This window comes from Pseudomonas sp. FP1740 (assembly GCF_030687165.1).
In the GTDB taxonomy this organism is placed as follows: Bacteria; Pseudomonadota; Gammaproteobacteria; order Pseudomonadales; family Pseudomonadaceae; genus Aquipseudomonas.
Genome location: NZ_CP117461.1, coordinates 6,259,566 through 6,372,078, shown reverse-complemented (window position 1 = coordinate 6,372,078; position 112,513 = coordinate 6,259,566). Strand labels below are relative to the sequence as shown.

Annotated in this window: 106 protein-coding genes, 1 other RNA gene and 2 pseudogenes (2 of these 109 only partly in view); 65 read left to right on the top strand and 44 right to left on the bottom strand. The window is 60.2% G+C overall.

Going from position 1 to position 112,513, the window contains the following annotated elements; translation table 11 throughout:
- Positions 1-77, top strand: partial view of a sigma D regulator gene (gene rsd, locus PSH69_RS28765; RefSeq protein WP_253417656.1) — the end only. The gene continues 394 nt to the left of window position 1, outside the view; the window shows 77 of its 471 coding nt (coding positions 395-471); its start codon lies beyond the left edge, outside the window; the stop codon is at positions 75-77.
- A 61-nt stretch (positions 78-138) separates the two neighbouring features.
- On the opposite strand, the gene PSH69_RS28760 is transcribed toward rsd, so the two are convergent.
- The gene (locus PSH69_RS28760; protein WP_305410487.1) at positions 139-804 is read right to left on the bottom strand and encodes an FKBP-type peptidyl-prolyl cis-trans isomerase; all 666 of its coding nucleotides are present in this window, start codon (positions 802-804) and stop codon (positions 139-141) included.
- Positions 805-996: 192 nt separating this feature from the next.
- Here PSH69_RS28760 and PSH69_RS28755 point away from each other — a divergent pair, with 192 nt between their 5' ends.
- Entirely contained in the window at positions 997-2,115 is a 1,119-nt protein-coding gene (locus tag PSH69_RS28755; protein WP_305410486.1) for an AlgP family protein, read from the top strand.
- Here PSH69_RS28755 and PSH69_RS28750 read toward each other — a convergent pair.
- A complete protein-coding gene (locus PSH69_RS28750) occupies positions 2,112-2,576 on the bottom strand; it encodes a TIGR02444 family protein (protein WP_305410485.1) in 465 nt (154 codons plus the stop codon). The genes PSH69_RS28755 and PSH69_RS28750 overlap by 4 nt on opposite strands.
- Before the next feature lie 50 nt (positions 2,577-2,626).
- Here PSH69_RS28750 and PSH69_RS28745 point away from each other — a divergent pair, with 50 nt between their 5' ends.
- The 3 genes from PSH69_RS28745 (at position 2,627) to PSH69_RS28735 (ending at position 5,878) form a co-directional block, all read left to right on the top strand.
- Positions 2,627-4,537 (top strand): ATP-binding cassette domain-containing protein, encoded by a 1,911-nt coding sequence (locus PSH69_RS28745; protein ID WP_064621055.1) that lies wholly within the window; start codon positions 2,627-2,629, stop codon positions 4,535-4,537.
- The gene (locus PSH69_RS28740; protein WP_305410484.1) at positions 4,537-5,127 is read left to right on the top strand and encodes a mechanosensitive ion channel family protein; all 591 of its coding nucleotides are present in this window, start codon (positions 4,537-4,539) and stop codon (positions 5,125-5,127) included. Before PSH69_RS28745 ends, PSH69_RS28740 begins: the two co-directional genes overlap by 1 nt.
- Before the next feature lie 118 nt (positions 5,128-5,245).
- Positions 5,246-5,878 carry a LysE family transporter gene (locus tag PSH69_RS28735; protein WP_305410483.1) on the top strand — a complete coding sequence of 211 codons (633 nt, stop codon included), beginning with the start codon at positions 5,246-5,248 and terminating at the stop codon, positions 5,876-5,878.
- A 70-nt stretch (positions 5,879-5,948) separates the two neighbouring features.
- Here PSH69_RS28735 and PSH69_RS28730 read toward each other — a convergent pair whose 3' ends face one another.
- From PSH69_RS28730 to PSH69_RS28715, 4 genes are read right to left on the bottom strand one after another with little or no spacing between them, the layout of a single operon-like run.
- The gene (locus tag PSH69_RS28730) at positions 5,949-6,692 is read right to left on the bottom strand and encodes a penicillin-binding protein activator LpoB (protein WP_305410482.1); all 744 of its coding nucleotides are present in this window, start codon (positions 6,690-6,692) and stop codon (positions 5,949-5,951) included.
- Positions 6,693-6,695: 3 nt separating this feature from the next.
- On the bottom strand, positions 6,696-7,283 hold the full coding sequence (gene lpoB / locus PSH69_RS28725; protein ID WP_105340689.1) for a penicillin-binding protein activator LpoB: 588 nt from the start codon (positions 7,281-7,283) through the stop codon (positions 6,696-6,698).
- A 39-nt stretch (positions 7,284-7,322) separates the two neighbouring features.
- Positions 7,323-7,694: a YcfL family protein gene (locus tag PSH69_RS28720; protein ID WP_018927555.1), complete on the bottom strand. Its 372-nt coding sequence runs from the start codon at positions 7,692-7,694 to the stop codon at positions 7,323-7,325.
- 15 nt (positions 7,695-7,709) lie between these two features.
- A complete protein-coding gene (locus PSH69_RS28715) occupies positions 7,710-9,104 on the bottom strand; it encodes a COG3014 family protein (RefSeq protein WP_305410481.1) in 1,395 nt (464 codons plus the stop codon).
- Positions 9,105-9,442: 338 nt separating this feature from the next.
- On the opposite strand from PSH69_RS28715, the gene PSH69_RS28710 reads away from it, so the two are divergent.
- Complete coding sequence (locus PSH69_RS28710) at positions 9,443-11,341, top strand: FTR1 family protein (RefSeq protein WP_305410480.1); 1,899 nt, start codon at positions 9,443-9,445, stop codon at positions 11,339-11,341.
- Positions 11,342-11,447: 106 nt separating this feature from the next.
- Positions 11,448-11,903 (top strand): YaiI/YqxD family protein, encoded by a 456-nt coding sequence (locus PSH69_RS28705; RefSeq protein WP_019580518.1) that lies wholly within the window; start codon positions 11,448-11,450, stop codon positions 11,901-11,903.
- Positions 11,904-11,952: 49 nt separating this feature from the next.
- Here the strand turns inward: PSH69_RS28705 and elbB are convergent, their stop codons facing one another.
- Positions 11,953-12,621 carry an isoprenoid biosynthesis glyoxalase ElbB gene (elbB, locus tag PSH69_RS28700; RefSeq protein WP_064621048.1) on the bottom strand — a complete coding sequence of 223 codons (669 nt, stop codon included), beginning with the start codon at positions 12,619-12,621 and terminating at the stop codon, positions 11,953-11,955.
- A 114-nt stretch (positions 12,622-12,735) separates the two neighbouring features.
- On the opposite strand from elbB, the gene PSH69_RS28695 reads away from it, so the two are divergent.
- Positions 12,736-13,971: a sterol desaturase family protein gene (locus PSH69_RS28695; RefSeq protein ID WP_305410479.1), complete on the top strand. Its 1,236-nt coding sequence runs from the start codon at positions 12,736-12,738 to the stop codon at positions 13,969-13,971.
- Here the strand turns inward: PSH69_RS28695 and PSH69_RS28690 are convergent.
- The gene (locus PSH69_RS28690) at positions 13,952-14,584 is read right to left on the bottom strand and encodes a DedA family protein (protein ID WP_064621046.1); all 633 of its coding nucleotides are present in this window, start codon (positions 14,582-14,584) and stop codon (positions 13,952-13,954) included. The two genes, PSH69_RS28695 and PSH69_RS28690, sit on opposite strands and share 20 nt — an antisense overlap.
- Before the next feature lie 208 nt (positions 14,585-14,792).
- Here PSH69_RS28690 and hemB point away from each other — a divergent pair, with 208 nt between their 5' ends.
- Both hemB and ppk1 read left to right on the top strand, forming a co-directional pair.
- Positions 14,793-15,806 (top strand): porphobilinogen synthase, encoded by a 1,014-nt coding sequence (hemB, locus tag PSH69_RS28685; RefSeq protein WP_019580521.1) that lies wholly within the window; start codon positions 14,793-14,795, stop codon positions 15,804-15,806.
- 18 nt (positions 15,807-15,824) lie between these two features.
- A complete protein-coding gene (ppk1, locus tag PSH69_RS28680) occupies positions 15,825-18,047 on the top strand; it encodes a polyphosphate kinase 1 (protein ID WP_018927564.1) in 2,223 nt (740 codons plus the stop codon).
- Positions 18,048-18,225: 178 nt separating this feature from the next.
- Here ppk1 and ppx read toward each other — a convergent pair whose 3' ends face one another.
- The 5 genes from ppx to PSH69_RS28655 all read right to left on the bottom strand — a co-directional run bounded on the left by ppx (position 18,226) and on the right by PSH69_RS28655 (position 22,832).
- Complete coding sequence (ppx, locus tag PSH69_RS28675) at positions 18,226-19,728, bottom strand: exopolyphosphatase (RefSeq protein WP_305410478.1); 1,503 nt, start codon at positions 19,726-19,728, stop codon at positions 18,226-18,228.
- A gap of 244 nt (positions 19,729-19,972) precedes the next feature.
- Complete coding sequence (locus tag PSH69_RS28670; RefSeq protein WP_305410477.1) at positions 19,973-20,710, bottom strand: amino acid ABC transporter ATP-binding protein; 738 nt, start codon at positions 20,708-20,710, stop codon at positions 19,973-19,975.
- On the bottom strand, positions 20,697-21,347 hold the full coding sequence (locus PSH69_RS28665) for an amino acid ABC transporter permease (protein WP_007899375.1): 651 nt from the start codon (positions 21,345-21,347) through the stop codon (positions 20,697-20,699). The genes PSH69_RS28670 and PSH69_RS28665 overlap by 14 nt, the downstream gene beginning before the upstream one ends.
- Entirely contained in the window at positions 21,344-22,024 is a 681-nt protein-coding gene (locus PSH69_RS28660) for an amino acid ABC transporter permease (protein ID WP_305410475.1), read from the bottom strand. The genes PSH69_RS28665 and PSH69_RS28660 overlap by 4 nt, the downstream gene beginning before the upstream one ends.
- Before the next feature lie 22 nt (positions 22,025-22,046).
- On the bottom strand, positions 22,047-22,832 hold the full coding sequence (locus PSH69_RS28655; protein WP_018927568.1) for a transporter substrate-binding domain-containing protein: 786 nt from the start codon (positions 22,830-22,832) through the stop codon (positions 22,047-22,049).
- A 258-nt stretch (positions 22,833-23,090) separates the two neighbouring features.
- Here PSH69_RS28655 and PSH69_RS28650 point away from each other — a divergent pair, with 258 nt between their 5' ends.
- The 5 genes from PSH69_RS28650 to PSH69_RS28630 all read left to right on the top strand — a co-directional run bounded on the left by PSH69_RS28650 (position 23,091) and on the right by PSH69_RS28630 (position 28,329).
- The gene (locus PSH69_RS28650) at positions 23,091-23,798 is read left to right on the top strand and encodes a FadR/GntR family transcriptional regulator (RefSeq protein ID WP_305410474.1); all 708 of its coding nucleotides are present in this window, start codon (positions 23,091-23,093) and stop codon (positions 23,796-23,798) included.
- A 120-nt stretch (positions 23,799-23,918) separates the two neighbouring features.
- Positions 23,919-24,248 (top strand): thioredoxin TrxA, encoded by a 330-nt coding sequence (trxA, locus tag PSH69_RS28645; protein WP_003206727.1) that lies wholly within the window; start codon positions 23,919-23,921, stop codon positions 24,246-24,248.
- Positions 24,249-24,495: 247 nt separating this feature from the next.
- Entirely contained in the window at positions 24,496-25,755 is a 1,260-nt protein-coding gene (gene rho, locus PSH69_RS28640; protein WP_007899384.1) for a transcription termination factor Rho, read from the top strand.
- A 139-nt stretch (positions 25,756-25,894) separates the two neighbouring features.
- The gene (ubiD, locus tag PSH69_RS28635; protein WP_305410473.1) at positions 25,895-27,361 is read left to right on the top strand and encodes a 4-hydroxy-3-polyprenylbenzoate decarboxylase; all 1,467 of its coding nucleotides are present in this window, start codon (positions 25,895-25,897) and stop codon (positions 27,359-27,361) included.
- Entirely contained in the window at positions 27,361-28,329 is a 969-nt protein-coding gene (locus tag PSH69_RS28630; RefSeq protein WP_305410472.1) for a CDP-6-deoxy-delta-3,4-glucoseen reductase, read from the top strand. The genes ubiD and PSH69_RS28630 overlap by 1 nt, the downstream gene beginning before the upstream one ends.
- Positions 28,330-28,343: 14 nt before the next feature.
- Here the strand turns inward: PSH69_RS28630 and PSH69_RS28625 are convergent, their stop codons facing one another.
- Positions 28,344-28,787, bottom strand: a complete 444-nt coding sequence (locus tag PSH69_RS28625) for a sn-glycerol-3-phosphate transporter (RefSeq protein WP_370695272.1) — start codon at positions 28,785-28,787, stop codon at positions 28,344-28,346.
- A gap of 384 nt (positions 28,788-29,171) precedes the next feature.
- Between PSH69_RS28625 and PSH69_RS28620 the strand changes: the two genes are divergently transcribed.
- On the top strand, positions 29,172-29,840 hold the full coding sequence (locus tag PSH69_RS28620) for a gamma-glutamylcyclotransferase (RefSeq protein ID WP_018927574.1): 669 nt from the start codon (positions 29,172-29,174) through the stop codon (positions 29,838-29,840).
- On the opposite strand, the gene glpT is transcribed toward PSH69_RS28620, so the two are convergent.
- Both glpT and PSH69_RS28610 read right to left on the bottom strand, forming a co-directional pair.
- Entirely contained in the window at positions 29,816-31,165 is a 1,350-nt protein-coding gene (gene glpT, locus PSH69_RS28615) for a glycerol-3-phosphate transporter (RefSeq protein ID WP_018927575.1), read from the bottom strand. The two genes, PSH69_RS28620 and glpT, sit on opposite strands and share 25 nt — an antisense overlap.
- Before the next feature lie 203 nt (positions 31,166-31,368).
- Complete coding sequence (locus tag PSH69_RS28610; RefSeq protein ID WP_305410470.1) at positions 31,369-32,346, bottom strand: NADPH:quinone oxidoreductase family protein; 978 nt, start codon at positions 32,344-32,346, stop codon at positions 31,369-31,371.
- A gap of 150 nt (positions 32,347-32,496) precedes the next feature.
- On the opposite strand from PSH69_RS28610, the gene PSH69_RS28605 reads away from it, so the two are divergent.
- Positions 32,497-32,904: a flagellar basal body-associated protein FliL gene (locus tag PSH69_RS28605; protein ID WP_019580533.1), complete on the top strand. Its 408-nt coding sequence runs from the start codon at positions 32,497-32,499 to the stop codon at positions 32,902-32,904.
- A gap of 60 nt (positions 32,905-32,964) precedes the next feature.
- Here PSH69_RS28605 and PSH69_RS28600 read toward each other — a convergent pair whose 3' ends face one another.
- The 4 genes from PSH69_RS28600 to PSH69_RS28585 form a co-directional block, all read right to left on the bottom strand.
- On the bottom strand, positions 32,965-34,083 hold the full coding sequence (locus PSH69_RS28600) for an ABC transporter permease (protein ID WP_305410469.1): 1,119 nt from the start codon (positions 34,081-34,083) through the stop codon (positions 32,965-32,967).
- Complete coding sequence (gene rbbA / locus PSH69_RS28595; RefSeq protein ID WP_305410468.1) at positions 34,083-36,806, bottom strand: ribosome-associated ATPase/putative transporter RbbA; 2,724 nt, start codon at positions 36,804-36,806, stop codon at positions 34,083-34,085. The genes PSH69_RS28600 and rbbA overlap by 1 nt, the downstream gene beginning before the upstream one ends.
- The gene (locus PSH69_RS28590) at positions 36,803-37,768 is read right to left on the bottom strand and encodes an HlyD family secretion protein (protein ID WP_305410467.1); all 966 of its coding nucleotides are present in this window, start codon (positions 37,766-37,768) and stop codon (positions 36,803-36,805) included. Before PSH69_RS28590 ends, rbbA begins: the two co-directional genes overlap by 4 nt.
- A 129-nt stretch (positions 37,769-37,897) precedes the next feature.
- Positions 37,898-38,347: an EVE domain-containing protein gene (locus PSH69_RS28585; protein ID WP_018927581.1), complete on the bottom strand. Its 450-nt coding sequence runs from the start codon at positions 38,345-38,347 to the stop codon at positions 37,898-37,900.
- Positions 38,348-38,547: 200 nt separating this feature from the next.
- On the opposite strand from PSH69_RS28585, the gene PSH69_RS28580 reads away from it, so the two are divergent.
- Positions 38,548-38,697 carry a hypothetical protein gene (locus tag PSH69_RS28580; protein WP_018927582.1) on the top strand — a complete coding sequence of 50 codons (150 nt, stop codon included), beginning with the start codon at positions 38,548-38,550 and terminating at the stop codon, positions 38,695-38,697.
- A 35-nt stretch (positions 38,698-38,732) separates the two neighbouring features.
- Here PSH69_RS28580 and PSH69_RS28575 read toward each other — a convergent pair whose 3' ends face one another.
- The 4 genes from PSH69_RS28575 to PSH69_RS28560 form a co-directional block, all read right to left on the bottom strand.
- Positions 38,733-39,338 (bottom strand): 5-formyltetrahydrofolate cyclo-ligase, encoded by a 606-nt coding sequence (locus PSH69_RS28575; RefSeq protein WP_305410466.1) that lies wholly within the window; start codon positions 39,336-39,338, stop codon positions 38,733-38,735.
- Between the two features lie 86 nt (positions 39,339-39,424).
- A non-coding RNA gene (gene ssrS / locus PSH69_RS28570) (6S RNA) lies at positions 39,425-39,603 on the bottom strand.
- 30 nt (positions 39,604-39,633) lie between these two features.
- Positions 39,634-39,951, bottom strand: coding sequence for a cell division protein ZapA (locus PSH69_RS28565; RefSeq protein ID WP_007940358.1), 318 nt, complete (start codon positions 39,949-39,951; stop codon positions 39,634-39,636).
- On the bottom strand, positions 39,948-40,157 hold the full coding sequence (locus tag PSH69_RS28560) for a TIGR02449 family protein (RefSeq protein ID WP_007940359.1): 210 nt from the start codon (positions 40,155-40,157) through the stop codon (positions 39,948-39,950). Before PSH69_RS28560 ends, PSH69_RS28565 begins: the two co-directional genes overlap by 4 nt.
- Positions 40,158-40,282: 125 nt before the next feature.
- On the opposite strand from PSH69_RS28560, the gene PSH69_RS28555 reads away from it, so the two are divergent.
- The 8 genes from PSH69_RS28555 to gcvH all read left to right on the top strand — a co-directional run bounded on the left by PSH69_RS28555 (position 40,283) and on the right by gcvH (position 49,320).
- Entirely contained in the window at positions 40,283-40,837 is a 555-nt protein-coding gene (locus PSH69_RS28555; protein ID WP_007940361.1) for a YecA family protein, read from the top strand.
- A gap of 27 nt (positions 40,838-40,864) precedes the next feature.
- On the top strand, positions 40,865-42,199 hold the full coding sequence (gene pepP, locus PSH69_RS28550) for a Xaa-Pro aminopeptidase (RefSeq protein WP_018927585.1): 1,335 nt from the start codon (positions 40,865-40,867) through the stop codon (positions 42,197-42,199).
- Positions 42,196-43,383 (top strand): 2-octaprenyl-6-methoxyphenyl hydroxylase, encoded by a 1,188-nt coding sequence (ubiH, locus tag PSH69_RS28545; protein ID WP_305410465.1) that lies wholly within the window; start codon positions 42,196-42,198, stop codon positions 43,381-43,383. The genes pepP and ubiH overlap by 4 nt, the downstream gene beginning before the upstream one ends.
- 115 nt (positions 43,384-43,498) lie before the next feature.
- Entirely contained in the window at positions 43,499-44,716 is a 1,218-nt protein-coding gene (locus PSH69_RS28540; RefSeq protein ID WP_305412888.1) for a 2-octaprenyl-3-methyl-6-methoxy-1,4-benzoquinol hydroxylase, read from the top strand.
- 132 nt (positions 44,717-44,848) lie between these two features.
- A complete protein-coding gene (locus PSH69_RS28535; protein WP_305410464.1) occupies positions 44,849-45,853 on the top strand; it encodes an extracellular solute-binding protein in 1,005 nt (334 codons plus the stop codon).
- A gap of 177 nt (positions 45,854-46,030) precedes the next feature.
- Positions 46,031-47,647, top strand: coding sequence for an iron ABC transporter permease (locus tag PSH69_RS28530; protein ID WP_305410463.1), 1,617 nt, complete (start codon positions 46,031-46,033; stop codon positions 47,645-47,647).
- A 156-nt stretch (positions 47,648-47,803) separates the two neighbouring features.
- Positions 47,804-48,886, top strand: coding sequence for a glycine cleavage system aminomethyltransferase GcvT (gcvT, locus tag PSH69_RS28525; RefSeq protein WP_305410462.1), 1,083 nt, complete (start codon positions 47,804-47,806; stop codon positions 48,884-48,886).
- Positions 48,887-48,936: 50 nt separating this feature from the next.
- Positions 48,937-49,320: a glycine cleavage system protein GcvH gene (gene gcvH, locus PSH69_RS28520; RefSeq protein WP_018927591.1), complete on the top strand. Its 384-nt coding sequence runs from the start codon at positions 48,937-48,939 to the stop codon at positions 49,318-49,320.
- 48 nt (positions 49,321-49,368) lie between these two features.
- On the opposite strand, the gene PSH69_RS28515 is transcribed toward gcvH, so the two are convergent.
- Positions 49,369-50,508, bottom strand: a complete 1,140-nt coding sequence (locus PSH69_RS28515; RefSeq protein ID WP_305410461.1) for a DegT/DnrJ/EryC1/StrS aminotransferase family protein — start codon at positions 50,506-50,508, stop codon at positions 49,369-49,371.
- A 153-nt stretch (positions 50,509-50,661) separates the two neighbouring features.
- Here PSH69_RS28515 and gcvP point away from each other — a divergent pair, with 153 nt between their 5' ends.
- Complete coding sequence (gene gcvP, locus PSH69_RS28510; RefSeq protein ID WP_305410460.1) at positions 50,662-53,535, top strand: aminomethyl-transferring glycine dehydrogenase; 2,874 nt, start codon at positions 50,662-50,664, stop codon at positions 53,533-53,535.
- A gap of 76 nt (positions 53,536-53,611) precedes the next feature.
- Here gcvP and PSH69_RS28505 read toward each other — a convergent pair whose 3' ends face one another.
- From PSH69_RS28505 to PSH69_RS28485, 5 genes are all read right to left on the bottom strand, one after another.
- Complete coding sequence (locus PSH69_RS28505) at positions 53,612-53,932, bottom strand: DUF2388 domain-containing protein (RefSeq protein WP_018927594.1); 321 nt, start codon at positions 53,930-53,932, stop codon at positions 53,612-53,614.
- 68 nt (positions 53,933-54,000) lie between these two features.
- Entirely contained in the window at positions 54,001-54,438 is a 438-nt protein-coding gene (locus PSH69_RS28500; RefSeq protein WP_305410459.1) for an NfeD family protein, read from the bottom strand.
- Between the two features lie 11 nt (positions 54,439-54,449).
- A complete protein-coding gene (locus tag PSH69_RS28495) occupies positions 54,450-55,364 on the bottom strand; it encodes an SPFH domain-containing protein (protein WP_305410458.1) in 915 nt (304 codons plus the stop codon).
- Between the two features lie 98 nt (positions 55,365-55,462).
- A complete protein-coding gene (locus PSH69_RS28490; protein WP_305410457.1) occupies positions 55,463-57,247 on the bottom strand; it encodes a GspE/PulE family protein in 1,785 nt (594 codons plus the stop codon).
- A gap of 102 nt (positions 57,248-57,349) precedes the next feature.
- Entirely contained in the window at positions 57,350-57,688 is a 339-nt protein-coding gene (locus PSH69_RS28485; protein WP_111453014.1) for a hypothetical protein, read from the bottom strand.
- A 126-nt stretch (positions 57,689-57,814) separates the two neighbouring features.
- Here PSH69_RS28485 and PSH69_RS28480 point away from each other — a divergent pair, with 126 nt between their 5' ends.
- Positions 57,815-58,288 (top strand): Lrp/AsnC family transcriptional regulator, encoded by a 474-nt coding sequence (locus tag PSH69_RS28480; protein WP_008012567.1) that lies wholly within the window; start codon positions 57,815-57,817, stop codon positions 58,286-58,288.
- Between the two features lie 58 nt (positions 58,289-58,346).
- Here PSH69_RS28480 and PSH69_RS28475 read toward each other — a convergent pair whose 3' ends face one another.
- Positions 58,347-59,714: an inorganic triphosphatase gene (locus PSH69_RS28475; RefSeq protein ID WP_305410456.1), complete on the bottom strand. Its 1,368-nt coding sequence runs from the start codon at positions 59,712-59,714 to the stop codon at positions 58,347-58,349.
- A 177-nt stretch (positions 59,715-59,891) separates the two neighbouring features.
- On the opposite strand from PSH69_RS28475, the gene argE reads away from it, so the two are divergent.
- Both argE and argA read left to right on the top strand, forming a co-directional pair.
- Positions 59,892-61,049: an acetylornithine deacetylase gene (gene argE, locus PSH69_RS28470; RefSeq protein WP_305410455.1), complete on the top strand. Its 1,158-nt coding sequence runs from the start codon at positions 59,892-59,894 to the stop codon at positions 61,047-61,049.
- Positions 61,050-61,184: 135 nt separating this feature from the next.
- Positions 61,185-62,483 carry an amino-acid N-acetyltransferase gene (gene argA, locus PSH69_RS28465; protein WP_305410454.1) on the top strand — a complete coding sequence of 433 codons (1,299 nt, stop codon included), beginning with the start codon at positions 61,185-61,187 and terminating at the stop codon, positions 62,481-62,483.
- Between the two features lie 41 nt (positions 62,484-62,524).
- On the opposite strand, the pseudogene tauA (PSH69_RS30390) reads toward argA, so the two are convergent.
- Together tauA (PSH69_RS30390) and tauA (PSH69_RS30385) are read right to left on the bottom strand one after the other, a co-directional pair.
- Positions 62,525-62,641, bottom strand: a pseudogene (tauA, locus tag PSH69_RS30390) (taurine ABC transporter substrate-binding protein); the annotation flags it as partial.
- Positions 62,642-62,681: 40 nt separating this feature from the next.
- Positions 62,682-62,871 (bottom strand): annotated as a pseudogene (gene tauA / locus PSH69_RS30385) (taurine ABC transporter substrate-binding protein); the annotation flags it as partial.
- A 296-nt stretch (positions 62,872-63,167) separates the two neighbouring features.
- Here tauA (PSH69_RS30385) and PSH69_RS28460 point away from each other — a divergent pair.
- The 9 genes from PSH69_RS28460 to PSH69_RS28420 all read left to right on the top strand — a co-directional run bounded on the left by PSH69_RS28460 (position 63,168) and on the right by PSH69_RS28420 (position 72,106).
- Entirely contained in the window at positions 63,168-64,499 is a 1,332-nt protein-coding gene (locus PSH69_RS28460; protein WP_305410453.1) for an OprD family porin, read from the top strand.
- 396 nt (positions 64,500-64,895) lie between these two features.
- Positions 64,896-66,257 carry an OprD family porin gene (locus tag PSH69_RS28455; protein ID WP_305410452.1) on the top strand — a complete coding sequence of 454 codons (1,362 nt, stop codon included), beginning with the start codon at positions 64,896-64,898 and terminating at the stop codon, positions 66,255-66,257.
- 291 nt (positions 66,258-66,548) lie between these two features.
- Entirely contained in the window at positions 66,549-67,187 is a 639-nt protein-coding gene (locus PSH69_RS28450) for a peroxiredoxin (protein ID WP_018928623.1), read from the top strand.
- A 238-nt stretch (positions 67,188-67,425) separates the two neighbouring features.
- On the top strand, positions 67,426-68,019 hold the full coding sequence (ssuE, locus tag PSH69_RS28445) for an NADPH-dependent FMN reductase (RefSeq protein WP_305410451.1): 594 nt from the start codon (positions 67,426-67,428) through the stop codon (positions 68,017-68,019).
- 101 nt (positions 68,020-68,120) lie between these two features.
- Positions 68,121-69,086 (top strand): sulfonate ABC transporter substrate-binding protein, encoded by a 966-nt coding sequence (locus tag PSH69_RS28440; RefSeq protein WP_138866471.1) that lies wholly within the window; start codon positions 68,121-68,123, stop codon positions 69,084-69,086.
- 25 nt (positions 69,087-69,111) lie between these two features.
- Positions 69,112-70,260 carry an FMNH2-dependent alkanesulfonate monooxygenase gene (ssuD, locus tag PSH69_RS28435; RefSeq protein ID WP_018928626.1) on the top strand — a complete coding sequence of 383 codons (1,149 nt, stop codon included), beginning with the start codon at positions 69,112-69,114 and terminating at the stop codon, positions 70,258-70,260.
- 9 nt (positions 70,261-70,269) lie between these two features.
- Positions 70,270-71,052 (top strand): aliphatic sulfonate ABC transporter permease SsuC, encoded by a 783-nt coding sequence (gene ssuC / locus PSH69_RS28430; RefSeq protein WP_305410450.1) that lies wholly within the window; start codon positions 70,270-70,272, stop codon positions 71,050-71,052.
- Complete coding sequence (gene ssuB, locus PSH69_RS28425) at positions 71,049-71,855, top strand: aliphatic sulfonates ABC transporter ATP-binding protein (protein WP_305410449.1); 807 nt, start codon at positions 71,049-71,051, stop codon at positions 71,853-71,855. The genes ssuC and ssuB overlap by 4 nt, the downstream gene beginning before the upstream one ends.
- Positions 71,856-71,890: 35 nt before the next feature.
- Complete coding sequence (locus PSH69_RS28420) at positions 71,891-72,106, top strand: molybdopterin-binding protein (protein ID WP_003229256.1); 216 nt, start codon at positions 71,891-71,893, stop codon at positions 72,104-72,106.
- A gap of 149 nt (positions 72,107-72,255) precedes the next feature.
- Here the strand turns inward: PSH69_RS28420 and PSH69_RS28415 are convergent, their stop codons facing one another.
- Together PSH69_RS28415 and PSH69_RS28410 are read right to left on the bottom strand one after the other, a co-directional pair.
- Positions 72,256-72,894, bottom strand: a complete 639-nt coding sequence (locus PSH69_RS28415) for a TetR/AcrR family transcriptional regulator (RefSeq protein ID WP_305410448.1) — start codon at positions 72,892-72,894, stop codon at positions 72,256-72,258.
- Between the two features lie 263 nt (positions 72,895-73,157).
- Positions 73,158-74,534, bottom strand: a complete 1,377-nt coding sequence (locus PSH69_RS28410; protein WP_007939256.1) for a glutamine synthetase family protein — start codon at positions 74,532-74,534, stop codon at positions 73,158-73,160.
- Positions 74,535-74,812: 278 nt separating this feature from the next.
- Between PSH69_RS28410 and PSH69_RS28405 the strand changes: the two genes are divergently transcribed.
- The 8 genes from PSH69_RS28405 (at position 74,813) to PSH69_RS28370 (ending at position 84,044) form a co-directional block, all read left to right on the top strand.
- Complete coding sequence (locus PSH69_RS28405; RefSeq protein ID WP_305410447.1) at positions 74,813-75,589, top strand: gamma-glutamyl-gamma-aminobutyrate hydrolase family protein; 777 nt, start codon at positions 74,813-74,815, stop codon at positions 75,587-75,589.
- A gap of 38 nt (positions 75,590-75,627) precedes the next feature.
- A complete protein-coding gene (locus PSH69_RS28400; RefSeq protein WP_105340740.1) occupies positions 75,628-76,986 on the top strand; it encodes a glutamine synthetase family protein in 1,359 nt (452 codons plus the stop codon).
- A 72-nt stretch (positions 76,987-77,058) separates the two neighbouring features.
- A complete protein-coding gene (locus tag PSH69_RS28395) occupies positions 77,059-78,423 on the top strand; it encodes an aspartate aminotransferase family protein (RefSeq protein WP_305410446.1) in 1,365 nt (454 codons plus the stop codon).
- Positions 78,424-78,605: 182 nt separating this feature from the next.
- A complete protein-coding gene (locus PSH69_RS28390; protein WP_305412887.1) occupies positions 78,606-79,700 on the top strand; it encodes a polyamine ABC transporter substrate-binding protein in 1,095 nt (364 codons plus the stop codon).
- A 238-nt stretch (positions 79,701-79,938) separates the two neighbouring features.
- Positions 79,939-81,036, top strand: a complete 1,098-nt coding sequence (locus PSH69_RS28385; protein WP_305410445.1) for a polyamine ABC transporter substrate-binding protein — start codon at positions 79,939-79,941, stop codon at positions 81,034-81,036.
- A 61-nt stretch (positions 81,037-81,097) separates the two neighbouring features.
- Positions 81,098-82,240, top strand: a complete 1,143-nt coding sequence (locus PSH69_RS28380; protein WP_018928636.1) for an ABC transporter ATP-binding protein — start codon at positions 81,098-81,100, stop codon at positions 82,238-82,240.
- Complete coding sequence (locus PSH69_RS28375; protein ID WP_018928637.1) at positions 82,237-83,157, top strand: ABC transporter permease subunit; 921 nt, start codon at positions 82,237-82,239, stop codon at positions 83,155-83,157. Before PSH69_RS28380 ends, PSH69_RS28375 begins: the two co-directional genes overlap by 4 nt.
- Complete coding sequence (locus PSH69_RS28370; RefSeq protein ID WP_305410444.1) at positions 83,154-84,044, top strand: ABC transporter permease subunit; 891 nt, start codon at positions 83,154-83,156, stop codon at positions 84,042-84,044. Before PSH69_RS28375 ends, PSH69_RS28370 begins: the two co-directional genes overlap by 4 nt.
- Before the next feature lie 142 nt (positions 84,045-84,186).
- Here the strand turns inward: PSH69_RS28370 and PSH69_RS28365 are convergent, their stop codons facing one another.
- Together PSH69_RS28365 and PSH69_RS28360 are read right to left on the bottom strand one after the other, a co-directional pair.
- Positions 84,187-86,589: a penicillin acylase family protein gene (locus PSH69_RS28365; protein WP_305410443.1), complete on the bottom strand. Its 2,403-nt coding sequence runs from the start codon at positions 86,587-86,589 to the stop codon at positions 84,187-84,189.
- Positions 86,590-86,691: 102 nt separating this feature from the next.
- On the bottom strand, positions 86,692-87,270 hold the full coding sequence (locus PSH69_RS28360) for a DUF6436 domain-containing protein (RefSeq protein WP_305410442.1): 579 nt from the start codon (positions 87,268-87,270) through the stop codon (positions 86,692-86,694).
- A gap of 97 nt (positions 87,271-87,367) precedes the next feature.
- Here PSH69_RS28360 and PSH69_RS28355 point away from each other — a divergent pair, with 97 nt between their 5' ends.
- Positions 87,368-88,315 carry an alpha/beta hydrolase gene (locus PSH69_RS28355; RefSeq protein WP_305410441.1) on the top strand — a complete coding sequence of 316 codons (948 nt, stop codon included), beginning with the start codon at positions 87,368-87,370 and terminating at the stop codon, positions 88,313-88,315.
- Positions 88,316-88,357: 42 nt separating this feature from the next.
- Here PSH69_RS28355 and PSH69_RS28350 read toward each other — a convergent pair whose 3' ends face one another.
- Positions 88,358-89,110 carry a DUF2059 domain-containing protein gene (locus tag PSH69_RS28350; protein ID WP_305410440.1) on the bottom strand — a complete coding sequence of 251 codons (753 nt, stop codon included), beginning with the start codon at positions 89,108-89,110 and terminating at the stop codon, positions 88,358-88,360.
- Between the two features lie 133 nt (positions 89,111-89,243).
- Here PSH69_RS28350 and PSH69_RS28345 point away from each other — a divergent pair, with 133 nt between their 5' ends.
- Entirely contained in the window at positions 89,244-89,876 is a 633-nt protein-coding gene (locus PSH69_RS28345; RefSeq protein ID WP_305410439.1) for a 2OG-Fe(II) oxygenase, read from the top strand.
- Positions 89,877-89,878: 2 nt separating this feature from the next.
- Positions 89,879-90,364, top strand: coding sequence for a DUF523 domain-containing protein (locus PSH69_RS28340; protein ID WP_305410438.1), 486 nt, complete (start codon positions 89,879-89,881; stop codon positions 90,362-90,364).
- Positions 90,365-90,393: 29 nt separating this feature from the next.
- Here PSH69_RS28340 and PSH69_RS28335 read toward each other — a convergent pair whose 3' ends face one another.
- A complete protein-coding gene (locus PSH69_RS28335) occupies positions 90,394-90,981 on the bottom strand; it encodes a transporter substrate-binding domain-containing protein (RefSeq protein ID WP_305410437.1) in 588 nt (195 codons plus the stop codon).
- Positions 90,982-91,117: 136 nt separating this feature from the next.
- Here PSH69_RS28335 and PSH69_RS28330 point away from each other — a divergent pair, with 136 nt between their 5' ends.
- Entirely contained in the window at positions 91,118-91,543 is a 426-nt protein-coding gene (locus tag PSH69_RS28330) for a DUF4399 domain-containing protein (protein WP_086944382.1), read from the top strand.
- Positions 91,544-91,620: 77 nt separating this feature from the next.
- Here the strand turns inward: PSH69_RS28330 and serA are convergent, their stop codons facing one another.
- On the bottom strand, positions 91,621-92,850 hold the full coding sequence (serA, locus tag PSH69_RS28325; protein WP_018928647.1) for a phosphoglycerate dehydrogenase: 1,230 nt from the start codon (positions 92,848-92,850) through the stop codon (positions 91,621-91,623).
- 204 nt (positions 92,851-93,054) lie between these two features.
- Between serA and PSH69_RS28320 the strand changes: the two genes are divergently transcribed.
- The 4 genes from PSH69_RS28320 to PSH69_RS28305 all read left to right on the top strand — a co-directional run bounded on the left by PSH69_RS28320 (position 93,055) and on the right by PSH69_RS28305 (position 97,248).
- Positions 93,055-94,449 (top strand): FAD-binding oxidoreductase, encoded by a 1,395-nt coding sequence (locus PSH69_RS28320; protein WP_305410436.1) that lies wholly within the window; start codon positions 93,055-93,057, stop codon positions 94,447-94,449.
- A 23-nt stretch (positions 94,450-94,472) separates the two neighbouring features.
- Positions 94,473-95,138 carry a fumarylacetoacetate hydrolase family protein gene (locus tag PSH69_RS28315; protein WP_111453004.1) on the top strand — a complete coding sequence of 222 codons (666 nt, stop codon included), beginning with the start codon at positions 94,473-94,475 and terminating at the stop codon, positions 95,136-95,138.
- 181 nt (positions 95,139-95,319) lie between these two features.
- The gene (locus PSH69_RS28310) at positions 95,320-96,255 is read left to right on the top strand and encodes an SdiA-regulated domain-containing protein (RefSeq protein WP_305410434.1); all 936 of its coding nucleotides are present in this window, start codon (positions 95,320-95,322) and stop codon (positions 96,253-96,255) included.
- A gap of 87 nt (positions 96,256-96,342) precedes the next feature.
- A complete protein-coding gene (locus tag PSH69_RS28305; protein WP_305410433.1) occupies positions 96,343-97,248 on the top strand; it encodes an SdiA-regulated domain-containing protein in 906 nt (301 codons plus the stop codon).
- 62 nt (positions 97,249-97,310) lie between these two features.
- Here PSH69_RS28305 and rpiA read toward each other — a convergent pair whose 3' ends face one another.
- The gene (gene rpiA, locus PSH69_RS28300; protein WP_018928652.1) at positions 97,311-97,982 is read right to left on the bottom strand and encodes a ribose-5-phosphate isomerase RpiA; all 672 of its coding nucleotides are present in this window, start codon (positions 97,980-97,982) and stop codon (positions 97,311-97,313) included.
- A 221-nt stretch (positions 97,983-98,203) separates the two neighbouring features.
- Between rpiA and ilvA the strand changes: the two genes are divergently transcribed.
- Positions 98,204-99,718, top strand: a complete 1,515-nt coding sequence (gene ilvA, locus PSH69_RS28295; RefSeq protein ID WP_305410432.1) for a threonine ammonia-lyase, biosynthetic — start codon at positions 98,204-98,206, stop codon at positions 99,716-99,718.
- 39 nt (positions 99,719-99,757) lie between these two features.
- Positions 99,758-100,186, top strand: coding sequence for a DUF2269 domain-containing protein (locus PSH69_RS28290; RefSeq protein ID WP_305410431.1), 429 nt, complete (start codon positions 99,758-99,760; stop codon positions 100,184-100,186).
- 117 nt (positions 100,187-100,303) lie between these two features.
- Here the strand turns inward: PSH69_RS28290 and PSH69_RS28285 are convergent, their stop codons facing one another.
- On the bottom strand, positions 100,304-100,960 hold the full coding sequence (locus PSH69_RS28285; RefSeq protein ID WP_111453001.1) for an HAD family phosphatase: 657 nt from the start codon (positions 100,958-100,960) through the stop codon (positions 100,304-100,306).
- Between the two features lie 143 nt (positions 100,961-101,103).
- Here PSH69_RS28285 and PSH69_RS28280 point away from each other — a divergent pair, with 143 nt between their 5' ends.
- Both PSH69_RS28280 and ptsP read left to right on the top strand, forming a co-directional pair.
- Complete coding sequence (locus PSH69_RS28280; protein WP_007897732.1) at positions 101,104-101,583, top strand: RNA pyrophosphohydrolase; 480 nt, start codon at positions 101,104-101,106, stop codon at positions 101,581-101,583.
- A 22-nt stretch (positions 101,584-101,605) separates the two neighbouring features.
- Positions 101,606-103,885 (top strand): phosphoenolpyruvate--protein phosphotransferase, encoded by a 2,280-nt coding sequence (gene ptsP / locus PSH69_RS28275; RefSeq protein WP_105340763.1) that lies wholly within the window; start codon positions 101,606-101,608, stop codon positions 103,883-103,885.
- A 162-nt stretch (positions 103,886-104,047) separates the two neighbouring features.
- Here the strand turns inward: ptsP and PSH69_RS28270 are convergent, their stop codons facing one another.
- Positions 104,048-104,794, bottom strand: a complete 747-nt coding sequence (locus PSH69_RS28270) for an NRDE family protein (RefSeq protein WP_305410430.1) — start codon at positions 104,792-104,794, stop codon at positions 104,048-104,050.
- Positions 104,795-104,928: 134 nt separating this feature from the next.
- On the opposite strand from PSH69_RS28270, the gene PSH69_RS28265 reads away from it, so the two are divergent.
- From PSH69_RS28265 to PSH69_RS28255, 3 genes are all read left to right on the top strand, one after another.
- Complete coding sequence (locus PSH69_RS28265) at positions 104,929-105,711, top strand: sulfite exporter TauE/SafE family protein (protein ID WP_105340765.1); 783 nt, start codon at positions 104,929-104,931, stop codon at positions 105,709-105,711.
- A gap of 83 nt (positions 105,712-105,794) precedes the next feature.
- Positions 105,795-106,607, top strand: a complete 813-nt coding sequence (gene lgt / locus PSH69_RS28260; RefSeq protein WP_064621002.1) for a prolipoprotein diacylglyceryl transferase — start codon at positions 105,795-105,797, stop codon at positions 106,605-106,607.
- A 64-nt stretch (positions 106,608-106,671) separates the two neighbouring features.
- On the top strand, positions 106,672-107,643 hold the full coding sequence (locus PSH69_RS28255; protein ID WP_305410429.1) for a thymidylate synthase: 972 nt from the start codon (positions 106,672-106,674) through the stop codon (positions 107,641-107,643).
- Positions 107,644-107,762: 119 nt separating this feature from the next.
- Here the strand turns inward: PSH69_RS28255 and cadR are convergent, their stop codons facing one another.
- Positions 107,763-108,212: a Cd(II)/Pb(II)-responsive transcriptional regulator gene (gene cadR / locus PSH69_RS28250; protein WP_007897786.1), complete on the bottom strand. Its 450-nt coding sequence runs from the start codon at positions 108,210-108,212 to the stop codon at positions 107,763-107,765.
- Positions 108,213-108,296: 84 nt separating this feature from the next.
- On the opposite strand from cadR, the gene PSH69_RS28245 reads away from it, so the two are divergent.
- The 3 genes from PSH69_RS28245 to PSH69_RS28235 form a co-directional block, all read left to right on the top strand.
- On the top strand, positions 108,297-110,618 hold the full coding sequence (locus PSH69_RS28245; protein ID WP_305410428.1) for a heavy metal translocating P-type ATPase: 2,322 nt from the start codon (positions 108,297-108,299) through the stop codon (positions 110,616-110,618).
- Between the two features lie 16 nt (positions 110,619-110,634).
- Positions 110,635-111,498: a LysR family transcriptional regulator gene (locus PSH69_RS28240; RefSeq protein WP_305410427.1), complete on the top strand. Its 864-nt coding sequence runs from the start codon at positions 110,635-110,637 to the stop codon at positions 111,496-111,498.
- Between the two features lie 142 nt (positions 111,499-111,640).
- Positions 111,641-112,513: the 5' portion of a putative 2-aminoethylphosphonate ABC transporter ATP-binding protein gene (locus tag PSH69_RS28235; protein ID WP_305410426.1), read on the top strand. Its footprint extends 204 nt past the window's final position; only the first 873 of its 1,077 coding nucleotides appear in the window; its start codon is at positions 111,641-111,643; its stop codon lies off the right edge, out of view.

Sequence of the window (112,513 nt, the reverse complement as noted above, 5' to 3'; positions counted from 1 at the left end):
AACGCTTCGAACTGGAAGATTGCCTGATCGAAGTGCTGCACACCGCCCACAAGGAAGAGAGTTCGGTTCAGGCCTGAACCCTTCCCGGCTAGACACTGAAAACGGTGCGCAATGCGCACCGTTTTTCGTTTCCGGCATTCAGCTTGTAGCACCACGCAATTCGACTTCGAATACCAGCGGCGTGAACGGCGCGATCAAGTCGCCGGCACCGTCGGCGCCATAGGCTTGCGCCGATGGAATTACCAGGCGCCATTTTGCGCCGACCGGCATATTTTGCAGCGCGCTACGCCAGCCGCTGATCACACTATCAAGACTGAACCACTGCGGCTGACTGTTCTGATCGAACACGGTGCCATCAGGTAGACGACCGATATACAGCACCTGGACTTTGCCATTCGGACCCGCCTTGGCGCCGGTGCCCGGTGCCAGTTCCGTCAGCAAGATTCCATCCGCCAATTCGCGAACCCCGGGTTTGGTTTTTTCTTCGCTGAGAAAGCGCCGCTCTTTTTCGAGGGCAACTTCGCTTTGCGCGACGGCGGGTTGCTCGGCGACCTGAGCTTCGTGCTCGGCAAGAATCTGTTCGATCTGCTCGTCTTTCAGCGCCAGCGGCTTACCTTGGTAGGCTTGCTTCAAACCTTCGAGCAGTGCCTGAAGTTGCAGGTCAGGAACCTCCTGGCGCAAGCGTTCGCCAAGGCTCGCACCCAAGCTGTAAGCGAGATCGTGAGCGTCATTTGTGGTGGTTTTTTCGGCGGCCTGGACCACGGAAAAAAACATGCACAGCGATAAAAAAAGGTAGCGCGACATAGGCACTCTCCGACCTGAGATGCGCAGGATTATGCCAGTGTGAATGCTCTCGAAGGTGAACTGGTTTTGCGTAAGCGCAGAACATTTTTACTTCGTTGCAACGCAGCGCTTTCGATACTGTCAACATGCCCTAGCGGCGGTTGCAGCAGAGGTCTAGTATGAGCCGCATTCACGTCAGCCAGGAGGTAAACCATGTCGGCCACCAAGAAGCCAGTAAATACTCCGTTGCACTTACTCCAACAACTCTCGGGCAGCCTGCTCGAGCATTTGGAAAACGCTTGTTCCCAAGCCTTGGCTGATGCTGAAAAACTGCTCGCCAAACTGGAAAAGCAGCGCGGAAAAGCGCAGGAAAAACTGCACAAATCCCGTACCAAATTGCAGGACGCTGCGGCGGCCGGCAAAGCCAAGGCGCAAGCCAAGGCCAAAGATGCGGTGAAAGAACTTGAGGATCTGCTCGACGCCCTCAAGGCTCGTCAGTCCGACACTCGCAGCTACATCCTGCAACTCAAACGCGACGCTCAAGAAAGCCTGAAACTGGCCCAGGGTGTCGGTCGTGTCCAAGAGGCTGTCGGCAAGGCGTTGTCCCTGCGTTCGGCCAAGCCAGCCGCGGCACCTGCGAAGAAAGCCGCTGCCAAACCGGTTGCTGCAAAAGCACCGGCCAAGCCTGCCGCCAAACCGGCCGCCAAAGCACCGGTGAAAGCCGCAGCAAAACCTGCCGCTAAACCTGCGGCAAAAAAACCAATCGCTGCTAGCGCTGCAAAACCGGCTGCTAAAACAGCCGCTGCCAAACCTGCCGCCAAGCCAGCCGCTGCCAAAACAGCGGCCGCTAAACCGGCTGCAAGAACCGCTGCTGCTAAACCGGCGGTGGCGAAAACTGCTGCGGCTAAACCAGCTGCCAAACCGGCTGCAAAACCAGCGGCTAAAACTGCCGCTGCGAAACCTGCTGCCAAGCCTGCCGCGAAATCAGTCGCGACTAAAACTGCTGCCAAGCCAGCTGCAAAAGCTGCAGCCAAACCGGCTGCCAAAACTGCTGCTGCAAAACCTGCCGCAGCGAAACCAGCAGCCAAACCTGCCGCTGCCAAACCGGCTGCAAAACCAGCCGCCAAGCCAGCTGTAAAACCAGCCGTGAAAAAACCGGTTGCCGCCAAGCCGGCCGCCGGGCCAGTTGCCAAGCCGACCGCCGCGCCAGTTGCCAAGCCAGCCAACCCGGCAGCGACGTCTGCTTTAGCAGCAGCCACCTCGACAGCCACACCAGCGCCAACGCCGGCCGCCGCATCGATCGCAGCAACCACCCCAACCAGCGCTTCCTAAGTGCTGCTTACCGCGACGCGCAGCTGATGCAGCGCGTCGCGGTCCAGGTGGGCGGCGCCTGCCGCCACACCTTCCAGCCAGGCCGTTAGATCGGTCGCCTCATACTGCGGCCAACTCTGTGCCAAACACTCCAGTCGCAGCAATAAATGCCTTTCGGCTTCCATCTCCAGTGTCTTCACTTGTTCACGTAAATCATCCAACCCGGCATCTTCGCTAGCGGCGGCTTTCCATTGCTGGCGCAAGGCGCGCAACGGTTGCACGACATCCACGTCCCAAGGCCCGGCTACATCGCGTAGCAGCTGCAAGCGTTGTTCGTTGCAGATAACGCCACGTTCCCCCAGCCATAACCCGCACAGCAGCAGGCACACATTCACACCCGCTGCCTGCAATTGCAGGCAGGCGTGTTCAACGCCGGGACGGGCGTAAGTGTCGAGGGAAAAGCTCCACAGGTCAGAGGACATAGTGCTACTCGCGCCAGTTACGAGCGAAGCTGGTAGACTCCGCCGCCATTATGATTCGACTTCAGAACCTGACTTTACAGCGTGGCCCGCAACGTCTGCTAGAAGACGCCGAGCTAACCCTGCACGCCGGCCACAAAGCCGGCCTCATCGGTGCCAACGGCGCCGGCAAATCGAGCCTGTTCGCCTTGCTTCGGGGCGAGCTGCACCCAGACTCGGGTGACTGCTTCCTGCCGGCCGACTGGCGCATCGCCCACATGCGCCAGGAGGTCGACACCCTCGAACGCCTGGCGGTCGACTACGTGCTCGATGGCGACCTGCGCCTGCGCCAGGTGCAACGCGACCTGGCGGCGGCCGAAGCAGCCCATGACGGTGCCGCTCAGGCCCGCCTGCACTCGGAACTCGACAGCGCCGACGGGTACACCGCCGATGCCCGGGCTCGCAAGCTGTTGGCGGGCCTTGGGTTCACCAACGAGCAAATGGACCGGCAGGTAGGAGATTTCTCCGGTGGCTGGCGGATGCGTCTGAATCTGGCGCAGGCTTTGATGTGCCCCTCGGACCTGTTGCTGCTCGACGAACCGACCAACCACTTGGACCTCGACGCCATCATCTGGCTCGAAGAGTGGCTCAAAAGCTACCCCGGCACTTTATTGCTGATTTCCCACGACCGGGACTTCCTCGATGCCGTGGTCGATCACGTAGCTCACGTCGATCAACGCAAGATCACCCTGTATCGCGGCGGTTACACCGCGTTTGAACGGGCCCGTGCCGAACGTCTGGCACAGCAACAGCAGGCGTACGAGAAGCAACAGGCGCAACGTGCGCACATGGAAAGCTACATTGCCCGCTTCAAGGCCCAGGCCACCAAGGCCCGTCAGGCCCAGAGCCGGATCAAGGCGCTGGAGCGGATGGAAGAACTGTCCGCCGCGCACGTCGATTCGCCGTTCGATTTCGTCTTTCGCGAATCGCAGAAAATCTCCAGCCCGCTGATCGATCTATCGGATGCTCGCCTGGGTTACGGCGAAAAAACCGTGCTGGAGAAGGTCAAGCTGCAACTGACCCCTGGCGCGCGGATCGGTTTGCTCGGCCCCAACGGTGCCGGTAAATCGACCCTGATCAAGAACCTCTCCGGTGAGCTCGAACCATTGGCGGGCCGACTGACCCGGGGCGAGAACACCGTGGTCGGTTACTTCGCCCAGCATCAACTGGATTCCCTCGATTCCAAGGCCAGCCCGTTGCTGCACTTGCAGCGCCTGGCGCCAACCGAACGTGAGCAGACCCTGCGTGACTTCCTCGGTGGTTTCGACTTCCGGGGTGCACGTATCGATGAGCCGGTGTTGAATTTCTCCGGTGGCGAAAAGGCGCGACTGGCCTTGGCGCTGATCGCCTGGGGCCGGCCGAACCTGTTGCTGCTCGACGAACCGACCAACCACCTGGACCTGGAAATGCGCCTGGCGCTGACCATGGCCTTGCAGGAATTCAGTGGCGCGGTTCTGGTGGTCTCCCACGATCGTCATTTGCTCAAAAGCACCACCGACAATTTCTATCTGGTGGCAGACGGCAAGGTCGAGGAGTTCGACGGCGACCTGGAAGACTACACCCGTTGGCTGGTGGAGTACCGTCAGCGCAACGTGCCGGTCAGCAACACCCCGGTCAACCCGGACAAGACCGACAAGAAAGCCCAGCGCCAGGCCGCCGCCGCGTTGCGTCAGCAACTGGCACCGCACAAGCGCGAGGCCGACAAGCTCGAAGCCGAGTTGGGCAAGCTGCACGAGAAACTGGCGAAGATCGACGCCAGCCTCGGCGACAGCGATATTTACGAGCCGGCACGCAAGAACGAATTGCGTGATCTGCTGGCCGAGCAGGCCCGGCTGAAGGTGCGTGAAGCCGAGCTGGAAGAAGCCTGGATGGAAGCACTCGAACTACTTGAAAGCATGCAGGCGGAGCTGGAGGCGTTGTCCTGATGGATGCCTTCAAGCTGCCGCTGCCGGCGGTGTGGGTCGAGCCGCTCTGGCTGGTGGTGCAAATCCTGCTGATTCTGCTGGCCGGCTATGTCGCTCAGCGCGTCGTCGCTAAAGGCCTGACTCGACTGGGCGAGCGTTACCCGTTCCCGCCGCAGTTCTTGATGCCGCTGCGCGGTGGTTTGCGTTGGTTGATCATGGGTAGCGCGCTGATCTTCGTGCTGGAACGCCTTGGGGTGTCGGCCACGGTGCTCTGGACCGCGTTGTCGGGCTTCGTGGCGGTGGCTGCCGTGGCGTTTTTCGCCATGTGGAGCGTGCTGTCCAACCTATTGTGCGCGATCCTGATCTTCACCGTCGGCCCATTCCGAATCGGCGATGTGGTCGAGCTGGTGGACACCACCGACAAGCCGGGCGTCAAGGGCCGGGTGGTGGCGATCAATCTGCTCTACACCACGCTGATCGAAGCCGAAGAACTCGGTACCGGCAGTGCCATGGTGCAAGTGCCCAACAGCTTGTTCTTCCAGCGCTCGGTTCGACGCTGGCGCGGTACTGATGTATTCCCTTCAAACGGGTTCGAAAAACAGGCTCGATAGGACGCTGTCGCCATCAACGCTGGTCGGCAGTCACTCTGTCCTGCAAAAAAATCGATAGTCATTGGCCGTATGGCGCATTAGCTTAGACGTTTGTCACGAGTCTGAGTCGAGGTGTGCGATGCTGCTTCAAACATGGCTGGCATTTTTTGCCGCCTGCTGGGTGATCAGTCTTTCCCCCGGTGCCGGCGCCATTGCGTCGATGTCCAGCGGTCTGCGCTACGGTTTCTGGCGCGGTTACTGGAACGCCCTGGGCCTGCAACTGGGCCTGGCGTTGCAGATTGCGATTGTCGCTGCCGGTGTCGGTGCGATCCTCGCGGCCTCCGCCACTGCCTTTTATGTGATCAAATGGTTCGGTGTGGTCTACCTGGTCTACCTCGCGGTCAAGCAATGGCGCGCGCTGCCCAATGAGATGAACGACGACGCTGCCATTCGGCAGATCGGCAGGCCGATGGCGCTGATGTTCCGCGGTTTTCTGGTGAACGTCAGCAACCCCAAGGCCTTGGTGTTCATGCTCGCAGTGCTGCCGCAATTCATCGATCCCCACGCGCCGCTGGTGGCCCAGTACTTGATCCTCGGCGTGACCATGATCTGTGTCGACCTGATCGTCATGGCCGGCTACACCGGGCTGGCGGCCAAGGTCCTGCGTTTGTTGCGCACACCCAAGCAGCAGAAACGCATGAACCGCACCTTTGCCGGGCTGTTCATCGGCGCGGCGGCATTCATGGCGACTTTGCGCAAAGCAGCGGCATAAAGCTTCAGGCACAAAAAAGGCGACCTATTGAGGTCGCCTTTTTCATTACTACAGAGTGGCCAGTCTGAGATCAGTGCAGAATCACCGGCGCCGTATCCCTCGGCAGGTTATTACGCAACGGTGCCTGACCCGGCTGCTCGTAACCGCCACCACCGAGCTGTTGGCTCAGTTGCGATGCCACGTCTTCACCCAACGCCTTGGACACGTCACGCACCACCCGTGGGCGGTTCAGGGAAACCCGGATGTCCCGTCCATTCACCAGTTTGGTGTCCTGACCTTCGCCCATCGCCGTGAAGGCCGAGGTGATCTCGAAGGTCTTGGTGTTGATCAGGCTGAAGTCCGCCACCAGCGTCAGCCCCAGCACCGCCGAATAGCTGTCGGTATTGGCCAGCTCGTTCATGTCGCGGGTGAAGTCGATGTCTGACACAGTGCCGAACAGCACATAGTCGGCACCCTTGAAGCTACCGGCCTTGATGCGCTTGATCACGTCATACACGTCGCCTTTGGACGATGCCGTGTAAGGCGTGCCCTGCACCAGCTGGAACATACCGGTGCGCAGGATCTCGCCCTTGATGTCGCCGGTGAATTTGCGCAACTCGCCTTGCTCGATGTAGCTGTTGGTCGCTTCGATCTCGTTGTAGCTCGAAGAACCGCTGGCACTGTAGTCACTCTCGCGGTGACTGCTCTGCGCCGAAACGATGTGGATGTACTGCTCCACACGCTCCTGGTACGCCAGATCGGTTACCGCGACTTTCGGGGCCGCTTGCACGCTGAATGCGCAAGCCAGGGCCATCATGCCAATCCATGCGCGCATCGATTAACGCTCCGTGGTTTTGCGGATCTCTTTTTCGTCCATCCACTCGGCCAGACCGCTTTCAACGTCGATCAATTGCAGGCTGAATTTGTAGAAGACGTCCTTGTAGTCGCTGCTGCGCTTGACGATCGAGCTGATCGAACCTTCAAGACGGTATTGGGCGGCGATCATGTTGCCGGTCTTGGCCACGGTGCTCTTCTTGTACAGGCCGCTCTGGTTTTGCAGCTTGAGCTGGTCGACCTGGCTCTGCATCGCGGTGTTGTCGCTGGCGAAGCGGGCGACGCCGGTCTTCATCAGCTGGGTCTTGATGCTGGTGGTGATTTCGCGGGTATCGATGTACTCGCTGGTCTTGTTCTTCACGTCGTAGACCTGAACCACCGGACGGCCTTGCAGGATGCCGGACTGTGCCAGGGAGCGGGTCATGGATTCGGCGATCATCTGCAGGTCGGTGGAGCCGAACTCGTTGGTCACGGTTTCAACCGCTTTGGTGTCGCCGTAGCTGATGTTTTTGCTGCCCAGCGTCGGCGAAGTGTTGGCGCAACCGCTGGCCAGGAGGGCGATGACGGCGATGAACGAAAAGCGTGCAAACATGGGAATGCTCTCTAGAACTGAACGAATAGGGTGTCGGGCTTAAGGCGTTTTGATTTCGAGACGGAAATCCACGGCTTTGGCGGTTGGCGCAATGGCCTGGATGAAACTGGTCTGCTCGCCGTACATCATCTGGCTTTTCCAGGTTTCCTCTTCGGCCACCGGGAAGCCTTCAGGGCCGAGCCAGGCAAAGCGGTAGTAGAAGGTCTTGTTGTTGTAGCTGGTGTTGCTCAGCTGTGCGTTGACCGTCATGAAGCCGTTTTCCCGTGCCACGCGCATGGCGCCGACCACGATGTTCTTGAGCTTGCCCATGGCCACGACCTTGCTGGCAGCGCTGCCTGGCTCCGGTGGTGGCGGGGTGGCGCAGCCGGCCAGCAAGGCCAGGGCGACGACAGTGATGAGTTTGAAGCGCATGCAAAGACTCCGTTCTTAAGGTTGTTTGAGGCTGGCCACGGTGGTCGGGTTGGCGCTCGGGATCACATGGGCGGCCTGGCCGCTGGCGAATACCTGATTGCCCACGGCGCGCAGGCTGATGACTTGATAGCGCTGATCTACGGTGACCTTGACCACCGAACCACCCACGGCGCTCGGCAGGGAGACTTGGTGCTCGCCTTTCTTCAAGCGCAGACGCACCACTTGAGTGGTGTCCGGCAGGGTTCGCCACGTACGGGTATCGGCACCTTCGAGCACGGCTGAAGAGATACCGACCGCAAGACCGGCCAGCGGGTTGGTTTCGTTGATTTTCTTCTGCGCCACGCCTTTGGTCACGGCACGGACGGTGGTGCGCAGGATGATGCCCGGCATGTCATCACGCAGCGCGCGGCGGGACATGGCGGTGGTGCTGTTGAGTTGCGTCAGGTTCACCTGCTGACCGTCCACACCGATCTGGGCGAAGGTGGCGGTGGAGGTGTCTGGCTTGATGATCGGGAACGACAGCGGGGTGATCACCACGTTGTTGCTGATCGGCAATGGCAGCGGAATACGAATCGAGTCGCGGGACGGCGCCAGGCCACTTTGCACGACGATCAGGATATCGCCGTCATCGTCCTTGGCGGGTTTGTCCAGGTTAACCAGCGCCTGTTCCAGCAGCGGAGTGTTCGGGCGCAGCTCGGCGGCTTTGCGATAGCCCGGCGCGGCCAGGTCTTTCTCGCCCAGGGCTTCGTAGACGAAACCGGCCAGGTAATGGCTGAACGCGCTCTGGTAGCTGTTTTTCAGGCTGACCACTTCTGGCGCGTCGAGGCTGGCCACCGGATAACCCTGGAGATCCTTGTACTGGGTTTTGACGCCTTCCTTCTCGGCCTGCTCTTCGCTCTTGAGGTATTCCTTATCGCGCAGGTCGGCGATCACCGCTTCACGTTCGTGAGTTTTCTTGATCGCGGTGCGCGCGCCGTCGAAGTCATTCACCGCCAGCAGGTTGAGGGCCATCTGCGTGGTCAGCATGACTTTTTCGTAGTCGTAGCCTTCGTAGCGACGGACTTTGTCATTGACCAGGAAGCTGCCGAACTGAGCCAGGTACTTTTCGGTGTCGAGCTTGACCGAGTCTTCCCACTTGCCCACCACCTGATCGGCGCTGCTCCAGGCGTTCTGGCTGCCGGACAAGTCGCCCTTGGCGCGCAGCAGTTCACCTTTCTCGAAGTAATAGAGCAGGTCTTTGTCGGCACCGGTGTTGTTCTTTTCCAACAAGGTCAAGGCGGCGTCGACGTTGCCGGCAGCCAGTTGCTGGTTGGTTTGTGCCAGTTCGGAATCGTAGTTGCGAAAAGCCGAACAGCCGGAGAGCAAGGTGACAGCGCTGAGCGCAATCGAGGTAAGGGCGCGGGAGGCCATAGGGTACTTCTTCCCTGAGTGTAAGCAGCCGCGTGCTGGTCGGGCTGTTGGGACCCATCGGCAGGGAGACTGGCGTCCTGCCAATTCCTCATAAAAAGAGGAGCTTAAATGCCGTATCGCGATAACGACGGCGCGGCATTATAAGCAGGGATGGTGGCTATGTAATGGCTTTTTGAAGGCATTTTTTTGATTGATGCCATCATCCATTTCAAGCCTGGGGTCTAATGCAATGGTGTGCTGCAGCTCGTTACCCGCAAAACCCAAACACAACAAAGCTTGAGCGAAACTCATTCGAAGTGAACAATGTGTTACTTCGTATTTCCATTTGAGATTTATTCATGACTGGCTTCTCTCGTTTTCTGGCGTGGCTCGTGCTGCCGATGATCGCGTTCTGCAGCTTCAATGCGCTGGCTGAAACCGCAGAGGGTGCGCCCAAGGCCCTGCATTTGCTCGATTATATTGCCGCCGATTACCCGGCGGCGGTCGAGGGAGGCAAGGTTATTGATGAGGCTGAATATCTCGAACAGCAGACGTTCCTGGGGGAGCTGCAAGGGTTGATCGCCGATTTGCCGGCCAAACCTGAACGTTCCGAAGTGGAGCAGGGCGTCAACGGTCTGCGCACCGCGATCGCCGCTCGCAAGGACGGCGCGGACGTCACCCGTCAGGCACGGCAGCTGGGGGCAAAACTGGCGGTGACCTATGAAGTCAGCCAGGCTCCGGTGATTACCCCGGACCCGACCCGCGGCGCGCCGCTGTACGCCCAGCAATGCTCGGTGTGCCATGGCGATACGGGCATCGGTGACGGCCCGGCAGGTGTCGGCATGACGCCACCGCCGACCAATCTGCGCGATGCTGCGCGACTGGACCGTCTGAGCCTCTACGCGCTTTACAACACTCTGGGCATGGGCGTCGAAGGCACTGACATGCCAGCCTTCGCCGATCAGCTGGATGATCGCCAGCGTTGGGACCTGGCGACCTACATCGCCGGCTTAAGCGCTGATCCTGCCACGGCAAAATCCGAAAAAACCTACAACATCGCCGACCTGGCGCGTCAGACGCCAGCCGAAGTGCAGGCCGCCGAAGGTCCGCAAGCGGCCGCGACCTTCCGCGCGCAACGAGCGCAGCCGCCGCAGGTCAAGCGTGGCCCGGGGCAATTGCTTGAATACACGGCGGCCACGCTGGACAAGAGTATCGCCGCCTATCGCGCCGGCGAGCACGATCAGGCCTATGACCTGTCGGTTGCGGCGTACCTGGAAGGCTTCGAACTGGTCGAAAGCTCCCTGGACAACGTCGACGCCAACGTGCGCAAAGACACTGAAAAGTCCCTGATGGCTTACCGTCAGTCGTTGCAGGACGGTTTGACGGTGGCTCAGGTCGAGCAACGTCTGGAAGTGGCCAAGGCCAAGCTGAAAGAATCCGCTGGCCTGCTCGGTAGCGATGGCTTGAGCTGGTCGCTGAGTTACATTTCCGGTCTGTTGATTCTGTTGCGAGAAGGTCTGGAAGCCATTCTGGTGCTCGCGGCGGTCCTCGCGTTCCTGCGCAATACCGGCCAGCAATCGGCGGTGCGCAGCGTCAACATCGGTTGGGGCCTGGCGCTGTTGGCCGGGCTGGCGACCTGGGCGGTGGCGGCGTATGTGATTGACGTCAGCGGTGCCCAGCGTGAGCTGCTGGAAGGGGCCACTGCGCTGTTTGCCAGCGTCATGGTGCTCTGGCTCGGTGTGTGGATGCACGACCGTCGCCACGCAGCGGCCTGGCAGGATTACATCAAGAGCAGCCTGGTGAGCGGCGGTGGGCGTTTCGGGTTTGCGATCCTGGCGTTCTTCTCGGTGTATCGCGAACTGTTCGAAGTGATCCTGTTTTACGAAACCTTGTGGTTGCAGGCGGGGCCTGCAGGGCATAACGCCGTAATGGCTGGCGGCGCGACGGCGCTGGTTATGCTGGTCGGTCTGGCCTGGGTGATTCTGCGCGGCTCGGCAAAACTGCCGCTGGCACTGTTCTTCGGCATCAATGCCGGTTTGCTGTGCGCGTTGTCGGTGGTGTTTGCCGGCCATGGCGTGAAGGCGTTGCAGGAAGCCGGGGTCTTCGGCACGCGGCCGGTACCATTCTTTGACTTCGACTGGTTGGGGATCCACGCTGATGCGTATTCGCTGAGTGCCCAGGCTGTGGCGATCATTGCGATCATCGTGCTGTACAGTCGCAGCCGGATGGCCGAGAAGCGGCAGTTGCCGGCTTCTTAAAAGCATTCGCTGCGCTCATATTCGCGGGCAAGCCCGCTCCCACAGGTTCAGCGCTAACCTTGTGGGAGCGGGCTTGCCCGCGATGCTTTTCAATAGAGGAAATCCAATGCGCGTATGGATCGATGCTGACGCCTGCCCTCGGGCAGCCAAGGATCTAGTGGTGAAGTTTGCCCTCAAGCGCCAGTTCGAAGTGGTGCTGGTGGCCGGTCAGCCGCAAATCAAGCCGGGCCTTGCGCTGGTGAAACTGATCGTGGTGCCCAGCGGCCCGGATGCCGCCGACGATTATCTGGTGGAACACGCAGTGCCAGGGGAATTGGTGATTTGCAGCGATGTGCCGCTGGCGGATCGGCTGGTGAAGAACGGCGTTGCGGCGCTGGATCCGCGGGGCAAGGAGTTCGATGCGCAGAACATGGGCGATCGACTGGCGGTGCGTAACCTGTTCACCGACTTGCGCGAGCAGGGGCAGATGAGCGGCGGCCCGGCGCCGTTCGGCGACCGCGAGAAACAGGCGTTCGCCAATGCGCTGGACCGGATACTGACCCGGTTGTCGCGTAAAGCTTGAGCAAGACGGTAATGATCGTTCCCACGCGAAGTGGGAACAATCACGAGTGTTACTCGTCGTTTTCGTGGGTCAGTTCCAGTACGCGGTCGACCAGTTTGTTGATGCCAGATGCGGCTTCGCTGATCGATTGCGCAAGCATGTACGCCGGCGTGCTCACCAGCTTGCGCGCCTTGTCTTCGACAATGTCGGTCACTGCGCACTCGGCGTGGGTGGCGCCCATCTTGTTCATCGCGGCGGCGGTATCGGCATCGTTGCCGATGGTGCAGGTCACGCCCGGGCCGTAGATTTTTGCCGCCAGGGCCGGCGAGATGCAGATCAGCCCCACCGGTTTGCCAGCCTCGGCGAACGCTTCGGTCAACGCCAGGACGTCAGGTTGAACGCTGCAGCCGGCGCCTTCGACGGCAAAGTTCGACAGGTTCTTGGCCGCCCCGAAACCACCGGGAACGATCAGCGCATCGAAATCTTCGACGTCCGCTTCACGGATATCCTTGATGTTGCCCCGGGCGATACGCGCCGATTCCACCAGCACGTTGCGCGATTCGGGCATTTCTTCGCCAGTCAGGTGGTTGATCACATGCAACTGCGCGATGTTGGGTGCGAAGCACTGCACCTGGGCACCGCGCTGGTCCAGCCGCAGCAGGGTGATCACGCTTTCGTGGATCTCGGCGCCGTCGTACACGCCACAGCCGGAAAGGATCACTGCAATTTTTTTGCTCATGGGCTTTTCTCCAGATTCATGGCGTTAAATGTCCACTAATTTGTCACTCGTTGCCATAGGGTTAATTCGCGGCTACACCTAATCTCTGCTGAACGATTCCGATCAGGTCGCGTCATGAACTTCATTCTGTATGCGGTGCCGTTTTTCTTTGTGCTGATTGCGGTCGAGTTGTTGGCCGACCGTTGGCGCGGGGTGAGCAATTACCGCGTGGCAGACGCGATCAACAGCCTCAGCACCGGCGTATTGTCGACCACCACGGGCCTGTTGACCAAAGGTGTCGGCCTGGTCACTTATGCCTTCGCCCTTAAACACCTGGCCGTGATCGAGCTGTCGGCCGACAGTGTCTGGGTCTGGGTATTCGCTTTTGTCTTCTACGACTTCTGCTACTACTGGCTGCACCGCATGGGCCATGAGCGCAACATCCTCTGGGCCGCACATTCAGTGCATCACCAGAGTGAGGACTACAACCTCTCCACAGCCTTGCGCCAGACCAGCACCGGGTTTCTGTTGAGCTGGATTTTCTACCTGCCCCTGGCCGTGCTCGGCGTGCCGCTGCTGGTGTTCGTCAGCGTTGCGGCGTTGAACCTGCTGTACCAGTTTTGGGTGCATACCCGGCATATTCCCAAGCTTGGCTGGTTCGAGTGGTTCTTCGTCACGCCGTCCAATCATCGGGCCCACCATGCACAGAACGCTCTTTACATGGATCGCAACTACGGCGGGGTGTTCATTATTTGGGACCGTCTGTTCGGCTCGTTCCAGGAAGAGGACGATAACGAACCGGTGATATTCGGCGTGACCACGCCGCTGGCGAGCTGGAATCCGTTGTGGGCGAACGTGCAGTTTTACGCGCAGTTGTGGGATGACGCCCGGCGCGCCGAGCGCTGGTGGGACAAGCTGCGGATCTGGTTCATGCGCACCGGTTGGCGGCCGGCGGACGTGGCGGCCAAATACCCGATGAACAAGCCGGACCTGGCTCAGTTCCGCAAATTCGAGGTGCCGCTGGACGGACGTCAGCAGTGGTATGTGGCGCTGCAGTTCTGCGTCTACATCACCTTGGGCAGTTACTTGATGAATCTGGAGCAGAGCCTGCCGACCGCAGCCCTGGTATTGGGTTGGGGCGCCGTGGCGTTGGGGTTGTTCGTGTTGGGCGCAGCCCTGGAGAATCGCCCGCAGGCGTTGAAGCTGGAGCTGTTGCGGCTGGTGTCGAACCTGCCGCTGGTGTGGCTGGCGCCGATGGTCGGGCTATGGCCGGGCAGCGCGGTGGGCTGGGTAGGGCTGCTCAGTTACAGCCTGCTCAGCGGCATCGGTCTCTACTGTTGTAGAAACCGCGTCACTCGATGGGCGTCGTAGGTTCGTTGGACTTGGCCTGTTCGGCTTTCAATGCCTGCTCATCGGCGTAGATCTTTTTCGCCAAGCGGGCATTCTTGAAGCGTCGCCGCAGCCACAGGACAAAGCCCAGGACCAGCAGGGCGCCCAGCACCCACAGCTCGTACTTCTTGACACTGCCCAGCATACCTTCGAGCACCGCGCCGAAGTGATACGCAGCCGCTGCCAGCGCCGCAGCCCAGATGGCCGCGCCAATCCCGTTGAGCAGCAGATAGCGTCCCGGCGGATAGCCCGACAGACCGATTGCCACCGGCATCACGGTGCGCAAACCATAGACAAAACGGAAGCTCAGCACCCAGATGTCCGGGTGCTTGCGGATATGTTCCAGTGCCCGATCGCCCATCAATTGCCAGCGCGGTTTGCGCGCCAGCAATTTGCGCCCGTGCTTGCGCCCCAGGAAGTACCACAGCTGATCGCCGGCATAACTGCCGAAGAACGCCACGACCACCACCAGGTTGATGTCCATGTACCCACGGAACGCGAGGAAGCCTGCGAGCACCAGAATGGTTTCGCCTTCGAAAAACGTGCCGAGGAACAGGGCGAAGTAGCCGAAGTCATGTAGAAATTGTTGGAGCATTGTCTGGGTGCTGGCGAAATGAACGCGCAGCCTAACCCTTCGTGCACATTCATGAAAGTGTCCAAATGTGTCTCGACGTGAACATTTCCTACAAGGACAATGGAATGCGACTACCTGCCACAGGGGTGCACATAACTGTAATACGTTGGTCATAATGGCCGCTTATAACTGTCACGCTCGCCCGCCAGCGCGGGCTCAGGAGTCTGCCGTGAGCTTTACCCCCGCCAACCGTTTGTTTCCTGCAACCCGCCTGCGTCGCAACCGTCGTGATGATTTTTCGCGTCGTCTGGTCCGTGAAAACGTACTGACCGTCGATGACCTGATCCTGCCGGTATTCGTGCTGGACGGTGAAAACCGTCGCGAAGCAGTGGCGTCGATGCCGGGCGTCGAACGCCTGACCATCGATCTGTTGCTGGAAGAGGCTGCCAAATGGGTCGAGCTGGGCATTCCGGCGCTGGCACTGTTCCCGGTGACGCCACCGGAACTCAAGTCACTGGATGCCGCCGAAGCCTGGAACCCCAACGGCATCGCCCAGCGCGCTACCCGCGCTCTGCGTGCGCAGTTCCCGGAGCTGGGTGTGATCACCGACGTCGCCCTGGACCCGTTCACCACTCATGGTCAAGACGGCATTCTCGACGAAGAAGGCTATGTGCAGAACGACATTACCGTCGACGCACTGGTTAAGCAGGCTTTGTCCCACGCCGAGGCCGGCGCTCAAGTGGTGGCTCCGTCAGACATGATGGACGGGCGCATTCAGGCGATCCGCGAAGCGCTGGAGCTGGCGGGGCACGTCAATGTGCGGATCATGGCCTACTCGGCCAAGTACGCCAGTGCCTACTACGGCCCGTTCCGTGATGCGGTGGGTTCGGCGTTGAACCTGGGCAAGGCCAACAAGGCCTCCTATCAGATGGACCCGGCCAACAGCAACGAAGCCCTGCACGAAGTGGCGGCCGACTTGTCAGAAGGCGCGGACATGGTCATGGTCAAGCCAGGCATGCCGTATCTGGATATTCTTTATCGGGTCAAGGAAGCGTTCAAAGTGCCGACCTTTGTGTATCAGGTCAGCGGCGAATACGCCATGCACATGGCGGCGATCCAGAATGGCTGGTTGAGCGAAGGGGTTATCCTCGAATCCCTGACCGCTTTTAAACGTGCAGGCGCTGATGGCATCCTGACTTACTTTGCCGTCCGTGCTGCTCAATTGTTACGAGAGCAAAAATAGCCCTCCCAGGAACATTCGATGAATACCGAAGGACTCACTGAAGTTGCCGTAAAAGACGCTCAACCTGTGGTGGAGCAAATCGCTGAAACTCCACCGGAGCTGGAGCCCGCTCCACCCGCGGTGGTGGCCGAGCCCGTTGTGGCGGCGCCAGCGATTGCCATTCCCGGTCTGGATGACAGCAGCCTGTACATCCATCGCGAGCTCTCGCAACTGCAGTTCAACATCCGCGTGCTGGAACAGGCGCTGGATGAGTCCTACCCATTGCTGGAGCGGCTGAAGTTTTTGCTGATCTTCTCCAGCAACCTGGACGAGTTCTTCGAGATTCGTGTGGCCGGCCTGAAGAAGCAGATCACCTTCGCCCGTGAACAGGCCGGCGCCGATGGCTTGCAACCGCACCAGGCCCTGGCCCGCATCAGCGAATTGGTGCACGGTCACGTCGACCGCCAATACGCGATCCTCAACGATATTCTTTTGCCGGAACTGGAAAAACATCAGGTCCGCTTCATCCGTCGTCGTTACTGGACTACCAAGCTCAAGACTTGGGTCCGCCGTTATTTCCGCGACGAGATCGCGCCGATCATCACCCCGATCGGCCTCGACCCGACGCACCCGTTCCCGTTGCTGGTGAACAAGAGCCTGAACTTCATCGTCGAGCTCGAAGGCATCGACGCCTTCGGTCGCGATTCCGGCCTGGCGATCATCCCGGCGCCGCGTCTGCTGCCGCGGATCATCAAGGTACCGGAAGAAGTCGGCGGCCCGGGTGACAACTACGTGTTCCTGTCGTCGATGATCCACGCGCACGCTGATGACCTGTTCCAGGGCATGAAGGTCAAGGGCTGCTACCAGTTCCGCTTGACCCGCAACGCCGACCTCGCGGTCGATACCGAAGACGTGGAAGACCTGGCCCGCGCCCTGCGCGGCGAGTTGTTCTCCCGTCGCTACGGTGATGCGGTGCGGCTGGAAGTGGCCGACACCTGCCCGAAACACCTGTCCGATTACCTGCTCAAGCAGTTCAACCTGCAGGAAACCGAGCTGTATCAGGTCAACGGTCCGGTCAACCTGACCCGGCTGTTCAGCATCACCGGCCTGGACAGTCATCCGGAGCTGCAATACACGCCGTTCACCCCGCAGATCCCGAAACTGCTGCAGAACAGCGAGAACATTTTCAGCGTGATCAGCAAGCAGGACATCCTGCTGCTGCACCCGTTCGAGTCCTTCACCCCGGTGGTCGACTTGCTGCGCCAGGCGGCCAAGGATCCACACGTGTTGGCGGTTCGCCAGACGTTGTATCGCAGCGGCGCCAACTCGGAGATCGTCGATGCGCTGGTGGATGCGGCGCGTAACGGCAAGGAAGTGACGGCGGTGATCGAATTGCGCGCGCGGTTCGATGAAGAATCCAACCTGCAGCTGGCCAGCCGTCTGCAGGCGGCCGGCGCCGTGGTGATTTACGGCGTGGTCGGCTTCAAGACCCACGCCAAGATGATGCTGATTCTGCGTCGCGAAGCCGGCGAGATTGTTCGCTACGCTCACTTGGGTACCGGCAACTACCACGCGGCCAACGCCCGTCTGTACACCGACTACAGCCTGCTGACCTCCGACGATGCCTTGTGCGAAGACGTCGGCAAACTGTTCAGCCAGTTGATCGGCATGGGTAAAACCCTGCGCATGAAAAAACTGCTGCACGCGCCGTTCACGTTGAAGAAGGGCATGCTCGACATGATTGCCCGGGAGACGCAATTCGCCCTCGACGGCAAACCGGCGCACATCATCGCCAAGTTCAACTCGCTGACCGATCCAAAGGTCATCCGCGCGTTGTACAAGGCCAGCCAGTCCGGGGTACGCATCGATCTGGTGGTGCGCGGCATGTGCTGCCTGCGACCGGGCATCGCCGGGGTATCGCATAACATCCACGTACGTTCGATCATCGGTCGTTTCCTGGAGCACACCCGGGTTTTCTACTTCCTCAATGGCGGTGAAGAGCAGATGTTCCTGTCCAGTGCCGACTGGATGGAACGCAACCTCGACAAGCGCGTCGAGACTTGCTTCCCGGTCGAGGGCAAGAAGCTGATTTTGCGGGTCAAGAAAGAGCTGGAGCTTTATCTTACCGACAACACCCACAGCTGGAGCCTGCAGTCGGACGGTCGCTACGTCCGTAATACACCGACCGGCAACCAGAACCCGCGCAGCGCCCAGGCCACCTTGCTGGAGCGGTTGGGCAGCCCGATTCTGGCGGTGCGTTAACGCAAACCTTGGGCGATAAAAAATGGCGATCCATGTGGATCGCCATTTTTTTTACCTCGCCCGAGCGATGAGCGATGAATGACTGTGGCGAGGGAGCTTGCTCCCGCTGGACTGCGTAGCAGTCCTTCTTTTGGGGCCGCTGCGAGGCCCAACGGGAGCAAGCTCCCTCACCACAGGCTTAGCGAACGTTCAGCACGAAGCTGACGCGGGTCAGCCATTCGGCTTCCAGGGCGAAGTCGGCCTGGGTCAACTGGTTGTCATCCAGCCAATGTTCCGGGAATAACACATCCAGGCTGTCGCCGTTGGCGTGCAGCACGACCTGTGGCATTTCCTGGGTGCCACGGATGTGGTGGAACAGAATCGCAAAGCGCAGCAGCACGCACAGGCGAATCAGCTTGATGCCATCGTCGCCAAAATCGGCAAACCTGTCCTTGGGAATATTGCGACGGTGGCCACGCACCAGTAGCGCGAGCATCAGTTGGTCTTCGCGGGAGAACCCGGCCAGGTCCGAGTGCTCGATCAGGTAGGCGCCGTGTTTGTGGTACTGATAGTGCGCGATGTCCAGGCCCACTTCGTGGACCTTGGCCGCCCAGCTCAGCAGTTCGCGCCAGACACCGTCGTCCAGGTCCCAATCCTCGGCCACCTGATCGAAGGCATGCAGCGCCTTGCGCTCGACTCGCGCAGCTTGTTCCAGGTCGACGTGGTAGCGCTCCATCAGCGAGCTGAGCGTGCGCTCACGGACATCTTCGTGATGATGACGGCCCAGCAGGTCATAGAGCACGCCTTCGCGCAGGGCGCCTTCACAGTGGTCCATGCGTTGCAGTTCGAGGGCATCGAAGATTGCTTCGAGAATCGCCAGCCCGGCGGGGAAGATCGCCCGGCGGTCGGGCTTGATGCCTTCGAAGTCGATTTTCTCGACATCACCGAGTTTGATCAGCTTGCGCTTGAGCCAGGCCAAGCCTTCGGCGTTCACCTCGCCAGTGCCATGCCCGCCGGCCTTCAGCGCCAGGCCAATGGCGCGAATGGTGCCCGAGGAGCCGATGGCTTCATCCCAGGTCAGGCGGTGCAGGGCGTGTTCGATGCTCATGATCTCCAGGCGCGCCGCGGTGTACGCCTGGGCGTAGCGGGCCGGGGTGATCTTGCCGTCCTTGAAATAGCGTTGGGTGTAGCTGACGCAGCCCATTTGCAGGCTTTCGCGCAGCAGCGGTTCGAAGCGCTGGCCAATGATGAATTCGGTACTGCCGCCGCCGATGTCGGCCACCAGGCGTTTGCCCGGGGTGTCGGCGAGGGTGTGGGAGACGCCGAGGTAAATCAGGCGCGCTTCTTCACGGCCGGAGATGACTTCTACCGGATGGCCGAGGATTTCTTCGGCCCGATGGATGAATTCACCGCGGTTACGGGCTTCGCGCAGGGCGTTGGTGCCGACGATCCGCACGGTGCCCGGTGGCATACCGTTGATCAGTTGGGCAAAACGCTTCAGGCAATCGAGCCCGCGCTGCATGGATTCTTCGCTGAGTTGACGCTCTTCGTCGATGCCGGCGGCCAGCTGAACCTTCTCCCCGAGACGCTCGAGAATCCGGATTTCGCCGTTCTGGGCCTTGGCCACGACCATGTGAAAGCTGTTGGAGCCCAGGTCGATTGCGGCGATCAGGGACAGATTCTTGACTTGGGATAGCGGCATGGTCAGGGGGTCTCGGTCGATAACCTCGACATCCTGCCACGATCAAACGCTCGCGCCAACGCGTACGGTTTAATGCCTTGATCCAGCGCACGGACGACGTGGGTTCCTGTGGCGAGGGAGCTTGCTCCCGCTGGGCAGCGCAGCGGCCCCAAAACCATTCAACGCAGTGCTTCAGGAAAAGCCGGCCAGCAGGTTTACGACTGCTGCGCAGCCGAGCGGGGGCAAGCTCCCTCGCCACAGCGGTTCAGCCCGCCGCCTCCACGGTCCCAATGAAGTTCGCCAGCTCCGCCGTCTGCGGGTTGGCAAACAACACCTTCGGATCTCCCACCTCATGCACCTTACCCTGGTGCATGAACACTAATTTGTCGCCCACCTCACGGGCAAAACGCATCTCATGGGTGACCATGATCAATGTCATGCCTTCCCTGGCCAGTTGCCGGACCACGCTCAACACCTCATTGACCAGTTCCGGGTCCAGGGCCGAGGTGATTTCGTCGCACAGCAAGACTTTCGGTGACATCGCCAGCGCCCGGGCAATCGCTACCCGCTGTTGCTGGCCACCGGAGAGTCGATCCGGGAAGGCATCGAATTTTTCGCCTAATCCGACCCGTTCCAGCATCTGCCGCGCCAGTTCGGTGGCTTTGGTTTTCGGCACTTTCTGCACCACTTGCGGCGCAAGCATGACGTTTTCGCCGACGGTCAGGTGCGGGAACAGGTTGAACTGCTGGAACACCATCCCGACTTTCTGCCGCAGGCTGCGCAGGTCGGCGCGGGCGGCGTCGAGGTATTCGCCGTCGACTTCGATCACGCCGTCGTTGATCGATTCCAGACCATTGAGGGTGCGCAGCAAGGTGGACTTGCCCGATCCGCTGCGACCGATGATTGCTACCACCTGGCCTTCCTCGATACTCAGATCGATGCCTTTGAGCACATGGTGGTCGCCGTAATATTTATGCAGGGCGGAAATTCTAAGCAGAGGCATGCAGTCTCCTTTCCAGGTAGCGCGCACTGAGGGACAAGGGGTAGCAGAGCAGGAAGTAACCGAGGGCGACGAGGCCGTAGACCATGAAGGGTTCGAAGGTCGCGTTGGCGAGCATGCCGCCGGTCTTGGTCAGTTCGGTGAAGCCGATGATCGAGGTGACGGCGGTGCCCTTGACCACTTGCACCGAGAAGCCCACGGTCGGCGCCACGGCGATGCGCAGCGCTTGTGGCAGGATCACGTAACGCAATTGCTCCAGCGGGTTGAGCGCCAGGCTCGACGAGGCTTCCCACTGGCCATTGGGGATCGAGTCGACGCAACCGCGCCAGATCTCCGCCAGGTAGGCGCTGGTGAACAGCGTCAAGGCAATCGCCGCCGCCATCCACGGTGAAATTTCCACACCGGCCAAGGCCACACCGAAGAACACCAGAAACAGCTGCATCAACAGCGGCGTGCCCTGGAACAATTCGATGTAGGTGCGGGCGAAGTGGCTGGGCAGGGATTTCTTAGAAATCCGCATCACCATGATCAGCAAACCGATCAGCCCACCGCCGATAAACGCCACCAGCGACAACGCCAGAGTCCATTGCAGGCCTGTGAGCAGGTTGCGCAGGATGTCCCAGAAGGTGAAATCGCTCATTGGCTGCTCCTTGCACTGCTTTTGGACAGGTAGCGGCGGCCGATCCAGTTCAGCAATTGGCGGATCAGCAGCGCCATGCACAGGTAGAGCAGCGTGGTCAGGGCATAGGTTTCAAAGGCGCGGAAGTTGCGCGATTGAATGAAGTTGGCGGCGAAACTCAGCTCTTCGGTGGCGATCTGCGAACAGACCGCCGAGCCGAGCATGACGATGATGATCTGGCTGCTCAGGGCCGGCCAGACCTTGCCCAGTGCCGGCAGCAGAACCACGTGGCGGAAGGCTTCGAAACGCGACATTGCCAGGGCGGCTGCGGCTTCCAGTTGCCCGCGGGGGATCGCTTGAATGCCGGCGCGGATGATCTCGGTCGAATAGGCGCCCAGGTTGATCACCATCGCCAGCACCGCCGCCTGCCATTCGGAAATCTGCAGTCCCAGCGACGGCAAACCGAAGAAGATGAAAAACAACTGCACCAGAAAGGGTGTGTTGCGGATCAACTCGACGTAGACCCCGAAAATGCCGGCGAACGGACGGATGTTCCACGCCCGCACCAACGCGCCGACGATGCCCAGAGCGACCCCGAACACTGCGCCAACGGCCGTCAGCTCAAGGGTGAACAACGCACCGCGCAGCAGCAGGTCGGTGTTTTCCACCACCGGCAAGAAATCGAACTGATAAGCCATAAGTCGTCTCCCGAGCGAACGATCAGAGATCGGCCGGCAGCGGTTCTTTCAACCAGGTTTGCGAGTTCTTTTCCAGCGCACCGTCAGCCTTGGCGGTGGTGAGGATCTGATTGACCTTGTCCAGCAACGCCGGCTCGTTCTTGTTCACGCCGACGTACACCGGAGAGTCCTTGAGCTTCACTTTCAGGGCCGGTACGCGTTTCGGGTTTTTCTCGCTGATCGCCACCATCACCACGTTGCCGCTGGCGATCAGGTCGACTTGCCCGGCAAGGTAGGCGGCGATGGTCGAGTTGTTGTCTTCGAAGCGTTTGATGGTCACGCCTTCGGGGGCGACTTTGGTCAGCTCGATGTCTTCGATGGCGCCACGGGTGACGCTGATGGTTTTGCCCTTGAGATCGTCCAGGCCCTTGATGGCGGCGTCTGGCGGACCGAATACGGCGAGGTAGAACGGCGCGTAGGCACGGGAGAAATCAATGACTTTCTCGCGTTCAGGGTTCTTGCCGAGGCTGGAAATCACCAGGTCGACCTTGCCGGTGGTCAGGAACGGGATGCGATTGGTGCTGTTGACCGGGGTCAGTTCGAGTTTGACCTTGAGTTGGTCGGCCAGCAGTTTGGCGGTATCGATGTCGAGGCCGCGCGGTTTCATGTCCGGGCCGACCGAACCGAACGGCGGGAAGTCCTGGGGCACGGCGACTTTGAGGGTGCCGCGTTTGACCACATCCTCCAGACCGTCGGCGTGGGCGGGTGCCTGGCTCAGCATCAGGCTGGCAAACAGGGCGGCGAGGAGGGCGCTGTAACGCTGGGTCATGGCAAATCTCCGGATCGGCGGGAAGTGATTTCTGCGGATCGACAGAGCACGGGCCATGCCAAGATTCGGTTTCAGGGGGCGCAAGCCACGGTTTTGCTGGTGTTGCTCGGTCTTACTGGTCTGAACAGTCAGGTGGAATTTCGCACCCTGATGGCGCACCCGTGGACAATCCCGAACCCCCATGGGGCACGACTTGCCGGATGTCGCGAATAGCTTTACAACTAGCCGCTCATTGGCCTGGTTCGTCTGAAAAAAACCATGAACTCGATCTCCCGCGCAGTACCCGAAGTGGCGCTGCAAGCCATCCGTAAATTGATCACTGAGCAAGGTTTCGGACCGGGGGATGCCTTGCCCTCGCAACGGGATCTGGCGGTGCAATTGGGGGTCAGCCGGGCGTCGTTGCGCGAGGCGTTGTCGTCCCTGAGTGCGCTGGGCGTGATCAGCATCCAGCCGGGCAAGGGCGTGTTCGTGCAGTCACCGGTCGATCTGCCCCGGGGCGATGCGGTGCCGGGCTGGCCATTCGCGGCCCAGGCATCGCCACTGGACATCTTCCAGTTGCGCTATGCGCTGGAGGGTTTTGCCTCGGGTTTGGCGGCCGTGACCCTGAGCACCGAGGATCTCGATGCCCTGGAAGACAACGTCGCCGCCATGCGCAACGAACTGCGTGCCGCCAACTTCGATGCAGCGGCGCGACTGGACTTCGAGTTTCACCGGCGCATCCTCCTGGCCAGCGGCAATCAGGCGATGCTGAGCATCCTGACAGCCAGCGCCGACATCTTTCTGGAGAGCCAGAAGCTACCGTTCATCCGGACCGAACGGGCCATGGAAACCTGGCAGGAACACCGTAAAATCCTCCGTGCACTGGCGCGCCGATCGTCCGGCGCCGCACAGAAGGCCATGCAGGAGCATGTGCGCAACGCCGCCCTGCGCACCGGAATTGCCTTCGTCGCTCCCGCCACCTCGTGACTTGAGCTATACCCAAATTCATGGGCCGCCATAGCGAGACTCAATCATCTGCGGCTTCCTGAACGGGGGAAGGGCAGCTATGATGGGCCACGTTTTTTTGCTTACAACCTGGAGACTTCCATGAGCAGCGATCTTATCAAACACGTTAGCGACGCTAGCTTCGAGGCCGACGTACTCAAGGCCGAAGGCGCTGTACTGGTCGACTACTGGGCTGAGTGGTGCGGCCCTTGCAAAATGATCGCTCCTGTCCTGGACGAAATTGCCGAGACCTACAAAGGCAAGCTGACCGTTGCCAAACTGAACATCGACGAAAACCAGGAAACCCCGGCCAAGCACGGCGTGCGTGGTATCCCGACACTGATGCTGTTCAAGAACGGCAACGTCGAAGCCACCAAGGTCGGCGCGCTGTCGAAGTCGCAACTGGCCGCTTTCCTCGACGCCAACATCTAAGCGTTGTTATAAAGCGTCATGAAAAGGCCCCGCATATTGCGGGGCCTTTTCGTTATTGAGGGCTAGACGCTCCGAAACTCAGGTGGTACATTCGGCCCCGCACTGGTTTCTCCACTGCCCCCTGCTAGCCGTCGCCGACGCACTCCTTTTCGAATAAGTACGCGATCCTGTCGCCTTCTCTGCGGCGCGGCCTCATTAAGCCAAAAGCTTAATTTCCCCCCTCCATAAATGATTACGTCATTCCTATATGAATCTGACTGAACTCAAGCAAAAGCCGATTACCGAACTGCTCGAATTGGCCGAACAGATGGGCATAGAAAATATGGCCCGTTCGCGCAAGCAGGACGTGATTTTCTCCCTGCTCAAAAAGCACGCGAAAAGCGGCGAGGAAATCTCCGGTGATGGCGTGCTGGAGATTCTCCAGGACGGCTTCGGCTTCCTGCGCTCCGCTGACGCTTCCTATCTCGCCGGCCCGGACGATATCTACGTCTCGCCGAGCCAGATCCGTCGCTTCAACTTGCGCACCGGTGACACCATCGTTGGCAAGATCCGTCCTCCAAAGGAAGGCGAGCGGTATTTCGCGCTGCTGAAGGTCGACACGATCAACTACGATCGTCCCGAGAACGCGAAAAACAAGATTCTCTTCGAGAACCTGACCCCGCTGTTCCCGACCGTGCGCATGAAGATGGAAGCCGGCAACGGTTCCACCGAAGACTTGACCGGTCGTGTCATCGACCTGTGCGCCCCGATCGGCAAAGGCCAGCGCGGCCTGATCGTTGCTCCGCCGAAAGCCGGTAAAACGATCATGCTGCAGAACATCGCGGCAAACATCGCGCGTAACAATCCTGAAGTTCACCTGATCGTGCTGTTGATCGACGAGCGTCCGGAAGAAGTGACCGAAATGCAGCGCACCGTGCGCGGCGAAGTGGTTGCCTCGACGTTCGACGAGCCGCCAACCCGCCACGTGCAGGTTGCTGAAATGGTGATCGAGAAGGCCAAGCGCCTGGTCGAGCACAAGAAGGACGTGGTGATTCTGCTCGACTCCATCACCCGTCTGGCCCGTGCCTACAACACCGTGATCCCGAGCTCCGGCAAGGTGCTGACCGGTGGTGTCGATGCTCACGCCCTGGAGAAACCGAAACGTTTCTTCGGCGCTGCGCGGAACATCGAAGAAGGCGGCTCGTTGACCATCATCGCCACCGCACTGGTTGAAACCGGTTCGAAGATGGACGAAGTGATCTACGAAGAATTCAAAGGCACCGGCAACATGGAACTGCCTCTGGATCGCAAGATCGCCGAGAAACGCGTGTTCCCGGCCATCAACATCAACCGTTCCGGTACTCGCCGCGAAGAGCTGCTGACAGCCGACGACGAACTGCAGCGTATGTGGATCCTGCGCAAACTGCTGCACCCGATGGATGAAGTCTCTGCCATCGAGTTCCTGGTCGACAAGCTGAAACAGACCAAGACCAACGACGAGTTCTTCCTGTCGATGAAACGCAAGTAAATCGAACAGGCCAAAAAGCCGGGGAAACCCGGCTTTTTGCTATCTGATTTTTGATCAACGGCAGTTCGTGGTTCTGAACTGAGGGGTTCGGCGCTAAACTGCCACCCCCCGAACGCCATGGCCAAAACGAGGCTCACGCATGCAGTATCGCGACTTGCGCGACTTTATCAGCGGCCTGGAACAGCGCGGCGAACTCAAGCGCATCCAGGTTCCGGTGTCCCCAGTGCTCGAAATGACCGAGGTCTGCGACCGCACATTGCGCGCCAAAGGCCCGGCCCTGCTTTTCGAAAAGCCCACGGGTTATGATATCCCTGTGCTCGGCAATCTGTTCGGTACGCCTGAGCGCGTGGCGCTGGGCATGGGTGCAGAGGCGGTGAGCGAGTTGCGCGAAATCGGCAAGTTGCTGGCGTTCCTCAAGGAGCCCGAGCCGCCGAAAGGTTTGAAGGACGCCTGGTCCAAGTTGCCGATCTTTCGCAAGATCATCTCGATGGCGCCGAAAGTCGTCAAAGACGCGGTGTGCCAGGAAGTGGTCATCGAAGGCGACGATGTCGATCTCGCGATGTTGCCGGTGCAGACCTGCTGGCCAGGCGATGTCGGCCCGCTGATCACTTGGGGCCTGACTGTCACCAAAGGTCCGAACAAGGATCGCCAGAACCTCGGCATCTACCGTCAACAGGTGATCGGTCGCAACAAGGTGATCATGCGCTGGTTGAGCCACCGTGGCGGCGCGCTGGATTACCGCGAATGGTGCGAAAAAAACCCCGGCCAGCCGTTCCCGGTGTCCGTGGCGCTGGGCGCTGACCCGGCCACCATTCTTGGCGCCGTGACGCCGGTGCCGGACAGCCTCTCCGAATACGCTTTCGCCGGTCTGCTGCGGGGCAATCGCACCGAACTGGTGAAATGCCGCGGCAACGACCTGCAAGTACCGGCTACGGCCGAAATCATCCTCGAAGGCGTGATTCATCCGGGCGAAATGGCCGATGAAGGTCCGTACGGCGACCACACCGGCTACTACAACGAAGTCGACAGCTTCCCGGTGTTCACCGTCGAGCGCATCACCCATCGGATCAAGCCGATCTACCACAGCACCTACACCGGCCGTCCGCCGGATGAGCCGGCGATTCTCGGTGTGGCGCTGAACGAAGTGTTCGTGCCGATCCTGCAGAAGCAATTCCCGGAGATCACTGACTTCTACCTGCCTCCCGAAGGCTGCTCGTACCGCATGGCCATCGTGACCATGAAGAAGTCGTATCCCGGCCACGCCAAGCGGGTAATGCTCGGTGTCTGGTCGTTTTTGCGACAGTTCATGTACACCAAGTTCGTTATCGTCACCGACGACGATATCAACGCACGGGACTGGAACGACGTGATCTGGGCCATTACCACGCGCATGGACCCCAAGCGCGACACGGTGATGATCGATAACACGCCGATCGACTACCTGGACTTCGCCTCGCCGGTCTCCGGCCTGGGTTCGAAGATGGGGCTCGATGCCACGCATAAATGGCCAGGCGAAACCACCCGTGAGTGGGGCCGGGTCATCGTCAAGGATGAAGCCGTTACCCAACGGATCGATGCCATCTGGAATCAGTTAGGAATAGATTGATGCGTGTAACCTTGCAGCCCTCCGGAGCAGTGCTTGAGATTCTGCCCGGCGAGCGGATTCTCGACGGCGCGCGGCGCCTGGGCTATGAATGCCCGCAAAGCTGTCGTAACGGCAATTGCCATGTGTGCGGCGCGTTGCTGGTGGAAGGGCGGGTCGAACAGGCTGGCGATGTGCGCGACCATGGCGAGTTCTACACTTGCATTGCAGAGCCGCTGGAAGACTGCATCGTGCTGTGGGATGGCGTGCTCGCGCTGGGAGAACTGCCGGTGCGCAGCGTGTCGTGTCAGGTCATTGAATGCAGCGACGTCGGCGGCGATACCTGGCGCGTGCGTCTGCGTGCGCCAGCGGGCAAGCCGCCGCGCTATCACGCCGGTCAGTACCTGATGATCGAGCGTGAGAATGGCGAGAAATCCGCTTTTTCCCTGGCCTCTGCACCGCATTCCGGCCGCGACCTGGAAATTCATGTGCTGGCGCGCGAAAGCAGCGCGCTGAGCCTGATCGAACAGCTCCAGCGCAACCCGATGGTGCGGATCGAGATGCCGTTCGGCGACACCCATCTGGCGGAACTGCCGAACGGTCCTCTCGTACTCATTGCTGCCGGTACCGGCATGGGCCAGATCCACAGCCTCATCGAACATTGCCGCGCCACGGGCTTCAAGCATCCGGTGCACCTGTATTGGGGCGTACGTCGTCCCGAAGACTTTTATGAGATCGAACATTGGGATGAATGGCTGAAGCTGCCCAATCTGTTCCTGCATAAAGTCGTCAGCGATCAATGCGGCTGGGAGGGGCGTTGCGGCATGTTGCATGAGGCGGTGTGTGAGGATTTCCCTGATCTGAAAGCACTGCACGTCTATGCCAGCGGCTCGCCGGCCATGGTCTACGGCACGCTCGATGCTTTGGTCGAAGCGGGGATGGATGCCCATCAAATGCGTGCCGATGTATTTGCTTACGCCCCGCGATCATAGGTGCGTGAACCGTTCTAGAAGCGCACCCCGGTTGTCACCATGGCGGCATTGAAGCCGAGCAACACCAGCTCGGCTGCCAATGGTCCGTAGTGTGCCCCGACTGAAGGAATGATCACCGGCGCGACACCGAAGTGATTCAGAGGGATCTTGTCCTGAGACTTGCCGCTGTAACCTTGCAACAGACCACCGGTGAGTTTTATGTACACGGGATAGCCAGCACTCTCGTAGCGTTTGCCCGCATACGCATAATATGAACGCTGGCTGAACGAGTTGCGAAAAGTTGCGCCACCAAACAACCAACCGGACGCTTGCTCGCGCTCAAGACCGATGAGGTCCTGATTGTTATTGTGGTCGGAGTCGGGGGAGAAGTGTCTGGTATAGACGCTGGCCTGCAAATACCAGGAGCCGGTGTCTTTCGCAGAGGTGTCCTCGGCCAGCGAATGCTGCGCCGTGAGCATTAGAAGTAACCCGTAAATCCATGGTGTTTTCATTGTTCAGGCCTTTGAGGCAGTTTGGTTTGCGTCTTTGGGTGGCCGTTATGCGCGACGTAAAGCTGCAATGGGTAGGCGGTAAATCCGAAGGGTTTGTAGGTGTTTTCTCCTAAGTGAGCTTCATCCTAGACGCGCCGAATGCTTATGTATATTTCGTTCTGGTATTTAAGAATTCTCTTAAATGATATTAGGGTATATAGCCAAGCCCTCCAGCTTCAGTATTGGTTTTTTATGGGAGACGCAAGGTCATAGGACGCTTAGTACTTTTCGTTTTAGTATTACTGCTATATGTTCTATGAAGTGAAAGTTGTTTATATTTTGTAATAATCGCTGGGCCGAAATTTTATTGCCATGAGCGCTATTGAATCTGCTTTCTTGAATCTGGCTTACCCTCCGCGGCTCGATCTGGGGCCGCAGCTTACACACGAACAATTGCTCAGCTCGATGCAGTCGACCATGGCGCGCCACAAGGGTGGGCCGGTCTGGTTATTCGCGTATGGTTCGCTGATCTGGCGGCCTGAATGTGCGGCGGTTGAGCGGGTGCGCGGCCGGGTGCATGGCTACCATCGCGGTTTGTACCTGTGGTCCCACGAGCATCGCGGCACACCGGAAGTGCCGGGGCTGGTATTTGGCCTGGATCGCGGTGGTTCCTGCAGCGGGTTCGCCTATCGTTTGCCCGAAGAACAACTCGAAGCTTCACTTTATGCACTCTGGCAGCGCGAGATGCCATTCCCTTCCTATCGTCCACACTGGCTCAACTGCCGTCTTGAAAACGGAAACCAGGTTCAGGCGTTGGGATTTGTATTGGAGCGGCACCTGCCCAGCTATGCCGGCAACTTGCCGGATCACGTGCTGAGCCAGGTATTCGAGAACGCTTGCGGGCGCTATGGCACCACTCGCGAGTATGTCGAGCAGACCGCCCACGCCCTGCGTAGCCACGCCATGCCAGACCGGAATCTGGAGGCGCGGCTCAAGCGCTGTAAATCAAAGGCAGATCAGGCGAGCGCTTCGCGGCCCTGACTGGCGACGTTTTTGTGGCCCAGGGTGGGTGCCAGGAACGCCATCGCCAGCAGGCAGGCAACGACCAACAGAATGAAGCCGCCATTCCAGCCGAAATAGTCCACTGTGTAGCCCATCATGGCACTGGCCGCGACGGAACCACCCAAGTAGCCGAACAGGCCGGTAAAGCCTGCGGCCGTGCCCGCGGCCTTCTTTGGCACCAGTTCCAGCGCCTGCAGGCCGACCAGCATCACCGGGCCGTAGATCAGGAAGCCGATGGCGAACAGCGAGATCATGTCGATCATCGGATTGCCCGGTGGATTCAGCCAATACACGATCGTCGCAACGGTCACCAACGCCATGAACACCATGCCGGTCAGGCCACGGTTGCCACGGAAGATCTTGTCCGACATCCAGCCGCACAGCAGCGTGCCGGGAATGCCCGCCCACTCGTACAGGAAGTAAGCCCACGACGTCTTGTCGAAGTCGAAGTGCTTGACCTCTTTGAGGTAGGTCGGCGCCCAGTCCAGAATGCCGTAGCGCAGCAGGTAGACGAAGACGTTAGCCAGTGCGATGAACCAGAGCATTTTGTTGCGCAGCACGTATTTGACGAAGATGTCCTTGGCGCTGAATTCCTCTTCGTGACTGGCGTCGTAGCCTTCCGGGTAATCGTTTTTGTACTTCTCAATCGGCGGCAGGCCCGTCGACTGCGGAGTATCGCGCATCACAATGAAGGCAAACACGGCGACCAACAGCGCCACGGCAGCCGGTACGTAGAACTTGCTGTGCCAGTCGTTGAACCAGCCCATGCCGAGAATCGCCAGCGGGCCGATCAAGCCACCGCCAACGTTATGCGCGGTGTTCCAGACCGAAACCACACCGCCACGCTCTTTCTGTGACCACCAATGCACCATGGTTCGCCCGCTCGGCGGCCAGCCCATGCCTTGCGCCCAGCCGTTGATGAACAGCAGGATGAACATCATGGTCACGCTGGAGGTGGCCCAAGGTGCGAAACCGAAAACGAACATCACCGCGGCGGACACCACCAGGCCAAAGGGCAGGAAGTAACGCGGGTTGGAGCGGTCGGACACGATGCCCATCAGAAACTTGGACAGGCCGTAGGCGATTGCAATCGCCGACATCGCCACACCCAGCTGGCCTTTTGTATAGCCTTGGGCGATCAGGTCCGGGAATGCCAGGGTGAAGTTCTTGCGCAGCAGGTAGTAACCGGCATAGCCAATGAAAATCCCGGCGAAGATCTGCCAGCGAAGGCGTCGGTAGGTGCTGTCTATTTTTTCTTCAGGCAATGGAGCCTGATGTGCGGCAGGACGAAAGAAAGCAAACATTCAAGAGCTCCAGATTTCTTGTTTTGACTGCGGATGCGAATGTTACAGTTTCGTTACCGAAAATAGCACCGGTTCGCATCGGCAAAACAGCGGAAATGTTGGAGATTGCATGTTCCTTTATGAACATGTCGCTCAGGTATAAATGAGAGTCGGTACGGGGATGGCGGAGCCAGATCGCAGTCTGCGACCTGGCTGGAAAACGATCAACGAACCTGCACGACCACCTTCCCGACCGCCTTGCGCTGGCCAAGATCATTGATCGCCTGCGCCGCATTGCTCAGTGGATACACCTGCGACACCAGCGGTTTCAACTTGCCTTCGGCGAACCAGTGAAACAACTGCTGGAAGTTCGCCGCGTTGTCCTGTGGTTGGCGCTGGGCAAACGAGCCCCAGAACACGCCGATCACTGCAGCACCTTTGAGCAGTGCCAGGTTCACTGGCAGTTCGGGGATACGTCCACTGGCGAAACCGACCACCAGAAGACGACCGTTCCAGGCGATGGCGCGGATGGCCTGGTCGAACAGGTCCCCGCCCACCGGATCGTAGATCACGTCGGCGCCCTGGCCGTCGGTCAGGCGTTTGATTTCGTCCTTGAGGCTGGTTTCGCTGTAGTTGATAAGCTCATCGGCGCCGGCGGCTTTGGCCACCGCGAGTTTTTCCGCACTGCTCGCGGCGGCGATCACCCGGGCGCCCATGGCTTTGCCGATTTCCACGGCGGCGAGGCCGACGCCGCCGGACGCGCCGAGCACCAGCAAGGTTTCGCCGGGTTGCAGGTTGCCTCGTTGCTTGAGGGCGTGCATCGAAGTGCCGTAGGTCATGCTGAAAGCGGCGGCAGTGTTGAAGTCCATCGATGGCGGGATCGGCAGCACGTTGTAGCCCGGCACCGAGACCTGCTCGGCGAAACTGCCCCAGCCAGTCAGAGCCATGACCCGGTCACCGACCTTGAGGTGGCTGACCTTTTCCCCCACCGCGCTGACCACGCCAGCCGCTTCGCCACCCGGTGAAAACGGGAAGGGCGGTTTGAACTGGTATTTGCCCTCGATGATCAGCGTGTCCGGGAAATTCACCCCGGCCGCGTGCACGTCCAGCAGGATTTCGTTCTTCTTCGCAACAGGACTGGCGACGTCTTCCAGCACCAGCGATTCGGCAGGGCCGAAGGCTTTGCACAGCACGGCTTTCATCAGGGCTATTCCTTTGGGAGTGATGGCCGATAAGTGTAGGTGTGTGAGTTAACGGGTCAACGAGCATGCCCGGCCCTGATAGTCAGCCATAAGCTTGTGCTTGAGCGGCGGGTCGTTATGCTAGGCCGCAAACCGGATAAGGAGCGAATTGTGAAAGCGTGGATCATGTTGATGCTGGCCCTGTCTCTGCCTGTGGCAGCGATGGCCGAAGAAGCCAAAGAAGGTGAAGCCCCGAAGGTCAACTACATCACCCTGAGCCCGCCGTTCGTGGGCAACTATGGGCTGGACGGTACGCCGAAGCTCAAGGTCTACAAGGCCGATGTGGCGCTACGGGTGACCGGTGACGAGGCGACCAAGGCGGTGAAGGCCAATGAGCCTCTGATCCGCAATCAGCTGGTGGCGTTGTTTGCCCAGCAGACCACCGAAACCATGAACAACGTCGAAGCCAAGGAAAAGCTGCGTCAGGAAGCCTTGAAGCAGACCCAGCAAGTGATGAACGACGAAACCGGCAAGCCGGTGGTTGAGGATCTGTTGTTCAACAACCTCATTATCCAATAAGGCTTTTGTTGTCTGGGGCGGCCCCTTCGCGGGCTTGCCTGCGAAGGGCGATTCGGCCCTTCAGGACGCCAGGCTCTTGCGAAACCGCAGCAGTGCAATGGTAAAGAACAGCAGGCCGATGGCGCTTAATGCCAGCAAGTCCGGCCAGACCACGCCGATGCCGGCGTCGCGAAACAGTATCGCGGCGCTGAGGCTGACGAAGTGCGTCGATGGCGAGCCCTGCATCACCCATTGCAGCCATTGCGGCATGCTGTCGAGGGGCGTACTGCCCCCGGAAAGCAGCAACATCGGGATAATCACCGGAATCGCCAGCAAGCCGAACTGCGGTGTCGAGCGGGCGAGGGTCGCGAGGAAGATTCCCAGCGCCGTGCTGGCGAACAGATAAACCGCCGTTACCAGCAAGAAAAAGCTCATGGAGCCAGCCAGCGGCACGCCAAGAGCGCCTTTGACAATCACTTCCAGCGACACCCAGGTGCACAACACCACCACCAGCATGTTGCTCCAGACTTTCGCCAGCATGATTTCCAGTGCCGTCAGTGGCAGCACCAGCAAATGGTCGAGGGTGCCGTGCTCGCGTTCACGCAGCAGCGCCGTGCCCGTCAGGATGATGGCCAGGATCGTGATGTTGTTGACGATCTGAATCACCGCCAGGAACCAGCCACCCTCCAGATTGGTATTGAACAGCGCTCGTGTTGTCAGCCGCACGGGTGTCTGGCTCGCCGCATCGCTCTGGCCACTGTAGGTCAGCAGCTCGCGCTGGAAAATCCTCCCGATATAGCCTGCCCCCATGAACGCCTGGCTCATGGCCGTGGCGTCGACGTTGACCTGCACCGCCGGCTGGTGGCCGCCCAGCAGATCGGCCTGAAAATTGGCTGGAACATTGATCACGAAGGTGTACCGCCCGTTGTCCAGCACCTCGTCCAGCTGACCATAAGGCAGCGGCACCGGCGTTTGAAATTCCGGCGGCCGCAGAACCTGGGCCAGTTGGCGTGACATGGGGCTGTGATCTTCATCGACCATGGCCACACTGGCGTTGTGCACACCGATCACTGAGCCCGCGGCCGGCATGTAGATCGCCACTGTAAAGGCGTAGAACAGGAACAGCAGCAACACACTGTCATGTCGCAGGCTGGTGAGTTCCTTGAGGCCAAGACGCAGGATGTGCGCAAGCTTATGCATCAGACCTCCTGCTTTTTCAGCATGGCCAGGCTGAGCCCGGTGAACCCGAGAAAGAACCCGAACAGTGCCAGGCATTGTGGCCACAACTGCCGGATATCCAGGGCCTTGGTGAAGGTGCCGACAGCGATATCGAGAAAATAGCCTGCCGGAAACAGCATCCCCATGACCGCGGCGGCGCCATCAAGGGACGACCATGGCACGATCAGACCGGAAAACTGGATGGTCGGCAGACTGGTGATGATCATGGTGCCGAGAATGGCGGCGATCTGGGTTCGGGTGAACGCCGAAATCAACAGACCCATGCTGGTGGTCGCCAGCACGTAGAGCAATCCGCCGAAGGCCAGGGTCAATGTGCTGCCCTTGAAAGGCACGCCGAACAGCCAGCGGTTCATGGCCGTCAGCACGGCGAGATTGATCAGGCTGACGGCCAGATACGGTGCCTGTTTACCTAACAGGAACTCCAGGCGGGTCAGCGGTGTGGCGTAGAAGTTGGTGATCGAGCCCAGTTCCTTCTCCCGCACAATGCCCAGCGCAGTCAGCATGGCCGGGATAAACGCCAGGATCAGCGCCATCACCCCAGGGCCGATGGCGTTGACGCTGACGACATCCTGGTTGTAGCGGAAACGGGTTTCCAGTTTGGCGGGCGCTTGCCGGGTCGGCGCGGGGCTGGACTGATCCGCCAATTGCTCCAGGTTGGCCTGGTGTACGGCTTCCACATAGTTGCGGCTGGTTTCAGCGCGAAACGGCATACCGCCGTCGAGCCAGGCCGCCACCGTAGGCTGGCGACCGGCGAACAGATCCCGACCGAATCCGGGGGGAATCTCCAGCGCCAGTTTGATTTCCGAGCGCTGCAGTCGTCGATGCAATTGCGCCGGATCGCTTATCGGAGGTTGCTCGTCGAAGTAACGGGAGCCGCGGAAGGCCTCCAGATAAGCCCGGCTTTGCGGGGTCTGGTCCTGGTCGTAGACCGCGAAGGCGAGTTTCTCCACGTCCAGGGAAATGCCATAGCCGAAAATCACCATCATGAGCATCGCCCCGAGCAGAGCGAAGGCCAGGCGTACTCTATCGCGCAGCAGTTCCTTGCCTTCACGGCTCGCCAATGCCCGCAGTCGCCCAAAGCTGAAGCGACGGTCTTTCATCGATGGGGTGGGTGCGAGCGTTGTGTCGATGGGCGTTGGTGGCGCCTCTGTTGCGACCGGGCTCTGGGCCTTTTCCAGGCAGGTGACGAACGCGGCCTCAAGTGTCTGGCCGTTGAACTGCTGTTGCAGTGCTGCCGGGGTGTCGCAGGCCAAAACCTTGCCTGCGTGCATCAATGAGATGCGGTCGCAACGCTGGGCTTCGTTCATGAAATGGGTGGACAGGAAGATCGTCACGTCCTGTTCGCGGGACAGTTCGATCAGCAGTCGCCAGAAATCGTCCCGCGCCGCCGGGTCGACGCCGGAGGTAGGTTCGTCGAGGATCAGCACTTCCGGGCGATGCAGCACCGCCACCGCCAGGGATAATCGTTGACGCAGACCCAGCGGCAATGCACCGGACGGCTGATGGGCGACGCTGGTCAGGCTGAAGCGCTGGATCAATTCGTCGATGCGCTGAGTGCTGTCGGCCTGGGGCAGATCGAACAGTCGCGCGTGCAGGTCCAGGTTCTGCCGGACACTGAGTTCGCCATAGAGCGAGAAGCTCTGAGACATGAAGCCGACACGCTTGCGGGTGGCCAGATCCTTGGCGTTCACTGGGTTGCCCAGCAGCGTGGCACTGCCTTCGCTGGCCGGAATCAGTCCGGTAAGCACTTTCATGGTGGTGGTTTTGCCGCAGCCGTTGGAGCCCAGAAACCCGAAGATCTCGCCGCGGCCGATGGCGAAGCTGACTTTATCCACAGCGGTGAAATCGCCGAAGCGCAGGGTCAGGTCATGGGCTTGGATGGCGATGTCGGCAGTAGCGTTGGTTCGGGGAGGGATTACTAGCGGCTGGTTGTCGTGGCCGGTGTCACCCTGAAAGTGAGTGAAGGCTTCATCAAGCTTGCCGCTGGGGGTTACCGCCGCCAGATCGCGGCTCAAACCGGCGGCGATCAGTTTGCCGCCGTCGAGCATCAGGCAGTGTTCGAACTGCTCGGCCTCTTCCATGTACGCGGTGGCGACCAGTAGCGTCAGTTGCGGGCGTTGGCGCCGAACGTCATCGATCAACTCCCAGAAATGCCGTCGGGACAAAGGGTCGACGCCAGTGGTTGGCTCATCGAGGATCAACAAATCCGGTTCATGGATCAGCGCGCAACAGAGGCCGAGCTTCTGTTTCATACCGCCCGACAGCTTGCCGGCCGGGCGCTCGGCAAACCGCAGTAGATCGGTGGCCAGCAGCAGGCTGTGCATGCGCTGATCGCTTTCGGCCCCGGACAGCCCGAACAGTGTGGCGAAGAAGTGAATGTTCTCGCGGATCGACAGATCAGGGTACAGGTTGCCGCCCAGGCCTTGAGGCATGAACGCGATGCGCGAGTAGAGGCTGTTGCGGTGGCGCCGGTCCTGGATCGAGCCACCGAGCACTTCCAGTTGGCCCTCCTGTAGCGTCTTCACGCCGGCGATCAATCCCAGCAGGCTGGATTTACCGGCGCCATCCGGGCCAATCAATCCGCACCGGGTACCGGTGGGCAGACTGAGCGTGATGTCGGTCAGCGCATGCTGTTCGCCATAGCGGTGCTGAAGGCGGGTGGCATGCAGTGCCAGGCCGGTCATTGAAGATTGGCCGGCCAGCCAATGGGAGCCGTGCGCACGTAGCCGTTGCCGGGCATCCCCGGTTTGGCCTGGGGCACGGCGCTGGGACGGGTCAGGCGTAGCTTGACCCGAAACACCAGTTTCTGACGTTCATCGCGAGTCTCGACTTCTTTGGGCGTGAACTGCGATTTGGCCGCCACGAAGCTGATTTTTGCCGGCAATGGCTGGTCGGGCAGGGCGTCCAGCAGGATCCGCGCTTCATCGCCGACCGCCAGGCGTCCGGCGACGGAGGCTGCAAGATAGAGGTTCATGTATTGATCGTTCGGGTCAATCAGCAGCAACACTCGCCCTCCGGCGCCGAGCACTTCCCCGGGTTCGGCCATGCGAAGCTGAATTATCCCGTCGATGGGGGCTCGCAAACTGCTGTCGTCGATTTCGCTGGTTAACTGAGCCACTTGTGCCTGCGCCGCGCCAATGGCTGCGCCGACGGCGGACACCTGGGCGCGGGCCGCAGTAACGGCGGCGTTGGCGGTGTCGAAGCGTGACTGCTGTTGGTCGATGATCTGGCCGCTGGCGAAACCGCGATTGAACAATGCCTGGGAGCGCTTGAGCTCTTGCTGGGCAAGCAGTTGCTCGCTCTGGCGCAGTTTCACATTGGCCTGGGCCGCGGAAAGATTTTCCCTGGTACGTATCACTTCGGCTTCAGCCTGGTTGCGCTGGGCTTCGAGGGTGCGGGTGTCCATGCGGGCCAGCAGTTGCCCCTGGGTTACCTTGTCGCCTTCGTCCACCAGCACTTCAGCCAATCGACCGGGTGTTTTGCTGGCGATCTGCACTTCAGTGGCTTCAAGTCGACCATTGCCGACAGACAACCCTTGGGGCAGTCGGTTAACGGTCGACCGCCAATAACCAAACCCTCCGGCGGCCAGCAATACAGCCCCCAGTAAAAAAACAAAGAAAAGCGAAGAACGGCTGTGCGTCGACATGTCGGCATCCTGCGTCTATAGCGTTCCAGTCTGACAGGAACGCGCCTGAGCACCTTGATGTTAGTCAACTGAGGGACAAGCTTGACCGGTTGGCAAGGTAAGCCTGCGTGACCGGCGGTTGTGCGTTATTTAGCGCAGGCCAAGCACCGCCGCCCATTGCTCGGCTGTCACCGGCATCACCGACAGTCGCGAGCCTTTCTGCACCAATGGCATTTCGGCCAGCGCCGTTTGCTGTTTCAGATAATCCAGCTTCAGCACCTTGGAAAACGTTTCGACGTGAGCGACATCGATCGCACTCCAGGCGTTTTTCTCGGCAGTGGCCTTCGGATCGAAGTAATGACTCTCGGGCTCCAGCGCCGTCGGGTCCGGATACGCCGCCTCGACGATCTTTCCGACTCCGGCAATCCCTGGCTCAGGGCAGCTGGAGTGATAGAAGAAAAACTCGTCGCCCACTGCCATGGCCCGTAAAAAGTTGCGCGCCTGGTAGTTGCGAACCCCGTCCCAGCGCGCTCGCCCAAGCTTCTCCAGGTCTTTGATGGAGAGTTCGTCGGGCTCGGATTTCATCAGCCAATAAGCCATGGTTTTGCTCCTTGCGAGGTGGGTGGGCAAGTGGTCAGGCAATTTTATGACAAACCGACAGTCGGTTGACGCCAGCGTTTGCGTGTCGGTTCACGTTGTCGCAAAATGCCGGCCTTCTTAGCTTGACGCTGCTGCACGGCCTACACCTACAACGGAAACCGCTGCTGTCATCGTGTTGATGTGCCTTTGGGGGGCAGTCGATGAAACGCAAACCGGATTTACTATGGATTTTGGTTATTTTATTCGGCCTTGGTGTCGTGACCACCGGCTATGCCCAAAGCCTGTGGAACAACAAACCCGATGCTCCTGTCGAGATCGCGCAGCAACAGCCGTCGGCGTTCAAGCGCTGAACCTGTCGCCTGGACGCCGCTGAGATCAGTGGCGTCTAGCCCGCGAAATACCACGCCTTGTCAGTGACCGTGCCCTGCAACGGTACATCCCAGCTCGCCTGAGCCAATCGTTGAACCTTCTGACATTCATGGGCCAAGCCCAGCAGCGTCGGCTTGCGCCAATTCTTGCGACGCGCCAGGTACGCCAGGCTTCGGTCGTAGAAGCCGCCGCCCATACCCAGGCGTCCGCCGACATCGTCAAACCCCACCAGCGGCAACAACACCAGATCCAGCGCCCAGACCTTGCGTTGCCGGGCGAGGTTGTGCCGTGGTTCGGGAATGCGGAAACGGTTGGGTTTGAGCTTTTCTCCGGGACGAATCCGCTGGAACACCATTTTGGTTCGCGGCCAGGCGCTGAGTACCGGCAAGTACGTCGCCTTGCCCCGACGTTGCGCGGCACGCATCAGCAGGCGCGGGTCGATTTCACCGTCGGTGGGCAGGTACAGGGAGATGTGTTTTGCGCGGCGAAACAGTGGGTGCTGGGCCAATTGCTTATACAGCCCGCGAGCGGCTTCGCGTTGCTGACAGGGGGTCAGTGCGCGGCGGGCCTTGCGCAGCATGCGTCGAAGTTGCGGTCGGGGCAGCAGCGCAGGTTCGGTCATGGATTCAGGCTTCAGAAGTGCGAGTACTAAAAGCGTACCCGTAAACATGCCGATGCCGGTATGAAAACCGGCATCGGATTGAAGTCAGGCTCCCCGGATGAACCGCTGCTGACTTAGCCCTTGAACCCGAAAGTTCAAGGTGGAAGATGCAGTAGGCTTTAAGGCTTTCCGTCTAGCGGACATGCACACCAGCCCAACGTGCAACCTCCAGGGTAGTGCGAATCGGCTCAGGGACGTGGTCAACTGGCAAGCACCCCAGGGAGTGATGCGAGTATAACTCAAGCGGCCTGGCGAATCAGCCCTTGGTGACATCCGGATCGGTCGACAGCGCCAGATCGACGCGGTCCAGCAGGTCGCGAACCTGTTCGCGGGTCGAGCCGCTGACCTGAACATCCGGACGTTCTTCCTTGTGCAGAAGGTCGTGCGTGATGTTCAGCGCAGCCATCACGGCAATGCGGTCGGCGCCGATGACTTTGCCGCTGCTGCGGATTTCGCGCATCTTGCCGTCCAGGTAACGGGCGGCGCTGATCAAGTTGCTGCGCTCTTCCTGGGGGCAGATGATCGAATATTCTTTGTCGAGGATCTGCACGGTAACGCTATTGCTTGAACTCATGAGTCTTGCTCCAGGGCCTTGAGGCGCGAAATCATCGATTCGACCTTACGCCGGGCGATTTCATTTTTTTCAATGAGGTGCGCGCGTTCCTCGCGCCAGGTCTTTTCTTGAGCTAGTAAGAGTGCGTTTTGACTCTTTAGTTGCTCGACTCGGGTAATCAGCAGCTCGAGTCTGGCCATCAGCGCTTGCAGGTCGGTGTCTTCCATTGTGTCCACGTGTTCGTCTGATGGGAGGTAGCTGGCGGACAGCCTTTAATAGTCTTGGCGAGTCTGTCGATGTAGGATACAAGGCCTTCATTCTAGACATAGCGCCGTCTGGCGCCTAGCTACCCATGCCCATTCAGAATTCTCCGTACCAAGCCTTCGCCACCCTGCTGAGTACCAGCGGCCATCCCGTCTCGCCTGCCGAGTTGCACGGCCTGCTGCTCGGCCGTAGCTGCGCCGGTGCCGGTTTCGATGCCGACAGCTGGCTGGCAGACGCCGCCGAGCTGCTCGAAGGCGAGCCGCAAGACAACGTTCGCAACGCCTTGATCGGCCTGCAAGAGATGGTCAAGGGCGAGCTTACCAGCGACGACATGACCGTTGTTCTGCTGCTGCCGAGCGACGACGCGCCGCTCACCGAGCGTGCAGCCGCGCTGGGCCAGTGGTGCCAGGGCTTCCTCACTGGCTTCGGCCTGACCCGTCGCGAATATGCCCTCAGCGCTGAAGCGACTGAAGTGCTGCAGGATCTGGCCGCCATTTCTCAGGTGCAAGACGCCCTGGAAGAGTCCGACGACGGCGAAAGCGACTACATGGAAGTCATGGAGTACCTGCGCGTCGCACCGTTGCTGCTGTTCACTGAAACCAAGAAAACCGACGAAGCAGCCGCCAAACCGTCGTTGCATTAATCGCGAGCCAGGAAAAGCCATCTGCCCATGATTCATATCCCGAAATCGGAATACAGCCGTCGCCGCAAGGCCTTGATGGCGCAGATGGAACCCAACAGCATCGCCATTCTGCCCGCCGCCGCGGTTGCCATTCGCAACCGTGACGTCGAGCACGTATACCGTCAGGACAGCGACTTTCAGTACCTCAGCGGCTTTCCCGAGCCTCAGGCCGTTATCGTTTTGATTCCCGGTCGCGAACATGGCGAGTACATCCTGTTCTGCCGTGAGCGCAATGCCGAGCGCGAGCTGTGGGACGGCCTGCGCGCCGGTCAGGAAGGCGCGATCCGCGACTTCGGCGCCGACGACGCTTTCCCCATCACCGACATCGACGACATCTTGCCGGGCCTGATCGAAGGTCGCGACCGGGTGTATTCGGCCATGGGCAGCAATCCGGAATTCGATCGGCACCTGATGGACTGGATCAACGTGATCCGCTCCAAGGCGAATCTCGGTGCCCAGCCGCCGAATGAATTCGTTGCCCTGGATCATCTGCTGCACGACATGCGCCTGTATAAATCGGCGGCAGAAGTGAAGGTGATGCGCGAAGCCGCGCGGATTTCCGCCCAGGCGCATATCCGGGCGATGCAGGCCAGCCGTGCCGGTTTGCATGAGTTCAGCCTCGAAGCCGAGCTCGATTACGAGTTCCGCAAGGGCGGGGCGAAGATGCCGGCCTATGGTTCGATCGTCGCCGCCGGGCGCAACAGCTGCATCCTGCATTACCAGCAGAATGACGCGGTGCTCAAAGACGGCGATCTGGTGCTGATCGACGCCGGTTGCGAGATCGACTGCTATGCCAGCGACATCACCCGCACCTGGCCGGTCAACGGCAAGTATTCACCGGAACAGAAGGCGATCTACGAGCTGGTGCTGGCTTCCCAGGAAGCGGCGTTTGCCGAAATCGCACCGAACAAACACTGGAATCAGGCGCACGAAGCCACGGTTCGAGTCATTACCACGGGCCTTGTGAAGTTGGGCCTGTTGCAGGGCGAGGTCGATGAACTGATCGCCAGCGAAGCCTACAAGGCGTTTTACATGCACCGCGCCGGCCACTGGCTGGGCATGGATGTGCATGATGTCGGCGAGTACAAGGTCGGTGGCGAATGGCGCGTGCTGGAAGTCGGCATGGCGCTGACGGTCGAGCCGGGCATCTACATTGCCCCGGACAACCAGAACGTAGCGAAGAAATGGCGCGGCATTGGCGTGCGCATCGAGGACGACGTGGTGGTCACCAAAACCGGTTGTGAAATCCTGACGAGCGGCGTGCCGAAAACGGTCGCCGAGATCGAGGCCTTGATGGCCGCCGCACGGACACAAGCGGCATGAGTCGAGTCAATCTGGCAATCATCGGCGGCGGCCTGGTTGGCGCCAGCCTTGCGTTGGCGTTGCAGGCCGGGGCCAAGGCCCGTGGCTGGAAGATCGTGCTGATCGAACCCTTTGCCCCCGGCGATACGTACCAACCGAGCTATGACGCTCGCTCTTCAGCGCTGTCGTTCGGCGCCCGGCAGATTTATCAACGGCTGGGCGTGTGGCAGGAAATCTCCCGCCGCGCCGAGCCGATCAAGCAGATTCATGTCTCCGACCGTGGGCGTTTTTCCACGGCGCGGTTGTCGGCGATGGAAGAGGGCGTTCCAGCACTGGGTTATGTGGTGGAAAACGCCTGGCTCGGCCAATGCCTCTGGCACAGTCTGGACAAGGACGTGATCAGTTGGCGTTGCCCGGCGGAAGTCACCGCCATGGAACCGCTGACCGACGGCTATCGCCTGACGCTCAACGATGAAACCCTGGTGGAATGCGACCTCGCGGTGTTGGCCGATGGCGGCCGTTCGGGCCTGCGTGAACAGCTGGGGATCGGCATCAAGAAGCGCCCGTACAACCAGAGCGCGCTGATCGCCAACATCACTCCGAGCGAAGCGCACAACGGCATGGCCTTCGAACGCTTCACTGACGACGGCCCAATGGCTTTGTTGCCGCTGCCGGAAAACCGCTGCGCCCTGGTCTGGACCCGTCTGGGCATGGACGCGCAACGGCTGGCGGCCCTTGATGACCGAAGCTTTCTCAGCGAGTTGCAGGGCGTGTTCGGTTATCGCCTCGGCACGCTGAAACAGGTTGGCGCCCGCAATTTGTATCCGCTGTCGCTGATCGAAGCCGAGGAGCAAGTCCGCCCGCATCTGGCGATCCTCGGCAACGCCGCGCACAGCCTGCACCCGATTGCCGGACAAGGCTTCAACCTGTCCCTGCGCGATGCCCAGGCCTTGGCCGACACCTTATTGGGCAGCGAGACCGCGCTCGGCGACTTCGCGACCTTGCAGGCTTATCGCGAGCGCCAGCGTCTGGACCAGAACCTGACCGTGGGCTTCTCCGATCAGGTCACCCGGTTGTTCGGCAGCACCCAGCCGCTGGTTTCCCTGGGGCGCAACATCGGCCTGCTCGGTCTTGATCTGCTGCCGCCGGCCAAGCGCTGGTTCGCCCGGCAGGCCATGGGCCTGGGTACGCGTCCCGATGTTTAAGTGGGCGCACCTGCACATCAAAATTCACGACGACGCGAGCACTTCGGTGACGCGCGTCGAGAGAACCCTTTACCTGCGGCTCAAGCCGCAAGCGAGACAGGCCTAAAGCATGGAAATGCGCGCAGATCTGCTGATTGTCGGGGCCGGAATGGTCGGCAGTGCCCTGGCGCTGGCGTTACAAAACAGTGGGCTTGAAGTCCTGCTGCTGGACGGCAGCCCTTTGAGCGTCAAACCCTTCGATGGCCAGGCGCCGTTCGAACCACGGGTGAGCGCCCTGTCGGCGGCCAGCCAACGAATACTCGAACGCCTGGGCGTGTGGGACGGCATCGCCAACCGGCGCTGCAGTCCTTACACCGACATGCACGTCTGGGATGGCAGTGGCACCGGGAAGATCCATTTCTCGGCGACCAGCGTACATGCCGACGTGCTTGGGCATATCGTCGAGAACCGTGTGGTTCAGGACGCCTTGCTCGACCGGCTGCACGACTGCGACCTCGGGATGCTGGCCAATGCGCGTCTGGAGCAGATGCGCCGTTCCGGTGACGACTGGCTGCTGACCCTGGCCGATGGCCGCACCTTGCGGGCACCGTTGGTGATCGCGGCGGATGGCGCCAACTCGGCGGTGCGGCGCCTGACCGGCGTTGCGACCCGCGAATGGGATTACATGCACCACGCGATCGTCACCAGTGTGCGCTGTTCCAAACCGCATCAAATGACCGCGTGGCAGCGTTTCACCGACAACGGCCCGCTGGCGTTTCTGCCGCTGGAACGGGACGGTCAGGAGGGTTGGTGCTCGATTGTCTGGTCGACCACGCCGAGCGAAGCCGAACGCCTGATGGCGCTGGACGACGAAAGCTTCTGCAAGGAGCTGGAGCGGGCCTTTGAAGGCTGCCTCGGCACGGTGCTCAGCGCCGACCCGCGTCTTTGCGTGCCGCTGCGTCAGCGTCATGCCAAGCGTTACGTGGCAGAAGGTCTGGCGCTGATCGGCGACGCGGCCCACACCATCCATCCGCTGGCCGGACAGGGTGTGAACCTCGGTTTCCTCGATGCCGCAGTGCTGGCCGAAGTACTGCTGCAAGCGGCCGCGCGCGGTGAGCGGTTGGCGGATGTGAAAGTGCTCAGTCGCTATGAGCGTCGGCGCATGCCCCACAACCTGGCGTTGATGGCGGCGATGGAAGGGTTCGAACGGCTGTTCCAGGCCGATCCGTTGCCGGTGCGCTGGTTGCGCAATACCGGATTGAAGATGGTCGACCAGATGCCCGAGGCCAAGGCGTTGTTCGTGCGCGAAGCGCTTGGGTTGATTGGGGATTTGCCAGCGTTGGCCAAGGCCTGAAGCCCCCTCGCCACATTGTCATTCATTCGATTGTGCAACATCTGGTAACTCCTCCACCCAGTGTTCGATTGAGAAGCGAAATGTGAGTCCTTATCATTTGGGCTCACTTCCCCATTTCGAGAGACCGCTTCCATGTTGGCACCCAAGCGTCTACTGACCGCACTGGCCCTGACCCTGATAGGCAGCACCGCCGCCCAGGCTGCCGACGAGGTGGTGGTTTACTCCTCGCGTATCGATGAGCTGATCAAACCGGTCTTCGACGCCTACACCCGGAAAACCGGGGTGCAGGTGAAGTTCATCACCGACAAGGAAGCGCCGCTGATGCAGCGGATCAAGGCCGAGGGCGAAAACGCCACTGCCGACCTGCTGCTGACCGTCGATGCCGGCAACCTCTGGCAGGCCGAGCAGATGGGCATCCTCCAGCCGTTCACGTCCAAGGTGGTCGACGCCAACATCCCGCTGCAATACCGCGCGTCCTCCCATGCCTGGACTGGCTTGAGCCTGCGGGCGCGAACCATCGCCTACTCCACTGACCGGGTGAAACCCGGTGAGCTGACCACCTACGAGGCGCTGGCCGATAAACAGTGGGAAGGCCGCCTGTGCCTGCGCACGGCGAAGAAGGTCTACAACCAGTCCCTGACCGCCACCATGATCGAAGTTCATGGCGCCGAGAAAACCGAGAAGATCCTCAAAGGCTGGGTCAACAACCTGTCCACCGACGTGTTCTCCGACGACATCGCCGTGCTGGAAGCGATCAATGCCGGTCAGTGCGACGTCGGCATCGTCAACACTTACTATTATGGCCGTCTGCACAAGCAGAAGCCGGACCTGCCGGTGAAACTGTTCTGGCCGAATCAGGGCGACCGTGGCGTGCACGTCAACCTGTCGGGTATCGGCCTGACCAAACATGCACCGCACCCGGAAGCCGCCAAGGCGCTGGTGGAGTGGATGACCACGCCTGAAGCGCAGAAGATTTTCGCTGACGTGAACCAGGAGTTCCCGGCCAACCCTGCCGTTCCGCCTTCGGCTGAAGTCGCGAGCTGGGGCAAGTTCGTGGCCGATACCTTGCCAGTGGAAATCGCCGGCAAGCGTCAGGCTGAAGCGATTCGGATGATGGATCGGGTCGGCTGGAACTGAGTCTGTCGATATACTGTGCCACCGAATGAAGTGGCGGCGTCCCTGCCGGCCTGATCGTTCCAACGCTCTGCGTGGGAATGCATCCACCGACGCTCTGCGTCGAGGCGTGACGCAGAGCGTCCACAAGATGTGTGCCCACGCAGAGCGTGGGCACAATCATTTAAACGAGAACTGTCCTTGGCCCACCCCGCCCAACGCCGCTGGTATCCCCTGGTCTTCGCCATCGCTGCGCTGGTCCTGCTGCCCCTGAGCGTCCTGCTTCTTTCCTGGCAAACCATCGATCAGCAGATCTGGTCCCACCTGTGGGACACGCAGATGCCGCGGCTGCTGGGCAATACCTTCACGCTGGTCGTCGGCGTTGGCATCGGTGTAACGCTGTTGGGCGTCAGCCTGGCCTGGCTCACCAGCCTCTGTGAGTTCCCGGGGCGGCGGTGGCTGGACTGGGCGTTGATGCTGCCGTTCGCGATTCCTGCCTACGTGCTGGCCTTCGTCTTCGTCGGCCTGCTGGATTTCGCCGGCCCGGTGCAAACCCTGTTGCGCGAATGGTTCGGCAGTGGTCTGCGGCTGCCACGGGTGCGCTCCACCGGCGGCGTGATTCTGGTGTTGGTGCTGGTTTTCTATCCCTACGTTTACCTGTTGGCGCGCACTGCATTTCTGGCTCAGGGCAAAGGCCTGATGGAAGCGGCGCGAGTCCTTGGGCAATCCCCGTGGCAGGCGTTCTGGCGAGTGGCGTTGCCCATGGCGCGCCCGGCGATCGGCGCGGGGGTGGCGTTGGCGTTGATGGAAACCCTGGCGGATTTCGGTGCGGTGTCGGTATTCAACTTCGATACGTTCACCACCGCCATCTACAAGACCTGGTACGGCTTTTTCAGTCTCTCCACCGCCGCGCAACTGGCCAGCCTGTTGCTGTTGGTGGTGATGGTTGTGCTGTATGGCGAACGCCGTGCCCGCGGCGCCAACCGGGCGAGCAACGAACGGCCGCGGGTCAAGGCGCTGTATCACTTACGCGGGGTCAAGGCGCTGGCGGCGATGAGCTGGTGTGGTCTGGTGTTCGCCTGTGCCTTCGTCATTCCCGTGCTGCAACTGCTGGTGTGGTTCTGGCAACGCGGGCGCTTCGATCTGGACGAGCGGTATGCCGGGCTGATCGTGCACACCCTGTACCTGGGCGGCATGGCGGCGTTGATTACTGTCAGCGTCGCGCTGCTGCTGGCGTTTGCCCGTCGATTGGCACCGACCCGGGTGATCCGTTCCGGAATCAGTCTGGCCAACCTCGGCTACGCACTGCCGGGCTCGGTATTGGCGGTTTCGATCATGCTGGCGTTCAGTTATCTGGATCGCGAACTGGTGATTCCGCTGTCGGGCTGGCTTGGCGGCGCGGGCAAACCGCTGCTGCTGGGCAGTCTGTCGGCGTTGTTGCTGGCCTATCTGGTGCGATTCATCGCCGTGGCTTACGGGCCGCTGGAAAGCAGCCTGGCGCGTATACGGCCTTCTTTGCCCGAAGCAGCACGTAGCCTTGGCGTCAGTGGGCCACGACTGTTTTTCAAAGTGTATCTGCCGCTGCTGCTTCCGGGCACGTTGAGCGCTGCGTTGCTGGTGTTCGTCGACGTGCTCAAGGAAATGCCCGCGACCCTGCTGATGCGCCCGTTCGGCTGGGACACGCTGGCGGTGCGGATCTTTGAAATGACCAGCGAAGGCGAGTGGGCGAGGGCCTCGTTGCCGGCACTGACCCTGGTTCTGGTCGGGCTGTTGCCGGTCATCGGATTAATCAGAAGGTCGGCGCATCGAAACGGCTAGGTGTCAGTCCTACACCTTGCGGCTACAATGCGCGGCATTCGGTGCGGTCCGTCTTTCAGACCGGGTTGCTGAAATCGGCTGAAAGCCTTTATTTCAAGGCATTTCACCCCGTACAGCGGCTGTCCGCACCTTCGCCACGCCCGGAAGGAGAAACCCATGGGACAGCGCACGCCTCTGTATGACCTTCATCTCGCCCTCGGCGCGAAGATGGTCGATTTTGGCGGTTGGGATATGCCTCTGCATTACGGCTCGCAGGTCGAGGAACACCATCAGGTGCGCCGCGATTGCGGGGTTTTCGATGTATCCCACATGACCGTGATCGATGTCAGCGGCCCCCAGGCCAAGACCTGGCTTCAATACTTGCTGGCCAATGACGTCGAACGTCTGCACAGCCCCGGCCGTGCCTTGTACAGCGCCATGCTCAACGAGCACGGCGGTATCGTCGATGACATGATCGTTTATCGCCTCGATGACGGCTATCGGCTGGTGGTCAACGCCTCTACCCGCAATCAGGACCTGGCCTGGATGCAGGCTCATCTCGGCGACTTCGATGTGCAGCTCAACGAGCGTTCCGAGTTGGCGATGCTGGCCATTCAAGGCCCTCACGCCCGGCACAAGATTGCCGAATTGGTGACCCAGTCCCGCGCTACGCTGATCCAGCAGCTCAAATATTTCGAAGGTCAGGCCGACGGTGACTGGTTCATCGCCCGCACCGGCTACACCGGTGAGGACGGTCTGGAAATCGTGCTGCCGGCCGATCAGGCGCCGGGTTTCTTCAACGATCTGGTGGGCGCGGGTATTTCCCCGATCGGCCTTGGCGCGCGCGATACCTTGCGGGTCGAAGCCGGGATGAACCTGTACGGTCAGGACATCCATCAAGACGTTTCACCGTTGGCCTCCAACATGGCCTGGAGCATTGCCTGGGAACCGGCCTCGCGCCAGTTCATCGGTCGCACGGCCCTGGAAGCCGAACAGGCCAATGGCGTACAACACAAACTGGTCGGTCTGGTCCTTGAAGAGCGTGGCGTTTTGCGAGCGCATCAGGTGGTTCGCATCGCCGATGTTGGCGAAGGGGAGATCACCAGTGGTAGTTTCTCTCCTACGCTTAGCAAGTCGATTGCACTGGCGCGCGTGCCGGCGGCCACCGCCGACCGCGCTGAAGTGGAAATCCGTGGCAAGTGGTACCCGGTTCGAGTGGTCAAGCCGACCTTCGTACGCCATGGCAAAACCTTGATCTAACCTTTTTTGGCGGTCAATGACTGCCGACATTTTTCTTGAGGACACAGAACATGAGCGAAATCCCTGTCGACCTGCGTTTTGCCGAAAGTCACGAATGGGCCCGTCTAGACCATGATGGCGGCGTGAAAGTGGGTATTTCAGACCATGCTCAGGAAGCCTTGGGTGATGTGGTGTTCGTCGAGCTGCCGGAAATCGGCAAAGTGTTCGCTGCCGGTGAGGCTGCGGGTGTCGTCGAGTCGGTCAAGGCTGCGTCGGATATCTACTCGCCGGTCTCCGGTACCGTCATTGCGGTCAACGAAGAGTTGGCCAACAGCCCGGAACTGGTCAACAGCGCGCCTTATGACAGCTGGTTCTTCAAACTGGAGCCAAGCGATACCTCTGAGCTGGACAAGCTGCTCGACCCGATGGCCTACAAGGCCGCCATCGGCGAGTAATGCCCGCCTTCGCAGGAGCTGCCTTTGGCAGCTCCTGCGAAGGTCGAATCAAGGCCGCAAGACGGCTTTCACCGCCGCCACCGAACGCTCGACATCCGCTTTATCCATGGCCGTGAACATCGGCAGCGAGACGATCAGTCGTCCGACCCGTTCGGCGACCGGGAACATGCCTTCCTTGAACCCGCGTTCGCGGTAAAGACTCAGCAGGTGAATCGGCGGGTAGTGATAGCCGATACCCACCCCCAGTGCCTGCATCTGCTCCATGAAAGTAGCCCGTGCCGGTTTGCCATCCTGGCGTTCCGGGAGCACCAGTTGGAACAAATGCCAATTGCTGTTCTCGAAATCCGCCGGGGGCAGTTGAGCACCGTATTGCGCTTCGAAGTCCTCGCCGAAGCAAGCGAAGTAATGTTTGGCCAGCTCACGACGATGAGCTGTGATCGCTTCGATATGGGCAAACTGCCCCAGGCCAATGGCTGCCGCGACATCGGTCATGTTGAACTTGCCGCCCAGCACATCAACATCCAGCCCATCGAAACCGCTGCGGGTGACGCCCTGCAAGCGGTACTTTTCCGCCAGCCGCGCTTCTTCGGCATTGTTCAGTACCAGGCAACCGCCCTCCGAACAGGTGACGTTCTTGTTCGCCTGGAAACTGAAGGACACGAAATCACCAGTCGCACCGATGCGCTGTCCGTTCCAGCTCGAACCCAATGCCTGGGCCGCGTCTTCCACCACTCGCAAACCGTGTTTTTTTGCAATCGCGTAAAGGCGCGTCATGTCCACGGGCAGTCCCGCGAGATACACCGGGATAATGGCTTTGGTGCGCGGGGTAATTGCTGCTTCAAGCTGCGCCAGGTCGATATTGCGGGTAACCGGGTCGATGTCGGCAAACACCGGCGTGGCGCCAACTTCCAGAATCACGTTGGCGGTGGCTACCCAGGAAATCGGCGTGGTGATCACTTCATCACCCGGTCCGACGCCGGCAATTCGCAATGCGATCTCCATGGTGCAGGTACCGGAATTGAACGTACGCACCGGGCGCCCGCCGAAATATTCCGAGAGTTGCGCTTCAAAAGCCTGCACCTTGGGGCCGCTGGTAATCCAGCCCGAGCGCAGCACATCGCCGACAGCGGCAATGGTGGCTTCATCGATGGTCGGTTTGGAAAAGGGCAGGAAAGACAGTTGGCTCATAAATGTGGATACCCGATCAGCGAACGTTTGTAGGCGCCGAGCATAATGATCCGGATTGACCGACAGCGCCACGCCATCCGTGCCGGTATCGACTGCTATGCTGGTTTGACCGAGTTGCATCGACGCTGAGCGCCAGTCATGAGAGAGCCCGTCATGTCCCAGTTGCCGTCCTTGAGCCAGTTACGCGACCCCAATACCTTCCTGCGCCGCCACCTCGGGCCCGATGCCGCCGAGCAGCAGGCGATGCTCGACAGCCTGGGCCTTGGCAGCCGCGTCGAGTTGATCGAGCAGACGGTGCCGCCGGGAATCCGCCTCAACCGACCGCTGGACCTGCCGCCCGCCCTCGATGAGGTAGCCGCACTGGCCAAACTGCGCGGCTACGCCGAACAGAACCAGGTCTGGACCAGCCTGATCGGCATGGGGTATCACGGCACCCTCACGCCGGCCGTAATCCTGCGCAACGTGCTGGAAAATCCCGGTTGGTACACCGCTTACACGCCTTACCAACCGGAGATTGCCCAAGGCCGGCTCGAAGCGCTGCTGAATTTCCAACAGCTGACCATCGACCTGACCGGTCTGGAACTGGCCAACGCCTCGCTGCTGGATGAAGCCACGGCGGCCGCCGAGGCCATGGCACTGGCCAAGCGTGTCGCCAAGTCCAGAAGTAACCTGTTCTTCGTCGACGAAAACTGCCACCCGCAGACGATTTCCGTGGTTCAGACCCGGGCCGAAGGGTTCGGTTTCGACCTGGTCATCGACGCTATGGATAACTTGAAACAGCACCAGGTGTTCGGTGCGCTGCTGCAATATCCCGATACCCATGGCGAAATTCGCGATCTGCGTCCGTTGATCGATCATTTGCATGCCCAGCAAGCCCTGGCCTGCGTCGCCACCGATTTGTTGAGCTTGCTGTTATTGACCCCGCCGGGGGAGCTGGGTGCCGACGTGGTATTCGGTTCGTCCCAGCGTTTCGGCGTGCCCATGGGGTACGGCGGTCCGCACGCGGCGTTTTTCGCCAGCCGCGACGAATACAAACGGGCGATTCCGGGGCGGATCATCGGCGTATCGAAAGATGCTCGCGGCAATGTCGCCTTGCGCATGGCTCTGCAAACCCGCGAGCAACACATTCGCCGGGAGAAGGCCAATTCGAACATCTGCACCGCCCAGGTGTTGCTGGCCAATATCGCCAGTTTCTATGCGGTCTACCATGGCCCGGAAGGGCTCAAAAATATTGCCCAGCGCGTCCATCGGCTGACCTGCATCCTCGCCGCCGGCCTGGAACACCATGGCGTTACACGTGTGAACCAACAGTTCTTCGACACCCTGACCCTGGAGGTCGGCGGCGCTCAGACCGCGATCATCGAAAGCGCCCAGGCGGCGCGGATCAACTTGCGCATTCTCGGTCGCGGGCGATTGGGCCTGAGCCTCGATGAAACCTGTGACGAAGGCACCGTGGCGAAGCTGTTCGATGTATTTCTAGGGGCCGACCATGGGCTCAACGTCGGCGAGCTGGATGCTGAGGCCCTGGCGTCCGGCATTCCTGCGGGATTGCAGCGCAGTACGCCTTATCTGCGTCATCCGGTGTTCAACGCCCATCACAGCGAAACCGAAATGCTGCGTTACTTGAAGCAGCTGGAAAACAAAGACCTGGCGCTCAATCAGTCGATGATCCCGCTGGGCTCCTGCACCATGAAGCTCAATGCCACCAGCGAGATGATCCCGATCACCTGGCCGCAGTTCGCCAACCTGCATCCGTTCGTGCCGAAAGAGCAGGTGGTGGGTTATTCCTTGATGATCGAGGAACTGGAACGCTGGCTCTGCGCAATCACCGGTTTCGATGCGATCTGCATGCAGCCCAACTCGGGCGCCCAGGGCGAATACGCCGGGTTGCTGGCGATCCGCAAATATCACGAGAGCCGTCATCAGGGCGCGCGGGATATCTGCCTGATCCCGTCTTCGGCCCACGGCACCAACCCGGCCTCGGCGCAAATGGCCGGGATGCGGGTAGTGATCGTCGAGTGCGACGAGGCGGGTAATGTCGATCTGGAAGACCTGAAAGAAAAGGCCATCGAGGCGGGGGACAAACTCGCCTGCCTGATGGCGACTTATCCTTCGACCCATGGGGTCTACGAGGAAGGCATCAGCGAGATCTGTGAAGTTATCCACCGCCATGGCGGTCAGGTGTATATGGATGGCGCCAACCTCAACGCGCAGGTCGGGTTGGCGCGGCCGGCAGACATCGGCGCCGACGTGTCGCACATGAACCTGCACAAGACGTTCTGTATTCCCCACGGTGGTGGTGGGCCTGGGATGGGACCGATTGGTGTGCGGGCGCACCTGGCGCCATTCGTTGCCAATCACCCGGTGGTGCCGATCGACGGCCCGTTGCCGGAGAACAGCGCGGTGAGCGCGGCACCCTGGGGCAGTGCGAGCATTCTGCCCATCAGCTGGATGTACATCGCGATGATGGGGCCGCAACTGGCGGATGCGAGTGAGGTGGCGATCCTCGCCGCGAATTACCTGGCGCAGCATTTGTCCGGGGCGTTTCCGGTGCTCTACACCGGGCGCAACGAGCGCGTGGCCCACGAATGCATCCTCGACTTGCGGCCGCTCAAGGCGCTGACCGGGATCAGCGAAGAAGACGTTGCCAAACGCCTGATGGACTACGGCTTCCATGCGCCGACCATGTCATTCCCGGTGCCGGGGACGTTGATGGTCGAACCGACCGAGAGTGAATCGAAGGCGGAACTGGACCGTTTTATCGATGCGATGCTGAGCATTCGCGCGGAAATCAACGAGGTGCAGAACGGCAACTGGCCGGCGGAGGACAACCCGCTGAAGCGCTCTCCGCATACCCTGGCCGACATCACCGGCGTCTGGGAGCGGCCGTACAGCATCGAGCAGGCGGTGACGCCGGATGCCCACACCAAGGCCCATAAGTACTGGCCGGTGGTAAACCGTGTGGACAATGTCTACGGCGATCGCAACCTGTTTTGCGCGTGTGTGCCGGTGGATGAATACCGCTGAAGTCACTCGCCCCTACAAATCAGGGGCAAAAAAATGCCGCTCATTTAGAGCGGCATTTTTTGTTCAGCAACGAACCTTATTTCGAGGCGATGGCATTCTTCGCCAGGATGGCGTTCGCCAGTTCCATGTCCGTGGCTTGCAGGCCAGGGTTTTCAGCGCGGACTTTCTGCATGGCGGCTTCCAGATAGGGGCCGCGAATGGCGCCGTCACTGGCGACAAAGCTGCCGGCGTCGTCCTGGGCGGCGACGATCAGCTTGTGATCCCTGGAGGTCAGGTAGGACGTACCGGTGGTGGCACCGGAAGTAAGGACGTTACGCAAAAAGCTGTCATCAGCCATCGCCGAACCGACTTGAAGGGACAACACGGCGACGGTAGCGACAGCAAGTTTGAGACGCATAAAAGGTGACTCCACTGGGTTTTAACTGCGGCCTTTGATTGCCAATAACCCAATCGAGTTCCGTGACGTTAGTCGGCCCGCTCCACCAGTAAAATCGCCCCTTGTTGCCCGATCACCCGAACACGGCTGCCAGGCGCGGCATCAGGCCCTCGGGCCATCCACACACCGTCGGCGACCTTGATCTTGCCACGGCCATCGACAATCGCTTCAGTGACCACGAACACCTTGCCGATCAGCTCTTGCCCTCGCAGGTTCAGATTCGGCTGGTCGCTGGCCCGCACCACACTGCGCTGACGTCTCCACCAGTACAGGGCGGTGAGGATCGAAAAAACGGCAAACAACAGCACCTGCCATTCCCAGGGCAAACCCGGTATCAGGAACGTCAGCACGCCGACGGCGGCGGCTGCCATGCCGATCCACAGCAGATAACCGCCGGCACCGAACACCTCGAGAATCAGCAACAGCGCACCGAGGGCCAGCCAGCTCCAGAACGAAAACAGTTCCATGGGCGGCGACCTCAGCTTTTCTTGCCGTCGAAGGTGGCTTTGACAATTTCGCCGATGCCACCGACCGCACCGATCATCGAACCGGCTTCGAGCGGCATCAGGATCACTTTGCTGTTGTTGGCCGAGGCCAGTTTGCCCAAGGCATCGATGTACTTCTGTGCAACGAAGTAGTTGACCGCCTGCACGTTACCGCCGGCGATGGCTTCGGACACCACTTTGGTAGCCTGGGCTTCGGCCTGGGCCTGACGTTCCCGGGCCTCGGCTTCGAGGAACGCCGCCTGACGACTGCCCTCGGCTTCGAGAATCTGCGCCTGCTTCTTGCCTTCGGCGGTGAGGATCGCCGAGGCGCGCAAACCTTCGGCTTCCAGAATCTGTGCGCGCTTGATCCGCTCGGCTTTCATCTGGCCGGACATGGCGGCCATCAGGTCGGCGGGAGGGCTGATGTCCTTGATCTCGATCCGGGTGATCTTGATGCCCCACGGCGCCGTGGCTTCGTCGACGGTGCGCAGCAGTTTTTCGTTGATGTTATCGCGCTGGCTGAGCATCGCGTCCAGCTCCATGGACCCGAGCACGGTGCGGATATTGGTTTGCAACAAATTGCGCACGGCATGTTCGAGGTTGTTCACCTCGTAGGCGGCCTGGGCAGTATTGACCACCTGGAAGAAACACACGGCGTCGATCTGCACGGTGGCGTTGTCGGCGGTGATGACTTCCTGGGGCGGAATGTCCAGCACGCTTTCCATCACGTTGATCTTGCGGCCGATGCGGTCCATCACCGGAATGATGATGCTCAGGCCTGGCTTGAGGGTATTGGTGTAACGGCCGAAGCGTTCGACCGTCCACTCAAACCCTTGGGGCACCACTTTGAAGCCCATGAAAAGAATGGCCACGACCAGCGCGACGAAGAGAATCAGTGCAATGCTCATAACGGTCCCTGTCCAGTCTGGTTGAATTGCGACGACCAGAGTGTAGGGCAAAAGGTTTGGATGCGACTTGGGGGAAGTATCCGAGCGCAATCTGTAGCCTATTTCTGCTCACTCTGCGGTGTCACCCGCAACACCTCTTCAATCGTGGTCAACCCCGCCGCCACTTTCTGCGCCCCCGACAAGCGCAAACTGCGCATGCCTTCCTTGAACGCCTGACGGCGGACCGCCAGCAAGTCGGTATCTGGGTTGATCAGCGCTTTGATGCCATCCGTCAGCAGCATGATTTCGTAAACCCCGGCGCGACCGCGATAGCCGGTTTCGCGGCATTCCAGGCAACCGATGGCGCGCTGGGCGTTGGTCGGCAGTGGCGCTTGCCAGGGCCGGGTCAGGGTTTGCCAGTCGTCCTCGCCCAACGTCAAGGGTGCCTTGCAGTGGGGGCATAACGTACGCACCAGACGCTGGGCCATGACCCCGAGCACCGTGGCCTTGATCAGGTAATGCGGCACGCCGAGTTCCAGCAGGCGGCTGATGGCGCTCGGCGCATCGTTGGTGTGCAATGTCGACAGCACCAGGTGGCCGGTGAGTGCCGCCTGAATCGCCATCTCGGCGGTTTCGAGGTCGCGGATCTCGCCGATCATGATGATGTCCGGGTCTTGCCGCATCAGCGCGCGCACGCCGGCGGCAAAGGTCAGGTCGATGTTGTGCTGGACCTGCATCTGATTGAACGCCGGCTCGACCATCTCGATCGGGTCTTCGATGGTGCAGAGATTGACCTCCGGCGTCGCCAGTTTCTTGAGGGTGGTGTACAGCGTGGTGGTCTTGCCCGAACCGGTTGGCCCGGTCACCAGAATGATGCCATTGGGCTGGCGGATCATGTCTTGCCAGCGGCGCAGGTCCTCGGCGGAGAAGCCCAGTTGGTCGAAATCCTTGAGCAGCACTTCCGGGTCGAAAATCCGCATGACCATCTTCTCGCCGAACGCTGTCGGTAATGTCGACAACCGCAGCTCGACTTCGCCGCCGTCCGGGGTTTTGGTCTTGACCCGGCCGTCCTGGGGTTTGCGCTTTTCCGCGACGTTCATCCGCCCCAGGCTTTTCAGGCGGCTGACGATGGCCATGGTCACTTGCGGCGGGAATTGATAGACGTTGTGCAGCACGCCGTCGATGCGAAAGCGCACCGTGCCTTGCTCGCGCCGGGGCTCGATGTGGATATCGCTGGCCCGCTGCTGGAACGCGTACTGGAACAGCCAATCGACGATGTTGACGATGTGCGCATCGTTGGCGTCCGGCTCCTGGTCGCTGGCGCCAAGGTTGAGCAATTGTTCGAAGTTGCCCAGGTTGCTTGTCTGCTGATCGGCGTTGGTGGCACCGCTGACCGATTTGGCCAGGCGGAAAAACTCCACGCTGAAGCGCTGGATGTCCACCGGGTTGGCCACCACGCGCTTGATCGGCAACTTCAGCACGTGGGTCAGGTCGGCTTCCCAGCCGCTGACGAAGGGCTGGGCGCTGGCCACGGTGACGGCATCGCGGTCGATGGCCACCGCCAGAATCTTGTGGCGTTGGGCGAAGGCATAGGACATCAGCGGCGTAATGGCGGCGACGTTGATTTTCAGTGGGTCGATGCGCAAGTAAGGCTGGCCGGCCTGCTGGGACAGCCACAGCGTCAGGCTTTCCAGATCGAGGTGTTTACCGGGACGGCTGAGGTCGTCCAGATGTTGGCTGGCGATGAACTCCAGCGGATGTTGCTGAGCATTGGTGGCGTGACGGCGGCGGGCGTTGAGTGCGTGTTCGGCCGAGTCCTGGCTGACAAAGCCTTGGGCGACCAGTTCACGCAGCAAATCGTTAAGGTCCAGCCAGCGGTCCTGAGTGGCAAGTTGAACGGACATGCGGGCTCCTTATGAACAACCGTTCGCAAAGGATAGCTGCGCACCCGCAGACCGTTGGGCCACTACCCGACCAACACGTGTCGGTTTTTTTCAGGGGAGGGGTCAGCCCGCTGCCTGCGCCGGCTCCTGCCACGCTGAATCAGCCGCTTGCAGATTCACCGAGCAGACGCTGATCAGGTTACGCAGTTTTTCCGCGATCACCTGGGCTCGGTGCCAGCTCAGGCCGTCCATGACGATGTCGATCGACAGCAGATCGTCCAGGCGCTGCACGTTGACCTGTTGCGGCGTCAGAAACTGCAAGGCGAACAGATTGAGCGCGCGGCACAGCAGATCCGGCTCGGCCTCGGCCAGCAGTTGGTATTGAACGCGGCAGTGGGTGTTGCTGACGTTCCAGACATCGGCGCGGGCGGGCGGGGTGTTCACGGCTTCGAGGGGCGGCATGGTCGGGCTCCAAAATCATTGGAGGGATTTTTACATTCGCTGCTGGGCATTTCTTATCTATGATTGGCTTTGTTGACGATTTATCGAATCGATCAATTCAAGATCATATTAATTTCAGGTTTTTCTATGCATAGCGAGCTGGATGGCTACGACCGCAAGATTCTCGCGTTGCTGCAAGAGGACGCTTCGCTCTCCAGCGCGCAGATCGCCGAGCAGGTGGGCCTTTCGCAGTCGCCCTGCTGGCGGCGGATCCAGCGGATGAAGGAGGAGGGGATCATTCGTGGTCAGGTGACGTTGCTTGACCGCAAGAAAATCGGCCTGAACACGCAGATCTTCGCCGAGATCAAACTCAACGCCCACGGACGTTCGAACTTCACTGAGTTCACCGAAGCGATTCGCGGTTTTCCCGAAGTGCTGGAATGTTATGTGCTGATGGGATCAGTGGATTTCTTGTTGCGGATCGTCACGGCAGACATCGAGGCTTATGAGCGTTTCTTCTTCGAGAAACTGTCGATGGTGCCGGGGATACAGGAGGTCAACTCGATCGTGGCTTTGTCGGAAATCAAATCCACGACGAGTTTGCCGGTGTTGCGGGGGTGATGTTTGAGGGCCTTGATCGTTCCCATGCGGGAGCTTGGGAACGATCATCATCGCGGTGTTACAGGCGCAGCAGGGTCTTCCAGGCACGATTCTGATACACCGCAATCGCCTGCTGCTTACGCGCATCCAGCGACTCATCGGTGATCGGCTCGTTAGCCAGCAGGGCAAGCTGTTTCAGCTCACCGTACAGGCGATCCATCTCCGGGATGTCCAGCACGCTACGGGCATGATGCAGCCAGGCCTGGATGCGCTCGATGCGCGGCAGTTGCTCGGCCAGGTCTTCCGGCTGTTGCTGGTAACGCTGCAGTTGCAGCGAGTTGGCTTCTTCGCCCAGCAGGCGTGGCAACCAGCTGCCCAGTTGCGCGGCGCCCTGACGATTGCCGCGGACGTTGCGATCGGCAGCCCAGGCACGGGCCAGCAGCCAGCGCGAGGTGTTCAGCGAGAACAGGCCCCAACGCGGATCTTCCAGCTCTTCGAGGAATTGCTCCGGCGCGGCTTTGCGCACGTCTTCGTCGTCCAGGCCGGCTTGTACCAGTGGGCGCCAGTCTTCCAGCAGGGCATCCAGCGCGACTCGCAGATCGTGAGTCGACTGACGCGGCGCGGCTTGACCGAGGCTGCTGATCAGCGCGCGCATTTCAGCGAGGTTTTCGACCCAGTCCTGCAGCAGGCGCCAGTGGCCATTGAAGCGATATTGCTCGGCCAGGCGCTGGCTGCTGCTCAACAAATGCCAGCACAGGGCGGCGAATGCATCGTCCAGTGGCATTTCGGCGGTGATCTGCGGCGCCGGCAAGCTCAGCGAGTAGCTGTTGGCGTCGAACAGGCGATAACCGCGTTCGGCCTTGCTGATGTCGCATGGCATCAGCGGCAGGGTCGCAGCCAGTTCGGCGGCCAGTTCCAGCAGCGCGGCCGGATCGCCTTCGCGCAGTTCCAGTTCCAGCTCGCAGATTTCTTCTTTCTGCTTGCCGACCACCACGTGGCCCAGGTCCAGCGCGGCTTCGATGACCACTTTGGTCTTGCCACGGCCCCAGGCGATTTCCGCGCGTTCACGCACGAAATCGGTGGTGAAGATGGCTTTCAGGGTTTTCTTGTCCAGCTCGGCCAACTGCTCGGGCCAGCATTCGCCGTCGAGTTTTTTTACGTCGAGTTTGGCTTTGGACAGGGGCCAGTCGTACTCGTGACGCTCGGACAGACCGGCGACGCTCTGGCCACGGGTCTTGAGGGTCTGAATCACTTCTTCGCCATCGCGGCGCAGGCGCAGGGCCACCTTGGCGTGGGCCAGGTCGCGCTCGGGCGTGTCGAAGTACTGGTTCATCAACTCACGGCGTTCCCAGCCACTTTTGTTGCGTTTCTTCAGTAACGGGTGCTCGCGCAGGGCGGCGAGGGTTTCGCGGCTGACGCGGAGTTTGATTTCGGTTTCTTTCTGCATGGCCGGAAAATCCAGGATCGGGAGCGCAGCCGGGGAAATGTGTGGCTGCCAAGGTCGTGCAGTGTACAGGACTCAAGGGTTGTAGGGTCTGTTGACGCTTGGTGACGGCCGCGACGGTTTATTCCTGTCGCCGGATGGCTCTATGATGGACTTCAATTCGGGAGTTGGGAGTCAGCGATGCCTTTGCCGTCCATGAAAGATCAGTTCGCTGCGCTGATCGCCGCGCCGTCCGTCAGCTGTACCCAACCGAACCTGGATCAAACCAATCGGCCGGTCATCGACTTGTTGGCGACATGGCTCGGGGAGCTGGGTTTTGCCTGCGACATCCAGCAGGTCAGCCCCGGCAAATTCAACCTGCTGGCCAGTTTCGGTTCCGGCCCTGGCGGCCTGGTGCTGGCCGGTCACAGCGATACGGTGCCGTACGACGCGGCGCTGTGGCAGACCGACCCGCTGAAACTGACGGAAGTGGACGGCCGTTGGGTCGGCCTGGGCAGTTGCGACATGAAGGGCTTTTTTGCCCTGGCCATCGAAGCCGTCAAACCCTTGCTCGACCAACCATTCAAGCAACCCTTGCTGATTCTTGCGACCTGTGATGAAGAAAGCTCGATGTCCGGCGCGCGTGCCTTGGCCGAAGCCGGGCGGCCACTAGGTCGTGCGGCGGTGATTGGCGAGCCGACGGGGTTGAAGCCGATCCGCTTGCACAAAGGCGTGATGATGGAGCGCATCGACATCCTCGGTCAGAGCGGCCATTCCTCGGACCCGAGCCTGGGCCACAGCGCCCTCGAAGCCATGCATGATGCGATTGGCGAACTGCGCGGCTTGCGTCTGGCGTGGCAACGGGAATTTCGTAATCCGCAGTTCAGCGTGCCACAGCCGACGATGAATTTCGGCTGCATTCACGGTGGCGATAACCCCAACCGCATCTGCGGCCAGTGCTCACTGGAGTTTGACCTGCGTCCGCTGCCGGGCATGGATCCCAGCGCCCTGCGCGCGGCAATCTTGCAGAAGCTCAAACCCATTGCCGAGCGGCACCAGGTGAAGATCGATTACGCGCCGCTGTTCCCCGAAGTGCCGCCGTTCGAGCAGGCCGAGGACTCGGAATTGGTGAGGATCGCCGAAAAGCTCACCGGGCATCGCGCCGAAGCAGTGGCATTCGGCACAGAAGCGCCTTATCTTCAGCGCCTTGGCTGTGAAACACTGGTATTGGGCCCCGGCGACATCGCCTGCGCCCACCAACCGGGGGAATACCTCGAAATGTCACGTTTGCAGCCTACCGTGCATCTATTACGTCAACTGATCCAACATTACTGCCTGACGCCGGCGTCGCTCGTATAAATCGCCCGTGTCACAACCCGTACTTATGAGGAGAGCACGCGTGTCGCCAAGCCTGTTCCGACGATAACCATCAGCCCGCTGTGCGTTTACTGCGTTACTCTTTTTTCGGCTGCTATTTATTACAGGCCCAGGTTCATGCCCGAATACGTCAATTGGCTTCGTCACGCTTCGCCTTACATCAACGCCCACCGCGATTGCACCTTCGTCGTCATGCTGCCCGGCGACGGTGTGGAGCACCCGAACTTCGGCAATATCGTCCACGACCTGGTGCTGCTGCACAGCCTGGGCGTGCGACTGGTGCTGGTTCACGGTTCGCGTCCGCAAATTGAAACCCGCCTCGCTACTCGCGGCCTGACCCCGCACTACCACCACGGCATGCGCATCACCGATGCAGCGACGCTGGAGTGCGTGATCGATGCGGTCGGCCAACTGCGCATCGCCATCGAAGCGCGGTTGTCCATGGACATGGCCTCGTCGCCGATGCAGGGCTCGCGCCTGCGGGTGGCCAGCGGCAATCTGGTCACTGCGCGGCCGATCGGCGTGCTCGAAGGTGTCGATTATCACCACACCGGCGAAGTGCGCCGGGTCGACCGCAAGGGCATCAATCGCCTGTTGGACGAACGCTCCATCGTGCTGTTGTCGCCGTTGGGTTACTCGCCGACCGGCGAGATCTTCAACCTCGCCTGCGAAGATGTCGCGACCCGCGCGGCCATCGACCTGGGCGCAGACAAGTTGCTGCTGTTCGGCGCCGAGCTCGGTCTGCTGGATGAACATGGTCGTCTGGTTCGCGAGTTGCGTCCGCAACAAGTTCCGGCGCACTTGCAACGCCTGGGCAGCAACTATCAGGCCGAGCTGCTGGATGCGGCCGCTGAGGCATGCCGGGGCGGTGTGGCGCGCAGTCATATCGTCAGCTACGCCGAAGACGGCGCGCTGCTGACCGAACTGTTCACCCGTGACGGTGGCGGTACGCTGGTGGCCCAGGAGCAATTCGAGGTGGTACGCGAGGCGGCCATCGAGGACGTCGGCGGTTTGCTGGACTTGATCAGCCCGCTGGAAGAGCAGGGGATTCTGGTACGCCGTTCCCGCGAGGTACTGGAGCGCGAGATCGAGCAGTTCAGCGTGGTCGAACGTGAGGGCATGATCATCGCCTGCGCGGCGCTGTATCAGATTGCCGATTCGGATGCGGGGGAGTTGGCGTGTCTGGCGGTGAACCCGGAGTACCGCCATGGCGGTCGCGGCGATGAATTGCTGGAACGCATCGAAACCCGCGCCCGGGCGCAGGGCCTGAAAACCCTGTTCGTGCTCACCACCCGGACCGCCCACTGGTTCCGTGAACGGGGTTTCGTGCCGAGTAGTGTCGATCGCCTGCCGTCGGCGCGGGCGTCGCTGTACAACTATCAGCGTAATTCGAAGATCTTCGAAAAGGCCCTCTGACTGAGTGATGATCGTTCCCACGCAGAGCGTGGGAACGATCATCACTCAGTGACGTATTTGGCGCTGACATACGGCGAATAATCCGGCAGCACCGTTTCTACCTTCCCTTGCTCCCGCAAGAACTTCGCCATCTCTCCAATCGTCTTCGTCGTGCCGCCAACGCACCGCGGTCTGCTGCGCGGCGCTGACCACTTACGAACCGCGATCGAAACGACGCCAATCGACTTTATGGCCTATGGTTTCTCGAATCGCCGTCGGCTCGAAGGCCTACGGTAGGGGAGACGCCGGTTTGATAGCCGAACGTGAGCGTCGTCGCCTGAGTGGAAAGAGAAAATATCAGCGATACACAAACTGTAACAAATTGACTAGATAGTGCGCGTTTAGCCATGATGGCGTCGCCTTTTCGATAGGGATTGACGCGTACGGGATGTGCCAAAGCCAATGGGAATAAAAAAAGGCTGATAAATACCCTTTAGGAATTAGCTTTTGGGCCAATGCCGTTATGTCCGGTTCGATGAGCCGCCGGCAGGGACTCAATATTCGACGTTAGACCTTGGTCGTAGACACACATGGTTACGATTGACTTGGTAGTCACGGTCTGGCGCTAATCGCGCATCTGTGGATCCAGGGCTTTCGACCCAAGACCAAAGAACACAAAAATTAGAAAACGAGAGGAGCGAAACAATGAAGAAGTCCACCTTGGCCCTGGCTGTGGCCGTAGGGGTTTTGGCGCAGCAGGCAGGCGCCGCCGGTTTCATCGAAGACAGCAAGGCTTCCGTCAGTTCCCGGACCATGTATTTCAATAACGACAACCGGGAAGGCGGCGCGGATCAGAGAGAGACCGCTGAAGGCCTCAAGTTCGATTACCTGTCCGGTTTCACCCAAGGTACTGTCGGCTTCGGTATCGACGCCCAGGCTCTGGTCGGTATCCATCTGGACGGTGGCAGGGGTCACCACCCAGACAGCAACACATTCTTCCCAAGCGATACTGATGGCTCGGCCGTGAACGAGTGGAGCCGCGCGGCGGCTAACGTCAAAGCACGCTTCTCGAAGACCGAGGCCCACCTGGGTGGCGCTCTGCAGCCTAACCTGCCGATTCTGGTAGCGAATGACAGCCGCCTGCTGCCACAGACCTTTGAGGGTGGCACCATCACCTCGAAGGAAATCGACAACGTGACCTTCAACGCAGGTCAGTTGGAACACTCGGCGGGTCGCGCCTCGTCAAACGCTACCGGCCTGGCCGTGGCTGGCGGTACTCAGGACAGCAACCAGTTCCGTTATGCCGGTGCTGACTGGAAGGTCACCAAAGACCTCACCCTGCAGTACTACCACTCGAATCTGAAAGACTACTACAAGCAGGACTTCCTCGGCTTGGTGCACGTCTTCCCGATCGACGCCAATCAGTCCTTCAAGACCGATCTGCGCTATTTCGACAGCAGCTCCGACGGTAAGAACGGTGATGCCGGTTATCGTTTCAACAACAACAACGGTTACGCCAGCAAGCCAGGCGAGGTCGATAACAAGACCTGGAGCGCCATGTTCACCTACACCCTGGGTGGCAACGCCTTCCTGGTCGGTCACCAGCGCGTCAGCGATGACGGCGGTTTCGTCTACCTGAACCAGGGCAACGTGGTTGATGGTAATGGCCGTCCGGAAGGGAACGGTGGTGCCAGCTTCTACCTGTTCACCGATTCCATGATCAACGGCTTCGTTCGTGCCGGTGAAAACACCACCTTCGGTCAGTACTCCTATGACTTCGCTGCGCTGGGTGTGCCAGGCTTGAAAACCTCGATTTCCTACCTGCACGGCGATGACATCAAAGCGACGAACGGCCGTGGTCCTGATGGGTCCGAGTGGGAACGCGACATGCGGATTGACTACACAATCCAACAGGGCAGCTTCAAAGGTTTCGGCGTGACGTTGCGCAATGGCGTCTACCGTGGCAGTGAAGTCTCCAGCAACCCTGATGTTGACCAGACCCGTCTGATCTTCAACTACACCTACAGCTTCCTGTAATAACCCTCAAAAAAGAGCCTCGCCTATTGGCGAGGCTTTTTTTTTTGTGTTTTTTATATTCCAAAAAAATAGTTTCAGTTGATTATTTATTCTTTTTTGTTTTTTGCCCAAATCTATAAAATGAATCCATCAGGTACTCATTGGCAGCAACACGAGTATCGGATTCAGCACCCCCCGATTTTGAAGATCAAGGAATTGGTTCATGAGCCGATACCTTGAGTCCCGGCATGGATATATATGCCTAAATGGCATTAAAAAATACCGCGGTAAATCTTTTGGTTTGTCATGTCGGCAAAAACAAGGGGGGCTGACCACCCGGCGCTCATTGCGCATCTTTGGATCCGGGCACTCGACCAGGACCAGGAACCCAGAATTAGAAATGAGAGGAGCGAAACAATGAACAAGTCCACCTTGGCCCTGGCTGTGGCCGTAGGGGTTTTGGCGCAGCAGGCAGGCGCCGCCGGTTTCATCGAAGACAGCAAGGCTACATTGGGGCTGCGCAACTTCTACATCAACACTGATAACCGTGATTCGGCAGCTAGAACTGCTTCCAATGTTCAGAGTAAAAACGAAGAGTGGGGCCAAGGCTTCGATCTGCGTTTCACCTCGGGCTACACCCAAGGCACCGTTGGCTTTGGTATTGATGCCATCGGCCTGCTGGGCGTCCGTCTGGATTCGGGTGGCGGCACCAACGGCGCAACTCCTACCTCTTACGGCGGCACTGTTTTCCCAAGTGAGTCCAACGGCAAAGCGGTTGATAACTTCTCCAGCCTGGGCCTGACTGCCAAAGCCAAGATTTCCCAGACCGAACTGAAGTTGGGTACCCTGCAGCCAAAACTGCCGGTGATCGTGACCAACGACGGTCGTCTGCTGCCGCAAACCTGGCAGGGCGGCCAGATCACTTCCGGTGACATCAAAGACCTGACATTGGTCGGCGGTCAGATCGAAGCGGTAAAAGGTCGTAACTCCAGCAACAACGAGCAACTGTCCATCGGTGGTGCTAACAGCCCTACCATCAGCGGTCGCGATAGCAACAAATTCATCTACGCCGGTGGTGACTACAAAATCACCAAAGACCTGACTGCTCAGTACTACTACGGCAACCTGGAAGACTTCTACAAGCAGCACTTCCTGGGGCTGGTTCACAACTGGGCTATTGGCCCGGGCGTGCTGAAGTCGGACTTCCGTTATTTCAACAGTTCCGATGACGGTGCCAACGGTAATACCCCTGCTTATTTCAGCACCGGTAACTACACCGGTTCTGCCAGCGGCCGCGGTAAAGTCGATAACAACCTGTACAGCGGCCTGTTCCTGTACTCGGTTGCCGGTCACACCTTCGGTGGCGGTTACCAGGTCAGCAGCGGTAGCAGCGACTTCCCTTGGCTGAACCAGGGCGACGGTTCGTCGAACTACACCATCACCGACTCGCAGATCCAGAAGTTCGCTCGTGCTGGCGAACATACATGGCAAGCTCGCTACTCGTATGACTTCGCCAAAGTTGGCCTAGCTGGCCTGACGGCGGGTATGGTTTACCTGCGTGGTGACAACATTGACACCGTTGGTGCCAATGGTCGCGAGAACGGTTCGGGCCGTTCCGAGTGGGAACGCGACCTGACCCTGGCGTACGTAGTACAAGAAGGTCCGTTGAAAAACCTGGGCCTCACCTGGAAAAACGCCATGTGGCGCAACGACATCCCAGGTCAGCGCGACCAGGACGAAAACCGTCTGATCGTCAGCTACTCGATCCCGCTGTTGTAATAGCGCTCGCATAACCGACGAAAAAAAGCCCCGCCCGGCATCACGCCGGGCGGGGCTTTTGCGTTTTCAAGGCGGGCTCACCCCCGTAAACCCTCCTTGAAGTTCCCTTTTTGCAACAACTCAAGGCCTTCTCGAACCTTGGGATCGATGTTCGTCCCGATGGCGGATCAGGTCCAGTGAACAGATCTTTAATATTTCTTTATGATCTAAATAAATTGATATTTATTCTTTTTAATTAAATTTGAACGCAGGCACAGTTGAGCTCAACAAGCACTCACCAGGAGCAGCACCATGAGCCTCAGACTTGGCGATATCGCCCCCGATTTCGAACAGGATTCCAGCGCCGGCACCCTCCGTTTCCACGAATGGCTAGGCGATAGCTGGGGCGTGCTGTTTTCCCATCCGGCAGACTTTACGCCGGTGTGCACCACCGAGCTGGGCTTCACCGCCAGGCTCAAGGATGAATTCGCCCAGCGCGGCGTCAAAGCCATTGCCCTGTCCGTGGACCCGGTGGATTCGCATCACAAGTGGATCGAGGACATCAACGAAACCCAGAACGCCATCGTCAATTTCCCGATCCTCGCCGATGCGGACCGTAAAGTGTCCGACCTGTACGACCTGATCCATCCGAATGCCAACGACACCTTGACCGTGCGCTCGTTGTTCGTGATCGACCCGAACAAGAAGATTCGGCTGACCATCACTTACCCGGCGAGTACCGGCCGTAACTTTAATGAGATTCTGCGGGTAATCGATTCGCTGCAGCTCACCGACAACTACAAGGTGGCCACCCCGGCCAACTGGCAGGACGGTGATGAGGTGGTGATCGTGCCATCGCTCAAGGATGAAGACGAAATCCAGCGACGTTTTCCCAAGGGTTATCGCGCGGTGAAACCGTATCTGCGCCTGACGCCACAGCCGAATCGTTAACGTCAAAAGATCGCGTCCGCGCAGAGCGTGGGAACGATCATGTCTACCAAAGCAGGGGATTTCGGGCCGTTTCGACGGCCTGTTTTTTTGTCCGGGAAAAGACAATCATCATATTCGTTTTGGGTATAACTAAATGAATAAATATGATTTATGGATATATAAATCACCTGTTAAGGTCACCCCATCGACGCGAGATCGCAAGCTGCGAATCGCCAACACCGCTCAAGGAATTGTCTGAATGCAGGTCGTCTCACTCGGTGGCAGCCCCAGCCCACGCTCCCGTTCCGGGGTGTTGCTGGAGCGCTCCAAACACTGGTTGCAGGAGCAAGGTGTGGAAGTGGTGAGTTATCAGGTACGGGACTTCCCGGCCGAAGACTTGCTGCATGCCCGTTTCGACAGCCCGAAGGTGATCGATCTGTTGCAACAGATTGATAACGCCGACGGTCTGCTCATCGCCACACCGGTTTACAAAGCCTCGTTCTCCGGCGCGTTGAAAACCGTACTGGATTTGCTGCCCGAACGCGCCCTGGCCCACAAAGTGGTTCTGCCAATGGCGACCGGCGGCAGCATCGCCCACATGCTGGCGGTGGATTACGCGCTCAAGCCAGTGCTGTCGGCGTTGAAGGCCCAGGAAATGCTCCACGGGATTTTCGCCGTAGACAGTCAGATCGCTTACGGCGAAGGCAGCGCCCAGGCGCAGTTGGCTCCCGAGCTTGCACAACGACTGAATGAATCGCTGGAGCTGTTCTACAGCGCCATGGCTCGCCGACCCAAGCCGCTCGATCCGAACCTGTTGAACGAACGTTTGTTGAGTGCTCGCTGGAGCATTTAAGCCAGCCCTCAAGCAACATCTGAATTTGAAGTACTCACCTTACTGGCCCGCTAACGGGCAAGCAGGTGCAGCCAAAACCCAACTGCAAAAAGGAGAGCGCCATGCGCCCTGTCATTTTGCGTCGTGGTCTGGTCGCTCTGTTTGCTGCGGCTGTGTCCTTCGGCGTCATTACTCAAGCCCAAGCCGAGACTTTGCGAATCGGCTATCAGAAATACGGCACCCTGGTGCTGCTCAAAGCCAAAGGCACTCTGGAAAAACGCCTCGCCGCCCAAGGCGTGGACGTGCAATGGACGGAATTCCCCGGCGGCCCGCAACTGCTTGAAGGCCTGAACGTCGGCTCCATCGACTTCGGCGTCACCGGCGAAACGCCTCCGGTTTTCGCTCAGGCCGCGGGCGCCGATCTGCTCTACGTCGCTTATGAACCGCCAGCGCCCCACAGCGAAGCGATCCTGGTGCCGAAGGGCTCGCCGATCAAATCGGTGCAGGAACTCAAGGGCAAGAAAGTCGTGCTCAACAAAGGCTCCAACGTGCACTACCTGCTGGTGCGTGCGCTGGAAGACGCCGGCCTCAAATACACCGACATCCAGACCGTGTTCCTGCCGCCCGCCGATGCCCGCGCCGCGTTCGAGCGCGGCAGTGTCGATGCCTGGGTGATCTGGGACCCGTACCAGGCTGCCGCCGAACAGCAACTGCAAGCGCGCACCTTGCGCGATGGCAAAGGCATCGTCGACAACCATCAGTTCTATCTGGCGACCAAGCCTTATGCGCAGAAAAATCCTGAAGTGATCAAAACCCTGGTGGAAGAAGTGCGCGCGGTCGGTGAATGGTCCCGGGCCAATCCCGAGGACGTAACCCGACAGGTTTCGCCACTGCTCGGCCTGCCGGCGGACATCACCCTGACTTCGGTGAAGCGCCAGGGCTACGGCGCGCTGTTCCTGACCCCTGAGGTGGTCGCCGCCCAACAGAAAATCGCCGACAGCTTCTACCAGCTCAAGCTGATTCCCAAGCCCTTGAGTATCAAGGACGTGATCTGGACGCCACCGGCAGCCGTCGCCAAAGCGCCGTAATTCGATTCCCCAAGGAGACCACTCCATGAGCCTCAATATCTTCTGGTTCCTGCCTACCCACGGCGACGGCCATTACCTTGGTACCGCCGAAGGCGCTCGCGCCGTCGACCACGGTTACCTGCAACAAGTCGCGCAAGCGGCGGATCGCCTGGGGTTCGGCGGGGTGCTGATTCCCACCGGTCGCTCCTGCGAAGATTCGTGGCTGGTGGCCGCCTCGCTGATCCCGGTGACCCAGCGTTTGAAATTCCTCGTCGCCCTGCGCCCCGGGATCATTTCCCCGACGGTGGCGGCACGTCAGGCCGCGACCCTGGATCGTCTGTCCGGCGGTCGTGCGCTGTTCAACCTGGTCACCGGTGGTGATCCGGAAGAACTGGCCGGCGACGGCCTGTTCCTCAGTCACGAAGAGCGCTATCAGGCCTCGGTGGAATTCACCCGCATCTGGCGCCGGGTACTGGAAGGCGAAACCGTCGATTACGACGGTCAGCACATCAGCGTGAAGGGCGCCAAGTTGCTCTATCCGCCGATCCAGCAACCGCGTCCGCCGCTGTATTTCGGCGGCTCTTCGGAAGCGGCGCAGGATCTGGCGGCAGAGCAGGTCGAAATGGTCCTGACCTGGGGCGAGCCACCGGCCGCCGTTGCCGAGAAAATCGCACAGGTTCGCGCCAAAGCCGCGAAGCTCGGGCGCACCGTGCGTTTCGGTATTCGCCTGCATGTGATCGTTCGCGAAACCAACGCCGAGGCGTGGCAAGCGGCGGATCGACTGATCTCTCATCTGGACGATGACACCATTGCCCGCGCCCAGGCTTCTCTGGCGCGTTTCGATTCGGTCGGCCAGCAACGCATGGCCGCTTTGCATGGTGGTAGTCGCGACAACCTGGAAGTCAGTCCCAACCTCTGGGCCGGTGTCGGTCTGGTGCGCGGCGGGGCCGGTACGGCGCTGGTCGGCGATGGTCCGACCGTGGCCGCTCGGGTGAAGGAATACGCCGATCTGGGCATCGATACGTTCATCTTCTCCGGTTATCCACACCTGGAAGAGTCCTATCGGGTGGCCGAGTTGCTGTTCCCGCACCTGGACATCGAGCGCCCGGAACTGCCGAAAAGCGCCGGTTACGTCAGCCCGTTCGGCGAGATGGTGGCCAACGACATTCTTCCCAAAGCCGCGTCCCAGAGCTGAGGCGTGGCCATGAAGAAAACTATCCACAGCCTCGCACCCTGGGTGTTGCCGATTCTGTTGCTGGCGGTATGGCAGTTGTCGGTGTCGGCGGGCTGGTTGTCGACGCGGATTCTGCCGGCGCCCATCGCGGTGATCGAAGCCGGTGTGAGCCTGTTCCGCAGCGGTGAAATCTGGACTCACCTGGCTATCAGCGGCTGGCGCGCGGCACTCGGGTTCGCCATCGGTGGCGGTATTGGCCTGGTGCTGGGCTTTATCACCGGCCTGTCGAAGTGGGGCGAGCGCCTGCTCGACAGTTCGGTGCAGATGATCCGCAACGTACCGCACCTGGCGCTGATTCCGCTGGTGATCCTGTGGTTCGGCATCGATGAGTCGGCGAAGATTTTCCTGGTGGCGTTGGGGACGTTGTTCCCGATCTACCTCAACACTTATCACGGCATCCGCAACGTCGATCCGGCGCTGGTGGAAATGTCCCGCAGTTACGGCCTGTCCGGTTTCAGCCTGTTCCGTCAGGTGATCCTGCCGGGTGCATTGCCTTCGATTCTGGTCGGCGTGCGTTTTGCCCTGGGCTTCATGTGGCTGACCCTGATCGTCGCCGAAACTATCTCCGCCAACGCCGGCATCGGCTACCTGGCGATGAATGCCCGGGAGTTCTTGCAGACCGACGTGGTGGTGCTGGCGATTCTTTTGTATGCGGTGCTAGGCAAACTCGCTGATCTCGCGGCCCGTGGACTTGAGCGCGTGTGGCTGCGCTGGCATCCGGCCTATCAGGTTGCCAAGGGAGGTGCCGCATGACGGCTCAACAACCTCCACGCCTGCTGCGCGGAATTCCGCTGGCAGTGCGCAAGCTGCAAAAGACCTTCGGTTCGCGGCAAGTGCTGCGTGAAATCGACCTGCACATTCCTGCCGGGCAGTTTGTGGCGGTGGTCGGGCGCAGCGGTTGCGGCAAAAGCACCTTGCTGCGCTTGCTCGCCGGTCTCGACAAACCTACGGCTGGCGAGTTGTTTGCTGGCTCCGCGCCGCTGAGTGCCGCCAGGGAAGATACCCGGCTGATGTTCCAGGAAGCGCGGTTGCTGCCGTGGAAGAAGGTCATCGACAACGTCGGTCTCGGGCTCAAGGGCAACTGGCGGCCGCAAGCACTGGAAGCCCTTGAAGCGGTCGGCCTGGCGGATCGCGCCCACGAATGGCCGGCCGCCTTGTCCGGCGGGCAGAAGCAACGTGTGGCCCTGGCTCGCGCACTGATCCATCAACCGCGCCTGCTGTTGCTCGACGAACCCCTGGGCGCACTGGATGCCCTGACCCGTATTGAGATGCAGCAACTGATTGAACGGCTCTGGCAGAAGCACGGTTTCACCGTGTTGCTGGTAACCCACGACGTCAGTGAGGCGGTGGCGATTGCCGATCGGGTGATTCTGATTGAAGAGGGCGAAGTCGGCCTCGACCTGGCAGTGGAGTTGCCGCGCCCTCGGGTTCGCGGCTCCCATCGGCTGGCGGCGCTGGAAACCGAAGTGCTCAACCGCGTGCTGTCGGTACCCGGCCAGCCGCCGGAACCGGAACCTGTTTCACCCTTGCCCACGCAATTGCGCTGGGCTCAATAACGTAAAAAACTCATCCAACGACAGGAATCAACATCATGACTATCAAAGCCATCAACGTTCGTAACCAGTTCAAAGGCTCAATCAAGGAAATCGTGCTCGGCGACGTCCTCTCGGAAATCGACGTGCAGACTGCCTCCGGCATCGTCACTTCGGTGATTACCACTCGTTCGGTGAAAGAGCTGGAACTGGTGGTCGGCAGCGAAGTGATCGCGTTTGTGAAATCCACCGAGGTGTCGATCGCCAAGTTGTAAGTGCGTGCGCCAACAACAACCCCGGAGGGTGTGAGCCCTGATCGTTCCCACGCGCAGCAAAGGAATGCCTCTTCGGACGCTCCGCGTTCGGCTGTTGGGACGCAGAGCGTCCCGGGCTGCATTCCCCACGCGGAGCGTGGGAACGATCATTACGTGGGGAAGGAGCGCTTGGGCAAATAAGGCGGCAAATACAGCCCGAGGTAAGCATCAAACACCCGCATCCCTTCCTCAGCCATGCGCGGTGTGATCTGCCCATGTTGCTGCACCGAGCGTGCATACACTCGATCCCCCAGCTCCATGGCCAGGGCAAACACATCGACGTCTGTCGGCAGCCTTGGCAGTTCGAAGTGGTGGTCGAACAGTTTGTGCATCAGGTCGCCGAGTTCGATGTCGTGCTGGCGGTCAGCCTGGGTGACTTCGGTCAGGCCGTGCTGGGCGAGGATCAACTGGCGGGCAGCGGCGTCTTCGTCGTAGATGTCGAGCATGCGTTGTTCCACCAGTCGCGACAAATCGCGCCAGCCGTTGAGGGCGTGGTGGTCGATGGGCGCTTGCAGGCAAGCACGGAACGCGGCGTGGACGTCGGCGGTCAGGGCTTCGAGCAGGGCCGGGACGCTGGCGAAAAAGTGGTAGACGGAGGAGGGCGGGATCTCTGCGCGTTCAGCGACGCTGTAGATCGACAGACTGGCCACGCCCTCGGCGGCCAGCAGCGTGCGGGCGGCATCGAGTATCGAATCGATCCGGGCCTGGCTGCGTGCACGGGGTTTGCGTGGGGTGGCGAGTCGGGTCATTGAAGTCTCCTGCAGGGCAGCGGGCATTGTACGCAGAGCGCAGAGATGATCCATACCCCGTGGTGAGGGGGCTTGCCCCCGTTGGGCTGCGTAGCAGCCCCAAAACAGGCAATCTCGTTGTATCGGGGATGCCGCGTTAGCTGGATTGGGGAGTGCTGCGCACTCCAACGGGGGCAAGCCCCCTCGCCACAATGTTTAGTGGTTTGGCCATAAAAAAACGCCGCAGGCGGTAAGGCCGGCGGCGTTGTTTTTACGGCAACCGTTTACACGGTATGCAGGTACCAGTTGTACTCGAGGTCGGAGATGGAGTGTTCGAACTCCTCCAGCTCGCTCTCTTTACAGGCGACGAAGATATCGATGTATTTCGGATCGATGTACTTGGCCATGACTTCGCTGTCGTCCAGCTCGCGCAGTGCATCGCGCAGGTTGTTCGGCAGGCTCTGCTCGTTCTGCTCGTAGCTGTTGCCTTCCACGGGCGCGCCCGGCTCGATCTTGTTGACCAGGCCGTGGTGCACGCCGGCCAGGACCGAGGCCATCAGCAGGTACGGGTTGGCATCGGCACCCGCCACACGGTGTTCGATGCGCACGGCATCGGAGGAACCGGTCGGTACGCGGATCGCCACGGTGCGGTTGTCCAGGCCCCAGCACGGCGAGTTCGGCACGTAGAACTGCGCGCCGAAACGACGGTAGGAGTTGACGTTCGGGCAGAGGAAAGCCATCTGCGCCGGCAGGGTCTCGAGCACACCGCCGATCGCGTGACGCAGTGCGGCGTTCTGCTCGGGATCCTCGCTGGCAAAAATGTTTTTGCCATCTTTATCAAGAATCGAGATGTGGACGTGCAGACCATTACCCGCCTGGCCTGGATAAGGCTTGGCCATGAAGGTGGTGTCCATCTCATGGTCGTAGGCGATGTTTTTGATCAGACGCTTGAGCAGGACCGCGTAGTCGCAGGCCTTGATCGGGTCGGCCACGTGGTGCAGGTTCACTTCGAACTGCGCCGGGGCACTTTCCTTGACGATCGCGTCGGCAGGAATGCCTTGCTCTTTCGCACCTTCCAGAATGTCCTGGAGGCAGTCGACATATTCGTCGAGGTCGTCGATCAGGTAGACCTGGGTCGAGTGCGGGCGTTTGCCGGAGATCGGCGAGCGCGGTGGTTGCGGGCGACCGTTCACGTTTTCCTGGTCGATCAGGTAGAACTCCAGTTCGAACGCGGCGCAGATGGTCAGCCCCATTTCGTCGAACTTGGCCACGACCTGACGCAGGACTTCGCGCGGATCGGCGAAAAATGGGTCACCTTCGAGTTCGTGCATGGTCATCAGCAGTTGCGCAGTCGGGCGCTTCTGCCAGGGCTCATTGCACAGGGTGTCAGGGATTGGATAGCAGATTCGGTCAGCATCGCCGATGTCCAGGCCCAGGCCGGTGCTTTCCACCGTCGAGCCATTGATATCCAGAGCAAATAGAGAGGCCGGCAGGTTGATGCCTTTCTCGTAAACCTTGTGGAGGCTGGTGCGTTCGATGCGCTTGCCGCGCACCACACCATTCATATCCGCAATCAGAAGGTCAACGTACAGAACCTCAGGATGTTCCTTAAGGAACGCGTTCGCTTCGTTAAGCTGAACGGCACGCGGGGGTACCGACATGATGCAACACCTTTGTTGTTAAAAATATCAATCATTGATCTTTTCAGATTCCAGTCAACCCGAACGGCATGCCGAAGTCAAGCGAGGCCTTTTTTGCCCTAAAAAAGCGCTCACAAGGCTTTTTTGAGGCACTTTGGGGCGTATTTTTGTCTTCTGACGTCTTGGCGCCCGCGGGCTTGAGCGGGCCGTGTTGTATTTTTTACGGGGGTGTTGTGTAAAAAAATGAACAAGGCTAAGCTCGATTTAAACCCATAACAGCAATAATACCGGGGTGCTTCATGTCTCGCCTGCCGTTAATCGGCGTCACCGCCTGCTCAAAGCAGATCGGTCTGCATGCTTATCACATCAGTGGCGACAAATACGTACGCGCCGTGGCTTCAGCTGCCAAAGGCCTGCCGTTGATTCTTCCATCCCTGGCGGATCAACTGGCGCCGTCCGATATTCTGGACGCTCTGGACGGCATTCTTTTTACAGGCTCTGCTTCTAATATAGAACCGTTTCACTACAACGGCCCGGCCAGCGCGCCGGGTACTGCTCATGATTCTGCACGCGATGCCACCACTCTCCCGCTGATCCGCGCCGCTGTCGAGGCCGGCGTTCCCGTGCTCGGTATCTGCCGCGGCTTCCAGGAAATGAATGTGGCGTTCGGTGGCAGCCTGCATCAGAAGGTCCACGAGGCCGGTCCCTTCATGGACCACCGTGAAGACGACAGCCTGCCGCTCGAAGGGCAGTACGCCCCCAGTCACCCGGTGCACGTCCAGCCGGGTGGTGTACTTGCGGGGCTGGGCCTGTCGAGCGACATTCAAGTCAACTCGATTCATGGTCAGGGCGTCGAGCGGCTGGCGCCGGGCCTTCGTGTGGAAGCTGTGGCGCCCGATGGGCTGATCGAAGCGGTCTCTGTGATCGAAGGCAAGGCTTTTGCTTTGGGCGTGCAATGGCATCCCGAATGGCAGGTAAGCTTGAATCCGGACTACCTTGCGATTTTCCAGGCATTTGGCGATGCCTGCCGCAAGCACGCATTACAACGCGACGCCGATGCGTCAAACAACGCCTGACTTATAAAAGTCAGGAAACTCAAGCCTAAGAGGCATTTATGAGTAACAACCTCGACCAGCTCACCGATTGGTTGAAAGACCACAAGATCACAGAAGTCGAATGCATGATTGGCGACCTGACCGGTATCACCCGGGGTAAGATCTCGCCGACCAACAAGTTCATCGCCGAAAAAGGCATGCGCCTGCCCGAGAGCGTTCTGTTGCAGACCGTGACCGGCGACTATGTCGAAGACGACATCTATTACGAACTGCTCGACCCGGCCGACATCGACATGATCTGCCGCCCCGACCAGAACGCGGTGTTCCTTGTGCCCTGGGCCATCGAGCCCACCGCCCAAGTGATCCACGACACCTACGACAAGCAGGGCAACCCGATCGAGCTGTCGCCGCGCAACGTGCTCAAGAAGGTACTGAAACTCTACGCCGACCACGGCTGGCAGCCGATCGTGGCGCCGGAAATGGAGTTCTACCTCACCAAGCGCAGTGACGACCCGGACTACCCGTTGCAACCGCCGATTGGCCGTTCCGGTCGTCCGGAAACCGGTCGCCAGTCGTTCTCCATTGAAGCGGCGAACGAATTCGACCCGTTGTTCGAAGACGTCTACGACTGGTGCGAATTGCAGGAGCTGGACCTCGACACGCTGATCCACGAGGACGGCACCGCGCAGATGGAAATCAACTTCCGTCATGGCGATGCCCTGTCCCTGGCCGACCAGATTCTGGTGTTCAAGCGCACCATGCGTGAAGCCGCCCTCAAGCACAATGTGGCGGCGACCTTCATGGCCAAGCCCATGACCGGCGAGCCGGGCAGTGCCATGCATTTGCACCAGAGCGTCATCGACATCGAGACCGGCAAAAACGTCTTCTCCAATGAAGACGGGACCATGAGCCAGCTGTTCCTCCATCACATCGGCGGTTTGCAGAAATTCATTCCTGAGTTGCTGCCGCTGTTCGCGCCCAACGTCAATTCGTTCCGCCGCTTCCTGCCGGATACCTCGGCACCGGTGAACGTGGAGTGGGGCGAAGAGAACCGCACTGTGGGCCTGCGGGTTCCGGATGCCGGGCCGCAGAACCGTCGGGTGGAAAACCGTCTGCCGGGTGCCGACGCCAACCCTTACCTGGCCATCGCCGCCAGCCTGTTGTGCGGCCTGATCGGCATGCTCGAAGGGCATAACCCGAGTGCCCCGGTGGTGGGGCGTGGTTACGAGCGGCGCAATCTGCGCCTGCCGTTAACCATCGAAGACGCGCTGGATCGCATGGAAAACAGCAAGACCATCGAAAAGTATCTGGGCAAGAAATTCATCACAGGCTACGTCGCGGTCAAGCGGGCCGAGCATGAAAACTTCAAGCGCGTGATCAGTTCGTGGGAGCGGGAGTTCCTGCTCTTCGCCGTCTGATGCGCCGGGCGCGACAAGGGGCGTGATTGCCCTCTGACGTCGCGCCGTCACTGCAATCCAAGGAGAATTCGCATGACCAGCAACAACCCGCAAACCCGTGCATGGCAAACCCTGAGCAATGATCACCACCTGGCCCCGTTCAGCGACTTCAAGCAGCTGAAAGAGAAAGGCCCGCGGATCATCACCAATGCCAAGGGTGTTTACCTCTGGGACAGCGAAGGCAACAAGATCCTCGACGGCATGGCCGGTCTGTGGTGCGTCGCGATCGGCTATGGTCGCGATGAACTGGCCGATGCCGCCGCCAAGCAAATGCGCGAACTGCCTTATTACAACCTGTTCTTCCAGACTGCTCACCCGCCGGTGCTGGAGCTGGCCAAGGTCATCGCTGAAATCGCGCCTGAAGGCATGAATCATGTGTTCTTCACCGGTTCCGGTTCCGAAGGCAACGACACCATGCTGCGGATGGTTCGCCACTACTGGGCGATCAAGGGCCAGCCGAAGAAGAAAGTCATCATCAGTCGCAAGAACGGCTATCACGGCTCCACCGTGGCCGGCGCGAGCCTGGGTGGCATGACCTATATGCACGAGCAAGGCGACTTGCCGATCCCGGGCATCGTCCACATCGCCCAACCGTATTGGTTCGGTGAAGGCGGTGACATGACGCCACAAGAGTTCGGTATCTGGGCGGCCAATCAGCTGGAAGAGAAGATTCTGGAAATCGGCGTCGACAACGTCGGTGCCTTTATTGCCGAGCCGATCCAGGGCGCCGGCGGCGTGATCATTCCGCCAGACAGCTACTGGCCGCGCATCAAGGAAATCCTCGCCAAGTACGACATCCTGTTCGTGGCCGACGAGGTGATCTGCGGTTTCGGTCGTACCGGTGAGTGGTTCGGTACCGATTTCTACGACCTCAAGCCTCACATGATGACCATCGCCAAAGGTCTGACGTCCGGCTACATCCCGATGGGTGGCCTGATCGTGCATGACGATGTGGTCGAGGTGCTCAACGAAGGTGGTGATTTCAACCACGGTTTCACCTATTCCGGGCACCCGGTGGCCGCGGCGGTGGCGCTGGAAAACATCCGCATCCTGCGCGATGAGAAAATTGTCGAGCATGTGCGGGCAGAAACGGCACCTTATTTGCAAAAGCGTCTACGGGAACTGAACGATCACCCGTTGGTGGGGGAAGTGCGTGGGGTTGGTCTGTTGGGGGCTATCGAGCTGGTTCAGGACAAGGCCACTCGCAAGCGTTACGAAGGCAAGGGCGTCGGCATGATCTGCCGGCAGTTCTGCTTCGACAACGGCCTGATCATGCGTGCGGTCGGCGACACCATGATCATTGCTCCGCCACTGGTGATTACACCGGCTGAAATCGACGAGTTGGTGATCAAGGCGCGCAAGTGCCTGGACCTGACCCTGAGTGCGTTGCAGGGCTAAGTGCTAGGCTCTGAGCGAGGTGCAATGTCTGCACTTCGCTCAGTGCAAACAAAGGATGGGGCTTTCCTTGAAAGCCTGCCTTGGATCTTGCCAGACTAACGGTTGTTCGGATGCCCTGTAACAGGCCGCTGAGCACGTGGTTAAAAAGAAAAACTGGAGCATTACCCATGAAGGCATTAGGTATGAAGATAACTGGCAAGACCCTCCTCGCCATGTCCCTGATGGGCGTGATGGCGGGCGCCGTTCAGGCCGACGATAAAGTGCTGCACGTGTACAACTGGTCCGATTACATCGCACCGGACACCATCGCGAACTTCGAAAAAGAGTCCGGGATCAAGGTGGTGTACGACGTATTCGACAGCAACGAAACCCTGGAAGCCAAGTTGCTGGCAGGCAAGTCCGGTTACGACGTTGTCGTACCGTCGAACAACTTCCTCGCCAAGCAAATCAAGGCCGGTGTTTACCGGGAGCTGGACAAGTCCAAGCTGTCCAACTACGGCAACCTGAACAAATCACTGCTTAAAGCGGTTTCCGTCAGTGACCCGGACAACAAACACGCCTTCCCTTACATGTGGGGCTCGATCGGGATCGGTTACAACCCCGAGAAGGTCAAGGCAGCACTGGGCGTCGACACGATCGATTCCTGGGACACCCTGCTCAAGCCTGAAAACATTGCCAAGCTCAAGGGCTGCGGTGTGAGCTTCCTGGATTCGCCTACCGAAATGCTGCCGGTCGCCCTGCATTACCTGGGTCTGCCAACCGACAGCCAGAAGAAAGAAGACATCAAGAAAGCCGAGGAACTGTTCCTCAAGATTCGTCCTTCGATCACCTACTTCCACTCGTCCAAGTACATCTCGGACCTGGCCAACGGCAACATCTGCGTAGCCGTCGGCTATTCGGGTGACGTCCAGCAAGCCAAGTCCCGCGCTGCCGAAGCCGGTGACAAGGTGAAAGTCAGCTACGCCATTCCAAAAGAAGGTGCTGGCAGCTTCTACGACATGGTCGCAATCCCCAAGGATGCGGAAAACGTCGAGGGCGCCTACAAGTTCATGAACTTCCTGCTGCAACCGAAAGTGATGGCTGATATCACCAATGCCGTGCGTTTCCCTAACGGTAATGCTGAAGCCACTCAGTATGTGAGCAAGGACATCACTTCGGACCCGGGCATCTATCCGACTCCTGAAGTACAGGCCAAGCTGTATGCGATCGCTGATTTGCCAGCCGCCACCCAGCGTGAACTGACTCGCAGCTGGACCAAGATCAAATCCGGTAAATAAGTAATAAACCCTGTAGCAGCTGCCGAAGGCTGCGTTGAGGTCCGAAGGACCTCCGCTTTTCGACAGCACAACTGCTTCGCAGTTGAACGCAGCCTGCGGCAGCTGCTACAGGATCTTCATAAAGTTTGCTGGAACGGTTTTTCGAGGGTAAGTTGCGCGCCGGTTTTGTTGTCAGGCAGCCATGGCTGTCATGTAGCGCGGGGCAACTTGGGCCCAACTAATTTTAGAGGACCTCCACTTGCCTGTTTTTTCTTTGTTGCGCAGTGCCTTGCTGGTTGGCGCCGGGCTGACGCTTGCCGTCAGTGCCCACGCCACCGGCACGGTGCATATTTATAACTGGTCGGACTACATCGGTGAGACCACCCTGGCCGACTTTCAGAAAGACGCCGGTATCAAGCCGATTTACGACGTATTCGATTCCAACGAAACCCTGGAAGGCAAATTGCTGGCCGGGCGTACCGGTTACGACGTGGTCGTGCCGTCCAACCATTTCCTTGGCAAGCAGATCAAGGCCGGCGCTTTCCAGAAGCTCGACAAGTCTAAGCTCGGCAACTATTCCAACCTCGACCCGGTGTTGCTCAAGCGCCTGGAGCAGAACGATCCGGGTAACCAATATGCCGTGCCGTATCTGTGGGGCACCAATGGCATCGGTTACAACGTCGACAAGATCAAGGCTGTGCTGGGCCTCGACAAGATCGACTCCTGGGATGTGGTGTTCGAGCCGCAGAACATCAAGAAGCTGCACAGCTGCGGCGTCGCGTTCCTCGACTCCGCCGATGAAATGATGCCCACGGTCCTCAATTACATGGGCCTGAACGCTAATAGCACCAACCCCGAAGACTACAAAAAGGCCGAGGCTAAATTGCTGGCGGTGCGACCTTATGTGACGTACTTCCACTCATCCAAATACATCGCGGACCTGGCCAACGGCGATATCTGCGTTGCGATCGGTTTTTCCGGCGACATTTTCCAGGCCAAGGCACGCGCGGCTGAAGCCGGTAAAGGCATGAACATCGCCTACTCGATTCCAAAAGAGGGTGGCGCGCTCTGGTTCGACATGCTGGCGATCCCCAAGGATGCGGCCAACGTCAAGGAAGCCCACGCCTTCATCAACTATTTGCTCAAGCCTGAGGTGATCGCCAAGGTCAGCGATGCCGTGGGCTACGCCAACCCAAACCCTGGGTCGGACAAACTGATGGAACAATCCATACGCACTGACGCGTCGGTTTATCCGCCGCAAGCGGTCCTCGACAAGATGTACGTGTCCATCGAGTTACCGCCGAACATTCAACGTTTGATGACGCGCAGCTGGACCAAGGTCAAGTCGGGCAAATAGCGTCAAACTATCCAGGTTCGCCACATTGAGCGAACTGCAAATTCTGTTGGGAGTTTCGTAAATGGCAGTTGCCTCCGGCGCCTATAAGAAAGCCCTCGAGGGCGATCAATCACCTAAACAGGTGTTGGTCAAAATCGACCGGGTCACCAAAAAGTTCGACGAGACGATTGCCGTGGACGACGTGTCCCTGGAAATCAAGAAAGGCGAAATCTTCGCCTTGCTCGGCGGCTCGGGTTCGGGCAAATCCACCTTGCTGCGGATGCTGGCAGGTTTCGAACGGCCCACGGAGGGGCGCATTTTCCTCGATGGCGTAGACATCACTGACATGCCGCCGTACGAGCGGCCGATCAACATGATGTTCCAGTCCTACGCCTTGTTCCCGCACATGACCGTGGCGCAGAACATCGCCTTCGGCCTCAAGCAGGACAAGATCCCGACGGCCGAGGTCGATGCCCGCGTGGCCGAGATGCTCAAGCTGGTGCAGATGAGCGAGTACGCCAAGCGCAAACCGCATCAGTTGTCCGGTGGTCAGCGTCAGCGCGTGGCCCTGGCGCGTTCGTTGGCCAAGCGGCCGAAGCTGTTGTTGCTCGACGAGCCGATGGGCGCGCTGGACAAGAAGCTGCGCTCGCAGATGCAGCTGGAACTGGTCGAGATCATCGAGCGGGTCGGCGTAACCTGCGTCATGGTGACCCACGACCAGGAAGAGGCCATGACCATGGCCGAGCGCATCGCGATCATGCACCTGGGCTGGATCGCCCAGATCGGCAGCCCGATCGATATCTACGAAACCCCGACCAGCCGGCTGGTCTGCGAATTCATCGGCAACGTCAACATCTTCGAAGGCGAAGTGGTGGATGACGCCGAGGGCCATGCACTGATCACCTGCAAGGATCTGGACCGCAACATTTACGTGGGTCACGGCATCAGCACCTCGGTGCAGGACAAGTCCGTTACTTACGCAATCCGTCCGGAAAAACTGCTGGTGACGGCCGAAATGCCGACCTGCGAACACAACTGGTCCAGCGGCAAGGTGCACGACATCGCCTACCTCGGCGGCCATTCGGTGTTCTACGTCGAACTGCCGAGCGGCAAGCTGGTGCAGTCCTTCGTCGCCAACGCCGAGCGCCGTGGCCAGCGCCCGACCTGGGGTGACCAGGTTTACGTGTGGTGGGAAGACGACAGCGGCGTGGTACTTCGCTCATGAACATGCGCAAACTCAAACGCCGGCTCAATCGAATACTTCCCGGTGGCCGTCAGCTGGTCATCGGGGTTCCGTTCATCTGGCTGTTCATGTTCTTCATGCTGCCGTTCTTCATCGTCCTGAAGATCAGCTTCGCTGAAGCCGACGTGGCCATTCCGCCGTACACCGAGATCTACACCTTCGTTGACCAGAAACTGCAGGTGCTGCTCAACCTGGCCAACTACGCGATGCTGGGCGATGACGAGTTGTACATCGCCGCTTACCTAGGCTCGCTGAAGATGGCGCTGTTCAGCACCATCCTCTGCCTGCTGATCGGCTACCCGATGGCCTATGGCATTGCCACCGCCCGCAAAGAGCTGCAAACGGTGCTGGTGCTGCTGATCATGATGCCGACCTGGACCGCGATCCTGATCCGCGTGTACGCGTGGATGGGCATCCTCAGCAACAACGGGCTGCTCAATGGTTTTCTGATGAGCATGGGCTGGATCGACGAACCGCTGCAGATCCTCAATACCAACCTGGCGGTTTATATCGGGGTGGTTTACTCCTATCTGCCGTTCATGATCCTGCCGCTCTACGCCAACCTGGTGAAACACGATCACAGCCTGCTGGAAGCCGCATCGGACCTGGGTTCGAGCAACTTCAACAGCTTCTGGAAGATCACCGTGCCGCTGTCGAAAAACGGCATTATCGCCGGCTGCATGCTGGTGTTCATCCCGGTGGTGGGGGAGTTCGTGATCCCGGAACTGCTCGGCGGTCCGGAAACCCTGATGATCGGTAAAGTGCTCTGGCAAGAGTTCTTCAACAACCGCGACTGGCCGGTGGCGTCTGCCCTGGCGGTGGTGATGCTGGCAATCCTGATTGTGCCGATCATCCTGTTCAACCGCAGTCAGGCCAAGGAAATGGAGGGTAAAGAATGAAGCGCTTCCGTTTCTCGAACCTGATGCTGGTGCTGGGTCTGCTGTTCATCTACGCGCCGATGCTGATTCTGGTGATCTACTCGTTCAACGCCTCGAAACTGGTAACGGTGTGGGGCGGCTGGTCGGTGAGGTGGTACGTCGGCTTGCTCGACAACACGCAACTGATGGGCTCGGTGGTGCGCTCGCTGGAAATCGCTTGCTACACGGCGATAGCGGCGGTGGCATTGGGGACGCTGGCGGCGTTCGTGCTGACTCGCATCACCCGCTTCAAAGGCCGTACGCTGTTCGGCGGCCTGGTGACGGCGCCGCTGGTGATGCCGGAAGTGATCACCGGTCTGTCGCTGTTGCTGCTGTTCGTGGCCATGGCGCAGATGATCGGCTGGCCGCAGGAGCGCGGCATCGTCACCATCTGGATCGCTCACACCACATTCTGTGCCGCGTATGTGGCGGTGGTGGTGTCGGCGCGCTTGCGTGAGCTGGACCTGTCGATCGAAGAAGCGGCCATGGACCTCGGTGCGCGGCCATGGAAAGTGTTCTTCCTGATCACCATCCCGATGATCGCGCCGTCACTGGCGGCCGGCGGCATGATGTCGTTTGCCTTGTCGCTGGATGATTTGGTGTTGGCGAGCTTTGTGTCGGGGCCAGGCTCCACGACCCTGCCGATGGAAGTGTTCTCGGCGGTGCGCCTGGGCGTGAAGCCTGAGATCAACGCCGTGGCCAGCCTGATTCTGCTGGCGGTGTCGCTGGTGACCTTCCTGGTCTGGTTCTTCAGCCGTCGCGCCGAAGAAAGCCGCAAGCGTGCGATCCAGCAAGCCATCGAGGAAGCGGCTGCCGACTCCTGGAAGCAACCGGACGTACGTCGGGCGCAGGCACCGGAAGCGGCTTAAAACTGCTGCAGATCAAAAGATCGCAACCTGCGGCAGCTCTTACAGTGGAATGTGAATCCCGTAGGAGCTGCCGCAGGCTGCGATCTTTTGACTTTATGGCCCAGAATTTTGCGGCGAAGGCGTCAGCCCGGCCAGCAAAAATCTACCGCGCCGGCAACAGCTTCAAGGTGCTGCGGGTATTGGCCATCACTTCTTCCTCATTGAAATTCGCCTGGTAATAAACCCCTTCGATATACGCCTCGGCCTGGTCGGCATAGTGGCTGTCGAACGGCGCGCCGCTCTGGCCCACCGGGTTGATGGTCAGGCTATGGGCCGGGTCGGCGAAGTCGATCAGCCGCCGGGTCGACGGGCCGTAGGTCACGGGCCACGGCGCCGGGCCGATCTTGGCCGAGAGGTTGTTCGGCACTTCGTGGGTGCCGGGTGCCGCGAATGGGCCAACGTTGAAAATCTGGTCCAGGGGCTTTTGCATCCCCAGTGGATGGCCGTGGGTCAGGGTGTGCGCCTTGCCCCACTGCCATTGCGCGGAGTCGGCGCCAAGGGTGGTTTTGAGATGAGCCATGCTCGCTTGCCAAGCCACCTTGACCGTATCGGCGCGGGTTTCCTTGCCAGGGGTGTTGCGGTTGTCCCACCACGGCGAATCGGCGGAGGCCGCCAGACGCGGCAGCGCGGCATCGATCACCCGGGTCGGGAGCAGCGTTTCGAAGAAGTCATTGCCCAGTTCATCGCGCAGCGCCGCGTCGGCGAGGTTGAACAGGAACTGGTTGAACAGGGTGGCGCTGATGGAGTCCAGCGGGTAATCGCCGCTCCACTGCGCCAGTTGTTCCACCAGCTTGAGCTCGGCGGGATCACTCACCACTTCACGCAGCACCGGCAACAACGGCGCCAGCAAACGTGGACCGTAGGCGGTGGTGGTGCCCAGTTGCAGCTTCTGGTTGGCCGCGTTGTCCCACTTCACGTTCTTGTCGCTGAGCTGGCGATTGAGCTGCTGCCCGCGATCGGCGAGGTTGTAGTAACCGGGAATCTCCATGCCGGTCGGCGACACCGGCTGGAAGTTGGCGGAGACGATATAGCCCCGCGCCGGGTTTTCTTCCTGCGGGTTGGCACTGAACGGGTAAAAACCTTCCTTGTCCGCCTGTGGGGTGCTGCCGTCGAGGATGAAACCGGGCTTCACCCCGGCCGGACGCTTGGGCAGCAGCGCCGAGGCCCACCAGCCGATGTCGCCCTTGGCGTTGGCGTAGACGATGTTCAGCCCCGGTGCCTGAACCTTGGCGGCCGCGGCGCGGGCCTTGGCCAGGGTGTCGGCGCGGTTGAGCTGGTAGAAACCGTCGAGGATCGGATTCGGGGTTTCGAGGAACGCCCACCACATGGCAATCGGCGTCTTGCCGGCGGCAGTGCCGAGCGCATCGTTGACGATCGGGCCGTGGGGCGACTGGCGCAGCGTCAATGTGACCGGTGACTGGCCTTTCACGGCGATCTGTTGTTCGGTGGTGACCATGTCCACCCACTTGCCGCGATACCAGACCTGGTTCGGGTTGTCCGGGTTGACCTTCTCGGCGATCAGGTCCAGATCGTCGTTCTGGAACATCGTCAGGCTCCAGCCGAAGTCCAGGTTGTGGCCGAGAAATGCAAACGGCACCAGCGCCTGGTGGTAGCCATACAGCTCGAAGCCCGGCGCCGACAGGTGCGCCTCGTACCACACTGACGGTACCGAGAAGCGTATGTGCGGATCACCGGCCAGCAGCGGTTTACCGCTTTTGCTGCGGTTGCCTGAAATCACCCAGGCGTTGCTGCCTTCGAATTGCGGCAGGCCGTGGTCGGCCAGGGCCTGCTCACTCAGGCGGGCAAGGGCGTTCAGGTCTTTCCAGTCACTGGCGGCGAGGGCCGGTGCAGGGCTGGCGCGCCTTTTGGCCAGTACACCGTTGGGTTGCCAGTCGAGATCGAAGATGTTCAGGTACTCGGCACCCAGTTGGTCGCGCACGTAAGTCAGCAGGGGCTCGGTGCGAAACGCCGCGGCAAAGCTGTAGGCCATGTAGCCGGCGATGCTGATGCTGTCTTCGGCGGTGAAAGGGCGCTTGGGGATCCCCAGCACGTCGAACTCTACTGGCGCGGCGTGGCTGTCCTGATATTGATTGATGCCGTCGAGATAGGCTTGGAGGGCCTTCCACGCGGGCGACTGACGATCCAGCGCGGCCACGTAACTGTCAGCACGTTCGCGGATGCGCAGGCCGCGAAACAGTTTGTCGGTATCGAGCAGTTTCGGGCCGAGGACTTCGGCCAGCTCACCACGGGCCAGACGCCGCACGGCTTCCATCTGGAACAGTCGGTCCTGGGCCTGCACGTAGCCGAGGGCGCGGTAGAGGTCGGTTTCGTTTTCGGCGCGGATATGCGGCACGCCGCGCTCGTCGTAGCGCACGGTCACTGAACCTTGCAGATGCTGCAACGCCACCTGGCCCTGGCGCGTCGGTTGTTTGCTGTACACATACCAGCCGCCCCCGGCGGCTAGCACGACGATCAGCAAGGCAAGTACGGTCAGGACGCGTTTCATGGTGACTCCTTGTTCTTTCGGGGTTGCCCCCGTGTGGGCTGCAAACGTGTAGCACAGACCTCCTGTGCCGGGCATCGCGGTCCTGGAAAAGTCAGGAATGCCTTACTTCGCCTTCGCAGGCCACGGGCAGTAGCAACCCACCGCCATCGTATGGGTGGCGTTCACCGCCCGGCCTGCGTTCAGCGCTTGCAGGATGGGCTCGATAAAGCTGTTGCTCGAATTGCAGGTCAGGCCTTCGCTGTACGGGCCGAAATATGCCAGCTTGCCGTCGCGGTCCCAGATCGCCACTGCCGGACTGGCAGGGATCTGTTCGGAGCCAGGCAGGACAGCGAGGGTTTTCAGGTGGCTCAAGGTACCGGGCAACTGGCCGTGGCTGCCGGGCTTTTGCACCGTATAGAACTCGACGCCCTGCGGTACATATTGCTCAACCAGTTCAGTCAGGTGTTGTTGGTTGCCGACATTGCACGGGCAGGCCGGATCCCAGAAGTGCACCAGGCGAATGGCGCCGGGGCCGGTGAGTTCGTCCGGCAGGCGCAACGGGTCGCCGGAGAACACGGCGGTGTGCGAACTGAAGGCTCGCAGATAGCGTCCCTGAAACCAGTCGTAAGCGGCCCACAGCACGCCGGCACACACAAGGGCGAGCAGGCTGGCAAGCAGTGGGGTGCGATAGGCCGGGCGCATGAGTTTCAATCCTCGAAGGTCGGCTAGCTTGCCATGCTTGCCGCGACAGATGAATATCGCAGGCCGATAAAGTCCGTTTAGCGCTCTGGAATAGCCCATGTCTGCCACTTTCGACCCCGATCATTTGCGTGCCAGCCTGCGGCCGTTGGCCGAGTGGCGGCCGCTGTCGACGGAGGCCATGGCCTATCAGCGTTTTTACGGGCTGGATTTTCCACAGCGAACCCTGCGCCGTGGCCTGGGGCGTTTCGAGATCGATGGCTATGAAGTGGTCAGCCAGCTCTGGTGGCCCGAGCAGGCGAAGGGGACGCTGTTTCTATTTCACGGCTTCTACGACCACGCCGGGCTCTACCGGCATGTGATCGAGTGGGCGCTGGACCAGGGTTTTGCGGTGATTGCCTGTGACCTGCCGGGGCATGGCTTGTCCAGTGGCGAACGGGCGAGTATCAAGGACTTCGCCGAATACCAGAGCACCCTGCAAGGCCTGCTGGCCGAGGCGCAGTCGTTGGGCCTGCCGCAGCCCTGGCACTTGTGCGGGCAAAGCACCGGCGGGGCGATCGTGATCGATCATGTGCTCAATCAAGGTGCGAGCAGCCCGGCCCAGGGGCAAGTGATTCTGCTGTCGCCCTTGGTGCGGCCGCGAGCCTGGGGCTGGTCGCGGCTCAGTTATTACCTGCTCAAGCCGTTTGTCAAAGGCATCGCCCGGCGCTTCAGCGAGAATTCCAACGACCCTGACTTCCTCGCGTTCTTGCAGGCCGATCCGCTGCAACCGCTGCGTCTGCCAACGGCGTGGGTCGGTGCGCTGGGGCGGTGGATCAAGCGTATCGAAGCGGCACCGAGCAGCCCACGGCGGCCGCTGATCGTGCAAGGACAGGCGGACATGACCGTGGATTGGGAGCACAACCTTGAAGTGTTACGAGGCAAGTTCGATCGGCCTCAGGTGTTGATGCTGCCTGAGGCGCGGCATCATCTGGCGAATGAGTCGCCGGGGTTGCGGCAGGAGTATTTCGGGTTTTTGACCAAACGCATGAGCCGGGATCGGCGGTGACATTTAGATAGTCTTCGCGGGCCACTTCACAGACGCCAAAAATTACTGGGTCAGGCTCGACGTGCTTTGCCCCACCGCCAACCCCGCCCGAATCGCCGCCAATGCCGCTTGGTAATAAGCCTTGCCTTCAGTGGATTCGGCAAAGGTCGAAAACTCTTCCAGTTCGTCATCCGACAGGTCGCGATAGACATACAGCAGCGTGTTGTTCAGGTCGGCGCCGATCTGCTCCATCAGGCGCTGGCGCTGACCGTTCAACATGCCTTGAGCCTGACCGTTGCCGAGCAGGCCGGGGATCATCGAACTCAGGCTGTCGGCCGCGACGCCTGCGATCGCCAGGCTGACTTCAGCGCCGGCCTCGCGGGCGGGCAGGGCCTGGGCCAGGTGGCCGATGATCAGTTGACGGGCATCGCTGGCCTGCATCTTCGGCAAGCCCTTGGCGTTTTTCGCCAATTGATCGCGACGGGTCGCCAGCAGTTCGGCGGCGACGATTTTCTTGCCCAGGGGCGATTGAAAGAAGGTCAGCGCAGGTTTCGGGTCGGCGAGCTTCTTGCGCAGTTGTGCTTCGGCGCGCTGGTCCATGGCCTTGGGGGCGAACCGTAGATTGCTGTTGTCGACCAGGGCCTGGAACACTGCCGGTGGCAAGCTGTTCTGATAGCGCTGCTGAGCGGCCGAGAGAGCATCGTTGAAATGCGCGCGTTGTTCTGGCCAACCGGCGACCTTGTACAACTGGTCGTGGCCGTCCGCCCAGGCGGGCAAAACGCAGAACATCAACAGTGAGAAAAGCAAGCGACGCATAGGGGCTCCTGTCAGCAGGCGACTATTCTCCGTGCGGCATTCGTACTTGTCGAGAATTCGTATCAGGTTGAGTACCTTATCCGACCAATCCTCCGCTGCGTGGCTCTGTCGGATTTGCGGGCACAGGAATACTATGCGCGCCATGCACATACCCTCTGATCATCCACTGCTGTTACGTATCGTCGACGACCTGGCCGAACACGGCTGGTCGCAGCAGAATATTTTCCTGCCCCTGGACCTGACCCGGGCGCTGGCGGCCGAGTGTCGTAAACGTGCCGCCGAGGGAGAACTCGCCCCAGCCGCCGTGGGGCGCGGGGCGTTTTCGGAGATTCGCGAGGGCATTCGCGGCGACCATATCCAGTGGCTCGAACCCGGCCAGGCCGAGTCCTGCGACAGCTACCTGGGGTTGATGGACAGCCTGCGTGAGGCGATGAATCGTGGTTTGTTCCTGGGCCTGGAAGATTTCGAAAGCCATTTCGCCCTGTACCCGGCCGGCGCTTTCTACCTCAAGCATGTCGACCGTTTCCGTGACGACGACCGGCGCATGGTCTCGGCGGTGATCTACCTCAACGACGCCTGGCTGCCCGAGCATGGCGGTCAGTTGCGCATGTATCTGGACGAAGGCGTCGAACACGATGTGGTGCCCACCGGCGGATGCCTGGTGGTGTTCCTGTCGGGCGACGTGCCCCACGAAGTCCTGCCCGCGACCCGAGAACGCCTGTCGTTGACGGGCTGGTTCCGCCGTCGTGGCAACGAGCCGTTCTGATCATGCAAAAGATTCTGGTAAGCCGCTGTTTGCTCGGTCACCGCGTCCGTTACGACGGCGGGGCCAGTGGGCCGTTCGATCAATTGGAGCAGTGGATTGCCGAAGGCCGGGTGGTGCCGTTGTGTCCGGAAGTCGCCGGCGGGTTGCCGACACCCAGGGCCGCGGCGGAAATTCCCGGCGGGCAGGGCGGTGAAGTGCTTGATGGCCTTGCATCGGTCATCACCACCGAGGGCGAGGACGTCAGTGCCGAGTTTCTTTCGGGGGCTTCTCAGGCGCTGGACCTGGTGCAACAGCACGGCATCCGGATTGCGGTGCTCAAGGCCAACAGCCCGTCTTGCGGCAATCTGCTGACCTATGACGGGACGTTCAGTGGCGTGAAGGTCAGCGGTGAGGGCGTGACCGCCGCGCTGCTCAAGCGCCATGGTGTGCAAGTCTTCAGCGAACTGGAGTTGCCGCAAGCGGCTCAGGCCCTGGCAACCCTGAAGTAACAGCCCGCAGGGTTAATCATTCGCCCGAATCAAGGTTTCGGCGCCGCACCCGCATCTGCCCCAAACCACTTCTGCTCCAGGGCCTCCAGCCGGCCATCGGCCTTGATCCGCTGCAAGGCGTTTTCCAGGCTGGCATGGAACGCCGGGTTACCCTTCTGAAACGGAATGGCCAGGCTTGCAGCCGGGGCGGCTTTCGGCTTTTCCTCCGTCAGCGACTGCACCATCAGGATTGATCGCGGTTGCACTTCTTTCTGCGCGATCAATTGCGCGTTGGTGTGAATGTAAGGTTCGCTGAAGTCGAAACGATCCTTCAGATCCGGGGTCAGTGCTATGTGATTGATGGCAACGTCGTATTTGCCGCTTTCGACGCCGGTCATCAGATCGTCGGAATCAGTGACGACGAAGTCGGCCCGTACATCCAGCTCATTGGCCAGCAGTTGACCCAGCTCGACCTCGAACCCGGTCAGTTTGCCGTCATCCTTGAAATTGAAGGGCGGTGTATTAGCCTCAAGAGCAATGCGCAATTCGCCGCGGTCGTTTACATCGTCCATCAGTTCGGCATGAGCCAAAGGGCTCAAAAGGGGTAGCAGGCAGATCAGGCCAGGCAAAAAGCGCATGGTCACTCCTTTGAATTCATTTATCGCGACGCGCTGTTCAGGCTCGCTTTGCTATGGTTATTGAGTGCCTTCGACAACGAATGGCCGTTAAGTTGTTCACGGTCGAGCGAATTTTACGGAAAAACTGGAGAAGAGAATGAAAAGCTTTATGTCACGAGCAGCATTGGCTGGTGTGCTGATGGGTGTTTCGGTGCTGGCCGGTGCCGCCACCCCGGCTCCGAAGGGGGCAGAAGTGTTCATCGTATCTCCTGCGGACGGAGCCACGGTCGCGCAAACCTTTACAGTGAATTTCGGCGTCAAGGAAATCGCGCTGGCACCAGCGGGCGATACCACCAAAAACACTGGGCACCACCATCTGCTGATCGATGTCGACAAACTACCGGCTGCCGGAGCTCCGATTCCAAACGATGCCAATCATATGCACTTTGGCAAAGCGCAGACTCACGCTGAAATCAAGCTGGCACCGGGCAAGCACACCTTGCAGCTCGAACTGGGCGACAGCGGTCACATGCCGTTCGATCCGCCGATCGTGTCGAAGAAAATCACCGTGACGGTGAAGTAGCTTTTCCACAGCGATGAAAAAGCAGCCGTAAAAAAGGGAGCTCCGAGGAGCTCCCTTTTTTGTCGCTCAAGTCTGAATCAGAACAGCACGCGGCAACGAATGGTGCCGTTGATGTGCTGCAGCTTCTCTTGCGCCATTTCCGAGTAATCGGCATCGACGTCGATCACGACGTAGCCGACTTTCTCGTTGGTCTGCAGGAACTGACCGGAAATGTTGATGCCGTTTTCAGCGAAGACCTTGTTGATCTCGCTCATCACGCCCGGAATGTTCTCGTGGATGTGCAGCAGGCGGTGCTTGCCAGGGTGAGCTGGCAGGGCCACTTCCGGGAAGTTCACGGACGATACCGACGTACCGTTGTCGCTGTACTTGACCAGTTTTTCCGCCACTTCCAGACCGATGTTGGCCTGCGCTTCAGCGGTGGAACCACCGATGTGCGGGGTCAGGATCACGTTGTCCAGGCCACGCAGCGGGCTTTCGAACTCTTCTTCGTTGGAGCGTGGCTCCACCGGGAAGACGTCGATGGCCGCGCCGATCAGGTGCTTGTCCTTGATCGCGTCCGCCAGGGCGTCCAGTTCGACCACGGTGCCGCGCGCGGCGTTGATCAGGATGCCGCCCTTCTTGATGGCGCGGATTTCCTTCTCGCCGATCATCCACTGGGTGGCAGCGGTTTCCGGAACGTGCAGGGTGACGATGTCGGACATGCCCAACAGCTCGTGCAGGTTGCCGACCTGGGTGGCGTTGCCCAGTGGCAGCTTGGTCACGGTGTCGTAGAAGTAAACCTGCATCCCTAAGCCTTCAGCCAGGACCGACAGTTGAGTGCCGATCGAGCCGTAACCGACGATACCCAGCTTTTTGCCCCGGATTTCGAAGGAGTTGGCTGCGCTTTTGATCCAGCCGCCACGGTGGCAGGAAGCGTTCTTCTCAGGGATGCCGCGCAGCAACAGGATCGCCTCGGCCAGCACCAGCTCGGCAACGGAGCGAGTGTTGGAGTACGGCGCGTTGAATACCGCGATACCGCGTTCGCGAGCCGCGTTGAGGTCGACCTGGTTAGTGCCGATGCAGAAACAGCCGACAGCCACCAGTTTCTTCGCGTGATCGAAGATCTCTTCGGTCAGTTGAGTGCGGGAGCGAATGCCGATGAAGTGAGCATCAGCGATCTTTTCCTTCAGCTGGGCGTCCGGCAGAGAACCTGTGAGGTACTCGATGCTGGTGTAGCCCGCCGCCTTGAGGACGTCGACAGCCGATTGGTGGACGCCTTCGAGAAGAAGGAACTTGATCTTGCTCTTATCGAGAGAAGTCTTGCTCATCTGCGTAAACCTGTGTCCCGGAGAAAAAATGGCAGGGAAGGGAGCAGCCAGAGCTGACCCGGACGGCAGGAAAGCCGTCGCCGCAGAACAGCCTTTGGGCACTATCCTGCGGGGTCGGTATGCTAGCATATGCGACCTGCTAACACTCATTCTGCGACGTGAAGCGTACTCAGGATGACCATGAATTGTTCGAGAGTTCTGTCGATGACCAATCCTGCGCTGATTGATGAGCTGAAGACCCTGGTTGAGCCTGGCAAGGTGCTGACCGACGCCGACTCCCTGAATGCTTACGGCAAGGATTGGACCAAACATTTCGCCCCGGCCCCGACGGCCATTGTGTTCCCCAAGACCATCGAGCAGGTCCAGGCCATTGTCCGTTGGGCCAATGAGCACAAGGTTGCCCTGGTGCCGTCCGGCGGTCGTACCGGGCTTTCTGCTGCAGCGGTGGCGGCCAATGGCGAAGTGGTGGTGTCCTTCGACTACATGAACCAGATTCTCGACGTGAACCTGACCGATCGCACGGCGGTTTGTCAGCCGGGCGTGGTCACCGAACAATTGCAGAACAAGGCCGAAGAGCACGGTCTGTACTACCCGGTGGACTTCGCTTCGGCAGGTTCCAGTCAGATTGGCGGCAATATCGGCACCAATGCCGGCGGGATCAAGGTCATTCGCTACGGCATGACCCGCAACTGGGTGGCCGGCATGAAAGTCGTCACCGGCAAGGGCGATCTGCTGGAACTGAACAAAGACCTGATCAAGAACGCCACCGGCTACGACCTGCGTCAACTGTTCATCGGCGCCGAAGGCACCCTGGGCTTTGTCGTCGAAGCCACCATGCGTCTTGATCGTGCACCGAAGAACCTCACCGCGATGGTCCTCGGCACCGCCGATTTCGATTCGATCATGCCGGTGTTGCATGCATTCCAGAGCAAGCTTGACCTGACGGCGTTCGAATTCTTCTCCGATAAAGCCCTGGCCAAGGTCATGGCGCGCGGCGACGTGCCGGCCCCGTTCGAATCCGACTGCCCGTTCTATGCGCTGCTGGAATTCGAAGCGACCACCGATGAAGTGGCCAACCACGCCCTGGAAACCTTCGAACATTGCGTCGAGCAGGGTTGGGTGCTGGATGGTGTGATGAGCCAGAGCGAAACCCAGTTGCAGAACCTCTGGAAGCTGCGCGAGTACATCTCTGAAACTATCTCCCACTGGACGCCGTACAAAAACGACATTTCGGTCACTGTGTCGAAAGTCCCGGCGTTCCTGAAGGAAATCGACGCGATCGTCGGTGAACACTACCCGGACTTCGAAATTGTCTGGTTCGGCCATATCGGCGACGGCAACCTGCACTTGAACATCCTCAAGCCGGATAACCTGAGCAAGGATGAGTTCTTCGCCAAGTGCGCCACCGTCAACAAGTGGGTGTTCGAAACCGTCGAGAAGTACAACGGTTCGATTTCCGCCGAACACGGCGTAGGCATGACCAAACGTGATTACTTGACCTATAGCCGCTCACCGGTTGAGATCGAGTACATGAAAGCCGTCAAAGCGGTGTTCGACCCGAACGGCATCATGAACCCAGGCAAGATTTTCGCTGTTTGAATCAACAAAGCAGGAGTCGGTCAATGAGCTATCAGCACCAGTATGTCGACGGAACGCGTATTCATTTCCCGCTGGGGAAAGTGGTGTGCATCGGCCGCAACTACGCCGAACACGCCAAGGAACTGGACAACCCGGTGCCCACCGAACCACTGCTGTTCATCAAGCCCGGCAGCTGCGTGGTGCCACTGGAAGGCAGCTTCAGCATTCCGACCGAGCGCGGTTCGGTGCATTACGAAGCAGAAATAGCGGTGCTGATCGGCAAGCCATTGTCGACCAAACCGAGCCGCGAAGAAGTGCTGGATGCCATCTCCGGCTTCGCCCCGGCCCTGGACCTGACCCTGCGCGACAAGCAGGCCGAGCTTAAAGCCAAGGGCCTGCCGTGGGAAATCGCCAAGTGCTTCGACGGTGCGGCGGTGATTGCACCATTCGTGGCCGGCAGCACGTTTGCCGACCTGACCGACATCGGCATCCGCCTGACCATCAATGGCGAAGTCCGCCAGGATGGCAACAGCAAGGACATGCTCAATCCGATCGTACCGATGATCCAGTACATGGCCGGCTGCTTCTCGCTGCAGGCCGGGGACGTGATCCTCACTGGCACGCCGGTGGGCGTTGGCCCGCTGAATGTCGGTGACGAACTGGTGCTCGAATTGCCGGGTGTCAGCCGCTTTACCAGTACCGTTCTCTAAAAAGCAAAAGATCGCAGCCTGCCGCAGGCTGCGATCTTTTGATCTTGGCTGCCCACACAGGGCAATCCGGCCATTTCCCGTTTTTTTCACATTTTGTCTGGATAATTCCGGGGCTTATGGCATCTGAGCCTGTCCCAATGTGCTATTACCCATAGCCTGAATTTCTGGAACGCATCCCTGAATGGCCATCGAATCGCTGCCCAAGCTGAAAACTGCCCGCCGCTCGCGTTTTGTCATGCGTTGGTATTCCTGGCTTTTACTGGTGGCGGTCGCTGCTTATGGCCTTGCGCTTGTGATGCATTGGGATGATCGCGGTGTGCTCTGGGTGAAGGAGCGCTTCGAAAGCCCTGCCGAACGCAAAGAGAGTGTCTGGCTGCCGGACTATCGGGCGGTGATCGACGCCAAACTGCTGCCGGGCATGGAGAAGGACGAAGCGTCGGACGTGTCTTACGACCCGCAGACCAAAACCCTGTTCTCCGTGATGGGCAAGAATCCGTTCCTGGTCGAGCTGACGTTGCAAGGCGACGTGTTGCGCAAAATGCCGCTGGTGGGGTGGAGCAACCCGGAAGGGGTGACGGTAATGGGCAATGGTTTGCTGGCGATTACCGATGAGCGCGAACACCTGCTCTCGATCGTCAAGGTCGATGCCGATACGCGCGAGCTGAACATCGCCAATTTCCCGAAATACGATCTCGGCCCCTCGAAAAACCAGAATAAAGGCTTCGAAGCCGTCGTCTGGGATGCCCGTCGCCAGCAACTGCTGCTGGGTGAAGAGCGTCCACCAGCGCTGTTCAGCTGGAAAAGCGATGGCAGCCAGATCCTGAAGGGTGACAAGCAGAAACTCTCCAGCGACGCACTGGATGTCCGTAACCTGTCGGCCCTGGCCATCGATCCGCGCACTGGCCACACCCTGGTGCTGTCCGCCGACTCTCACTTGTTGCTGGAACTGGACGAGAAGGGCGAGCAGGTCAGTTTCATGACCTTGCTCGGAGGGTTCAATGGCCTGAAGAAAACCATTCCCCGTGCCGAAGGCGTCACCATGGACGAAGCAGGCACGCTGTACATGGTGAGCGAGCCGAACCTGTTCTACCGCTTCGAAAAGCAACAGGTTCGGTAGTTGCGGTAGAAGGTCGCGGGCCATTAGGGTTTTAATTCAGGCAGCCGTGGTGTTTCATCCGCCCGTCCTGTTTCCGAGTTTGCCTGAATGCGTCGACTTGTCCGCCCCAAACCCCTGATGCTGATCCTGTCGGTCATTGCCCTGATCGTGTTGGTTGCCGTCGGCCAGTACCAGCGCCTGTTCGAGCGCAGCGGGTTCAATGTGCAGGCGCTATGGCAGCCGATGAATGCCCAGCCCATTGGCCTGGACCAGTATCAGGTGGCGATCGAGGCGCGAGTCATTGACGGTCTGGACGACGATGTTTCAGCGCTGACCTTCGATCCCGTGCGCAAAAGCCTGTTCACTGTCACCCACAAAAACGCCGAGCTGATCGAGTTGTCCCTGGAAGGCAAAATCCTGCGGCGTGTGGCGCTGGTCGGGTTCGGCGACCCGGAAGCAGTCGAGTTCATTAGCGCTGACACTTACGTGATCACCGATGAGCGTGAGCAACGGCTGATCAAGATTCATCTGCGCAAGGGCACGACGTTCCTCGATGCCGCGGACGCCGAGCAGATGACCCTCGGCGTGCACATGAGCGGCAACAAGGGTTTCGAGGGGGTGGCCTATGACTCGGTGGGCAAGCGCTTGTTCGTCGCCAAGGAGCGCGACCCGATGCTGATCTACGAAGTGCAGGGCTTTCCCCATTACAACCCGGAGAAGTCCTACGCGGTGCACGTGGTGAACAATCCCAAGCGCGATGCCGGAATGTTCGTGCGAGACCTGTCGAGCCTGCAATATGACGAGCGCAGCGGCCATTTGCTGGCACTGTCCGATGAGTCGCGGTTGATTCTTGAACTGGATGTGGACGGGCGACCGCTGAGCACCCTGTCACTGGGCAAGGGTCGTCAGGGATTGCACAAGCCAGAAGGCATTGCCATGGATGACGACGGCACCCTGTACCTCGTCAGCGAGCCGAACCTGTTCTACGTCTTCAAAAAAACGCCGCAACCCTGACCAACATCCCAAAAAACAAGTGTAGGAGCGAGCAAGCGTCGCTCCTACAGATGGCTAAGGCATCAGGCCTTGAGGGTTTTTACACCTTCGCTCGTGCCCAACAGCAGCAAGTCCGCCGGGCGGGCCGCGAACAAACCGTTGGTGACCACGCCGACGATGGCGTTGATCTGTGCTTCCAGCTCCACCGGGTTGGTGATCTGCATGTTGTGCACGTCAAGGATGATGTTGCCGTTGTCGGTCAGCACGCCTTCACGGTAAACCGGGTCGCCGCCGAGCTTCACCAGTTCGCGGGCCACGTGGCTGCGGGCCATCGGGATCACTTCCACCGGCAAAGGGAATGCACCGAGGACCGGCACCAGTTTGCTGGCGTCGGCGATGCAGATGAAGGTCTTGGCCACGGCCGCCACGATCTTCTCGCGGGTCAGGGCCGCGCCACCGCCCTTGATCAGGTGCAGGTGCTCGTCGCTTTCATCGGCGCCGTCGACGTAGAACTCCAGATCGCTGACGGTATTGAGCTCATACACCGGAATACCGTGGCCCTTGAGGCGCGCGGCGGTGGCTTCGGAACTGGCCACTGCACCGTCAAACGCGCCTTTGTGCTTGGCCAGGGCGTCGATGAAGCAGTTGGCGGTGGAGCCGGTGCCGACCCCGACGATGCTCTTGTCGTCGAGTTTCGGGAGGATGAAGTCGACGGCGGCTTGAGCCACTGCCTGTTTGAGTTGATCCTGGGTCATGCGGGCTCCGAGGTGCCGAGGAAGAGACGAAAGGCCGGCATTATAGGCCTCGCGATGGGGAAGGTCATTGCCCGATTGGCGGGTCAAAAGATCGCACCTGGAGCTGCCAGAGGCTGCGATCTTTTCCGGTTACCCTGAAACCACCTGTTTAGTGTGGTCGCCCGCCCAAAAGCCGGGTTAGACTCCTTGACCCTGCCCAACCCGTTCAGTGATGCTTTCCGATGCTCGAACAGTACGTCAAAAAGATCCTCACCTCGCGCGTTTATGACGTTGCCGTAGAAACCCCATTGCAGACTGCTCGCCAGCTCTCCGAGCGGCTGGGCAACGAGATTTGGCTCAAGCGTGAAGACTTGCAGCCGGTGTTCTCGTTCAAGATTCGCGGCGCTTACAACAAGCTGACGCAGCTGAGCGATGAAGAGCGCGCCCGTGGCGTGGTCACCGCTTCGGCGGGCAACCATGCGCAAGGCCTGGCCCTGGCAGCCAAAGTGCTGGGCGTGAAAGCGACCATCGTCATGCCCAAGACCACCCCGGAGATCAAGGTCGAAGGCGTGCGTTCGCGCGGCGGCAAAGTGGTACTGCACGGGGATTCGTTCCCGGAAGCCCTGGCCTACTCGCTGAAACTGGTCGACGAAAAAGGCTACGTCTACATTCACCCCTACGACGATCCCCACACCATTGCCGGGCAGGGCACGGTGGCCATGGAGATTCTGCGCCAGCACCCGGGGCGTCTGGATGCGATCTTCGTTCCTGTGGGCGGCGGCGGATTGATCGCCGGGATTGCGGCGTATGTGAAATACCTGCGTCCGGACATCAAGATCATCGGCGTCGAACCGGATGACTCCAACTGCCTGCAAGCCGCCATGGCGGCCGGCGAGCGCGTGGTGTTGCCGACCGTAGGCCTGTTTGCCGATGGCGTCGCGGTGGCGCAGATCGGCCAGCACACCTTCGATATCTGCAAAGACTACGTTGATGAAGTGATCACCGTCAGCACCGATGAAATCTGTGCGGCGATCAAGGATATCTACGACGATACCCGCTCGATCACTGAACCTGCCGGCGCCTTGGGCGTGGCCGGGATCAAGAAATACGTCGAGCAACGTGGCGTCACCGGCCACACCTTCGTGGCCATCGATTCCGGCGCCAACGTCAACTTCGACCGCTTGCGACACGTCGCCGAGCGTGCCGAGCTGGGCGAGGGCCGCGAAGCCATCATCGCCGTGACCATCCCCGAGCAACCGGGCAGCTTCAAGGCGTTCTGCGAAGCCATCGGCAAGCGCCAGATCACCGAATTCAACTACCGCTACAACACCGGCAGCGAAGCGCACATCTTTGTCGGCGTGCAGACCCATCCGGAAAACGACCCACGCAGTGCGCTGCTCGCCAGCCTGACCGAGCAGGGTTTCCCGGTACTCGACCTGACCGACAACGAACTGGCCAAATTGCACATTCGCCATATGGTCGGCGGGCGTGCCGCCCAGGTGGTCGATGAGGTGGTGCTGCGCTTCGAGTTCCCGGAGCGTCCGGGTGCGTTGTTCAACTTCCTCAACAAGCTCGGCGGGCGCTGGAACATTTCGATGTTTCACTACCGCAACCACGGCGCGGCGGATGGCCGTGTGGTCGCGGGCCTGCAAGTGCCCCACGACGAGCGTCATCTGGTACCGGCGGCGCTGGAAGAAATCGGCTACCCGTACTGGGACGAAAGCGACAACCCGGCCTATCAGCTGTTTCTCGGCTGAGCGGCTACGCTGATGGGCAGCCTATAAGGAAATCGAACAATGGAAACGCTAACCGCCCTCAAAGTCGCCCATGGCGTGGCGACGGTGCTGCTGTTGATCAGCGCACTGGGGCTGGCAATCTGGGTCTGGCGCACTCGTCGTAACGGTGATGCGACGGCGCCTGCGCGTACCTTGCAGCGACCGCAGGTGTTCATCTGGTTGTTGATGGGCCTGGCGCTGTTGAGCATGCCGTTCACCGGCTGGTGGATGGTGCATCTGGTGGGCTGGCCGTTGGGGCAGACCTGGTTGCTGGCGTCCAGTGTGCTGTACACCGTGGCGGCGCTGGGCTGGTTCTGGCTGGTGGTGCGGCTCAATCGGCTGCGCAAGGCGCCGACGGCGGGGAATGGGAAGTTTACCTTGGCGTTGGCGCTGTTCAGTTTTGTCTGCTTGATCGCCATTGCGGGGTTGATGGGGGCCAAGCCGGTATAGCGCGGAATCTGTAGCACCTGCCGAGGTACGAGACCGCGATGGGTTGCGAAGCGGGCCCAAGGGCGGTCCTGCGGACCGCAACGCAGCCTCGTACCTCGGCAGCTGCTACAGGCTTAATCAGTCGCGCAGACTGATCACCGGCCAACCCCGCTTCTCGGCTTCGGCCCGCAGGTTCGGATCCGGATCGACCGCAATCGGGTTGGTCACTATCTCCAGCAATGCCAAGTCGTTCATCGAGTCGCTGTAGAAATAGCTGTTTTCCAGGCTGTGGCCGGTCTCTTCCAGCCAACGAGTCAACCGGGTCACCTTGCCTTCACGGAAGCACGGGACATCGGTGCTGCGCCCGCTGTACCGTCCGTCGATCATTTCGCATTCGGTGGCGATCAGGGTCTCGACGCCCAAACGCGTGGCAATCGGCCCGGTCACAAAGCGATTGGTGGCGGTGATGATGACCAGCTTGTCGCCAGCCTCACGGTGTTGGGCCAACAGTTCGAGGCCCTTGGGCAGCACGATCGGTTCGATGCAGTCGCGCATGTAGTCCAGGTGCCATTGATCCAGCGTAGCCATTTCGGTGCGACCGAGGACTTCCAGGCAGAAGTTCAGGTACGCATCGTTATCCAGCTTGCCGGCCAGGTAATCCTGATAGAACTCGTCGTTGCGCGCCTTGTAGGCGACGGCGTCGAGGAAACCGCGTTCGCACAGATAATCGCCCCAGGCGTGGTCACTGTCGCCGCCCAGAAGCGTGTTGTCCAAGTCGAATAAAGCCAGCCGCATTGCAGTTACTCGCTGAAAAGTCTGTAGAAAGGTCTCCAGAATACGGACTTTTCACAAGAGTGCACATAAGGTAGGTCGGCTCGTTGCTGCTTTCACAACCTTTGTGGAACAATGCGGCGACATGCGTTTGCGAGGTTGTTGCCGTGATCGACCCCGATGGTTTCCGCCCCAATGTCGGGATCATTCTGACGAATGATGCTGGCCAGGTGCTATGGGCTCGCCGAATCAATCAAGATGCCTGGCAGTTTCCACAGGGCGGGATCAACCCCCAGGAGACGCCGGAAGACGCCTTGTACCGCGAGTTGAACGAAGAAGTGGGCCTGGAGCGCGAAGATGTTGAAATTCTCGCCTGCACCCGGGGCTGGTTGCGTTATCGTTTGCCGCAACGTCTGGTCAGAACGCACAGCCAACCGCTGTGCATCGGCCAGAAGCAGAAATGGTTTCTCCTGCGCCTGATCTCCAACGAGCAGCGGGTGCGGATGGATTTGACCGGTAAACCGGAATTCGATGGCTGGCGCTGGGTCAGCTATTGGTATCCGTTGGGCCAGGTGGTGACATTCAAGCGCGAGGTGTATCGACGCGCTCTCAAAGAGCTTGCCCCGCGCCTTTTAGCGCGCGACTGACGACGGAGTTCGACCCCGAGCCATGCTCAATACGCTGCGCAAGATCGTCCAGGAAGTTAACTCCGCCAAGGATCTCAAGGCGGCGTTGGGGATTATTGTGTTGCGCGTCAAAGAGGCCATGGGCAGCCAGGTCTGCTCGGTCTACCTGCTTGATCCAGAGACCAACCGCTTCGTGCTGATGGCCACCGAGGGCTTGAACAAGCGCTCGATCGGCAAAGTCAGCATGGCACCCAACGAAGGTCTGGTCGGCCTGGTCGGCACGCGTGAAGAACCCCTGAACCTCGAAAACGCCGCGGATCACCCGCGCTACCGTTACTTCGCCGAGACCGGTGAAGAGCGCTACGCGTCGTTCCTCGGGGCGCCGATCATTCACCACCGCCGCGTCGTCGGCGTGTTGGTCATTCAACAAAAGGAACGCCGCCAGTTCGATGAGGGTGAAGAAGCCTTCCTCGTGACCATGAGCGCGCAGCTCGCCGGCGTTATCGCCCACGCCGAGGCCACCGGTTCGATCCGTGGCCTGGGCCGTCAGGGCAAAGGTATCCAGGAAGCAAAGTTCGTCGGCGTACCGGGTTCGCCGGGCGCGGCGGTCGGCACCGCGGTCGTCATGCTGCCACCGGCCGACCTGGACGTGGTGCCGGACAAGACCATCACCGACATTGATGCAGAGCTTGCACTGTTCAAGACCGCCATCGAAGGCGTGCGCGCCGACATGCGCGCCTTGTCCGCCAAGCTGGCAACCCAGCTGCGACCTGAAGAGCGGGCGCTGTTCGACGTCTACCTGATGATGCTCGACGATGCCTCGCTCGGCAGCGAAGTCACCACGGTGATCAAGACCGGTCAGTGGGCCCAGGGCGCGTTGCGTCAGGTGGTTACCGATCACGTCAACCGTTTCGAACTGATGGACGACGCCTACCTGCGTGAGCGGGCCTCGGACGTCAAAGACCTCGGCCGCCGTTTGCTCGCCTACTTGCAGGAAGAGCGGCAGCAGACGCTGGTCTACCCCGACAACACCATTCTGGTCAGCGAAGAACTGACGCCGGCAATGCTTGGCGAGGTGCCGGAAGGCAAGCTGGTGGGCCTGGTGTCGGTACTCGGTTCCGGCAACTCCCACGTGGCGATCCTGGCGCGCGCCATGGGTATTCCGACGGTGATGGGCCTGGTCGACCTGCCGTACTCCAAGGTCGACGGCATCCAGATGATCGTCGACGGCTACCACGGCGAGGTCTACACCAACCCGAGTGACGTGCTGCGCAAGCAGTTCGCCGACGTGGTCGAGGAAGAGAAACAACTGGCCCTCGGGCTGGATGCATTGCGCGACCTGCCGTGCGTAACGGTCGATGGCCACCGCATGCCGCTGTGGGTCAACACCGGCCTGCTGGCGGACGTGGCACGGGCGCAGAAGCGTGGTGCCGAGGGCGTGGGTCTGTACCGCACCGAAGTGCCGTTCATGATCAACCAGCGTTTCCCGAGCGAAAAGGAACAACTGGCGATCTATCGCGAGCAACTTGCCGCGTTCCATCCACAACCAGTGACCATGCGTAGCCTGGACATTGGCGGTGACAAGGCGCTGTCGTACTTCCCTATCAAGGAAGACAACCCGTTCCTCGGCTGGCGCGGCATTCGCGTGACCCTCGACCACCCGGAAATCTTCCTGGTACAGACCCGCGCCATGCTCAAGGCCAGCGAAGGCCTGAACAACCTGCGTATTCTGCTGCCGATGATTTCCGGCACCCATGAACTGGAAGAAGCCTTGCACCTGATCCACCGCGCCTGGGGCGAAGTCCGCGACGAAGGCACCGACGTGCCGATGCCGCCGGTTGGCGTGATGATCGAGATTCCGGCAGCGGTGTATCAGACCAAGGAACTGGCGCGGCAGGTGGACTTCCTGTCGGTCGGCTCCAACGACCTGACCCAGTACCTGCTGGCCGTGGACCGAAACAACCCACGGGTGGCCGACCTTTACGACTACCTGCACCCGGCGGTACTGCAAGCCTTGCAGAGCGTGGTGCGTGATGCCCATGCCGAAGGCAAGCCGGTGAGTATCTGCGGCGAAATGGCCGGTGATCCGGCGGCGGCGGTGCTGTTGATGGCAATGGGCTTCGACAGCCTGTCGATGAACGCCACCAACTTGCCGAAAGTGAAGTGGATGCTGCGTCAGATCAACCTGAGCAAGGCCAAGGAACTGCTCGCCGAGCTGATGACCATCGACAACCCGCAAGTTATCCACAGCTCGCTGCAACTGGCGCTGAAAAACCTTGGGTTGGCACGGATGATCAATCCGGCTTCGGTCAAGACCCTCTAGGTCCGCGGCGGCCCCTGTGGCGAGGGAGCTTGCTCCCGTTCGGCTGCGAAGCAGTCGTGATTCAGCCGATGCGATCTTTATGAAAGAACGCATCGGCTGGATCGGGAGCGCTTCGCACTCTAGCGGGAGCAAGCTCCCTCGCCACAGTTTATTGCCCGACCTTCAAACCCTGACTTCCACTTCCCCTAGATGCCCACCATACGGCCCGAAACTCCGCTCGACCATATGCCGCATCCCATTCGCCTGAACAATCAACGCCGTGCTCGCCCGCGTCCCATAAGCCTGGCTCTTGATAAACACGCTCGACAACAACGTCTCGGTGGCTTGCCCCACGCCAGTGTCCGGCAGCTCGGCAAGCGGCGCCGTCTGTGGATCGCTGAGCAAGGCCAATAGCGCCTGCGGCTGCGGGTCGTCCAGCGCTTCGCTCAAGGCTGCCTTGGCCTTGAGCACTTTTGGCCACGGCGTATCCAGCCCCGCGTTCGATAACCCATAAATCCCTGGTTCGAGCCTGACCGCTGCGGTTTCCCGAGCGTTGAAATGCCAGAGCTCGTTGGCATTGCCAATCAACAGATTAAATCCGGCATATTCAGCCGAACGTCCGATAACGTCGTTTAAATAGTCTTCAACCGGTGTTTCCCCGTTGAGGAATTGCGCCACCAGTTCGCCTCGCGACCTGGCGGCCGGCGGCTGAAGGGGATCGCGGATGTTGGTCAGTGCGGCAAAGCGCCGATTGGCGCCGACACCGAGCCATGTACCGCCAGCCTCCAGGTCACGCCCGGCGTAGACATGCGGAGCGTGCGGCCATTGCGCCAGGGGCAGGCTGGGCCGGGCATAGAATTCGTCGCGGTTGGCCGCCACGATCAGCGGCTGGGGATGACCCGGCCGCCAGGCAAAGACAATCAGGCACATAAGGCGGTCCTTGTGTGTTTTTTGCTCACTTTACGCAGACATCGCTCATCGATCCATCGCCATCCGCAGTGGAGCCCAAGGCCATGCATCCGTTACCATGCCGCTCCTGTTTCGGGATGCTTGGGGATGTGGCCATGGAATTTCTGCTCTATCTGGCGCTGGGCGCCTGTGCGGGCGTGCTGGCCGGGCTGTTTGGGGTAGGCGGCGGGATTATCATCGTCCCGGTGCTGGTGTTCAGCTTCACCTTGCAGGGATTTGATCCGTCGATCCTGACGCATCTTGCAGTCGGCACTTCCCTGGCGACGATCATTTTTACGTCGGTCAATGCGGTTCGCGAACATCATCGCCGTGGCGCCGTGCGTTGGCCGATTTTTGCCTGGATGACCCTCGGCATTCTGATCGGTGCCGGTTTCGGCGCGCTGACCGCCGAAGCGATCTCCGGGCCGAATTTGCAGAAGATCATCGGCGTATTCGCGTTGATCATCGCTGTTCAACTTGCCTTGGACTTCAAACCCAAGGCCAGCCGAACGGTGCCCGGTAAAGTCGGTCTGACCGTGGCCGGCAGTGTAATTGGCTGGGCCTCGGCGATTTTCGGGATTGGCGGCGGCTCATTGACTGTGCCGTTCCTGACCTGGCGCAGTGTGCCGATGCAACAGGCGGTGGCCACATCGTCGGCCTGTGGCCTGCCCATCGCTTTGGCAAGTGCATTAAGTTTCATGATTCTGGGCTGGCACGATCCACTGCTGCCGGCCCATAGTCTCGGTTTTGTTTATTTGCCGGCGCTGCTGGGGATCGCTCTGACCAGCATGGTCTTCGCCCGCCTCGGTGCACGACTGGCCCACAGGCTGTCGCCACGCTTGCTGAAAAGACTGTTTGCCGCTTTGCTGTTTTGCGTCGGCTTGAACTTCCTGCTCTGACACGTAACGCAATCCTGGCTTAATCCTGGCGTGACAGCGTCGCCCGGGAATTTTGAAAGTTTCAACTCTAACGAGGAGTCGCAATGCTGCCTTACCCGCAGATCGACCCGGTGGCCCTGGCCATCGGTCCGCTGAAAATCCACTGGTACGGCCTGATGTACCTGGTCGGCATCGGTGGCGCGTGGCTGCTGGCGTCCCGTCGGCTGAACCGCTTCGACCCGACCTGGACCAAGGAGAAACTCTCCGACATGGTGTTCTGGATGTCGATGGGCGTCATCGTCGGCGGCCGCCTGGGTTATGTGCTGTTTTATGATCTGAGCGCTTACCTGGCCAACCCGATGTTGATCTTCGAAGTGTGGAAGGGCGGCATGTCGTTCCACGGTGGCTTCATCGGTGTGATGCTCGCAGCGTTGTGGTTTGGTAAAAAGAACAACAAGTCGTTCTTCCAGCTGATGGACTTCGTCGCGCCGATGGTGCCGATCGGCCTGGGTGCCGGGCGCATCGGTAACTTCATCAACGCCGAGTTGTGGGGCAAGCCGACCGACGTGCCGTGGGCGATGATCTTCCCGCCGTTCAGCGACCCGGCGCAGTTGCCGCGTCACCCGTCGCAGCTGTACCAGTTTGCGCTGGAAGGTGTGGCGCTGTTCCTGATCCTCTGGCTGTTCTCGCGCAAGCCACGGCCGACCATGGCGGTATCCGGGATGTTTGCGCTGTTCTATGGCATTTTCCGTTTCATCGTCGAGTTCGTCCGCGTTCCGGATGCGCAACTGGGCTATCTGGCGTGGAACTGGCTGACCATGGGCCAGGTGCTGTGCGTACCGATGATCGTCGGCGGTCTATTCCTGATCTGGCTGGCTTATCGACGCGCCCCGGCGGCCCCCGCAGCGGCTGTATAAGCAGCAGGCGCAAAAAATTCGAACCCCGGGGCGACGGCTCCGGGTTCAAGGACACAGGTAATTCATGAAGCAATATCTCGAACTGGTCGCCCACGTCATCAAGAACGGCACCAAGCAGGCCAACCGTACCGGCGTGAACACCATCAGCTTTCCGGGCGCGATGCTGCGCTTCGATTTGCAGGAAGGTTTCCCGGCGATCACCACCCGCAAGATGGCTTTCAAGTCGGCCATCGGCGAGATGTGCGGTTTTCTGCGCGGGGTGAATAACGCCGCTGAATTTCGTGCGCTGGGTTGCAAGGTCTGGGACCAGAACGCCAACGAAAACGCCCAGTGGCTGGCCAACCCGTTCCGTCAGGGCGAAGACGACCTCGGCGAGATCTACGGCGTGCAATGGCGCAAATGGCCGGCGTACAAGCAGATCCCGGTCAGCAACCAGGCCGCCATCGAGCAGACCCTGAGCCAGGGTTATCGGCAGATCGCCGAAGGCGAGGAAGATGGCCAGGCTTATGTGGTGCTGTACAAGGCGATCGACCAGATCCGCCAGTGTGTCGACACCATCATCAAGGACCCAGGCAGCCGTCGCATTCTGTTCCACGGCTGGAACGTTGCGCAGCTCGATGAAATGGCCCTGCCGCCGTGCCACTTGCTGTACCAGTTCCACCCGAATGTCGAGACCAGGGAAATCTCCCTGACCCTCTACATCCGCTCCAACGACCTGGGCCTGGGCACGCCGTTCAACCTCACCGAAGGCGCTGCGCTGCTGAGCCTGATCGGCCGTCTGACCGGTTACACGCCGCGCTGGTTCACCTATTTCATCGGCGATGCCCACGTCTACGAAAACCACCTGGACATGCTCAACGAACAGCTCAAGCGCGAGCCGTTCGCCATGCCGAAGCTGAAGATCTCCGACCGTGTGCCGGAGTTCGCCAAGACCGGTTTGTATCAGCCGGAGTGGCTGGAGCTGATCGAGCCAAGTGATTTCTCGCTCGAAGGTTATGAGCATCACGCGCCGATGACTGCGCCGATGGCGGTCTAGCCCACCTGATCATTCCCACGCTCTGCGTGGGAATGACTCCCGTGACGCTCTGCGTCACAGTGGACGCGGAGCGTCCATGGCTGCATTCCCACGCAGAGCGTGGGAACGATCATGGGCTGCTAATGCCCGTGGCTTCGGCCAACATGGGAATGTTCAACCTCCGTCGCGACAACCCCGCCACTCACCTCCAGCCGCTGCAAAATCCCGCACTGATCGATATCCGGCCCTTCGCTGCAGCGTTGGCGCAGGTCGAGCAGTTGTGTCTGCAAGGCCAACAAGCCGTCGATTCGTGCCTTCACATGATGGATATGCTCGTCGATCAACGCGTTGACGTTTTCGCATTGATCCTGCGGGCTGTCGCGCAGGGCCAGCAGGCTGCGGATTTCCTCCAGGGTCATGTCGAGGGTGCGGCAATTGCGGATGAAAGTCAGGCGTTCGGCGTGGGCCTGGGTGTAGACGCGATAATTGCCGTCGCTGCGGGCCGGTTCCGGCAGCAGGTTTTCGCGCTCGTAGTAGCGGATGGTTTCCACGGCGCAGTCGGTGAGTTTCGCCAGTTCTCCTATTTTCATCGCGTCGATCTCCAAAAGGGTGCTTGACCCTATAGTGGCTACAGGGTCTTTACTTGGCAACAGGCACCTTCATGGACGCGACCAATGAGCGATTCTCTTCACACCCACAAACCCGAGGCTGATCACGATCACGATCACGATCACGATCACGATCACGATCACGATCACAGCCACAAGCTGCAGCCTGCGCCCCAGCATGCCCATGGTAGCCATGATCATGGCGGCCACGGCGATGCCTGCTGTTCCTCCAAAGAGGCGCCATCGCTGATCAAGTTGAGCGAGACACCGACCGCCGGCGCGCGGCTGAGCAGCTTCCGCATCGAGGCCATGGACTGCCCGACCGAGCAGACGCTGATCCAGAACAAACTCGGCAAGCTTGCGGGTGTGCAGCAACTGGAATTCAACCTGATCAACCGGGTGTTGGGCGTGACCCACGACCTGCCAACCAGCGCGCCGATCATCGATGCGATCAAGTCCCTCGGCATGCACGCCGAGCCGCTGGAACAAGGCGTCGAAGCGCCAATACCTGTGCCAGAGAAAAAACCTTGGTGGCCATTGGCGCTGTCCGGCGTTGGTGCATTGGCGGCTGAAGTGATCCACTTCACTAACGCGGCGCCCAATTGGGTGGTGGCGGTGATTGCGCTGATCTCAATCCTCAGTGGCGGCCTGGGTACCTATAAAAAGGGCTGGATCGCCCTGAAAAACCTCAACCTGAACATCAACGCGCTGATGAGCATCGCGGTGACCGGTGCGGTCCTGATCGGCCAGTGGCCGGAAGCGGCGATGGTGATGTTCCTGTTCACCGTGGCCGAGTTGATTGAAGCCAGGTCCCTGGACCGGGCGCGCAACGCCATCGGCGGACTGATGCAGATGGCGCCTGAGCAAGCCACGGTGCAGCAAGCCGACGGCAGTTGGGTCGCACAACCGGTGAAAAGCATCGAATTGGGTGCACGGGTGCGGGTGCGTCCCGGTGAGCGGATCGGTCTGGACGGCGAAGTGTTGTCCGGCAGTTCGACGATCAACCAGGCGCCGATCACCGGTGAAAGCCTGCCGGTCGAAAAAACCATCGGCGACAAAGTGTTCGCCGGCACCATCAACCAGTCCGGTTCACTGGAATTCACCGTGACCGCAGCGGCCGATCACTCGACCCTCGCGCGGATCATCCACGCCGTCGAACAGGCCCAGGGCGCGCGGGCGCCGACCCAGCGTTTCGTCGACAGCTTTTCGAAAATCTACACACCGGCGGTGTTCATTCTGGCCCTCGCCGTGGCGGTGATCCCGCCGCTGTTCATGGACGCGCTGTGGTTCGACTGGATCTATCGGGCGCTGGTGTTGCTGGTGGTCGCCTGCCCATGCGCCTTGGTGATTTCCACTCCGGTGACCATTGTCAGCGGCCTCGCGGCAGCGGCGCGCAAAGGGATTCTGGTCAAGGGCGGCGTCTACCTGGAGCACGGCTACAAACTCGATTACCTGGCTTTCGACAAGACCGGCACCCTCACTCACGGCAAACCGGTGCAGACCGACTATTTGTCCCTCGACCCGACCGCCGATCAAACAGCTCCGGCCATTGCGGCGGCACTGGCGGGTCGCTCGGATCACCCGGTGTCGCTGGCCATCGCTAACGCGGCTATGGATGCCGTTGTGGATAACCCAACTGCGCCGCTGACTGTGGATAACTTTCACGCCCTGGCGGGACGAGGCGTGCGTGGTGAGATCAACGGTGAGCTCTACCACTTGGGCAACCACCGCCTGGTGGAAGATCTGGGCCTGTGTTCGCCAGCGCTGGAAGAGCAGCTGTTTGCGCTGGAGAAACAGGGCAAGTCGGTGGTGCTGTTGCTCGACAAGTCGGGTCCGTTGGCCTTGTTTGCCGTCGCGGACACCGTGAAAGCGACCAGTCGCGAAGCGATCCAGCAATTGCATGAACTGGGCATCAAAACCCTGATGCTGACCGGTGACAACGTTCACACCGCCGAGGTCATCGCCGCCCATGTGGGCATCGATCAGGCGCAAGGCGATCTGTTACCGAGCGAGAAGCTGCAGGCCATCGAAACGTTGTATGCCCAGGGCTATCGCGTGGGAATGGTCGGCGACGGCATCAACGACGCCCCCGCACTGGCGCGGGCCGAGATCGGTTTCGCCATGGCGGCCGCCGGGACCGACACCGCCATCGAAACCGCCGATGTCGCCCTGATGGACGACGATCTGCGCAAGATCCCGGCCTTCATCAGCTTGTCGCGGCAGACCTCCAATATCCTCAAACAGAACATTGCCCTGGCATTGGTCATCAAAGCGATCTTTCTTGGGGTAACCTTCGCCGGGCTCGCCACCATGTGGATGGCGGTGTTCGCCGACATGGGCGTGAGCCTGTTGGTGGTGTTCAACGGTTTGCGCCTGTTGCGCAAATAGACGATGAGGAACGGGTGTGCTGAGTGCCGAGCTGAAGGCGTTTTACATGGTGGCCCGGCTGGGCAGCATTACCCTGGCGGCGAAAAAGCTCGGCCTGAGCCAACCGACGGTGACCACCCAGATCCGGCACCTGGAAAGCCAGTATTCGGTGGAGCTGTTCTACCGTGGCGGCCGCCGCCTCAGCGTCAGCGACGAAGGCGCGCAGTTGTTGCCGATGGTCAAGGCACTGTTGCAGCAGGAAGCCGATATCGAGTTCTTCCTGCGTAACAGCGGTCAGGTCCAGGGCACGTTGCGCATCGCCGCCACGGCGCCGTACTACATCCTCGATCTGGTGAAGACCTTTCGCGAGCGCTTGCCGCAGGTGGAAGTGTCGGTGGAAATCGGCAATTCCCAGCAGGTGCTCGAAGCGCTGGAGGAGTACCGGGTCGATGTCGCCGCGTCTTCGCAGTTGCTCGACGATGCGCGGCTGATCCGCCGGGTACTCGGTAGTGATCCACTGGTGTTGGCGGTGCATCGCAATCATCCGCTGGCGGTGCATGACCATGTCCCGCTCAGTGCATTGGCTGGGTATACCTTGTTGATGCGCGAGTCGGGCTCGACCACCCGGCGCTTGACCGAAGAGTTGCTGGCCGGCACCGGGGTGAGTTTCGGGCCGCTGCTGGAGATTGGTAGCCGCGAGTCGATTCGTGAGGCGGTGTTGCGCAATATCGGTATCAGCATCATCGCCCGGCAGGAAGTGCCGCACGATCCGCAATTGCGGGTGCTGACCCTCGAAAATGCGCCGCAGATTCTCGAGTACCTGTACTGCCTCAAGGAGCGAAAAGGCGCCCGGCTGCCGGCGGCGTTTCTCGGGTTGGCGCAGGAAATGGCCCCGGCGTAGATCCCTCGCCACAGGTTATTCACTGTTCGTTCCATCCAACTAAAATCCCCGAATACCACTATCGGCCGTTTTTGCCTCGTTGCCACATGACGGACGCATTGCAAACCTAGGATGGCCCTCATCTGCTTGATGAGGCCTGTCCATGAACCACTCGATCGCAACTGCCCTGACCAACCCCGGTGCGCCGATGAAAGTGCGCGGCGTGCAGAAGCGCTTCGGTGCGTTCACCGCGCTGGATAACGTTTCCCTCGACGTGGCGGCCGGTGAACTGGTGTGTCTGCTGGGGCCGTCGGGTTGTGGCAAGACCACCTTGCTGCGCTGCATCGCCGGCCTTGAGCGCCAAGACAGCGGCGAGTTATACCTCGGTGATCGCGACGTTTCCCACCTGCCGCCTCAAGCCCGGGACTACGGCATTCTCTTCCAGTCCTACGCGCTGTTTCCCAATCTCACCGTCGAAGCGAACATCGCCTACGGCCTCTCTAGCAGCAGTCGCGATGAAGTGCGCCAGCGCGTCGGTCAGATGCTGGAGCTGGTTGGCCTCACCGGCAGCGAGAAAAAATACCCCGGCCAATTGTCCGGCGGCCAGCAGCAACGCGTAGCGCTGGCCCGGGCTCTGGCGCCGGCCCCTTCCTTGTTGTTGCTGGACGAACCGATGTCGGCGCTCGACGCCCGGGTCCGCGAGCATTTGTGCACCGAGTTGCGCCAGCTGCAGCGCAACCTCGGCATCACCACCCTGATGGTCACCCACAATCAGGACGAAGCCATGCTGATGGCCGACCGCATCGCCGTGATGAACAACGGCAAGGTCGAGCAGTACGCCACACCGCAGGACATCTACGACCGTCCGGCCACACCGTTTGTGGCGGAGTTCGTCGGTCAGGGCAACTGGCTGCCGTTCCGCCGTAGCAGCGACAATCATGCCCTGGTCGGCGGGATGCACATACGCTTGGCCGAAGGCAGTGCGAAAACCTCGTCGGGCCGGTTGTTCTGCCGCCCCGAAGCGATCAACGTCAAC

Excerpts from the sequence above, each read along its gene's own strand:
- PSH69_RS28760 (WP_305410487.1), bottom strand. The coding sequence starts at position 804 with ATGTCGCGCTACCTTTTTTTATCGCTGTGCATGTTTTTTTCCGTGGTC.
- PSH69_RS28755 (WP_305410486.1), top strand. The coding sequence starts at position 997 with ATGTCGGCCACCAAGAAGCCAGTAAATACTCCGTTGCACTTACTCCAA.
- PSH69_RS28750 (WP_305410485.1), bottom strand. The coding sequence starts at position 2,576 with ATGTCCTCTGACCTGTGGAGCTTTTCCCTCGACACTTACGCCCGTCCC.
- PSH69_RS28745 (WP_064621055.1), top strand. The coding sequence starts at position 2,627 with ATGATTCGACTTCAGAACCTGACTTTACAGCGTGGCCCGCAACGTCTG.
- PSH69_RS28740 (WP_305410484.1), top strand. The coding sequence starts at position 4,537 with ATGGATGCCTTCAAGCTGCCGCTGCCGGCGGTGTGGGTCGAGCCGCTC.
- PSH69_RS28735 (WP_305410483.1), top strand. The coding sequence starts at position 5,246 with ATGCTGCTTCAAACATGGCTGGCATTTTTTGCCGCCTGCTGGGTGATC.
- PSH69_RS28730 (WP_305410482.1), bottom strand. The coding sequence starts at position 6,692 with ATGCGCGCATGGATTGGCATGATGGCCCTGGCTTGCGCATTCAGCGTG.
- lpoB (WP_105340689.1), bottom strand. The coding sequence starts at position 7,283 with ATGTTTGCACGCTTTTCGTTCATCGCCGTCATCGCCCTCCTGGCCAGC.
- PSH69_RS28720 (WP_018927555.1), bottom strand. The coding sequence starts at position 7,694 with ATGCGCTTCAAACTCATCACTGTCGTCGCCCTGGCCTTGCTGGCCGGC.
- PSH69_RS28715 (WP_305410481.1), bottom strand. The coding sequence starts at position 9,104 with ATGGCCTCCCGCGCCCTTACCTCGATTGCGCTCAGCGCTGTCACCTTG.
- PSH69_RS28710 (WP_305410480.1), top strand. The coding sequence starts at position 9,443 with ATGACTGGCTTCTCTCGTTTTCTGGCGTGGCTCGTGCTGCCGATGATC.
- PSH69_RS28705 (WP_019580518.1), top strand. The coding sequence starts at position 11,448 with ATGCGCGTATGGATCGATGCTGACGCCTGCCCTCGGGCAGCCAAGGAT.
- elbB (WP_064621048.1), bottom strand. The coding sequence starts at position 12,621 with ATGAGCAAAAAAATTGCAGTGATCCTTTCCGGCTGTGGCGTGTACGAC.
- PSH69_RS28695 (WP_305410479.1), top strand. The coding sequence starts at position 12,736 with ATGAACTTCATTCTGTATGCGGTGCCGTTTTTCTTTGTGCTGATTGCG.
- PSH69_RS28690 (WP_064621046.1), bottom strand. The coding sequence starts at position 14,584 with ATGCTCCAACAATTTCTACATGACTTCGGCTACTTCGCCCTGTTCCTC.
- ppk1 (WP_018927564.1), top strand. The coding sequence starts at position 15,825 with ATGAATACCGAAGGACTCACTGAAGTTGCCGTAAAAGACGCTCAACCT.
- ppx (WP_305410478.1), bottom strand. The coding sequence starts at position 19,728 with ATGCCGCTATCCCAAGTCAAGAATCTGTCCCTGATCGCCGCAATCGAC.
- PSH69_RS28670 (WP_305410477.1), bottom strand. The coding sequence starts at position 20,710 with ATGCCTCTGCTTAGAATTTCCGCCCTGCATAAATATTACGGCGACCAC.
- PSH69_RS28665 (WP_007899375.1), bottom strand. The coding sequence starts at position 21,347 with ATGAGCGATTTCACCTTCTGGGACATCCTGCGCAACCTGCTCACAGGC.
- PSH69_RS28660 (WP_305410475.1), bottom strand. The coding sequence starts at position 22,024 with ATGGCTTATCAGTTCGATTTCTTGCCGGTGGTGGAAAACACCGACCTG.
- PSH69_RS28655 (WP_018927568.1), bottom strand. The coding sequence starts at position 22,832 with ATGACCCAGCGTTACAGCGCCCTCCTCGCCGCCCTGTTTGCCAGCCTG.
- PSH69_RS28650 (WP_305410474.1), top strand. The coding sequence starts at position 23,091 with ATGAACTCGATCTCCCGCGCAGTACCCGAAGTGGCGCTGCAAGCCATC.
- trxA (WP_003206727.1), top strand. The coding sequence starts at position 23,919 with ATGAGCAGCGATCTTATCAAACACGTTAGCGACGCTAGCTTCGAGGCC.
- rho (WP_007899384.1), top strand. The coding sequence starts at position 24,496 with ATGAATCTGACTGAACTCAAGCAAAAGCCGATTACCGAACTGCTCGAA.
- ubiD (WP_305410473.1), top strand. The coding sequence starts at position 25,895 with ATGCAGTATCGCGACTTGCGCGACTTTATCAGCGGCCTGGAACAGCGC.
- PSH69_RS28630 (WP_305410472.1), top strand. The coding sequence starts at position 27,361 with ATGCGTGTAACCTTGCAGCCCTCCGGAGCAGTGCTTGAGATTCTGCCC.
- PSH69_RS28625 (WP_370695272.1), bottom strand. The coding sequence starts at position 28,787 with ATGCTCACGGCGCAGCATTCGCTGGCCGAGGACACCTCTGCGAAAGAC.
- PSH69_RS28620 (WP_018927574.1), top strand. The coding sequence starts at position 29,172 with ATGAGCGCTATTGAATCTGCTTTCTTGAATCTGGCTTACCCTCCGCGG.
- glpT (WP_018927575.1), bottom strand. The coding sequence starts at position 31,165 with ATGTTTGCTTTCTTTCGTCCTGCCGCACATCAGGCTCCATTGCCTGAA.
- PSH69_RS28610 (WP_305410470.1), bottom strand. The coding sequence starts at position 32,346 with ATGAAAGCCGTGCTGTGCAAAGCCTTCGGCCCTGCCGAATCGCTGGTG.
- PSH69_RS28600 (WP_305410469.1), bottom strand. The coding sequence starts at position 34,083 with ATGCATAAGCTTGCGCACATCCTGCGTCTTGGCCTCAAGGAACTCACC.
- rbbA (WP_305410468.1), bottom strand. The coding sequence starts at position 36,806 with ATGACCGGCCTGGCACTGCATGCCACCCGCCTTCAGCACCGCTATGGC.
- PSH69_RS28590 (WP_305410467.1), bottom strand. The coding sequence starts at position 37,768 with ATGTCGACGCACAGCCGTTCTTCGCTTTTCTTTGTTTTTTTACTGGGG.
- PSH69_RS28585 (WP_018927581.1), bottom strand. The coding sequence starts at position 38,347 with ATGGCTTATTGGCTGATGAAATCCGAGCCCGACGAACTCTCCATCAAA.
- PSH69_RS28580 (WP_018927582.1), top strand. The coding sequence starts at position 38,548 with ATGAAACGCAAACCGGATTTACTATGGATTTTGGTTATTTTATTCGGC.
- PSH69_RS28575 (WP_305410466.1), bottom strand. The coding sequence starts at position 39,338 with ATGACCGAACCTGCGCTGCTGCCCCGACCGCAACTTCGACGCATGCTG.
- PSH69_RS28565 (WP_007940358.1), bottom strand. The coding sequence starts at position 39,951 with ATGAGTTCAAGCAATAGCGTTACCGTGCAGATCCTCGACAAAGAATAT.
- PSH69_RS28560 (WP_007940359.1), bottom strand. The coding sequence starts at position 40,157 with ATGGAAGACACCGACCTGCAAGCGCTGATGGCCAGACTCGAGCTGCTG.
- PSH69_RS28555 (WP_007940361.1), top strand. The coding sequence starts at position 40,283 with ATGCCCATTCAGAATTCTCCGTACCAAGCCTTCGCCACCCTGCTGAGT.
- pepP (WP_018927585.1), top strand. The coding sequence starts at position 40,865 with ATGATTCATATCCCGAAATCGGAATACAGCCGTCGCCGCAAGGCCTTG.
- ubiH (WP_305410465.1), top strand. The coding sequence starts at position 42,196 with ATGAGTCGAGTCAATCTGGCAATCATCGGCGGCGGCCTGGTTGGCGCC.
- PSH69_RS28540 (WP_305412888.1), top strand. The coding sequence starts at position 43,499 with ATGCGCGCAGATCTGCTGATTGTCGGGGCCGGAATGGTCGGCAGTGCC.
- PSH69_RS28535 (WP_305410464.1), top strand. The coding sequence starts at position 44,849 with ATGTTGGCACCCAAGCGTCTACTGACCGCACTGGCCCTGACCCTGATA.
- gcvT (WP_305410462.1), top strand. The coding sequence starts at position 47,804 with ATGGGACAGCGCACGCCTCTGTATGACCTTCATCTCGCCCTCGGCGCG.
- gcvH (WP_018927591.1), top strand. The coding sequence starts at position 48,937 with ATGAGCGAAATCCCTGTCGACCTGCGTTTTGCCGAAAGTCACGAATGG.
- PSH69_RS28515 (WP_305410461.1), bottom strand. The coding sequence starts at position 50,508 with ATGAGCCAACTGTCTTTCCTGCCCTTTTCCAAACCGACCATCGATGAA.
- gcvP (WP_305410460.1), top strand. The coding sequence starts at position 50,662 with ATGTCCCAGTTGCCGTCCTTGAGCCAGTTACGCGACCCCAATACCTTC.
- PSH69_RS28505 (WP_018927594.1), bottom strand. The coding sequence starts at position 53,932 with ATGCGTCTCAAACTTGCTGTCGCTACCGTCGCCGTGTTGTCCCTTCAA.
- PSH69_RS28500 (WP_305410459.1), bottom strand. The coding sequence starts at position 54,438 with ATGGAACTGTTTTCGTTCTGGAGCTGGCTGGCCCTCGGTGCGCTGTTG.
- PSH69_RS28495 (WP_305410458.1), bottom strand. The coding sequence starts at position 55,364 with ATGAGCATTGCACTGATTCTCTTCGTCGCGCTGGTCGTGGCCATTCTT.
- PSH69_RS28490 (WP_305410457.1), bottom strand. The coding sequence starts at position 57,247 with ATGTCCGTTCAACTTGCCACTCAGGACCGCTGGCTGGACCTTAACGAT.
- PSH69_RS28485 (WP_111453014.1), bottom strand. The coding sequence starts at position 57,688 with ATGCCGCCCCTCGAAGCCGTGAACACCCCGCCCGCCCGCGCCGATGTC.
- PSH69_RS28480 (WP_008012567.1), top strand. The coding sequence starts at position 57,815 with ATGCATAGCGAGCTGGATGGCTACGACCGCAAGATTCTCGCGTTGCTG.
- PSH69_RS28475 (WP_305410456.1), bottom strand. The coding sequence starts at position 59,714 with ATGCAGAAAGAAACCGAAATCAAACTCCGCGTCAGCCGCGAAACCCTC.
- argE (WP_305410455.1), top strand. The coding sequence starts at position 59,892 with ATGCCTTTGCCGTCCATGAAAGATCAGTTCGCTGCGCTGATCGCCGCG.
- argA (WP_305410454.1), top strand. The coding sequence starts at position 61,185 with ATGCCCGAATACGTCAATTGGCTTCGTCACGCTTCGCCTTACATCAAC.
- PSH69_RS28460 (WP_305410453.1), top strand. The coding sequence starts at position 63,168 with ATGAAGAAGTCCACCTTGGCCCTGGCTGTGGCCGTAGGGGTTTTGGCG.
- PSH69_RS28455 (WP_305410452.1), top strand. The coding sequence starts at position 64,896 with ATGAACAAGTCCACCTTGGCCCTGGCTGTGGCCGTAGGGGTTTTGGCG.
- PSH69_RS28450 (WP_018928623.1), top strand. The coding sequence starts at position 66,549 with ATGAGCCTCAGACTTGGCGATATCGCCCCCGATTTCGAACAGGATTCC.
- ssuE (WP_305410451.1), top strand. The coding sequence starts at position 67,426 with ATGCAGGTCGTCTCACTCGGTGGCAGCCCCAGCCCACGCTCCCGTTCC.
- PSH69_RS28440 (WP_138866471.1), top strand. The coding sequence starts at position 68,121 with ATGCGCCCTGTCATTTTGCGTCGTGGTCTGGTCGCTCTGTTTGCTGCG.
- ssuD (WP_018928626.1), top strand. The coding sequence starts at position 69,112 with ATGAGCCTCAATATCTTCTGGTTCCTGCCTACCCACGGCGACGGCCAT.
- ssuC (WP_305410450.1), top strand. The coding sequence starts at position 70,270 with ATGAAGAAAACTATCCACAGCCTCGCACCCTGGGTGTTGCCGATTCTG.
- ssuB (WP_305410449.1), top strand. The coding sequence starts at position 71,049 with ATGACGGCTCAACAACCTCCACGCCTGCTGCGCGGAATTCCGCTGGCA.
- PSH69_RS28420 (WP_003229256.1), top strand. The coding sequence starts at position 71,891 with ATGACTATCAAAGCCATCAACGTTCGTAACCAGTTCAAAGGCTCAATC.
- PSH69_RS28415 (WP_305410448.1), bottom strand. The coding sequence starts at position 72,894 with ATGACCCGACTCGCCACCCCACGCAAACCCCGTGCACGCAGCCAGGCC.
- PSH69_RS28410 (WP_007939256.1), bottom strand. The coding sequence starts at position 74,534 with ATGTCGGTACCCCCGCGTGCCGTTCAGCTTAACGAAGCGAACGCGTTC.
- PSH69_RS28405 (WP_305410447.1), top strand. The coding sequence starts at position 74,813 with ATGTCTCGCCTGCCGTTAATCGGCGTCACCGCCTGCTCAAAGCAGATC.
- PSH69_RS28400 (WP_105340740.1), top strand. The coding sequence starts at position 75,628 with ATGAGTAACAACCTCGACCAGCTCACCGATTGGTTGAAAGACCACAAG.
- PSH69_RS28395 (WP_305410446.1), top strand. The coding sequence starts at position 77,059 with ATGACCAGCAACAACCCGCAAACCCGTGCATGGCAAACCCTGAGCAAT.
- PSH69_RS28390 (WP_305412887.1), top strand. The coding sequence starts at position 78,606 with ATGAAGATAACTGGCAAGACCCTCCTCGCCATGTCCCTGATGGGCGTG.
- PSH69_RS28380 (WP_018928636.1), top strand. The coding sequence starts at position 81,098 with ATGGCAGTTGCCTCCGGCGCCTATAAGAAAGCCCTCGAGGGCGATCAA.
- PSH69_RS28375 (WP_018928637.1), top strand. The coding sequence starts at position 82,237 with ATGAACATGCGCAAACTCAAACGCCGGCTCAATCGAATACTTCCCGGT.
- PSH69_RS28370 (WP_305410444.1), top strand. The coding sequence starts at position 83,154 with ATGAAGCGCTTCCGTTTCTCGAACCTGATGCTGGTGCTGGGTCTGCTG.
- PSH69_RS28365 (WP_305410443.1), bottom strand. The coding sequence starts at position 86,589 with ATGAAACGCGTCCTGACCGTACTTGCCTTGCTGATCGTCGTGCTAGCC.
- PSH69_RS28360 (WP_305410442.1), bottom strand. The coding sequence starts at position 87,270 with ATGCGCCCGGCCTATCGCACCCCACTGCTTGCCAGCCTGCTCGCCCTT.
- PSH69_RS28355 (WP_305410441.1), top strand. The coding sequence starts at position 87,368 with ATGTCTGCCACTTTCGACCCCGATCATTTGCGTGCCAGCCTGCGGCCG.
- PSH69_RS28350 (WP_305410440.1), bottom strand. The coding sequence starts at position 89,110 with ATGCGTCGCTTGCTTTTCTCACTGTTGATGTTCTGCGTTTTGCCCGCC.
- PSH69_RS28345 (WP_305410439.1), top strand. The coding sequence starts at position 89,244 with ATGCGCGCCATGCACATACCCTCTGATCATCCACTGCTGTTACGTATC.
- PSH69_RS28340 (WP_305410438.1), top strand. The coding sequence starts at position 89,879 with ATGCAAAAGATTCTGGTAAGCCGCTGTTTGCTCGGTCACCGCGTCCGT.
- PSH69_RS28335 (WP_305410437.1), bottom strand. The coding sequence starts at position 90,981 with ATGCGCTTTTTGCCTGGCCTGATCTGCCTGCTACCCCTTTTGAGCCCT.
- PSH69_RS28330 (WP_086944382.1), top strand. The coding sequence starts at position 91,118 with ATGAAAAGCTTTATGTCACGAGCAGCATTGGCTGGTGTGCTGATGGGT.
- serA (WP_018928647.1), bottom strand. The coding sequence starts at position 92,850 with ATGAGCAAGACTTCTCTCGATAAGAGCAAGATCAAGTTCCTTCTTCTC.
- PSH69_RS28320 (WP_305410436.1), top strand. The coding sequence starts at position 93,055 with ATGACCAATCCTGCGCTGATTGATGAGCTGAAGACCCTGGTTGAGCCT.
- PSH69_RS28315 (WP_111453004.1), top strand. The coding sequence starts at position 94,473 with ATGAGCTATCAGCACCAGTATGTCGACGGAACGCGTATTCATTTCCCG.
- PSH69_RS28310 (WP_305410434.1), top strand. The coding sequence starts at position 95,320 with ATGGCCATCGAATCGCTGCCCAAGCTGAAAACTGCCCGCCGCTCGCGT.
- PSH69_RS28305 (WP_305410433.1), top strand. The coding sequence starts at position 96,343 with ATGCGTCGACTTGTCCGCCCCAAACCCCTGATGCTGATCCTGTCGGTC.
- rpiA (WP_018928652.1), bottom strand. The coding sequence starts at position 97,982 with ATGACCCAGGATCAACTCAAACAGGCAGTGGCTCAAGCCGCCGTCGAC.
- ilvA (WP_305410432.1), top strand. The coding sequence starts at position 98,204 with ATGCTCGAACAGTACGTCAAAAAGATCCTCACCTCGCGCGTTTATGAC.
- PSH69_RS28290 (WP_305410431.1), top strand. The coding sequence starts at position 99,758 with ATGGAAACGCTAACCGCCCTCAAAGTCGCCCATGGCGTGGCGACGGTG.
- PSH69_RS28285 (WP_111453001.1), bottom strand. The coding sequence starts at position 100,960 with ATGCGGCTGGCTTTATTCGACTTGGACAACACGCTTCTGGGCGGCGAC.
- ptsP (WP_105340763.1), top strand. The coding sequence starts at position 101,606 with ATGCTCAATACGCTGCGCAAGATCGTCCAGGAAGTTAACTCCGCCAAG.
- PSH69_RS28270 (WP_305410430.1), bottom strand. The coding sequence starts at position 104,794 with ATGTGCCTGATTGTCTTTGCCTGGCGGCCGGGTCATCCCCAGCCGCTG.
- PSH69_RS28265 (WP_105340765.1), top strand. The coding sequence starts at position 104,929 with ATGGAATTTCTGCTCTATCTGGCGCTGGGCGCCTGTGCGGGCGTGCTG.
- lgt (WP_064621002.1), top strand. The coding sequence starts at position 105,795 with ATGCTGCCTTACCCGCAGATCGACCCGGTGGCCCTGGCCATCGGTCCG.
- PSH69_RS28255 (WP_305410429.1), top strand. The coding sequence starts at position 106,672 with ATGAAGCAATATCTCGAACTGGTCGCCCACGTCATCAAGAACGGCACC.
- cadR (WP_007897786.1), bottom strand. The coding sequence starts at position 108,212 with ATGAAAATAGGAGAACTGGCGAAACTCACCGACTGCGCCGTGGAAACC.
- PSH69_RS28245 (WP_305410428.1), top strand. The coding sequence starts at position 108,297 with ATGAGCGATTCTCTTCACACCCACAAACCCGAGGCTGATCACGATCAC.